We start from the raw sequence: 107,099 nt of genomic DNA, 5'->3' as shown, positions 1-107,099 counted from the left end.
CGTGAAGCCGAGCGCCGCACCGTTGCCGTAGACCGCGGCAAATCTGACTTTTCCGTTTGGGAGACTGTCAAGTTGCTCTCCGTCTGATTTGCCGCCGTTTGCTCCCCCACCGGCTCCTCTGGCACGCCTTGAATCCCCGCCTGCAGAATGATGGTCGCGAAGACGATATTCTCGGCAGGAGGGCGCTTTTCGATGTAGGTTCGCACAAGCTTCGTGGCGTCGGTCGGCTCCAATCCTCCGCCAATCAGCCCCTGCCGGATAACGTGGGCTATATCGCCAACCCGGCACTGTTTGGTGAAGAGTCGCTCCAAAATGATCCAAGGACCAGCGTCGCAAGCTTCCTGCAACGCTTCCAATTCGCCCCAACCAAGGCGGAAGGTATAAGTACCATCCGCCCAGTCGAGTTCAACTTTCGCGTCTCTACTCATTATGGAGCCGTCGGAGTCGAAGTGCGGACCATCTCGCCGTCGGATTGCATAGAAACGTTGTTTGTCGCGCGCTCGCCGTTGTTGCCGCCAATTTCGAGACTTTCGACGTGCATTCTGCCCGTGTAAGTGTACGTCTTGGCGGGAAACTCGAGATCAAGCTGGACAGGGACGCTATCAATCGATTCCGCGGCATCAAGCCAATCTTCGACTGACTCCGCGGCCAATACACCTTCGCCGTTCACCCCCATAGAAAGCGACACCGCGTCGCGACCAACCCAGTCGACCTTATCGGGGTCTTCACAATCTGGGATCGGAACTTCATTGAGGTTTTTGTTCAGGCTGATAGAACGCTGCGTGAAACCGCAAGGTGCAGCGTAGGTGATTTCACCGCCAACACCCACTGTACCGATCTTGACGCGGACTTTGCCGCCTTTGATCGTAGTTGCTTGAGCCATTGCGGCCTCCATACGAAAAAGGCCACCCAATGGCGGCCATGAATAGTTTTTTTGGGTGATCGGCGTGGAGGCCCTAGGGCTGCTCGATGATCGCCGTGTAGCGGATCGACGCGTGGTTGATTGCGCCGTCCTGGATGTAGTCAGTTCGCCAATATTCGAATGTCACGAGGGCATTAGCTGTCAAAACAGGCTCCCACCCTCGTGTTGCGAGACGCACTGCGTTTGCGACGTCGCGCATCTGCTTTTTGGCTGGCTCAATCGACCAGACATCCAGCTGGAAAATGATATCGTCAGCGAAAATACAGTCGGCATCTATCTGCTGCGCGCTCGACGCACCGATGCTGACGTAAGGAAAGATAGAGGGCGAAACCTGCCCCTGATCATTTGTCGGCGGGTTATCGTAGCTACGCTGACCAATCAGCGAGACAAGCGCGGGAAAGCTTCGCAAGCGTTGAATAATTGCGCCCTGAAGTTCTAAAACCGGGTCCATTAGCGATCCGCCGCAATCTGTTTGGCTGCCTTGGTGATAGCGCGAGACACTCGGGCCCTAGCGCTACGTCGCTTGGCTCGCCAAGAAACGTAGAAAAACGGCTGCGCCTTGGCGCCGGGATTAAAAGTGCCGGGATACATGCCGCCATTCACGTGCGGAGCGCTGCCGAACTCGACCAGATGCGCGTAACGAACTTTGGAATTGCCGGCGTAAATCGTGATTGTCAACTTCCCGTCATTCGACTTTACACTGCCAATGCGCTGGCTGTATTTTGGAGCCTTACCCCACGTCCAGCCGATGCTTTCCATTAGCTCGCCATCATCGACGGGAACCAAGTTTTGCATCATGTTGACGATTTCCTGCGCGCCTTGCTCCATAGCGGCTTTGACAAGTGTTTCAGCAACTTCCGGGAATTTCTTGAGCTTTATCTGCAGGCGATCCAGACCTTTGATCTTTACCGCCATCACGTTTCCTCGCCTTCAATCACCAGCATCTCAATGTACTGCCCACGTTCGTCGGGATTGACGGCGGTTTTGATGCCAAACACGCGGTTCGGCTTGTCCCCAGTCTTCCCCGCTCGCACATCGTATACTCGCCAAGACGCCGTAATCTGCCTTGCCTCGGTGCTACTGCGAATGGTCAGATTGTACGGCTGCATGGACTGCATTCGCGCCGCCATAACGCTCTCGGCATTGCTGCCGTAACGTGGTTCCAGCCTTCCCTGCACGGTGAATTGGTCAACCCATTCGCCGCGCGTACCGCCGAAACCATCATCCACGTCCTGCCGAACCTGAAACGTCAAACGACAGTTCAGGCTGCCGGCACCTGCGCGCTTCGCCATGCTTCGGCCTCGTCTTTCGTGGGAGTTGGAAGGCGCTCGGCCTTGCCAGCGGCAATGGCGCGATTAGCGCAAGGCGTAGTCACTAGCCCGACGTAGCCTGCCGGATAGCGGATCGTCACCGCAGGCTTGGGGATGAAGTCGTAAGTGGCTGTGAAGTGGAGCCAGGGCATTGAACACCTCGCCAAAAACGCAATGAACATTTCTCGCCCTGCGAAGTTAGGAGGCTGATACTGCAAACCTAACGGAGGAACTCTGATGGATTGGAACCGCGTCGAAGGTAACTGGAAACAGTTCAAGGGAAGCGTGAAAGAACAGTGGGGCAAGCTGACTGACGATGATCTCGATCAGATCAACGGTCGCCGTGAGCAATTGGAAGGTAAAATCCAGGAACGCTACGGATTGGAAAAAGACCGCGTAAGATCTGACGTCGATGATTGGTACACCCGTCAGGAATGGCCGCCAGAATAGCGGCCACAGGAGAAGTGCAGCCGTTCTCGCTACACTTCTCTTATTCTTCCACCGGAAGAGTGCGCCACACCCGATAAGGAGCGAGTAGCGCACGAACATGACGCGGCAGAACGGCATTACCTTCGGCTTTCATGTCAGGTTCGCGGTTCTCGTACAGATCAGCCGCGACCAGCAAGATCGCTGCCGTGATGGGCGGGGTTAACTCAATGCCATCCGGCAAGGTAGGCGTCGCGCCGGTAGCCACGATCTCACGGTCGACATATTCGATGACGATTGCCTCTGCCGCAGCCAGATAGACTTCAAGCTCAGCATCTTCGTCATCATGAAACACACGAAGGTGTTTCTTCAGCAGTTCGAGGTCAACCAGTGCCATCGCCACCACCCTCCGGCGGCGTTTCAGGCTCGGGTTCTGGCTCGGGAGCCGGATTTGGATCGACGATTCCCGCCCCGATGTAGCTCGCCACCCGGCGTTTGCGTGTCTTCGTGTCGGCCATCGCCAACCTCCATAAACTTCTCGACGTAACCAAGCGCCAGAAGCTGACCGGCTTGCCAGTTTGGCAGATCGGCGACCATGCCTTCATCCAATCGGCCGTAATTGCCGACCAAGGTTTTCAGCGCTTTGATTTTCATGATTTCCTCGTGAAAAGGGGCGCCGAGGCGCCCCGTCAACGATTAAGGAGTTACCGGCGGATTGACGTCGCCGGTCACGAATGCCTCTGGGCGGTAAACCGCCAGCGCGAGGCGTTCTTCGATACGGATCGTGAACATGTTGTTCTCGAAGTCCTTGTCGTTCTCGCTGGACAGAAGCACTTCGACGCCCATTCGGTCGAAGATCTGCGCGCCGAGATTGAACGCACCGGTCAGGAACTTGCCAGCAGAAATTGCCTGCGTCTGGACGACCGGCAGATTCCACAGCGACGGACCGATCGGCGACTGCGCGTTGCCGACAATGTAGTTGCCGCCAAGGTCCTTGGTCAACTCGATCGTGGTCCAATCGGTTGGATGCAGAACGAAACCGCTCGCCGGATATTCGGCCAGAATGACCTGCAGGATTGCCAGTCGGAGGCGGTCAATCGCCGTCTCGTTTTCTGGCTCAAAAGCCGGGGTGAAGGCCGATGCTTGCGGGAGAATGCCGTGCAGGTTCTGACCGGTGCCGTCACCGTTCAGAAGCTGGCCTTCTTCAACGAACTTGAGCCCGTACGTGCCGCGAGCATTGATATAGCTCGCAAGGCCCGGAGCGTCGTCGAGGATCTGACGGCTTGCCTTGAAGATATGGGCCAGCGTGCGAACAGGCGTGGTTTCCATATCAAAGGTCAGGTCAGACTTCGGCTTCTGCGTGCCTTCTGCGACTGGAGCCGCGCTGTTCGTAAAGCCGGTTTCCTTGACGAATTCGACACTTGCGGCCGAGGTCTGGCCCGGTGCAATAAGATCGCGGATCGTCAGCTGGCGATTAGGCGGGGCAATGATGCCTGGCACGCGCTGCCCTGGGACAAGAGAGGTACCCGCCGAACGGCCGGCGCCAACCGTGGTATTGCCGGACGTAATGTCAGCGCGCTCCATGCCAACTCGGATCGAACCGCGCCATGCGCCGGATACGTCGGTCGACTGGAATTTCTCAGATGCCACGACGATATCGCCGACATCCTGTGGACCATGGGCGACATCATCGCGCTCCCGAGCGGCGCGCTTTTCCAGTTCGCTAATGCGGGTCGTGGTGTCGCCAAGCTCGGACAATGCTTTATCGACTTTGCTGGTCAGCTCGGTGGAAACAGTTCCGTGCTGCTGGAGCTGCGTGGTGAAATCGGTCGCGAGATTGCCGACCTGCTCTTTAATGGAGGCGAGCGAAGCTCCCAGCTCGCCAATGCGTTCTGCTAGTTCAGCCATGAGTGGCTCCTATTTCTTCAAGAGTGGTGTGTTTGCTTCGGCCAAAAGCCGGTTTAAGGCTGCCAAAGCAGCAGCATCCGTCTCGTCATCAGGAGCCCCCTGATCAGACTTGAGGTAGAGCCGAGCGGCCCGCTCTGCCTCCGAATTCGAAAGACCAAGAAGACCCTTCATGCCGTTCTCGAATTCGCGTTTTGTGATTTCTTCGCCGGAGGCAATCTTGTTGGCCAGTGCCTGCGCTGCTTCTGCCTTTGCGGCGTTCGAAGCCTTTACGCGGCGGACATATTCCGGCTCGGTGTTCGCGCCCAGTCGGGCCAAGGTCTCGTCAAGTGTGGCAATACGGTCTGCCATTCCTCTGTCCATGAGCGCTTCTGCATAGAACACCCTCCCCTGACCAAATCCGTCTTCGACTTTAGATTTCGTAATGCCCCGCCCATCGGCAACGCTCTGCAAAAACCGGCCATAGGAGCGATTTACGCTGTCCTGAATGTAGGCCAGTGTGTCCTTTCCGAGCGGTTCGGTTTCGTTGCCTTCCACCTTGTGCTTGCCTGCCGAAATGTAGGTGCGCTTGACGCCAGCCTTTTCCAACGCGGCAGAGATATCGTCGTGCGCCGTATAAACACCGATCGACCCTGCACGCCCGGACGGCGTGACAACGATTTCGTCGGCAGATGACGCAATCCAGTAGGCGGCGCTCGCAGCCAGCGAGTTGACCTGCGCTATGATCGGTTTTTCACCGCCTCGCAATTTGCGAATTTCCGTTGCGAGTTCGTCCGTGCCCGGTACCGAGCCGCCAGGACTATCAATATCAAGAACAACGGCCTTCACATCCTCGTTGGACAGTGCCTTATGCAGCTGGCGCTTGATGCCGGCATAAGATGTGCCGCCGCTCATCGCGGAAAACAGGTCCATTCGGTCGGCCAATACGCCGTAAACCGGGATCACGGCGACCTTGCCGTCAACTTCAGCGATTTCCTTTGCGCGAGCATCAGAAACAGCCGCTGCAAATTCAGGCGTGACGAGCTTGTCGCCCGCCACACGTGCCGCAAGAACATCAGCCAAAACGGCTAGTTTTTCGCGCTGAATCGCCCACGGTTCGGCCTCGAAGGCCGTCAAAATGTGTTCGAATTTCATGAATTTCCCTTATCCAGCGCTTGGCTGTGTATCGTCCAGCGGAGGCCCGCCGTTATGTCCGACCATGGACAGAGGCTGCATGGTGCCATTGACGATCAATTCGTCGCCGCCATCCATCTTTGGCTTGTTCTCGTAAGCTCTGGCCTCGTTCGGCGTGTAGATGCCGTTCTGGACCATCTTCTGCAGGAACTCCGCCCTCGCCTGGCTATCGCCGCGCAGCAGGCCTTCCATATTGAACTTCACGACGGACGTTTTGCGGGTCTTTGCATCAAGCAAGTCGCGGTAGATTGCCGATTCAATGCTTCTGAGCATGGGCGTGAGGCATGTCTTGGTGAACTGCAGGATCAATTGCTCGATCCCGCTCCCCCATGTCGTCGTGCCGTTTGCAGCATGGCCAATCATGACCGGCGGAACGCCAAAAATGCGGCAGATCTGCTCGACGCTGTACTGCCGCGTCTCAAGCATCTGCGCATCTTTCGGGTTGATGGTGATTTGCGACGGGGTTAAACCCGCCTCAAGTACCGCGATCCCTCCAGCCTTGTCGGCACCGGCAAATGCCTGTAACGATTCCGCGATCTGCTTGCGCTGATCGGCTTTCAGAACCTGATCCGACGACAAGACGACCGAAGCCATCATGCCGTTCTTGAACATACGGCCCGACGTCTTCTCGCCGGCCATGGCGTTACCTATCACATTGCGCTGTGCGGCAATTGGCGAAAGCCCACGATCACAACCAGGCATGACCAACCCGCGGACGTGAAGCATATCTTCTTCGCGGATTTTGCGAACGCCGCCCTTCTTGCCGTTTTTGTACTGCTCGGTGACTTCGTAGTAGCGGTTGTTCCGATCATCGCGCTTTACGTCGACGCAAAGCGGATTGAACGGGTTCAACGCTACCAGCCGACCGCCGTTTTTCTTCTTTTCTGCGAAGAAATTGCCATCAAGGCAGAGGCAGAGAGCTGCCATTCCCCAGAAATCAGATGCACTGTCGTCCAGGTTCGGCAGGTCGTGCAGGAGTTCGTACAGCGGATTCTCGCGGTCGACGTCAACGCCATCGCCCTTGTAGACATTACAGGGCAGCGTCTTCACGGCATTTGAAATCAGGTTCACACACGCCCAGACAGCATCAAGCTGCATCGCGTGTTCATAGGTGACCGTCTCGCCGCTTGTGGTCGACATTCCAAAGAATGCGCGCCATGGGCCGGAAAGAAGCCCGAAAGGCTTCCCCACCCAAGTCAAAAGGCCCATGGGCACTCCTACCAGGTTATAGTGATCATGTTGTTGACGAAGTCGTCGATGTCGGCTGTGGCCAAGCCTTCATAGGTACCAGCCATTGCTGTCGCCATCGCGAGCGCCACAGCACCATCAATGCGCCCGCGTGCCTTGCTTTTATCCAGCTTCTTATTGCCCGACGGGTCCATCTTGACGGCCGTGTTTAACATGCAGGACGTCAGCAGCGGATGATCGCCATGTGCAATGCGCTTATTCAGAATGTGGCCAACCAAATCATGCAACGCGGGCGTCATAGACGCATATCCCTGCCCAAACGGCTCAAATACCGCTGCATCGCCCTCTAACTGGTCATCTTCAAACCCGACCTTGGAAAGCCAAGGTTTTAAATGCCGCCAGCGCCATCTATCAAAGGCGATTTTCTTGATGTTGTATTCGTCGAAAAAGCCTTTCAGCTTTACGGCGACATACTCATAATCAATCGTCGGTCCCGGCGTCGTTTCCAGAAAGCCCTGTTTGTGCCAAACGTCATACGGTACTCTATCGGCCTTCGCCCTATCAAAAAGGCCATCACCAGGCAGCCAGAACGTTGGCTTCACATGCCAAACCGTTTCACCGTCCGCGAATTTTGGCGCCATCAGCACCAGGGAAGTCAAATCGGATACTTCCGACAGATCGAGACCGCCAAAAACCGGCGCATCACCAAAATCGTCCACTGGCGCATTACATGCGCGCCATATCGCCGGCGAAACCAGAGGCGCCGAAGCATCGATGCGCTGATTCAGGTGCAGCCACCGAAAGCTGTTTTCAACGTCAGGAGCGCGCGACGCTCTGGCCGCAAAGTCTCTGACGTCACTGACAGCTTTAAATATTCCGAGTGCGGGGTTGGCTGCGGCCCATTCCTTCTCATCGAGAAGGTTGCAGTCCTTCGACGCCGTATAGACATGGCTGACAATGCGCGGGTCTCTTGACTTCTCCGCATCGTCAATCCATCGGCTAAATAGATCGTTATCTGTGGCAGCCTGCGTGGAAATGGCGATTAATAACGCCTTTCCTTCATATGCCCCCTGCGAAGTTTCTATGGCCTCGACAAAGCTATCTGTCGGACCCTTAACCTGCCCGACCTCATCGAGGATAGCCAGAATTGGCGACCCGCCGTGAGCCGTGGCGGCTTCGGCAGAAATAGCCTGATATTCGACATTCTTGGCATATCCAAGAATGGTTTTACTCGACGGAACGCATTTGGCTAGCTTACTGAGGACTGGCGACATCCAGACCATTTTGGATGCATAATTAAAAACCTCAGCGGCCTGCTTTCTGGATCTGGCGCCAGAAATAATGCGGCTATTCTTATAAGCTTCTGGGCCCACGATGTGAGCCAGAAGCAAACAAGCAATAATTGCCGTCTTGCCGTTCTTTCTGGCAATCGACAGGTAAGCGCGCGAGGTTCCTTGAGAGTTGTCGTAAACGTCAAGAATAAAACGCTTCTGAAATTGAAGGAGTTTAACCGGCTTTCCCAGCAGTGTCCCTTCGGGGACAATGCAATATCGCTCGATAAAAGATATTACACTTTCACCGCGCGTCAGCTTCTTTTTTGCCATTCACTTCAATCCGGCGTAGCTAACAAGCCATCACCAAGTGGGTTGTCACTCTCGATCTCTTTTGCCGCGCCTCTACGTTTGGCAACGTCTCTTGCCTCTCCCGCTTGCGCACGCGCGTGAAGAGACAGCGATCGCCTAAATGAGAGGATCGAAGATGCATGCATCTGAACGATACTCTTTCGCGGATTGGCCACCGGAGTTCCCTTTTCCGAGTAGGCTATTCCGCCCTCGTTTCGCAGTAATGCTTGCTCCCGAACCAGATCGGCCATTGTGCGCGCGAGCATTGCTGCGATCTCGAGCTGATGTGATGTCCACTCAGACCGGGCGTATTCGGCAATAACGTTGTTGAAAAAAGGCAGATCAGCCTTGTCTAGCGGCACGTTTTCTGGCGCCTGAATTTCAGCCATTGCCTTCGACATCACGCGCACGGCCTCAGTGGCGCTATCAATACGCGCCTTACGCTTGGCCATAGAATGTCCTCATAGAAAAAACTGTATTAGCGCTATAAGTCGATTCCCCCGACGGTCCGGGAGGAGGGAAGCCCAGACTTCGAAGGCCCCCATGGCCTATCCGAACAATCTCATCTGCCCTGCAATTTTTGCGCCTTTAGCCCCATTGCATTGCCTGCATGCACATTGAGTGTTCGCGCGTGTATGGCTTCCGCCCATCGCCAGCGGAATAATGTGGTCCAACTCCGGAGCCCGGGGATCTGTCGATCCGCGCAGACGTCGCGGCGTCTTCGTTCCGCAAAGCTGGCAGCGCCAACGATCGCGCTTTAATATTTCGATTGGATCGAAGTTGTCGTTGGTCGCACCTCTTGTTCTGGCTCTACGGCGTGCCTTGCTCCGTCGCTTGTTGTTTTTCCATGAGCACTTGTCCGAACAATATTTGGCGTGCGCTCTACCGTATTCAGGGATGAACCTCTTACCGCACTCCGGGCACTCTCGCTCGCTTCGGTCTATGTCAACTCGCACCGATCGTGCTTGAATAGCGCGGCTTCTTGCCCAATTGCCCCGGCACTCTTGGGAACAGAATGATACTGAAATGTTCTGCGTATCGAAACGCTTGCCGCACTCACTGCATATGCTACGCTTTACAGTGAATGATACTTGCAGCGATGATATGGCTTCGGCGTATCGCTGCCTTACAGACAGGTTGGAACCTGCTGCAAACCCGCATTCTCGTGAACAGAAGCGCGCCGCGTTATTCTTATCTTTCCTTCGTCTGAATGAATCGCCGCAATGCTCGCAAACATGCTCTGGTGCGCCGTCATTGGGATGCTTGCCGTTCTCTTTATCGCGAAGCCGATAGGCCTTCGACGAACATGCTTTCCCACAATACCGTTTTGATGATGGCCCATCCAACAGGGCATCGCACTGTTCACAGCGACGCTCGTTATCATTCGCTGGCACTTGCCAATCTAATAAATTCATGATGTCCAAGGTCTCGACTCCTTGCCGACCTCATATGAAAGAGGCGGGGAGCCGAAGCTCACCCGCCTGAACCATGCAAGAGGTCGAGAATTGCATGGTTATTCTATTGGGTATCCGTCAACTCCGAACGTCACCACCGTCTGACCGAGCTCTTCGCGGCTTTTCACGCGGTCATGGCATGGCGCGCAGAGGCTTTGGAGGTTGTCTGGATCGAAGAACAGATATTCGCTTCCCTTGTGGGGTCGGATGTGGTCAACCACCTTTGCCTCCTCTACCTCGTCGCACCGCAAGCAGTAGACGCACAATGGCGACGCATCCAAGTGACGTTGCCGTAGCTTCGTCCATCTCGAAGTCTTGTACATCTTTCTGTACGCAGCAGCTTCGGCGCTACGCTGGTCACGTCTGGCCATGTGGTCCTGTTTGAATTGGTTGCGGCAGGTCGGATTCGAACCGACGATCTTCTGGTTATGAGCCAGACGAGATGACCACTTCTCCACTCCGCATGAATTCAGATGGCGGGGAGCCTACCGCAATAGGCTCAACCCGCCGAACCAGCAGCCGGAGGAGAAACGGCGCTGGATTGAGAAGGCCCAGACATAATACCGGACAAGCCGACAGCAGAGGTTTGGGCGCTGTTTTGGAAAGTTACGCCCGGTTCAGCGGTTGCACCCAACTGCAACATGACCGAGCGTCCGTCGCCTCGCGCACGGAACAGTGCGGGGCAACCGCATAGCGGTTGAACCCCTTCACTATACTCCGCACGAGATCGCGGAATACCTACCTACGCAGCATATTTTTTTATTGCAGCCGCTAGATTGTCGTTGGCAGCAAGCAGTGCTTTACGCCCACCGCTGCGCTTGTCGGCATAATGGCGAGACTGCCCTGCTGCTATACCGACATCCGTGTAATTCGCCGCCTCAAGTGCAGTATCCAGAACGTCGCGGTCCCTATCCTTCAACTCTTGAAGCGCTTCAAACCAAAAGTCGCGATCGATCATTGCAGACAGTGTATCTTCCCACGATTCATCTCCTCCTCCGGCACACGTTGTCTTGCGCATACCGAGGAAACTGTCCGCCGCCTTTGGCGACCCACACGGAAGCCCCTTTGGATATCGAGTATAGGTAACCTTCTCCATGTCGGTATTTGCGTAAGCCTCAGCGAGAATACGGGCGGATTCTTCAGCGCTGTAATCCGTACCATTTCGGCGCTTGCCGGATGGAATATATCGATGCGGCAGTGTTCCAAGCATATCTTCGAAATAGTGATTGCTGGCCTTGGTATCCTTCGGATCAGCTCCGCCACCCGACGCACGATCTGGTTTATCTTTCATGCCGAGCATGGCACCCGCTGGCATGCGTATGTCGGCCTGAATAACTTCACCGTCGATGCCGAGGACATATCCAACTTCAGTCTGGTTACCGTCACTGAACCGCAGCTTACCTATGCGGATGATCTGTCCACGCTCGTTCTTCTCGATATCATCAGTAGCTACACTCTGCATGATGGCTTGCACTGACGGTGTTTGTCGCCAGTCCCGCTCATAACGCATGTCGGCAACTTCCTCCGGGTCATTGTCATTCGCACCAGGCGCAACAGACCAATTCGTCTGCAACGGTTCTCGCTGACCTTCTGGGCGGTTGCGATACGTCATAAGCGCCTTTAACTGCTCTGCGAGCGATCCGTGTCTCATGTTCTTCATGCTGCTTTCCCCTTCTCTTGTGTAAGCCACTCCAGAACCGCCATAACGGCCTTGTCAGCGGCTTCTGTCGTCGTCGTGGCCCGAATGACTAGAACCGTGTAGCCAAGCCTCTCCAGCGCTGCGTGGCGGTCTTTCTGGGCTGGTGACAGTCTTCCCTGCCCGACCTTGTTCTCAATCAGCAGCAGGCGACCGTATTCTCCGTAGATCCGAAGGTCGGGTTCACCGCTGGTCATTCCCGTCGCAATTGCCTGAGCCTGAGCTCTTGGCCCTCGCTTGCTGGCGTTCATGTCACCGGCCAGCAAGAACTGGCGCTGGTACTGTGGTAGGCGGCGCAATGTGGAAACCTGTGCCGCCTGTAATTCCCATTCGAGCGGTAAGGCGGGCTTGGTCGTCACCGTCCCATCCTTGGTGGTAATCTTGACGCGGGCGCCGTTGATGCGTGTGATCTGTGTGGTAGTAGACGGTGCGGTAGACGAAGGCGCGCGTGTGCGGCTGCGTGCCATGTGAGCTCCTCGTGTTGATTGCGGTATGCCGTTGGTAGCGGCAAGAGGAGTGTGGAACGTCTCAATAAATGTCGTGTTAATGGACAGGCAGAAAATGAATTACCGAAAAACCGCGGTCGCATTAATTGTCCATTCTGCAACCCCTTTATATACAGACCCCATGAATCTATCTAAAAAGGTACTTATTATATAATACGTTGATGAATGGATTTTAATATATATAGAGAGTTCAAACCATTGATTTCATTGATCTTTTTGACCTGATTTTTATCCATCCAGAACCGATTAAAATCCGGGACAGAATTCGGCGGTCGAATTTAATCCATGGACAGAATTGCCGCGGTGGATGGTTTTTAATCGTCCTATTAAAAACAAAAAAACGGGGCCGAAGCCCCGTCATGTCAGTCCATCCAGACAAGCCGATTTGCAGGTCGCCCTCGCTTGGATTTTGCCTCCTGTTTTATCACCTTCCCAGTGTGAAAGAGCTCCTTCAATATCTCTTCCCGGCGACGTCCCTCGATTGCTTTGCAACGATCGAACAGGCGGCTTTCCGTGATGCCTTTGGTGCCTGCCTTGCGGATTAGCCCCACGATGCGCTTATAGTTCGCCTCACGGTCATTGTCGGCCAATCGCTCTGTCACCTCAGCGATCATTGTTGCTGCGCACGTCCAAGCTACACATGAAGCCCATTCAAAATCGGTTTCGGTTATAACCGGTTCCGTTGGGTCTTTCCCAACCGCAACGATCAGCGCAAGTTTGATCGCGTTTTCAATGATGCGTCGTGCAAACGGTCGGGCTTCTGACGCCAGCAGCTTTTCTCGAGCGTCAATCGAATCCTTGACGGACCTGAAAAGAGCTGTCGCGTCTGGTGTCCATTGAACGATGTACGGTTTGTTTTCTCCATAAGCAGGCACCTGTATATTCATCCCAGACAGATTGCCCCGTTTGGCGGCCACATTAATGCCGGCAACCGATGACATGCGCTCCATCAGAAGATACGGCACCTCGCGAACATCACGGGACGGTTTTAAAGCGTCAGGCTTTTCGCCTGTAACATGGAATAGGATAAGGCGCGGCAGCAGTCCGTCCTCGGCACTTGCGCTACTGAGGGCTGACCAAAATTGTTCCGGTGTCGAAGTGCCGTGAATGCATAGCGTGGGGTTATAAATTCTCTTCGGAGGAACACCGCGATAGGCCGCGCCTTCGAAAAATGTTGACGACGCCGAGTAATAGTCTCGCAGGTCCGTCGAAATTGCCCGCTGATGACTGCCTGCCTTTCGGTCTGTGATATCGCGTATGAAGCCGCCAAATTCATCGATCTGGCAGTTAACCGATGGATGTTTTTCCAGCACCTCACGCAACGCCGACGCTGACATTATCCGCGCGGGGCCGCTATAAGCATCGAATATGCCTTGATCGGCCATGAGTATACGCTTGATCTGCGATCGGGCGTGCTCTTTACCGAAGCCCGATTCCGCCAGTGCAACGGTGTATAGGTTTGGACGTGTATCGCGAGAACCTGTCGAATATCGAGCACCAGCCAACGACGCCAGCAATGGCAACACAGCGGCCATGGCAAGCGTGCGTGATGGCTGTTCCGCGCTTGATACAATCCAGTCAATCATGTCTTCAACCAACCCGCCCGGATATGTCAGACTTTCCAGATCGGCGACAGCTTCCAGCTTGTAGTCAGGAACATCGTCGTCGTCGGCCTCTGGAACCGCCTCGTCTGCACCCGCTGGGTGGTCGCCATCAGTTACATCGTCGTCGTGACGATTGCGATATTTCTCAATAAGTCCGGTCACGCTAACCGGTGGAGTGCTGTCATCATCGTAGAATGACCGTTCAGGAATTTGTCGTGGTTGGCGCATACCAGCAGACAGGCCGTTTTCGATTGTCTTGCAGCACTTGACCCAGTCACGGCCCCACCCACGCGCAACATCCTGCAACAATTGACGCGCCTCATGTTCTGGCAAAGCGCCAGCGCCGACAAGAGTGCCCAGAGAAAACGCTGCCGCGTTCAAACGATTATTGCGCCCAGCACCCATCGGCACAGACGCAGTTTCTTCTAACTCCAGTTGAATTGCGCGATCGATATAAGCGTCGTTGCTCCCGCGGTCATAGGTGTAATCCGCACCGGTCGATGCGGGCGCCTTTGGCAAAACGAGGTCCAGCAGCCATTGCGGGGCATCTGCTAAAGGAGGCAGCCCAGGGCCGGAATAGTCCACCCATTTGTAGGTACGCCCATCTTCCATCATACTACCGGGAGCGACGACGTACCCACCCGATCCACGAACATCCAGCCCAGCGCCAAGTCTGCCACGGTTGCGAACGCCCGGCACATATTTGAAATAACGATGCTCTCCGCCGCCAGCAGTGCGAGCGGTTGCGGTTCTCGGGAGCGGGCCGAACTTATCTTCAAGGACGGCTAGCGTCTCGAACCCGTCGATAATCTCGCCGTTCTCATCCTTATGCACATCGACGTCGAGCACCCACGCGCCCAACTGTTCGCCGGTCGGGATGCCAACCATAGCGCCCGGATTGCGATCCCAAAGAATATTCGTCACGCGGAGGTTTTTCGTGGCGCCCTTAAACCCGTTACTTAAAAGCGGCGTTTTGGCTTTCAGAACAACAATTTCGCCCGTTTCTTCGTCAAATTCGTTGGTTTCCTCGTCTTTCGCCCGACATGGGAAAACCGGGATATCGGCAGCGATATAGGCAAGTGCGAGATCACGAGACAGATCAGATGCGATAGTCATGTTCATGCTGCCCTCTTCTGTTCGGATTTGCGACGCGCGCGATCAAGTGCGCGGATGACGACCTGCGATGTGGATACAGTCGGTTCGTCAACTGTCCATTGCGTGACGCTGCCGGCTTTGCGCCATGCGTCCGTTACGAAAGCTGTATCTACAACCGTGAGCGCGTCCTGCATGTCGTCAAACGAGTATTCTGCCCCGCGTGGTGGAACAGCGTGGATGCCGATTGGCAAAACTGCTCCCTGCATTTCCAAGGGCGCCATGCCGAGTAAAAGAACCTGGTGCTTGCGGGAATGAGACAGTGCTTTATCGTAGGAAGATAGCTGAGCGGCATCGTCAAGGCCTCTATTTACAGCGTCAATATAGGCCGTCAGGTCTACCGGCTTGACCTCGACCAGAACATTCGTCAGGGACGTTCTCAGCAAGAAATCCGGCACCCATCCTTCAAGGTCGAATGGTTCGTAATCCCATTTTAACCCGACGAGATCGAAAAATGCCGCCCAACGGGACTCGAGGCGCGAACGAAAGTTAACGCCAGCGTATTCTGTGGGGATGGCTTTGATGGTATATTCCATGAAATTCCTATTGATGGAGAAAGAGCCATGGCAGAAGCTCGGTACGATACATTTGAAATGTACGACGGGGTCTGGGCCGTGATTGATGTGCAAACTGGCGATGCCGCGGAGGTTAACGGCGTCAAACAGATCGGCCTTGAATGGGAGCAAGCCGACGATCTGGCCGACTTGCTGAATTATCTTCAAGCGCAGCGCGAAGCAGCTACGCTGCAGTGATTGTCGAGCATGGGGACGGTTGCGACGGCGGCAACTTGCGATGTGTTAACCATGTCTGTAATCATAGATTTCAATCGATTCGAACCTTGAAAGGACTGGGATGAGCAGATCAACATTGAAGGGTGGGCGGTACATCGGCGGACGATACAAAGCGTCAAACGGAATTAACGACACCTGGTCAGTGTTAGATCAGCAAGTTCAAAAGCCAGTCGAAATGGGCGTACGGCAAGCGGTAGGGATGAACTACCGCGATGCCAAGGAACTGAGCGATTTGCTTAACTCGCTAGAAGATCGACGTCAGGCCTGCTGAGATAGTTATCGTTGGCGGCCGTGACTGGCATCAGGCTTGCAATGCGCTTACCCAACCACTTGAATTTTGGGACGGCCCAACTATTGCCGAGCGACTTATAACGTGGCCCATCTGGACTATCTGGCCTCCCTCTCCATGGGATATTTGTATATCCGTCTGGGAAGCCTTGCAGGCGCTCGCATTCTGTCGGCGTTAGGCGACGAACGGCCCAACCATGTTGAAGATATGTCTGCTGCTTCATTCCAGCATCCGCCGCCAAAGCTCCAGCGATCTGGCCATCACCATTAATCATCCGCACTTCGTCGCGCGTATTTTGGGCGAAGGCGACGGGTGCCAACACGTGCGGCTTATCCGCGCCGCCTTGGCTTGCACGCAATGCGAACGACACATCATCGCCCATTTCAGCCGTTGACCCGTCTTCGCGACCACGCAACGCAACAGACACCGGAACAATCGGCGTCCCGCGCCCGGTTCCGTCCTCGCTGGCGTCGAAGCCTTCGCCGCGCAAGGAATGAGCCACATATGTTTCGAGCGTGTCGTCGTGGCTGCTGTTGCCCTTGGCCAGCAACGGGTGCGCAACCATCGTTTCGGTTTCGTAGTCCTGCCTGCCCATACCACCAGCATTCAGGCAGTGCGCAACGTCACCGGTCGATGAAATCAAGCCGCCGTCGAGATCGAAGTCGGTTCCAAGTCCGCCACCGCCTGTAGGGCGCGCGCTAATTGTTGGGGCAACGTTTTGCCCCGCTTCTCTGCTCGGCGGAGTATCCCGGCACATGCTTTCTGGCTCAAATAAAACCGCTGCGGGATCCGCCCCGTTTCCAAAATCTGCGACAACGATGACACGCTTGCGTCGTTGGGCCAGTCCGAAAAATTGGGCATCTTTGACAGCCCACGCGGCCCGTCCTTTCGGTCCAGAAACCATACCGTAACTCGTCCATCGCTTTGTCGGCACGATGGGATCATCTGCTCCCACAAGCCCGGCAAGGAAACATCCGAATGCGTTGTCTTTGGTTGAGAGGACGCCGGGGACATTCTCCCAGATGACGTTCCGAAGTCCATTTCCTGCTGCAAGCTCATGCGCAAGCTCCACGAATGATAGTGTTAGATTACCACGCTCATCTTCGAGCGAACGGCGTGCGCCAGCGATAGAGAAGGCCTGGCAAGGCGTCCCTCCGCAAAGAATGTCGACACGCCCAAGCGTTGTGGTGTCGATCTCGGTGAAATCTCCAAGGTTCGGCACGTCTGGATAATGGTGAGCCAGCACGGCAGACGGAAACTTCTCGATTTCGCTAAAAGCCACCGCCTGCCATCCGAGTGGCTTCCAAGCAACCGAAGCCGCTTCGATCCCGCTGCACACGGAGAGGAAGCGGAGAGCATTGTTGTCGTTGTCGTGTTTCATCAGAATGGAGCTTCGCTTAGGGCCGCACGCATCCCTCGCCCGCAGCCTTCCCACGCGGCCTTCACGAGCATGCGCGCTTCGAGTTCGTCCATTTCCTTAAGGTCGGTTTTGCCAATCTCCTGTAGGTACCCCCCAACCGCCTCCACGCCCGTATCAAGGGCGCGAAGCTCGTACGGGTCCAACCGCCTGCGGTGCCGAATATGCTCGGCAATGTCGGCGCATTCCTTGCACAGCCAGCGGATCGGCTCGCGGTCTGCCTGCACGCCGAGACCTACGGCGTGGCGGGCGCAGACGTGGCAGATGTCGGCGTCAGGCTGCATGTTGCTCTCCCGTATTTATTTTAACTTCATGTTGAGAAGACGTGTTATGGTGAGCGACTTCAAGCGAACCTCTCCAATACGGACGCTTGAAAGCCTCTCCCTCGAGAGGATATTGGGCCGGGGCGCTGCCGGGATGGCTGTGCCCCCGGTCTTTTTGACGAAAACGGTAGCGGATCGTCATGCGGCGTCTCCGAAAAGTCTGGCCTGTAAGGGAGGCTGGTTGTCATTCGCCGGTTGCACATTCGCGGCAACGGTGCCAGACAACGCCTTTCGCGCCAAGGCGATAGGCTCCCAAGCCGGCTTCAATGCTGTGCCCCATCCTAGCCATTCGCGAGCTTCGTCGGTAATGGGTTCACCCTTCTCAGTGCGCTCATACTCGGTGCCTTTAGCAACCTGACCCACAGTTTTATCCTTGATTGCACCGGCTTTCCCGCGCCAGAAGCCGGCACTTTTGTCAATTTGCTTTGCAACATCATGGCTTTTGGGAAAACCCGATCCATATAGCCAGCCGAGTTGGTCGCGGATTTCAAATCCAGCGTCCTCGATCGCCGCAGCCATGCGATGATACGTGCGCGTGCCGCTGAATGCGACGACGTGCCCACCGGGCTTCAAAACCCGCAGGCACTCTCGCCAAAACTCCTCGCTGAACGCGACTTCACCGGTATCCCACGTCTTGCCCATGAAGCCAGCAGATGCTCGCTGATAAGCCTCGTTACCCTTTGCGGGCGCTCTCCCGGGCTTGCCGAAGCGCTTCACAATGCTGACGAGTGCGTAAGGTGGGTCAGTGACGATGCTGTCGATAGAGTTGTCTGCGAGCGACCGCAGAACGTCTCTGCAATCGGCTTGATAAAGGCTCGCGTCGCCGACGATTGCGCACGGCGCAATAGCTGGCGCATCAGCAATATTGCTCATGTCATCTCCTCGTGTTTCGTGGTGGTAACCCGCCAGTTGGTGGCTGGCGGGGTGTAGCCTTAGAGGTTCAGTTCTCTCTTGATTACTTCAATCGCTTCCTGTGGCGCCCTAATATATGCTTCTTCCAAGGAATATAGGTTTGAGCCTTCTACATCTTTCCGGCCCTGACCCATTTTGTTAACCCAGTGGTATTCAACTTGATAAGTGCCATCGTCAGCGTGAACGAGATACCAGCGATCCACATACTGCCCTGAATTGCCACCGGATTTAGAATATATCTCTATCTTGCGCACGACTTATTCCTTCATTCAGCAACGCGCTTCAAAGGTACCGATAAGTTATTTCACCATCAAGCGGCTACGTTGACGCTCACCTCGCCACTCTCTCATCCCAGACCCTGAACCCCGGCACCTGACGCATCCCGGCGCGCACGGTTTCCTCGGCCATCGACTGCACCAGTTCCTTGAATCGCTCCGGCGCTCGGCCATATGCCCAATCCAGCGCCTTGCCTTCATCTTCCAGCGTGCAGCGCCAGATCGTGCGCAGACCCGTGCCCGTGGTTGCTGATCGATCTTCGCGCTTAGCCCAACGGTCGGCTTTCTTCGCCTCGGTAAGCAGTTCTTCGGCTTTCTCACGCTCTTCGAGATTGCCTGCGCTGGCTCGCATGGCTTCCTGTGCTTCCCGCGCAATGCGATCTGCCTCTTCACGAGCAGCACGTGCGGCAGCTTCTTTCTCAGCAACAAGCTTATTGCGCCACGGGGTCAGTAAGGTTTGCAGCGTCTCCTTGCCGAGAACGACCTTGCCTTTGACCGATTTCGTATTGCCGATCAGCTTGTTGTAACGGTCCTGTATCTCCGCCTTCGCATCGTCATGCGGCTTCGCTTCATCCTTGCGAGCATCGTCCGCACGCTTCCCGGCCTCATGAAGCTTGTCGTGCAGTTCGGTGATCGCATCGGCAATTGCCTGGTTGGCGATCGCTTCGCCGTCCGCGAAATTCTTTGCCTCATCGAACAGTTCTTCGATTTCCTGCTTGACGGTCTCGTACGCAGAAAGCGGAGGTCTATTGTGACCAATAGGCGCCGGGTTATACGGGTCGTAATTCTCCGTCATTGTTGCTCCTCGTGTTTTGGTGGTAGGTTGGTTAGTCCAGTATTCACTCTAACACGCCTCGCGGCGCATCCCGTTAATGGCTCTACGTTTTACTGCCAGAATAATTAGGGCCGACCTGCCCGTACAAAGTGATGCCCCAGTCTTCGTCATATTGTTTGGCAATACCCCGCACCAATTCATCTTCTTTGACAGGTTCGACGCCATAAAGCGTCAAATCTTCTAGAGGTAATTGTATTTCGCCAGTCCGATGGTTTCTGGCGACTACTACCAGATGTGAACTACTCATCTTCCCTCCCCTTAAAACGGAATATCGTCATCTAGAATTTCAGCCAGCCCGGCCGATATCCGCCCATAATTCTCCGCCGGCTCATTATCATTGCCAGCCTCGGGCACATTGTCATTCGCAGCGCCCGCAATAGCGTCGACCACTTCCCAGTATTTGCCGTTGGGCTTCACGACGATTTCACCCGTGGGCAGCAATTCGTTCTGGCGCTCCATGAATTCGAGCACAGTTTTCGGGAACGGCGCTTCTCCGCCATGCCTTCGCCACCACCTGTCAGACTTCGACTTAAAGAAGCCGGTATGGGCTGGGCCGAGCCATTCGTTGATTGGCGACATACCAACCCAGTAAGACACCTTCACGCTGTCCTGCTTCCCGCCCTTTCCTTCGTGGTATGCGAAGGTACGCCGTTCCACCTGGTGAGTGCTGGCGTTGTCTTTCGACAACATCGGCACGTCTTCGGCCTGCGCAGATATCTTCGGCGTTTCATCGACCGGGAATTCGTATCCGCAATCCGGGCATGTGTGCAGCGACGCATGGATTAGCGAGCCGCAGCCCACTAGACCACGATCGTCAGGATCTTGCGGACATTGCTTCACGGGCGCTTCCCCGTCACCTTTCCTCATCCCGGGCGGCGTGACAGCATCGATAGGACCGTGCTTACGAACAACGCCAGCAAAGTCCAGAAAGAGGCAGTTCTCCTTGCCCGGATAAAGCCGCAAGCCACGCCCCGCCATCTGGACATAAAGGCCCGCTGATAAGGTCGGGCGACAAAACGCGACCAGATCGATGATCGGCAGGTTTGTTCCCGTCGTCAGCACTGAATTGTTCGTCAGTGCGCGGATCTTGCCAGCCTTGAAGTCAGCAAGAATTCGGTCGCGCTCGCCGGTTGGAGTGTCGCCGGTCACGGTTTCGCAACTAAATCCCCGGCTGCGAATTTCGTCCCGCATATGCCGGGCATGTTCAACGCCGCTGCAAAAGCACAGCCAAGCCTTACGCTCAGCGCCCGATGCGGTGCCGTATGTGACGATCTCGTCGACCACGGAAGCGGTGATTTCGTCCTTGTCGATGGCCGCCTGTAGCGCGTTCTGCTTGTAGTCGCCGCCCTGTTTACCGACGCCCGACAGGTCGAAGGCGGTTGCCATGCCTTTTGAAATAGGACGGCAGAGATACCCCTCCTCGATCATCTCGCCAATCGGCTTTTCAAAGCAGATGGCGTCGAAAAGCGCGCCGTCACCTTCCGTCAAAAGCCCCTCGCCTAAGCGATAAGGCGTGGCTGTGAGGCCGACCAGCTTTAGGTCAGGGTTGATGGCGCGCAGGCCTTCAATCAGCTTGCCGTACTGCGTTTCCGAATTGCGTGGCATTAGGTGTGCCTCATCGACCAAGACAACGTCGATATGGCCGATCTGCTCCGCCTTGTTTGCTATCGTCTGTACACCTCCGAAAACGATCTGCGCCTTCGCATCCCGCCGTCCTACCCCTGCCGAAAATATTCCCGCCGGAGCGAAAGGCCAGATGTTCAAAAGCTCCTGGTAATTCGACAGGATCAGCTCGCGTACATGCGTCACGACAAGCACGCGCATGTCGGGCCAGCCTTCGATCAGCTCCTTGCAAATCGTACCCAGCACGAGGCTCTTGCCGCCGCCCGTCGGAAGCACGATAAGAGGCGAGCCGGGTTGTTCGCGCCAGTAGTCATACAGGCCGTCAACCGCGGCGCGTTGATAATCTCTGAGTTGAAGCACTGCTTCCGTCCTTACTATTTTCTTGGTGGTGGCGGCGTTGTGCAAAATTCTGGTTCCTCAGGTGGCAACACGCCAACATGGAAAACCCAGTAGTATTCGCCGTTGAAGTAAGTTGGCTGGCGTCGTCGCCATACATGCTCCAACCAAACCCACCTGCCGTCATCAGTCTGCGTGGGGAAAAGACAGAATTTGCGATGCCACTGCATCGTACGTTCGCGCCATTGCGCTTCGGTTTCACCTTGCCAGATCAAGCCACCTCTCCCCTCACCCCATCTACCCAAATCTCACCCGTCGCCAGTCTGTACGTAACCGTCTCCGCAACCTCGTCAGCATCGATCTGCTCGCCATTTATCAGCCCCGGAAGATAGAGGTGAGCCGGGCAACCGTCGCGCTGCTCGTCGATCGACAATGGCTTGTTCCAGCGTGCGCATGACATATGGCAATCACCGCCATGTTCAGGCTGGACGTGAAGGCAGGTGCGGCAGTTGACGCGCGGTTGCACACCTTCGTGGCAAACACCTCTGTGCTTGCAGAACATGCAGCCGAAGAACTCCGGATCTTCGCTAATCCGGCTGGGCGGCTCATCCGAAAACACGATGCGTTCGCAGCGTGCCAGCAGTCGAAGGCAGAATTCAACGTCGTATTCGATGCGCTCTGCATAAAGCGTGTCGGTGTTCTTGCACGAAGCCAGATACAGGCAGCGAGTCAGGCCGAAAGCCTGCATCCCGAGCTGGCACTGGGCGTAGTGCAATGGCTTTGCCTTCTGGCAGCCGTGCTTCTGTAGTTCCTTGATACCCTTCTCGTTGCTCGACTTAAATTCCAGCAGGTGTTCGGTTTTCGGGGCTTCTGGCACGCCCATGGCTTTGCCGTCGCACTTGCCGCGAACGAACCCCGATATCAGCCTGATTTTGTCCTGCTGCCCGTATACGTCGACGCCGATGCGTTCGAGGTCGGCGACCAAGCGATCTTCCTCGATATTGCCGGTGGCGAACAGCCGAAGCTGGCGACCCGAATGAACCTCGTGCGCTGATACCCAGCGGAAGCCGTACCACAAGGCTCTGTCACATTCGGTGCCCGCCTCGCCCACGCTGATGCCCCACGAGTCCCAGGACTTAGCCTGGGCCTCGTAAGCTTGATAAATGGCACGGACCGTGCTGGATTCGGCTTTTGGGAGGGGTGCCATTATGCACCCCCGAATAGTGGAGACGAGGCCAACGCCGAAGGATGGCCGCGTTGGTCTCCGTCACGAACGTAGGTGGTCCAAATTTCACGGCCGTCACGCGTAACCGGATGCATCTCAGAAACAGTGAAATCGACATCGTCAATTTCGTCGGCGTCGATTTCAAAATCGTCACGTTCGACTTCGGCCCACGTCAATTCTTCTGCTTCCTCTTTCGAGGAAGCTTCGATTGTTTTGCTACTGCGACCGTGGAAGGTGTAGTTGATAATGAAACGGGCCATTAGGAAATCACCTCCAACTCGCGCAACAGGCATCTGACGAATGGCATCAAGCTGGATGCCTCGTGGATTTCGACTTCGTATTCGCCATCTTCTGAAAACGCGATTTCGGTAACGCCTTCATGGCGCAGCGCATATTCAACGGCGTTGAAGATTGCGGGTTCATCGAGCCGTTTTTTGGTTGGCGCCATCCCCTACACCCTCATCGGCATAAGCACGCCCGTCCACTCGCCCTCGCCCTTGACGACGGCAGGCGAGCCTGCATCGCCGAGAGCAAAGCGCACGTTTGCTTCATCCAACGCGCCAAGCATGTCGTTGACGTACCGGGCGTTAAAGCCGATTTCCAAAGGCTCGCCTTCGAACTCAATCGAAACCTCATCGCTGGCCTTGTCAGCCAGCATCAGTCGGAGCACATCGCCGACTGCGAATTTTACGGCGCGAGATTTGTCGTCCGCAACCGCGGCGACACGCTCGACCGCCTTCATGAGCGCCTGCCGATCGACGGCAAGCACGTTGCTATTACCGGCTGGAATGACACGCACATAATCAGGAAACGTGCCGTCGATCAGCTTGGAAGTGATAACCGTCGAGCCAGACGTGACGCGCACCTTGTTTTGGGACAGTTCGACCGTAACAGCACCTTTCGGCAGTAAACCCACGAGCTTGCGCGGCAGTATAGCGCCGTAGTCCAAATCACCGGCAGGGCCGACATTTCGCATAAGCCGGTGCCCGTCTGTTGCTACAGCAACCAATCGGTCGTCGACGGCATGCAGATAGACGCCATTGAGGTAATAACGGGCTTCTTCCGTGGAGATTGCGTGCACACACGGCGCAACAAGCGCGGCCAGATCGAGCTCAAGCGTCGTGTCGAACTTCCCTGCACTGAAGGACGGAAAGTCTTGAGCGGGCAAAACGTCGAGCTTATACTGGCTGCGACCAGATGCGACCGTAAGGCGACCTCCATCTAAGGCAAGCGATATGTCGCCCGTCGCGCGCTTTGCGATGTCCGCAAGCATCTTGCCGGGAACGGTAACGCTGCCCGGCTGGCAGTCGAGCACCGGCAGACTGGTCGTAATCTCCACGTCCAGATCGGTGCCGGTGAGGCGCAACTGGCCGTCCTCAACAGCCAAGAGCACGTTGGCGAGAATAGGAATCGTGTTGCGGTTTTCGATGGCGCGCGTGACGGTCGCCAAGGCGTGCGCGAGCTGTGAGCGGTCAATGCTGACTCTCATCAAAGTCTCCTCGTGTGAAGGATGGTTGGTTTTCGCCCGCCGTTAAGCCCACATGCTGCAAAGCAGCCATTTAGGCTCCGCGCTCTCAATGCCGCGCGCCGCGCACCATTCCTTGAACGCCTCAATCTGTGTGGCTGAAACATCCAGAGTTTTAATTTCTTTTGGGTATCCGCGAGATGCGACAGTTTCAGTGCCCCGAACGGACAAAACGTACATGGTATAGTCGAGCGAACAGTGCATCGTCATATCCGCGGGGCAGGATTCGCGGGCGTCTTTTCGAACCTTATAATCGGCGCCTGAAAGGCCGTTCAGATTGTCAACGTACTCGTCAAAGTCGTCAAAATCGCCCAAAAATTCTGGTGTTTGGTCCTCTTCTTTCAGCTGAATGCCAAAAACAAGAATTGCGTCGGTTGACTGTCCCATTCTAAGTCTCCTCGTGTTTGGTGGTAGAAGGCGCGGTTGGTAGCCGCGCCTGTTGGGTTTAGGCGGCGCAGATAGACAGGAAGTCGTCCTTGGCAGCGGTGCGTAACTTCTCGGAAAGCCTCTTGTCGGCAAATTCATGTGTCCATACAGGACGGCCAGAACCTTCTCTGCATATCCATGAATGTCACTAAATGGACCTGCTGCGATTCCTGTATAGGCGCCGATGATGGCGGCTTGCTCTTTCGTCAGCTTGGGTATCGTCATGTTTTCCTCCTCAGGCGGCCAAAGGCCAGCCGTCCTCGTCGAGTTCAGGCAGGACGAATTCGACGCCGTTGAGGTTTGCGATATGCGCTAGCAACGCTTCTGCAGTGCCCGGCATATTGTCATTCGCAGGCTGCACCCATGGCTCGCTTTCGGCGTCGTCGACAGTAAGGGCATCAATCGCCGCCTCGATGGAGAACGGCTTGTCCTCGTTGCCGAGAACAACCTTGTCGCCGTAAGAGCCGCCAATCTGGTCTTTCAGATCGTCCCATGTGTCGATTTTCACGCCACGAACAGCCAGCGCGATCTTCATCATATCGCCTTTGCCGATCGTGTAACCGCGCTGCTGGTATTTCAGAACGCGTGTTGATGAAGCCAGCGGATATCGCGTTCCAGTGTTGAATTTCAGGAACCGCTGGCTGTTGTGTTTCAGAAAGTCTGGATGAAAAACAAAGCCGGAGTCGGGATGCTTTTCGCCGACGGTGACGAATTCTGCTCCCTTCCATTCGGATCGCTGGCCCGTGTCCAAGTCCACTGCGCCCATGCAGACGGTGAAATCGAATGCCTTGAAGATATCTTCGGCAGTCGGAAAGAAGTCGAAATACATCAACTGGGCGATATTGTTGCTTTGGTCGGCAAACGTCACGGCCCGCTTGCTAGCAGCGACGCACCATAGGCCTTCCTCATATGCGTCATAAACAGCGCGCTCAAACGCCCGGCGTGATTTGAAGTAAAGATCAACGTCATTGATCTTCGCCCCGGTGAAAACGCTCGTCACAGCGCCGCCAGCTACAAACGCGCCGTCAAAGCGTATTGGCAGCGCGGCATCGATCTGTCTGCGCTCCGCTTCATAAGCCATGCGTATCTCCTCGTGTTCGGATCGGTAAGGTGGTTGCTACCGGCGCTTTCGCGCCAGTAGCGGGTTGGTGTGGCTTAACCCCAGGGGCGCTTCTTGCCTGCCGCAGCAGCAGCCGGTGCAGGCTTGTTGCTGTTTGCCGCAGCCGGTCGGTTGTCATTGGCCGGACGGGCCTGCGCTACCGGCTGGTTGGCGTCGATTGAAGGCTGGGGAACGTTGCCTTCGTCGGGGAAGTAGTACTTTTTGATTTCCGCTCTAGCCGGGTACTGGCCGTCTTTTGAGGGCTTTCCCAGGCCAATCTTTGCCGTGAACGCTTTGAAGTGCAGTTCTTCGGAATCCTCGACTTCCGAAACACCAATCGCCCGGCAAAGGCTAGCGAACTGGCGCTGGCCGATCTCTTGCGCCTGAGTGCTTTTGTTTTCGAGGTTGTAATTGTTGAAGAGCTTGCGCTTCGCGTACTCTTCCGGGCGAATAACGACCATCGTGGTCTTCAGAATGGTGCCCGTACCGTCCTTCGTGGCCGCTACTTCGCTGGCCTCGATTTCCAGCTCATAGTCGCCGTTCGGCAGTTCCGAGTAATCTGACTGCGTAGTGTCGTGTTTGGTTGCGTCAAATGTTGAGCCAAGTCTGGCCATCTATAAAATCCTCGTGTTGTTGGTGTGGTTCAGTGAGCCGACTGTGGCGGCTCATGTTCGACGATCCAGTCAAGGTCGGCTGGATATCGCCAGTCCTGCATATTGTCGGCGTCGGACAGCCATAGTGATGGCATACCGTCGATTATCTCGACGCGACAGACCATATAGGCCGCATCCCATGACTTGAGCCTTACATGGCTGAAGCGCTTCGGAATGTTCGCAGCGCGGTCCTTTGGCGATAGCCAGGTCATGCCTTCGCCCGATGAATAGCCGGGCGGAAGAACCCGCCGATGAAACCAAGCGAAGCGCCGATCTGCCACATCGCAAGGCCTGCCGCGTTGATGCCAACGGCGGCAAGGAAGGCGTGGATCGTTTCTGCGAAGAACAGGCCCACAACCCAGCCGACGAACGCGCCACCGAGAACGCCGATGAGCGGTGCGAAGAAGAGGATGGCTGCGATTGCTACGAGGCCAGCTAGAGCTTTTTCCATTAGGTTTTTCCTATCATCATAGGATTGGTGTTGTCGTTGGCTGGTATCGCCAACGACGGCTGGAATGGCACATCAAGTTTTGCGCCCTTCCTGATATTGTCCGCTGCCCACAAGGGCCTCAAATTGGACAGAGCCCAGCATTTCTGGAAGTCGATGTCGTCAGGCGTTTGATAGTTAAAGACCGATCGCGGGATAATGTGGTCTATGTGCCAGCCATCGTTGCCATAGTTGCCCCAAGACATTCCTGGCAGAAAACACTTCTCAAGATGAGCTATAAGTTCATCGGCGGTATACCCAACTAGAGATTCCCATTTCCGACCGGCCTTCTGGTCTTTCAGGCTTTTGTATATTCCAACCTTGAGGGTATTCGCGACTTTCCACTCTGGCGAATTTTTCTTCTTGGCATACGCCCTTGCCCTTTTTGCGAGCACCTTATCTGGATTTCGTCTCTCCCATTCTTTGCCGTAACCTGGATTGTCTTCGTGGAATTTCTTATTTATTTCCCTACGCTTCTCTGGGTTTTCTTTTTGCCACTTGGACACTCTGGCCAGTGCATCTTCTCGGTTGGATGCGTACCATTCCGCCCAATAGTTTGGGTTTTCTGCGATCCGCTTTGCGTAGTCTTCTTTGTTCTTATTGGGATTCTTAGCTCTATACGCGGCGTCGGTTTTGCGCTTGCAAACCTTACAGATGCTGCTGCGCCCATCCTTGCGGCTTTTGTTGCGGTTGAATTCAATGATGGGCTTCACCTCTCGGCATGCTGTGCAGGTTTTCACCCGCACCTCGCGTTCGCCCATTTTTTACGCAGCCTCCTGCCGGCCATTGTCATTAGCTAGAGACCAGTACCGCGCCAAGTCATCGAAACCCTGTCCCTTTTTGTAGGAAACGGTATCAGGCATACTGAACCGGTTCTTTGCTACGAACCCAGCACCTTCGTTCAGGTGTATCTGACGCTCTTTCCCGCCTTCGGCATGAGCAACCTTCGTTTGACGGGCGACCTCTTTTTCCTTAATCGATACGCGGTAGTTCAAGAAAGCAACGATATCGACTTTCTCGCGAACCAGTGCGTTTGCCCTTTTGTGAAGTTTGACCGAATATCTCGAATATGGATCCGTGATAGGGCTGTCGAAGCGGACAATCTCAGGGTGCGCAAGCATCACCACATATATTCCGGCCCTCGCCAGCGCCGAGACTGCGCTCATCAGCTCATTCCATTCGGTGTCGGCCTCAACATACCCGCGGCCGAATCCAGGTTCTTCAATACTCGCCACGCCCAAGCGCGCGCATGTCGCACGCCAGACAAGCGGTTCCAGCCCATCGAGGCTGTCGATAATCACGGTGCGCCGGTCGTGCTCTTCGGTCAGCAGTTCGCCGATGACGTTCAGCATATCGTCGAAGGATTCAATCGTGCCGGGGGTTGCCATTTCGATGTCAGACGGCGGGCGCTCGCCTTCGGTTGCCAGATAGATCGGGTCTGGGAATTCAGCCGCGAGCGACGTCTTTCCGATGCCGTCGACGCCGTAGAGAAGGATCACAGGCGGATCGTTTCTCTTGGTCGACTTAAGGCTTGAAAGAGATAGTGCCATAGGTCTCTCGTGTTCAGTAGGTGTGGTGGGTAACTGCGATTGCGGCGATGACGGCCGCAAGTATGAGCCAGCCTACGAGCCATGCCGGTAGGCTTGTGAGCAGCCATGCGCGTGGGGCGGTCATGCCGCACCCCACAAATAAAGCAGCCCGTAAAACGGCAGCAGCAGGTTCCAGAACAGGAAGGCAGCAATTGTCGTGGCGATTGCCAGCGCGAACGCCGCAAGCGTCAAGGACTGCCCTACGCGTCCGACACCGGGCTTTCGCCCGGGATCGATGTGCGGCATGTCAGCCGTGGCTTTTGTGGTGAAGGAAATCATGCCAGCACCCATGCGTAAAAGCCGACGGGCAGAGCGAGCGCCGCTACAACTGCCAAGCCCCACACAAAGCGGTCACCAAGGCCGAGCGTGGTTTCCGGCTCGTAGAAGGTGTCACCGTCCGCATAGTCTTTAGGCGCATAGTTGCGGGTGTGGCTGTACGTGGTGGAGGTCATGCTGCCACCGTTACTGCGTCTGCACGCATTACGATTGGTGCTTTCTGCCCAATTTCGACCCAGACATAATCGCCGAACCGGGCGAGCTCGTAGCCGTAATATCCCTTGTTAAGGCGGACTAGCGGTCCTTTTGCCACGTGCAGTTGTGAAGGGCCGGCCTTGGACGCGTCGATAAAAACGGTTCCCGCCTGTTGCTCCGCGACCGGTTGGTTGTCATTGCTGGCTGGATCGTCGACCCATTCAGCGATGAGGTCGTTCGTGGACTCAAGATACAAGGCGCGACCGTCTTCGTCGTAATAACAATCATTACTTTCCCAAACCAACTCTTTGAAGCCCGTTCGTGTGATTGGCCCAACCTTACGCCCATCGCGGGTACGATAGAACTTGCCGGTTTCGATGGCGAGGGATGGCGCAAGCAGTTCAAAACATTTCGGGCTTGCACGAGTATACTGTGGCCTGACCGCAAGCGTTTCATAATCGACAGGTCCGTCGATATTCAGCAGATATTGGCCATTATCCACGACCTTCCCGCCAGACCACGCTTCGATCGTAGCCAGTTTTCCAACCGCGCCCGTCGTAGACAAGCCGTCCTTTATCAAGCGCACCCGGTCGCCGACCTTGAAGGCAGGCTTGCCGGTTGCTTCCGCAATGGGCGCGAATTCGTCTTCATCGCGCGATCTCTCGTCGCCATCGTTGTCGATGAATTCAACATACGCGCCATCGATCCCGGTTACTGTGAGGATATCACCGACGCGATATCCGCCAAGCGGGTCGTCCTGTAGGATCTTTACCCGATCACCCACTTTAAACTTAGCCATCACGCTACTCCCCTCGTCTTGGTGTTTTTCGTAAGCTTCACCTTCTTGGTGAAATCGACCGGGATGACGTTGTCATCTTCAGGCTTGTCAGCCTCGACACCGCCGCCGTCCTCTTCAAAAAAGGGGCTGACTTCGAAGCGCGAGACCTCAAGTTGCACAAGGCCCGTGCCTGGAATCATGAAACGCACAGTCAGCCAGCGGTAATTGTCCCGCTCCTCGACAATGATGCCCTTCCACTTCCAAAGCCGGTGGACGACGATTTCGCCGGGTAAGTCCCAGCATTCACCGCAATCGCAGGTCATGCGGCACCTCTTTTCGGTGCGCGGTGGTAAATGACTGGCGCGCTGGAAACGTAACGGCCGTCAATAAGACGTGCCGAAGCACGCGCCTCTGCTTTTTGCGCAGCCGTCCGGTAAGGCTTGCGGTTTGTCATGTCCCGCTCTCCAGTTCGTGTGTATTTCGTTTTCAAGTAATGGCCTCCTCGTAGGGAGGTTAGTCGTCGGCCCCGTCATCCTCGCGGTCGGCCTGCTCAAAAGGCTAGTGGACTGTGTCCGTATACGGCCCGTCCAGAATGGTTATGCGGGGAAGCGAGACATAAATGTCCATGCATCCTCCCGAATATCCGCCGTTGTAGGTTGTGCGCCGCACAACGGTGCTTGCGGTGGGCTCTGGCGCCGGTAACGTGGGCGTTCTTTCCGAAAGCAGCGACCATGCGCGGCCTCTGGTAATGCCCATCAGTTCAGCGATCTTTCCGAATGATGCGCCTTGTTTACGGTGCGCGGCGGCGGTTGCCTGCAGTTCGTGCCTTGATGAATGCTGCATGTCTCCTCGTGTGTGATTTGCGGTGGTTGACAAATGCCGCGTCTAACGGCATCTGTCTGGTCGGCCCGGGTGGTACTGGGCAAGGAAAGCTGGGCTTTGGAAGTGGCTTCGGCCCTCCTCGTGTGGTCCGGTAATTACGGGGCGGAGCGAGCAGCGGGTGGTGCCGGCTCTTAAACTCCGCCTTTTAGTTTTCGACGTGGCGCCGTTAAATTGGTTTTCGCGGTTATTCAGGCCACGCCGAAAGCACCGCCGACGTTTCAGTCGGCAGTGTCCCTTTTGAAATCTATGGCCCTTGTGGCGCGGAAGCGATGCGGCTTCTTTCGGCTGTGTTCATCATGGCGCTTCTCCTCAAAAAATGGTTTCTATCTATTAAGGGCGAAAATCCGTGGGAGGATGTTCATTCTGTTGCCTGCCATTTTGTGATCCCAACGTCTTCTGCGTCGGTTGATGACGTATAGATATGACAGATTCGCACCGATGTCAACACACGATGACAAATTCGCACGTTACATTTTCACATCAATATGCGAAAAGCACATCATGGACAACGATTTCGCCCAGCGCCTTCGTACGGCGCGTGAAGCAAAGAATATGAGTCAAGCCGATCTTGCCGCCCTCATCGGCCGTGACAAGTCGTCGATCAGTTTGCTTGAAGGCGGGAAGCGCGGGGCCAGCGTGGATTTTGTTGCCCGCCTAGCGCGTGCATTGGATCTTAGTGAAGACTGGCTGGCATTTGGCAAAGGGCAAATGTTCCAGACGCGGGAGCCGATAACAGGCGAGCGCCCTGCCGATGTATTCACTCCAAAAATCATTCCTGGCAACGAACTGGTTGGAGATCAACGCGACCTCCCCGTCTATGCAGCCGCCAAGGGCGGCGACGGTCACGTAATAATTACGTTCGATCCAATCAGCTACATGAAGATGCCAGCCGTCCTGCAAGGCGTTAAGGGCGGCTATGGCCTTCTATTGTCGGGAGATTCCATGGTCCCGGCCTATCGGCCCGGTGAAACCGCGCTCGTGAACCCCAATCTTCCGCCCATGCGCGACGAAGATGTGATCCTTTATCACACTAGCGAAATGGACGAGAACGAGGCCATCATCAAGCGGCTCGTTGGTTTCAATGACCGTGAATGGATGCTCGAGCAATACAATCCGCATAAGGAATTCAAAGAGTTCCGTGCCGACTGGCCCGTTTGTCATCGCGTTGTCGGAAAGTACAACACGCGCTGATTAGCCGTTTGCGGCCTCTAGGACGGCCTCTGGCACGCGTCCGAACATTGCAATTACTTCAGCCTGATTATTCCAACGATAGACCGCAATGACTGCGGGCTTTATTGGCGCGAGTCTCTCCGCCAACCTCACAGCCTGATCTTCGTTTTCAACTTCGATCGGATTGTCAGGAACGATTCCCCACCGGCACTCGGTGAAGGATTGAACGACAAATAACGCAGCCATCCGCCTCTCCTCAGTATGAGACTAAGGATTCCACTTGCGTCGGAACATTTCAAGAACAATTTATAGTTAATAAACCATATCATTTTCGAGTATGTGTTTTTGTCATCGTATGGCATTGACATTTGTTGACTATATCGCATATAACGATGACAGCACAGCACGAAGACAGCCTCACCAGCTTGATCTGCTGGCCCACCGACCAAAACACGAGGAGAAACTCACATGTCAGCAAAAGCACCGAGAAGAAGAAGCTCGAAGCCTCGCCCGAATGAAATCATCGGCGGCGGATTCTTTGTATTCCGCCGCGGCAAGAAGACTGGCCGCGTTGGCGTCTTCACCACCATGCCATACGAACACGGCTCGTTTGAGCAGGCCTTGGCCGAGGCGACGCGCCTCGCTGCCCTGTGCCCCGGCGAGACGTTCGAAGTTTTCCAGACGAGCGGCGCAGTGGCTTGCTGTGCTCCAGTTGAGCTGGCGGAGGCTGCTTAAAATGGAGCGCGATCCCTATGAGGAATTGGGCGCAGTCCATTTCCGACGCACCGAACTGGCAATCATAGAGGCCCTGTCCGACGTTTACCCTCGCCGCATGCACATGCGCGATCTCGTCGATAACGTTTATGCATTTGATCCAAATGGCGGCCCAGAAAACGCGGTCGGTGTAATCAGAACAACTATGGTTGGCCTGCGCAAGATGCTGCCATCCCACGGATGGACAATTCCAAAACAAGGCTGCGGACGCGGCAATCAGGGCTTTTACTACCTTGAGCCTGTCGCGAACGACAACGTACCGGCAAAAGACCGGAGGGCTGCAGCATGAACCGCGCCCTTTTGGAATTGCTCGCCGACTTGGAACCAGACGTGCAGACCGATGCCGGTCATAACGCTGCAGGCAATGTCGAGCCAATGCGCCGCCCTGATTACAAGGCGAGGAAGCATGGCCGCCCACAGCCGTGGCTGCGCTATGCGGCCCGTGAAGCGGTCGAAATGACGGTCGTTGTAGCCTTTTGCGTTGCTGTGTGCGGCGTTGGGATGGGTCTATCGGCATGAGGCACGAAAGATAGCGACGGGGCGCTTAAGCCCCCGATCCTCCAAGAATGACATCCCTTGCGCATCTGGCGCCACGGCTTTTTGCACCCACCAACACGAGGAGACACCTATGTCTGCAATCCACAGACCCACCCTGACTGCCGCCGAATTCCAGCAGCAAGGCACGACCGCCGCGCAGGTCCTGTCGATTTCAAAGGCAGTGCGCGCGCTTGGTTATCACACTGAGGCCGAAACGCTGCGAGACACCGCCTTCGAGCTGGCGCGCATTACCGGCGTTCGGTTCCGTTATGGCGCTCCGCGCCAGCGTCGTAATCCGGCCAACGACAATCGCCGTCGGCAGCGGAGGGCGGTGTGATGGAGGCGAGTGAAAAGGCAATAGGCGCTATGCAGGCGTATCTTCGCCTGAAGCGATACATATTGCCGAGCGGCATCGCACGGGAAGCTCTGCAAGCCGCCTTCATCGCACAGCCATCCGCCGCGCGTGAGTTGGGACTGGATGAAGCGGCGCGATACCACGACAAGGAAGCCGAGTATTATTCAACCCGTAACGGTGCACTCGATGGCGTCCCGTTCAAGTTGATTGCGCATTTCCACCGTCTACACGCCGCTGCCATCCGCGCCCTATCCTCCCCGGATCATGCCGACGCCGGTAAGGTTGAGGGGGATGGGTGGTTGCAGAAGGCCGGAGAGCTTTACGACAGGTGCAAACTTTTCCCTGAAACATCGGCAGAAGGCTTCACGGCGCTGCTGCAATTACGCAATCACGTCGCCGAAATCCTCCCCTCTGCACCAACTTCGGAGGGCGCGGAATGAGCAAGCTGACGCAAGCGCAAAGATCGAGAATACAGCAGGAGATTTACGACCTTACGAACGATGCCGAAGAATTGGCACGTAAAGCCCAACGGTTGCAGCGCATCCTTGATCGTGACGCATGGACTTCTGCCACCCACCCATCAGGAGGCGACCGTCATGGCGAGTGAACTGAAGCCGTGCCCGTTTTGCGTGGGTAGCAATCTCGAAACTTACTATGCCGACATAGAAGGCTGGATCGCACACATTAAATGTATTGATTGCGACGACATGATCGGCCCGATGAGCGAGTTCAAGTATGAGACCCAAGAGGAAGCATACGAGGACGCATCTAAGCGCTGGAACACCCGCCCCGCGCCTGCAGCTACAGATACGGGACTGGTGACGATTGGCTACGCACACAGAGGCACGATTGGGCTTCTGATGGAAGATGCTGTCAGCAAAGCTGTAATCATTCCTAAAGCTGGCGGTGACTTCAGAACCCCGGTCATGCTGGTCGAGCAGGCTGAGGAGCTATTGGCGGCGAAGGACGCTAGGATTAACGAGTTGGAGAACCGCCTTCAATATGCATACCAAGCAAAATACAGATGCAATGAAGATGCAAATAATGAGCGTGCGACACACAATCGCGCCGACGAACTGTTAATCAGCGCTGTCAATGAATGCCATACTAAAGACTGTCTGATCGCAGAACTCGAAGCCGACAACGCGGCGAAGGATGCAATGATCCTCAGCATCATCTCGCATCCGATTGAAAGCCCCGAACATTTCCGTGCTGTAGAAGATGCGCGACTTGTTCTCGGAAACCCGGAAGCCGAAAGTTCAAGGAACGAAAAACTTATCCAACAGGTAATAGCCATCGAAGCCAAGCTAACGGAGGCCCTTGAAGCTCTGCAAAACCTGATGGGTTGTTACGACACTCCGCTTTCGCGTCGTAGATTTCCTCTTGATGATTTTATGAAGGAGGCCGTTCACACAGCCCGCACGGTGCTGGATGGTGTTTTGGATGGGAAATTTGATACGAAGTCAGTTTTAAAGACTGATGTCGAAGTTGCATTTCGTAGTGGATGGGAAAAAGGAAAAAATGAAGCCGCGCTGAATTGCGAGCGTGAAGCCTGTGAAGTGTCAGGGCTTGTTGATGATGTTGCTTATCATTTAAAGAGCCGCGCCAAGTCCATTCGTGACGCTCTGTTCAAGACGGAGGGTCATAAATGAGTTTTTGGGAAACACTCGGCGCTTCTGATGAGTGGTACACGCCTAAGTACATTTTTGATGCGTTAGATTGCGTGTTCGATCTGGATGTAGCCTCGCCATTCCTGCGTAAAGACGTCCCCTGTAAGGTATGGTTGGATCAGGAGGATGACGGACTGAAACTTGCGCCGTTCTGGACTGGTTTTGTCTGGATGAACCCTCCATTCGGAGGGCGAAACGGACTTGAACCGTGGCTGGATGCGTTCTTCCGACACGGTAATGGCGTAGCGCTAACTCCAGATAGATCTAGTGCACCATGGTGGCAGAAGGCTGCAAGAAGCGCAGATGCCATTTTGTTCGTATCAGGAAAAATAAAATTCATTCGCCCAGACGGCAGTATCGGTGGTTCTCCATCCACCGGAACAACCCTTTTTGCGTCCGGCGATCAAGGCGTTCAGGCGCTCATTTCGGCAGCTAAGAACGGCCTTGGCCTATTAACCCTTCCTATATTGGGAGAAGCAGCATGACCGACCTCATTTTTCGTCTCTCCAAGCTAGACGCGCCTGACAGGGAAGACGCTCACAACGTGAATATTGCGGCAACCAAACAGAAAATCCGTGATGCATTCGCCGGTTTAAACCCGTGCATCGCCCTCTTGCGCGCAAAGGAGACCGTCACGCTATGAGCTACTTCGACAACAAAGCTGAGGAAGGCCGTAAAGCTTATCGACAAGGCACCGCGCGGGATCAGAACCCTTATCCGAAAGGCAGCGCCAAATATTGGCAATGGTCATCTGGATGGCGTGATGAAGAAGCTTTTAGGTCGCACTCAGACAAGGAGGCCAGCCATGCCGAGTAAGGAACGCGCCGAACTGATTGAGGAAGTGAAGGAACTTATCTTGGATGGCAATCTGTACGCCTGGACCCTTCAGGAAACGTCACAACGCATCCTCTCCACCATCCTCGCCGCTCTGCAGGAGCCGAGTGACCGAATGAAGATCGAGGGCGCGATGACACATATGGCTGGCACACAAGCTTGCGGCGTTATCTGGAAGGAAATGCTCGCTGCATCCGTACTTGGGGAGCAGGCAGAATGAAGCTGACAGAACAGCAAACCCACGCTTTGAAACAGATTGCTGATAGCTGTGGGAAATCCGGCAGGTTCTGGCGTGACCTTGGAATTAGACCGCAAACGATTGCCATCCTCGAAAGCAAGGGATTGGTCGGCGCTATTTGGCGTCAGTTTACCGGGGAAACAACAATCCTCAAGCGTTCATGGCGCATCACCGAAGCCGGTCGCCAAGCACTGAAAGGCGGTTCCGAATGAACGAATCAAAAAAAGAGGGAATCAACATGCACCACGAAAACGACAACGAAGCAGATCTGCTAATGGGCGTCGAGCCAATCGCCAAGTATCTGGGCGTCACCAGGCGCCAGGCTTATCGGCTCGTCTACGATAAAATTATGCCTAGCTTCAAACTTGGCGGTACAGTCGCTGCTCGCAGGTCCAGTCTAAAAAAATGGATGGAAGGCTTAGAGGCAGAGCACGCAGCGTAAATCGTGTGCCATGTGTCAAATCGTGTGCCGTCGATTCCCCGCGCAATCCTGAAAATGCCTGATTTTCTTGGAAATTCCTGAATATCTACGGCACACGGTCAATTAAGCCGCATCAGTCGTAAACATCTAATATTGTTGAACTTTTTTGGTGAGCGCGCAGGGATTCGAACCCTGGACCTACTGATTAAAAGTCAGTTGCTCTACCGGCTGAGCTACGCGCTCCCCGAGGAACAAATCGTCCCTGGAAGTGCGGCGGAACATAAGGGCGAGTTTTCGAATGGTCAACACCATAAAATCACGTTTCTCCAACATAAATTCAAAAAAACATGTCAACTGGAGCTAATACAGCGCCAGACCGAAATGAGACCGGCCTTAATCAGCGCAAGCTGATGGTTTTTAGCTCCTTTTTGCAAAAGAAAAGCCGCCCCGAAAGGCGGCTTTACGTTCTTTCAGGCCGAATCTATCAACGATACGGCGAATAGCACTGCTGGCGCGGACCGTTATAAGGCTGGAACGTATTGTCCGAGCTGCGATAGGACCGATAGCGGTCGTAGCACCACTGAATATGCGAGCCACTATTATAAACCGGTGCACGATAGACCGGCGGAGGCGGTGGTGGCGGAGCAGCGATAGCACCGCCGATGATCGCGCCTGCACCGAAGGCTGCCAGCGGATACCACCAGCCGTCGCTGTGGCGGCGATAGCCATGGCGATAACCGTGATAGCCGCGATGGCCGTTCCAATAGCCAGGACCCGGGCGGTAACCACCGCCGTGCCAGCCCGGACGTGGTCCGGGACGGTAACCGTTCCAATGTCCGCCGCGGCCTCTCCAGTGGTCGCGTACCTGCTGGATGTTCTCGTTGGCGGCAGCCGGTGCCGATGGCATGAGCGGTGCAGCCGATGCGGGTGCGATGGCGCCGATCAGAAATGTCGCGCCAATCGTTCCGGCCAGCAAAGCCTTGCCAGACCAAAAACTTGTGAAGTTGCTCTTCATTATGCTTCTCCTTTTCAGGTGCATGCATCATGAAGTCTCCCACATGAATGCACCCTGAATATGGTTCGCAACAGTGGTGAATTTCAAGCCTTGCCAGAATATAATAATATATTTCAGTAAGTTACGATGAAATGTGGAACCGGGAATCCAGCTAATTTTATGCGCAACACCAATGGAGCCGCGGCTTGACTGGCATTTCTGGGTCAGAATCACACCACCAGTTGCCGAAATAGCCACAGATTCCAAAATTCGCACAGCGACCACATAAAGCATTGAGTTCCGCTCGACACACCTTATAGAGCCAACGGAAAGCTGCTGAATCTTGCTCCCAATTTCTAACGGTTGCCGACTGGTCATCGATGGTTGCTGGCACAGGCAGCTTATTGCGGGATTTTGGATATGGGTGGTGCGGCCTTGTTGAATGATACAACGCGGTGGGGTTCTCAAACGGGCCTTGGTGCGACGGAAGAGGAATGGGTGGAGCTGGTTTCCAACCTTTCCGAGGACCAGTCCCGGCTTTTGTCGGCGTTGGTTGAACAGCACAAGCAGAGCTTCGTAGGAATTTTCTACGAGCGCCTGATGCAAAACCGTGAAGCCGCAGCCTTTCTGTCCCAGACCATCGTCCAAGACCGTCTGCAACATTCGCTCAGCGATTGGCTTGTGCATCTTTTGGTAAGCCGCCCGACCGACGTGGCTGCTTTCGTGCAGGAACAACGCAAGATCGGCGAAGTTCATGCCCGCATTCAGGTGCCGATTCACATCGTCATGCAAGGCGCACGGCTTCTGAAGAATGAAATCATTCGCCAGTTGAAAAACAGTGCTCTGGAGCGCGATGCGCTGGCGCTGCTGATCGTACATGTCAGCAATGCGGTCGATATCGCCATTGAGATCATGAGTCAGGCCTTCGTCAAGGATGCGCGCAAGAGCGCCCAGACAGACGAAGCTTATCGCGCCTTCACGCTGAGCCACGACATTCCGCTCGAGCGCGAATCGCAGCGCGCGGCCCTGATGGAGTGGAGCCAGTCCTTACTGTTCAACCTTTATGGCAACAGCGACAGCCCCCTGCTCTCGCTCGGCAGCTCGGATTTCGGCCTCTGGCTGCAGCACAAGGCTGACATGCTGTTTTCCGGCTCGACGACGCTTGAGCGCCTGCGTCAGACCGTCAATCTCATCGATTACGAATTGCTGCCTGCTCTCAGCTCAGCCCGTAAAAGCGACCCCGCCGGGCTTGCGGCTATCATGACCGATTTTCAGACCCGAATCGGCGAAGCAAAGTTCCTGCTGGCGGAACTGTTTCAGGCCGCCGCAACCATGGAAACTGGCCGTGATCCGCTGACGCGCGCCTTGAACCGTCGTTTCCTGCCGCCCATTCTGACACGCGAAATCCGCATGGCTTCGCAGAAGGGCCTCGATCTCAGCATTTTGATGGTCGATATCGACCATTTCAAACGCATCAACGACACGCATGGGCATGGCGGCGGCGACGCCATATTGCAGCAGGTCGCGGAAACTATACTGGCGCATTGCCGTCCGGGAGATTTTGTCTTCCGTTATGGTGGGGAAGAGTTTCTGGTCGCGCTTGTCGAAACCGATGAACACCGGGCCTACGGAATTGGTGAAGAGTTGCGCGAGCTGGTGCAGCAACAGAAATTCAACCTGACCAATGGTGCAGTGGATGCGGTTACGCTTTCCATTGGCATCGCCACCTTCAACGGTCATCCCGACTATACGCATCTGGTCGATGCCGCCGATCAGGCGCTTTATCGGGCCAAGCAGGCGGGCCGCAACCGGTGTGAGACTGAAGTGCCCCTCGCGGTACAGTGATGAACAGAGGCATTTTGACATCTGGAAACGGGCGCTGAAAACCGCCATATGCTGCCATCATGACCAACACTGCTCCACTCATGGATAGTTCCTCCAAGACGCAACGAGACGCGCTTAATGTGCAGTTTCTGCCTGTGGACGCTGCTGCGCCGCCGGTGGAATGGCTGGTGGCGGATGGGCTTACCGATTACGAAGAAGCCCTCGCCTTCATGGAAGCGCGGGTGCAGGCCATTCGTGAGGGCACGGCGAATGAACTCGTCTGGCTGGTGGAGCACCCTCCCCTTTATACGGCTGGCACGAGTGCGCGGACCGAAGATTTGCTGACGCCCGACAGCCTGCCAGTATTCAACACAGGGCGTGGCGGCGAGTACACCTATCACGGTCCCGGCCAGCGTGTGGCCTATGTGATGCTGGATCTGAAGCGCCGGCGCGAAGATGTGCGCGCTTTCGTGGCGGCATTGGAACAATGGATCATTGAAAGCCTCGCCGAATTCAACGTGAAAGGCGAGCGTCGCGAAGATCGCGTCGGCGTCTGGGTTATGCGCCCTGAAAAGCCACGCCTTGCCAATGGCGATATGTGCGAGGACAAGATTGCCGCTATCGGCATTCGCCTGCGTCGCTGGGTGAGCTTTCACGGCATCGCCATCAATGTGGAGCCTGATCTCGGTCATTACGGCGGCATTGTGCCTTGCGGTATTTCGGAGCACGGCGTCACCAGCCTTGTCGATCTCGGCTTGCCGGTCACATTGGGCGATATGGACGTGGCGCTTGGCAAGGCGTTCGAAAATGTATTCGGACGGCGCGCGGTAAAGTAAGCGTCAGGCTTCGACCTTCAGTTTTCGCTCGCGCATGAAGACATAGAAGCCTGAGCCGATGATGATCGCGATGCCGAACCATTTGGACGGCGTCGGAAAATCACCAAAGACGATCAACCCGACCAGAACCGCATTCACGATTTCAAGATATTGAAACGGAGCCAGCATCGAGGCTGGCGCCAGCTTGAAAGCGTGCACGACCATCAGATGGCTGACCGTGCCGATCGTGCCCAGAAGCAGCAACAGCAGCCACGGCTGGATGCCATGCGGCAAACCGAAGCTCAGATCTGCGAACCCCATCGATGGGCCAACGAGCATCGCAAAGCCTGCAAACATCCATCCGCCGATACCAGCATATAACTGCATGACGAGCGGGCTTTCCTTCGCGCCAAGTTTACGGTTCAGGATCAGATAGATCGCGAATGTCACTGCCGTCGCCAGCGGCAGTAGCGAGACTGCACCGAAAATCTCGAAGCTCGGCTGAATGACGATCATCGTTCCAATGAGGCCGATGCCAACCGCGCTGAAGCGCCGCCAGCCGACTTTCTCCTTGAGGAAAATCGCCGAAAGCAGCGTAAGAATAAGCGGCTCGGCGAAGAATACAGCCATGGCGTCGGCCAGCGGCATATATTTGACTGCTGTGAAGAAGCACAGGCCACCGAAGCCCATGAGGAATCCGCGGATGAGGTTACCCGCGAGGTGCTGCGTGCGAAGTGCTGCGACCCCTCCACCCGCTGCAAGCAGAATGAGCAACATCAGCAGGCTTTGTACGAAAAAGCGCATGAAGGTGACAGTTGCCGGAGGCATGTTGTCCATCATAGCAAGCCATTTGCCGATGGCGTCCATCAGCGGCAGCATCAGGACCGAGACGACCATAATGGCCATGCCTTTTACATGCGCTTCTACGCCGCCTGCCGCGCTGCCCTGCATTTCCCCACTCGCTCGTTTGTTATGGAAGCTTGTTCATCCGCTCTATGCGAATGACCACTGCGTTACCACCTTGTTTGTCGAATGAACGGTCGCTTGTTTGACTTTCGCCTTGTTTCTGGTGCAAACCGACCAGAGATCACACGAAAACCTTTGATAAAGCCGTGCGAAAGTGGAACGTAAGGCGAACTTCATTCGCCTTTCATGGCTGCGCATGGCATCATTCAGATGATTCGCAGACAGTGTATTTTCGGTCCATGTCGAGCCGCCAAGCCGCATGGTCCTTCCTGAAATTCTGACAGAGAGCTATCGGGTAAAGATGGACGACAGCAACGATCTCTTTTCGAGAGTGGTGAACAATGCCCGGGAGCGGCAGGTGGAACGGCGTCCTGAAAAGAGCGCCGCGCCTCAACCCGTTGCACCGCCTGTGGCGACGCCGTTGCCTTCCGCACCTGCCCCACAGGCCGCGAAGCCGGTCGCGACCAAGGCACCACCCGTTTCTTCCGGCGGTGATGATTACAACGCCTCGTCCATCCGCGTTCTCGAAGGGCTGGAGCCGGTACGTCTGCGCCCCGGCATGTATATTGGCGGCACCGATGAAAAGGCGCTGCATCACCTGTTCGCGGAAGTCATCGATAACTCGATGGACGAAGCCGTTGCAGGACACGCAAATTTCATCGAAGTCAGCCTTGATGCCGAAGGTTTCATCACCGTTTCGGATAACGGGCGCGGTATTCCGGTTGACGAGCACCCGCAGGTGCCGGGCAAGTCCACGCTCGAAGTCATCATGACCAAGCTACATGCGGGCGGCAAGTTTGACGGCAAGGCCTATGAAACATCGGGCGGTCTACACGGCGTCGGCGTTTCGGTGGTCAACGCGCTGTCGGACGTGCTGGAAGTGGAAGTGGCGCGCAACCGTCGCCTCTATCGCCAGCGCTTTTCGCGCGGCATTCCGCAGGGCGGGCTGGAAGACGCGGGCGAAGTGCACAATCGCCGTGGCACGCGCGTTCGCTTTCATCCGGATCCAGATATTTTCGGCAAGGCCGCTCATTTCGATCCGCACCGGCTTTACCGTATGGCGCGGTCGAAGGCCTATCTGTTCGGCGGGGTTGAAATCCGCTGGAGCTGCGATCCATCGCTGCTCGACCCGAAAAAGGAAACGCCTGAAAAGGCCGTTTTCCACTTCCCTGGTGGTCTGAAGGATTATCTTCAGGCATCGCTTGGCAAGGAACATCAGGTCACCCGCGAGCTCTTTGCCGGCAAGACCGAGAAGCAAGGCGGACATGGCGCTGTCGAATGGGCGGTCACGTGGTTCGGCGGCGACGGCTTTGTTCATTCCTATTGTAATACGATTCCGACCGCCGACGGCGGCACGCATGAGGCTGGTCTACGCATTGCGCTGACACGCGGTCTCAAGGCCTATGCAGAACTGACCAATAACAAGCGCGCTTCGATCATCACGACGGATGATGTCATGGTGTCGGCGGCGGGCATGTTGTCGGTGTTCATCCGCGAACCGGAATTTGTGGGTCAGACCAAGGACAAGCTGGCGACAGTGGAAGCACAGCGCATCGTGGAAAATGCAATCCGCGATCCGTTTGACCACTGGCTTGCCGCCTCGCCGCAGGAAGCGTCGCGTCTGCTCGACTGGGTTGTGGATCGGGCCGAAGAACGCCTGCGCCGTCGCCAAGAAAAGGAAACCGTCCGCAAGAGCGCCACGCGCAAGCTGCGCTTGCCTGGCAAGCTGGCCGATTGCACGCAGAACGCGGCAGCGGGCGCGGAACTATTCATCGTCGAAGGTGACTCGGCAGGCGGTTCTGCAAAGCAGGCGCGTAACCGCGCCACGCAGGCAATCCTGCCGCTGCGAGGCAAGATTCTCAATGTCGCCAGTGCGGGCCGTGAAAAGCTGACCGCCAACCAGCAGATTACGGATCTCATTCAGGCGCTGGGTAGCGGCACGCGGAAGAATTATCGCGAAGACGATCTGCGCTATGACCGTGTGATCATCATGACCGATGCTGACGTTGACGGGGCGCATATCGCATCGCTGCTGATCACCTTCTTCTATCAGGAAATGCCGGAACTGATCCGCAACGGCCATCTATATCTGGCCGTACCGCCGCTTTACCGCCTGAGCCAAGGCGGAAAGACCGCATACGCGCGTGACGAAGCTCATAAAGACGAGCTAATGCGCACGATGTTTACGGGGCGCGGCAAGGTTGAAATCGGTCGCTTCAAAGGCCTCGGTGAAATGCGCGCCGAGCAGTTGAAGGAAACCACGATGGACCCGAAGAAGCGTACGCTGCTGCGGGTACAGGTGGATGAAGACTATGTCGATGAAACCCGCAATACGGTCGATGAGCTGATGGGCACCAAGCCGGAAGCCCGCTTCCGATTCATCACGGATCGCGCCGCATTCGTGGAAGAACTCGACATCTAGACGACGCTCAACATGGATAGAGCGGCGCTGGTTTCGGCCAACCGCCGCTCTTTTCATATCTGAGCCTGATATTCCAATGATTTGAAAAGACTGATGTTTATGCTTTCGCGTCGATACCCAGTCGCGACTCAATATCTTCCAGTGATTCCTTGACGAAGAACGTTTGGTCAGCGCTCATGGTTAGAATGCGCGTGCCGGTGCCATAGGCATTGTAAGACAGAACGTGGTTGAAATTGATTGCGAGTTTTTCGCCACTCACATCCGTCAGCATGATCCACATAATGGCCCTCCTCCTCTGAAAATCTGGTTGTTTCTAGAAGGATAGGCGCGCCGGACTGTTCGGCAACCGAGGGCGCGTTAAAGCGTGGCGCGCATTCGCACTTTTTCGACGGCGCGACCCATGCTGACAGAAGATTCTTCGCCCCGCCACTCGATGCGAAAGCCCATTTTCTCATAGAGACCAATTGCTGGAAGATTATCGGCATGCGTGCCGATCGTTGCGGCATCGAAACCGTCGAGCAGAATTTGCGCCATCAGCGCATCAATAATGCGCCCACCGATGCCCTGCCCATGAAAAGGCGGATCGATCCAGAGATCAGCAATATAGTTGCTGCCGGGAACTCGTGCGCCCCAGCCGAGGATTTTCCCGTTTGCTTCCGCTACAAGAACGCCATCGGCATTTTCATGCAGATAACCAAGGAAGTTAGCTTCCAGTTCTGCACGATTCTGATCGCTTAACGGACCTATCTTGGCCGGAATTTCCCATGCCCTGACCGCAAGAGCGGCCATGGAAACAAATTCGCCGGGGAAGCCCCGGCGAGTTGAAGTATCTACTCTTACCACCATTTGGCCGGGGTAAAGCGTCCGGCAGCCTGCTCAATGGCATGGGCTGCCTGAAACAGCGTTTCTTCCTCGAACGGGCGACCGATCAACTGAAGGCCGAGCGGCAGACCGTGCTCGTTAATACCGGCAGGCACTGCAATGCCCGGAAGACCGGCCATGTTTACCGTCACGGTGAAGATGTCATTGAGGTACATCTTGACAGGATCGTTGGCGAGATCTTCGTCAGCAAGGCCGAAAGCTGCCGACGGTGTCGCAGGCGTCAGGATTGCGTGCACGCCCTTGGCGAAAACGTCCTCAAAATCCTTCTTGATCAGCGTGCGGACTTTCTGGGCGCGCAGATAATAGGCGTCGTAATAGCCAGCCGACAGCACATAAGTGCCAATGACGATACGGCGCTTCACTTCCTTGCCGAAGCCGGCGGCGCGGGTCTGTTCATACATGTCGGCAATGTCCTTGCCGGGTACGCGCAGGCCATAGCGCACGCCATCATAACGCGCGAGATTGGACGAAGCTTCCGCCGGCGCGACAATGTAATAGGCAGGCAGCGCGTATTTCGTGTGCGGCAGCGAAATATCGACGATTTCAGCGCCGGCATCCTTCAGATACTGAATGCCCTTCTGCCACAATTCTTCGATTTCGCCCGGCATGCCATCGACGCGATATTCCCGCGGAATACCGATCTTGATGCCTTTCAGTGACTTGCCGATGGCTGCTTCGTAATCCGGCACCGGCAGATCAACCGACGTGGTGTCCTTTAGATCAAGCGAGGCCATGGACTTCAGCAGGATAGCGGCGTCACGCACGTCGCGCGCAATCGGACCAGCCTGATCGAGCGAAGAGGCGAAGGCAACCGTGCCCCAACGCGAGACGCGGCCATAGGTCGGCTTGATACCGACCGTACCGGTGAACGCAGCAGGCTGGCGGATCGAGCCGCCCGTATCGGTTGCAGTTGCGCCAGCGCAAAGCTGCGCGGCGACGGCCGCAGCCGAACCACCGGACGAACCGCCCGGCACGAGATCGGCATTCGAGCCCTTGGCGCGCCATGGGTTCTTCACGGGGCCGTAATAGGAGCTTTCATTGGACGAGCCCATGGCAAATTCGTCCATATTGAGCTTGCCCAGCATGACCGCGCCGTCTGCCCACAGATTGGCGGTAACGGTCGATTCATATTCCGGCTTGAAGCCATCGAGAATATGCGAGCACGCCTGCGTATGCACGCCTTTGGTCGCAAACAGATCCTTCACGCCAAGCGGAATGCCTTCCAGCGTGCCTGCTTCGCCCTTGGCAATGCGCTCATCCGAGGCCTTGGCCATGGAACGCGCCTGATCGTGCGTAACCGTCACATAGGCATTGATGGCTTCATTGGCGGTGTCGATAGCGGCAAGATAGGCATCGGTCAGCTCGGTCGCGGTGATGGCCTTGGCCTTCAGCTTGTCGCGCGCTTCGGCAATGGTCAGTGCGGTCAGTTCGCTCATCGTCAAATCCTGTCAGTGCGCCTCAACGAGACGCTTTTCAAAAAAGGCGCTGTATTCGGAGTCCGGATAGTCCAGAACCACACCGCAGCGCGTAAAACCCGAATTCTCATAAAGCCGCCAGGCACCGGCAAAACCGGGGCCAGTTCCGGTTTCAAGCACAAGGCGCGAAACATTCTTCGCATTGGCCAGCCCGACAATCGCATCAACGAGAGCGGAACCCACGCGTTTGCCGCGCACTTCCGGACGGGTGAACATGCGCTTCAGTTCGCCAGTGCCGTCTTCATGCATCTTCAAGGCGCCGCAACCGACGGCCTTGCCGTCTTCATCGCGCGCCACGAAAACCGTCGTGTCCGGCTCTGCCATCTGCTCGACCGTCATCTTGAACTGGAATTCCAGCGGTGACAGCGGCAACATATGCGCGTTGAGGTGTTCCACCAGATCGCGCACATCGTCTTGCAACGGGGTCTCGATCGAAACCCGAATGGCCATGATTTACTCCACGACCTTGGGAACGACGAAGAAATTGTCTTCGGTGACCGGCGCATTGGCGACAACAGCGTCGGCGATGCCGCCATCGGTCACCTTGTCGTCACGCAGACGCATATTCATCGGCGTCACCGAGGTCATCGGCTCGACGCCATCGACATTGACTTCGTTCAATTGCTCAACAAAGCCCAGAATTGCATTGAGTTCACCGGTCATGCGCTCGGCATCGTCTTCACTGACGGCGATACGCGCGAGATGCGCGACGCGTTTGACGGTGGAAATATCGACGGACATTCTGTTCTCCGCAAATGCTAGATCAGGGCGGCGAACCGCCAGCCTGAAGGTTCTTTGCTACGGCTATAACGGCGCGATTGTTGAAGCGCAACATTTCTTGCACTTCAACGGGGTTTAGAAGCTGTGAACGGTGCCCGCAGGATGTGCCAGAACCTTCGTGCCCGGATGGTCGGCCATGCCAGCAATGAACTTGTCTGCCGTCTGGTCGATCATTGGGAACGAGCCGTAATGGCATGGCAGTACAGTCTTGAAATTGAAGTATCGCTGGCAGGCCAGCGCCGCCACTGCACCGCCCATGGTGAATCGGTCGCCAACCGGCACGATGCCGATTTCAGGCTGATGCAACTCGTTAATGAGCGCCATGTCGGAGAAAATATCTGTATCGCCCATGTGATAAAGCGTTGGGTCGTTCTCGAAATGGAACACCAGACCATTCGGGTTGCCGAGCGCCTGCGAGACGCCGTTTTCTGTCAGAAATGCCGAGGAATGCAACGCGTTGACAAAAGTGACCGAGAAACTGTCATGCGACTGCGTACCGCCCGTATTGCCCATCTCTAGTTTCTCGACGCCCTGCGTGCTGAGCCAGCTTGCCAGATCGGCATTGGCGATGACAGTTGCGCCATGTTCCTTCGCGATGGCAACAGTGTCGCCGATATGGTCGCCATGACCATGGGTCAATGCGATATGGGTGACGCCCTTGGTCGCTTCCTTGAAGTCGATGCCCTTTGCACCGGGATTTCCGTTCAGGAACGGATCGATGAGGATGACCGCTTGTGCTGTTTCAATGCGAAAGGCGGCGTGGCCGAGCCAGGTCAGTTTCATGTAGATTCTCCTTCGATCTCGATTTCCGGGTTGAGAACAGATATGACGCCCATAACGTTGAAAGCAATATGACGAGACTTCAAATTCCGATGAGGACTTATGGCTATCGTTGAAATCGAAGAAATCCCGGCACTGCTTAAGCCCGGACAGACGATTGCCGGATTGGATCTTGGGACCAAGACCATCGGGCTTGCTGTTTCGGACCTCGGCTTTTCCTTTGCGAATCCACGTCCCGTCATAAAACGGGTGAAATTCACGCTGGATGCGCAGGCGCTGTTGAAGGCGCTGGCGGTGGATAAAGTGGGCGTGATCGTGATCGGCTTGCCGATGAATATGGACGGCACCTCCGGTCCGCGCGTTCAGGCGACCCGGGCTTTCGTGCGCACCATGCAACCGCTTACCGACCTGCCTTTCGTGTTCTGGGACGAAAGACTGTCCACCGTTGCCGCCGAGCGCGCCCTGATTGGCATGGACGTCTCGCGTGGCAAGCGGGCCGAACGCATCGATTCGGCAGCCGCCGCGTTTATCCTGCAAGGCGCGCTTGACCGCCTGCATCTGATCAGGCGGTCGGAAGCCGACGATGATTACGACGCTGGATAAAGCTGGTCGAGAATGCGCAGCGCGTCATGACGTGCATCCAGCATGCCATAGGTGCTGCGCCACTGACCGCCAAGGCGCGTTTCGATGAAAGCGTCGGCGATGTCGTCCGCGCCCAGCTGACGCAATTCCGCAGCAGCGGCTGCATAGCCAAGCTGCTCCGTCAGAAGACGCGCAACGCCCTGATCCGTTTCCGTGAGCTGTAGAGCGGCGCGTAGCACGTCGATGGTGCCCTGCCCGCGTGGGCCAAGCTGGCCACCGATCCATTCCAGCACTTCATCAAACAGGCCGGGCGCACGCGACAACACACGCGCCACATCCAGCGCCATGACATTGCCGGAGCCTTCCCAGATCGCATTGACCGGTGCTTCGCGATAGGCGCGCGCCAGATTGCCCTCTTCGATATAGCCATTGCCACCAAGGCACTCCATGGCTTCGTAAAGCAGCGCAGGCGCAATCTTGCATACCCAATATTTGACCACCGGCGTCATGCAGCGGGCGAAAGCTGCCTCGGCGCGGTCGCTGGCGGCCATATCGAAGGCACGGGCAAGGCGCATGGAAAGTGCGGTCGCTCCCGCAACATCCAGCGCCATGTCTGCCAGAACACGGCTCATCAAAGGCTGTTCGATCAGCGGCTTGCCGAAGACCTCGCGATGACGGCAATGGTGCACGGCTTCGGCCAGACCGGAGCGCATCAGTCCTGCCGACGCAACCGCGCAATCGAGCCGCGTCAGCGTCACCATGTCCATGATGGTTTTCACGCCCTCGCCCGGACTGCCGATCAGGTGGCCGATAGCGCCATCGAATTCGACTTCCGAAGAGGCGTTGGACTTGTTGCCGAGCTTGTCCTTGAGACGCTGGAAGGCAAAGCCATTGCCTTTACCTTCCGCTGTGAGGCGCGGAACCAGAAAACAGGAAAGCTGCTCATCAACTTGCGCCAGAACCAGAAATGCATCCGACATTGGCGCAGACATGAACCATTTATGCCCGGTGATCGTATAGGTGCCATCCTCATTGACTGTCGCGCGGGTGGTGTTGGTACGCACATCCGTGCCACCCTGCTTTTCCGTCATGCCCATGCCCAGCGTAACACCGTTTTTACTCAGCGCAGGCTTTTGCGAGAAGTCGTATTTGCGCGACATAACCGCAGGCGACCATTCCTTGTAGATATCCGGCGCGCCCATCACTGCCGCAAGAGATGCACTTGTCATTGTGAGCGGGCAAAGGTGCCCTGCCTCAAGCTGCGCCGTCAGATAGAAACGCGCTGCACGCGCCTGATGGCGACGGCCGGTTTCCGCCGGATTATCCTCCCAAATCGAGCAATGCAGGCCATGCGCGATCGACCGGCGCATGAGCGCGTGATAGGCGGGGTGGTATTCGACGATATCGATCCGGTTGCCCTGCCGGTCATGCGTGCGCAGCTTTGGCAGTTCGGTATTGGCCAGCCGCGCCAGATCCTGCGCTTCTGCCGACAGCACAAAACGCCCCGTCTGTTCCAGCTCATTATGAAGCTCTTTTGGAAAACGAGCCGCAATCTGCATCAGAAGCGGATCGGCCAGATATGCATTGGTGCCTGCCATGGATGGCGTCTGGTTCGTGACTTCGTGCGTTTTCAAAAGCTCATTCCGTGCTGTTCGTTTGGGGGTAACTTAGTCCTCTTGCATCCAATTTGCTAAGAATTTGCCTCCCTTTCCCGAATTTGTTGCCGGGACGGCACAGGTTTTTCTTGGGGAATCGGCATATGCCGTTATAAGGACGGTTGCGGGACCTCCCTCATGGTCCTATACGGGTGACTTGCCATGATAAAAGAACCGGTCTCTCCGCTTTTCCCTCACCGCCACCTGCTTGGCATCAAGGGGCTATCGCCCCTGGACATTCTCTGCCTTCTTGATCTTGCAGATCAGGAAATCGCCGTATCCCGGCAGCCAGAGAAGAAAAAGTCCGTGCTGCGCGGTCGCACGCAAATCAATCTTTTCTTCGAAGCATCGACGCGAACGCAATCGTCGTTCGAACTGGCCGGCAAACGGCTCGGTGCCGACGTGATGAACATGTCGGTCGGCAATTCGTCGGTCAAGAAGGGCGAAACGCTCATCGATACGGCGATGACGCTGAACGCGATGCAACCGGATATTCTGGTCATCCGTCACGCCTCTGCCGGTGCTGCCGCCCTGCTCGCGCAGAAAGTCGGCTGCTCGGTCGTCAATGCGGGCGATGGCGCGCATGAACACCCCACGCAGGCCCTGCTCGATGCGCTGACAATCCGTCGCGCCAAAGGCCAGATCGAAAACCTGATTGTCGCCATTTGCGGCGATGTACTCCACTCCCGCGTGGCACGCTCCAACATTCTGCTTCTTAATGCACTCGGCGCACGCGTTCGCGTCGTCGCTCCATCCACGCTTCTGCCTTCCGGCATGGCGGATATGAGCGTTGAAGTCTTCAACTCGATGGAAGAAGGCCTGAAAGGTGCCGACGTGGTCATGATGCTGCGCTTGCAGCGTGAGCGCATGGCCGGATCCTTCGTGCCTTCCGTGCGCGAATATTTCCGTTTCTACGGCCTTGATAAGGAGAAACTGAAACATGCCAAGCCTGATGCACTCGTGATGCATCCCGGCCCGATGAACCGTGGCGTTGAAATCGCCTCCGATGTCGCCGATGGCCCGCAGAGTGTGATCCAGCAGCAGGTGGAAATGGGCGTCGCCGTGCGCATGGCGGTGATGGAAGCACTGCTCGATCCGCGCCGTAATCCAAGCAATGGAGAAGCAGCATGAGCGCGGTTCTGTTTGAAAATGCGCGCATCGTCGATCCGTCGCGTGGTCTCGATGAGGTCGGCAGTGTGCTGATCCGCGACGGCAAGATCATTGCCGCCGGAGCGGATGCCCGCAATCAGGGCGCACCGGAAGGTGCTGAAATCATCGATCTGGACGGCAAGGCTGTTCTCCCCGGTCTGGTCGACTCGCGGGTGTTTATAGGTGAGCCGGGCGCAGAGCATCGTGAAACCATTGCATCGGCCAGCCGCGCTGCCGCAGCTGGTGGTGTCACCTCGATCATCATGATGCCGGATACCGATCCGGTTATCGACGATGTGGCATTGGTGGAGTTCGTCAAGCGGACTGCGCGCGATACAGCCGTCGTCAATGTGCACCCGGCTGCTGCCATCACTAAGGGGCTGCACGGCGAAGAAATGACCGAAATCGGTCTGCTCCGCGATGCAGGCGCTGTCGCCTTCACCGAAGGTCGCCAGACGATTGCGAATACGCAGCTGATGCGCCGCGCGCTGACCTATTCCCGCGACTTCAATGCGGTCATCGCCTGCGAAACCCGCGATCCTTATCTCGGCGCAACCGGCGTGATGAATGAGGGTCTGTTCGCGAGCTGGCTCGGCCTGTCTGGAAGCCCGCGTGAAGCCGAAGTCATCCCGCTGGAGCGCGATTTGCGCCTCGCTGCGCTGACCAACAGCAATTATCACGCAGCGCAGCTTTCTTGCGCCATGTCGGCAGATGCCATGCGCCGCGCCAAGGACCTTGGCGCAAAGGTAACGGCTGGCGTATCGATCAATCACCTGTCGCTCAATGAAAACGACATTGGTGAGTTCCGCACCTTCTTCCGCCTGTCGCCGCCGCTGCGCAGCGAACAGGACCGGCTTGCCATGGTCGAGGCGGTCAAGAACGGCACAATCGATATTGTCGTCTCCGCCCATGACCCGCAGGACGTGGACACCAAGCGCCTGCCTTTCGCGGATGCAGAAGCCGGAGCCATTGGTCTGGAAACGCTTCTGGGCGCGGCCCTTCGCCTTTATCACAACGACAGCATTCCGCTGCTGCGTCTGGTTGAGGTGCTCTCTACCGCTCCGGCAAAGATTTTTGGTCTGGATGCAGGCACGCTCAAGCCGGGTGCTTCGGCTGATCTTACAATCGTCGATCTCGATGAACCGTGGATTGTGCGTGAGGAAGACCTGCACTCGCTTTCAAAGAACAGCTGTTTTGAAAGCGCCCGCTTCCAGGGCCGCGTGGTCCGCACTATAGTCGCCGGCAAGACCGTGTATTCGGCATAAGAATCCATGGTCCCGAAAGGGGGAAATCTTTTCGGGACCAGGGATAAAAATAAAAGCCAGAGGGAATCTATATGGCCGAAACCGGTTTCTTTAATCTCGTGCACGTCGCGACACTTATTTTCGGCTATCTCCTCGGTTCCATTCCTTTCGGGCTTATCCTGACCCGTCTGGCGGGCTTGGGTGATGTGCGCTCCATCGGCTCGGGCAATATCGGCGCAACCAATGTGCTGCGCACTGGTAACAAGAAGCTCGCCGCAGCGACGCTCATCCTTGATGCGCTGAAAGGGACCTTTGCGGTGCTGATCGCGTGGCGTTATGGTGAGGCAGCCGCCATTGCCGCCGGTTTTGGCGCGTTTATCGGCCATCTCTTTCCGGTGTGGATCGGCTTCAAGGGTGGCAAAGGCGTTGCAACCTATCTCGGCATTCTGATCGGCTTAGCATGGCCTGGCGCATTGATCTTTGCTGCGGTCTGGATTGTGACCGCAATCGTCACGCGCTACTCGTCACTCTCCGCCCTTCTCGCCAGTGTTATCGTGCCGATCAGCCTTTATTTCAAAGGTGACCACGCGATTGCAGGTCTGTTCGCGGTGCTAACAGTGATCATCTTCTTCAAGCATCACGCCAATATAAAGCGGCTTCTGAACGGCACTGAAAGCCGTATCGGAGCCAAGGGGTGATGGAGGGCGCGAATTCGAAAACCGGAATTCGCCTTTCAGATCGCCAGAGATTGAACTGGCTGCGCCTTATTCGCACTGACAATATCGGAGCGGTTACCTTTCGCGACCTTATCCTGTTTTGCGGCTCTGCCGCCAATGCGCTGGAGCGACTGCCCGATCTCAACATCCGGGGCGGCAGCACCAGACCGCTGCGCATTTTGCCGATGGAAGATGCCGAGCGTGAGCTGGAGGCAATTGAGCGCCATGGTGCGCGCCTCGTCGGCATGGGCGAACCGGATTATCCGCAGCAGCTGAAGAACTGCGAAGCGCCGCCGCCTTTGGTGATCATCAATGGCAGCGAAAAAGTGTTTCGCAAGCCGCCCGTTGCCATCGTCGGTTCACGCAATGCGTCTGTTGCTGGTGCGCGCTTTACGGAAAAGCTGGCTCGCGATCTCGGGGATGCAGGCTTTGCCGTGATTTCCGGCTTGGCGCGAGGCATTGACGCCGCCGCGCACAAAGCCAGCATGACAAGCGGCACGGTCGCCGTGCTGGCCGGAGGGCTGGACCGCCCCTACCCGCCCGAAAACCTGCCGCTCTATCGCGCAATCCCGGAACATGACGGCGCTCTGATCACGGAAATGCCGATGGGCGCAGAACCGCGCTCCCGCGATTTTCCGCGCCGCAATCGCATCATTGCCGGGCTTTCGCTCGGCCTGATCGTCGTTGAGGCAGCGGAACGCTCCGGTTCCCTTATCAGCGCGCGCATGGCGGGCGAACTGGGCCGCACGGTCTTTGCCGTGCCCGGCTCACCGCTCGACCCACGCGCCCGCGGCACCAATGCGCTTCTTAAACAGGGCGCAACACTGGTCACAGGCGTCGAAGATGTGATCGAGGCGCTCAATCCGATCTTGCGACCGCAAGACCTTTTTGCCGCCGATCTTCCACTAGCTGACGGTAACCATCAACTGGAAGAGCCTCTGGACGAGATGCCAGCGCTTATGACGGATGAGGAGCGATACCGTATTGTAGACGTTCTCGGTCCAAGTCCTGTCGATATCGATAGTCTTGTCCGCCACACCGGCATCGGCGCCAGTCAGGTCCAGCTTATTTTGCTGGAGCTTGATCTGGCCGGGCGCCTTGTGCGCTACCCCGGCAACCAGATCGCCCTCCTCCCCGAAGGGTGATCTGTGACCCGTCTATGCCTTTAATGATTTCGCTTCCCCTCGATCAGATCCTTCGCCTCTTCCGAAGCCATTTGAATCATGTAAGTCAATAAAGGGTTGTCTGTCTTTTTCGCCAGTTTCCCCAGTTCTCCGAGCATCTGTTCTATATATATGAGAGTTTCAGGATTATCTTCACGACGTTGCTTCATGCTGCCCCCAACAAATAAGCAAGTTGCTTTATTAGAAAATCACTATGCAAATTATGAACGTTCCGACCATATTTGACTGCGAATCTATCAAAAGTTACATATCTGGCAATCACTATTTATAGTTGTATTTAGCGATTTTTTGTCTCGTCCTCTTGACCAAACGCCGCCCTCTGTTCATGTGGAAGGCAACTATTGTGACGCGGTTGGGAGGCAAAATGCCTCTGCGGGGCGCGAATCTGGGCTGTTTTAAATGAACGTCGTCGTTGTCGAATCGCCTGCGAAGGCGAAAACTATCAATAAATATCTGGGCTCGAACTATAAGGTTCTGGCTTCGTTTGGTCACGTGCGAGACTTGCCAGCCAAGGACGGCTCGGTGCGTCCGGACGAAGATTTCGCCATGTCGTGGGAAGTGGATGGCAATTCCTCCAAGCGACTATCAGATATCGTCAAAGCGCTGAAAGACAGCGACGGCCTCATTCTCGCAACCGATCCGGATCGCGAAGGTGAAGCCATCTCCTGGCACGTGCTGGAAGTGCTCAATCAGAAAAAGGCGCTGAAGGGCAAGACGGTCAAGCGCGTGGCGTTCAACGCCATCACCAAGAAGGCCGTGCTCGACGCCATCGCCAATCCGCGCGATATCGATGAGCCGCTGGTGGATGCCTATCTTGCGCGTCGTGCACTCGACTATCTTTTCGGTTTCACGCTGTCGCCGGTTCTGTGGCGCAAGCTGCCCGGCGCACGTTCGGCTGGTCGCGTGCAGTCGGTCGCGCTGCGCCTCGTCGCCGATCGTGAGTCGGAGATCGAGCGCTTCATTCGCGAAGAATACTGGAACATAGCTGCCCTTTTGAAGACGCCGCGCAATGACGGCTTCACGGCGCGCCTGACCGCCGTGGACGGCAAGAAGCTCGGCAAGCTCGACATCAAGAATGGCGAACAGGCAACCGGCATCCGCACCATGCTGGAAGGCGCAAGCTTCAAGGCCATTTCGGTCGAGGCCAAGCCGACCAAGCGCAATCCCGGCCCGCCTTTCACCACCTCGACCCTGCAGCAGGCCGCTTCCGGCCAGCTCGGTTTCTCGGCATCGCGCACCATGCAGGTGGCGCAGCGCCTTTATGAAGGCGTGGACATCGGCGGCGAAACTGCCGGTCTGATCACCTATATGCGTACCGATGGCGTGCAGATGGCCCCGGAGGCCATTACCGCAGCGCGTCAGGCTATTGGCGAAACATTCGGCGCGAAATATGTGCCGGAAAAGCCGCGCTATTATTCCAGCAAGGCCAAGAACGCCCAGGAAGCGCACGAAGCCATTCGTCCGACCGAGTTTTCGCGTCATCCGAAGGAAGTGCGCCGCTATCTCGATGAAGATCAGGCACGGCTTTATGAGCTGATCTGGAAGCGCGCAATCGCCAGCCAGATGCAGGCTGCAGATATCGAACGCACCACGGCGGATATCGAAGCTGTCAACGGCTCACGCTCGGCAATGCTGCGCGCCAACGGCTCGGTGACGAAGTTCGACGGCTTCCTTGCAGCCTATATGGATCATCGCGAGGAAGAGGAAGACGACGAGGATAGCGCCAAGCTGCCGGAGATTCGCAGCGGCGAAACACTGGCACGCGAAAAGATCGATGCGACCCAGCACTCGACCGAACCGCCGCCGCGTTATTCGGAAGCCTCGCTGATCAAGAAGATGGAAGAGCTGGGCATCGGTCGTCCTTCGACCTATGCCGCCACGCTCGCCACGCTGCGCGATCGCGAATATATCAGCATGGACAAGCGCAAGCTGATCCCTGAGCCAAAAGGCCGTCTGGTCACGGCTTTCCTTGAAAGCTTCTTCGACCGTTATGTCGAGTATGATTTCACGGCGAGCCTTGAAGAAAAGCTCGATCTTATTTCCGACGGCAAGCTGTCGTGGAAAGATGTGCTGCGTGATTTCTGGCGCGATTTCTCCGGCTCGGTCGATGACATCAAGGAACTGCGCGTTACCAATGTTCTCGATGCGCTGAACGAAGAACTGGCTCCGCTGGCTTTCCCGGCCCGCGAGGACGGAAGCGATCCGCGTTCGTGCCCAACCTGCGGCACCGGCATCCTGTCGCTGAAACTCGGCAAGTACGGCGCATTTGTTGGTTGCTCCAACTATCCGGAGTGCAAATTTACGCGTCAGCTGGGCGGCGAAGCCAATGGCGAGGCCGCGGCAGCCGACGAACCGAAGTCGCTCGGCAAAGATCCCTTCACGGGTGAGGAAATCACTGCGCGGACGGGCCGTTTCGGTCCCTATATCCAGCGCGGTGACGGCAAGGAAGCCAAGCGCGCCAGCCTGCCAAAGGGCTGGACGCTGGATACGGTCGACCATGAAAAGGCTGTCGCCTTGCTGTCGCTACCGCGTGATGTCGGCCAGCATCCGGAAACCGGAAAGATGATTTCGGCGGGCATCGGTCGTTATGGACCTTATGTCAGCCATGACGGCACATTCGCCAATCTGGAAAATGCCGAGGAAGTCTTCTCGGTCGGGCTCAATCGCGCCGTTTCGGTGCTTGCGGACAAGCAGTCCAAGGGCGGTCGCGGGCGTTCGACGCCGGCAGCGCTGGCAACGCTTGGCGACCATCCGGACGGCGGTTCGATCACCGTGCGTGACGGACGCTATGGTCCTTATGTGAACTGGGGCAAGGTCAATGCGACTTTGCCGAAGGGCAAGGACCCGGCAAGTGTTACGCTGGAAGAAGCGCTGGCGCTGATCACTGAAAAGGCTGGCTCATTCAAGGGCAAGAAGGCTCCTGCCCGCAAATCCGCAGCCAGCACTGAAAAGAAAGCCGCTGCCAAGAAACCGGCAGCAAAGAAAGCTCCCGCAAAGGCAAAAGCCCCATCGAAGGCTAAGAAGGCCGCAGCGGCAGAGGAGTAACAATTGGCACGTCGTTTTCCTAAACCCGATTCCGGTCGATCCGCGCGGACCGAACGGCGTGCAGCACAGGCGAAATCGGAGGCGCATGCGGGCGATCCGCATGCTTTTCTGCCGACGCGTGAGGAAGTCCTCAAATATATCGAGGAGAATCCTGACCGCGCCGGAAAGCGCGAACTCGCCAAGGCTTTCAACATCAAGGGCGATGCACGGGTCTATCTGAAAGACCTGTTGCGCGAACTGGCCGATGACGGTCTGGTCGAAAAACGCGCACGCAAGCTGTCACGTCCGGGCTCGCTGCCAAGCGTCACCGTACTGGACGTCACGGGACGCGATGATGATGGCGGGCTGCTGGCCCGTCCCGCCGAATGGGACGAAGCCGCCTATGGCAAGCCGCCCGTGGTGTTGGTGCGCCGCACGCGGCTCAACAAGGAGTCCGACGGTGGTCCGGCAGTCGGGGTCGGCGACCGCGTTCTGGCAAAGATTTTCCGCAACGAAGACCGCGACGGCCCGGATTATACTGCCCGCGTGATGAAGCGGCTGGAACACCGCGCCAATGCGGTGCTGGGCGTCGTGCGCAAGCTTGGCAATGACGAATGGCGGCTGGAGCCTGTGGACCGCAAACAGGCCGAGGTGCAGCTTGATCCCGCTCAACTGGAAAATGCCGAGAGCGGTGATCTGGTGGAAGTCGAGCTGACCTCGTCGCGCCGTCAGGGATTGCCGCGCGGCAAGGTCCGGCAGGTGGTCGGTTCCATCGATAGCGAAAAGGCGCTGTCGATGATTGCCATTCATGAGCACGAAATCCCGCATGTTTTCCCGGATGAAGTGATCCGCGAATCTGAAGACGCCAAACCGGCGACGCTGGATGGCCGCGAAGACTGGCGCGCTGTGCCCCTTCTGACCATCGATCCGGCGGACGCCAAGGATCACGACGACGCGGTCTATGCGGAGCCGGATACCGATCCGGAAAACCCCGGTGGCCAGATTGTCATCGTGGCGATTGCCGACGTGGCGGCCTATATTCGGCCCGGTTCGGCACTCGACCGCGAAGCCTTGAAGCGCGGCAATTCGGTTTATTTCCCGGATCGCGTTGTACCGATGCTGCCGGAGCGTATATCGAACAATCTCTGTTCGTTGCGAGAACTGGAAGACCGCCCAGCGCTGGCTGTGCGTATGATCTTTGCAGCTGACGGTCGCAAGAAATCGCACAAATTCCATCGCATCATGATGCGCTCTGCCGCCAAGCTTGCCTATGGTCAGGCCCAAGCGGCAATCGACGGCGCCACGGATGATAAGACGGCACCAATCCTCGATAGCGTGCTGAAGCCGCTGTGGGCCGCCTATGCTGTCTTGAAACGCGGTCGCGACGCGCGCGAACCGCTGGAACTCGATCTGCCTGAAAAGAAAATCCTGCTGACGCCGGATGGCAAGGTGGACAAGGTGATCGTGCCTGAGCGTCTCGATGCGCATAAGCTCATCGAAGAATTCATGATTCAGGCGAATGTCGCGGCAGCTGAAACGCTGGAAGATCATCGCCAGCCATTGATCTTCCGTATTCACGATGAGCCTGCGCTGGCCAAGCAGGAAAGTCTGCGCGAGTTTCTGCGTACGCTTGACCTCAACCTCGCCAAGGGCGGGCCGCTGCAGCCATCGCAGTTCAACCGTATTCTGATGGCTGTTGATGACACGGATCATCAGGATCTGGTCAATCAGATCGTGCTGCGCACGCAGAGCCAGGCCATTTACAGCCCCGAAAATATCGGACATTTCGGGTTGCATCTGCGCCGCTACGCGCATTTCACCTCGCCGATCCGCCGTTATGCCGACCTTATCGTGCATCGTGCTCTTATCAAGGCGCTGCGGCTTGGCAAGGATGGCATCACCACCGACGAGGAAGCGCGTCTTGAAGAGATCTCTGCGCTGATCTCCTCCACTGAGCGCCGCGCCATGCTGGCCGAGCGCGAAACCGTTGATCGGTTGATCGCCCATTTCCTCGCTTCGCATCTCGGTGACGAGTATGAAGGCCGCGTAACGGGCGTTACCCGAGCCGGTCTTTTCGTGAACCTTGCGACATATGGCGCGGATGGGCTGGTGCCCATTTCAACTTTGGGTCATGAATACTATTTATATGACGAAGCCAACCATGCGATTGCCGGAGAACGAAGCGGAAAAGGCTTCCGCCTCGGTGATACGGTCACGGTCAGGCTGGTCGAGGCGCTCCCTGTTGCGGGCGCGCTTCGTTTTGAGATGGTATCGGAACCGCATCCCCTGCCGATGTCGACGCGCTCGCATCACAAGGCAAGCAGGACGGTGCGTGGACGAAAGGGTAAGCCTTCGGGCATCCCACGTCACAAGAAGAGAGGTCGGTAATGAGCACGCTTGAGGCCAATTCCGCGCAGAACGTTCAGGTTTTCGGTGGCGAAGCCAGCAGTAAAGCCCATCCCAAGCGTCCGCTTGGTGAAGCCATGTGGCGCGGTTTCCGCTGCCGCTGCCCGCATTGCGGCGAAGGCAAGCTTTTCCGCGCCTTCGTGAAGCCGGTCGCCAAGTGCTCCGTATGCGACGAAGATTTTACTGAACAGCGCGCCGACGATCTTCCGGCCTATCTGACGATCCTGATTGTCGGCCACATCGTTGTCGGCGCTTTCATGGGTGTGGAAGCCACGACCAATCTGCCGCTCTGGGCGCATATGGCAATCTGGGCGCCGCTGACGATTATCTTGTCGCTCATCCTGCTCCAGCCGCTCAAAGGGGCAACCATCGGCCTGCAATGGGCGCTATATATGCATGGTTTCGGGGGTAAGGGCGAAGGCGAATACGGTGACGTGACCTGATCCGGCTATCATGACCGTGACAGTTTCTGCTCCCCCGTTCGAACAGAAGAAAAAGGTACTGCGCCCGCGCGACGCAGCCTCGCTGCTTTTGATTGACCGCTCAACAGACACGCCGCGCGTGTTGATGGGCAAGCGCCATCATAGTCTCGCTTTCATGCCGGGAAAATTCGTATTCCCGGGCGGTCGCGCCGATTCGATTGATGGCGCGATTACAGCTGCAAACGAACTCAGCCACGACGACACACTGAAACTTCTGGACGGCATGGGCTCTCGCCCATCCATGCGCCGCGCCCGCGCGCTTGGGCTTTGCGCCATTCGCGAGACATTCGAGGAAACCGGATTGCGCGTGGCCTATCCGGTCGTTGATGATTCTTCCGCTGAACCACCGCACGGCCTTCCGGCCAATCATCAGGACTGGCGGGCTTTTCTTGGTCAAGGTGCGCTGCCTGCGCTGTCGAGCCTGCGCTATTTCGCGCGTGCCGTAACGCCGCCTGAACATGTCCGCCGATTCGATACCCGCTTCTTCATTGCGTTTTGCGACAGCCTGCCGGAATTCGGCAAACAACAGCTTGCACCAAGTGGTGAACTGGAGAATCTCGACTGGGTATCGATTGATGACGTGACCAAACTCGACGTCGCTCTCATCACCCAGATCATTCTGAAAGAAGCAAAAAGCCTTCTGGCTGAAACACGCCTTGATTTGCCTGCTGCCCTCCCGGTGGTGCAATACCGTATGCGGCACGGCCGCTTTGTCCGTGAAGTGATCTGAACTGATGAATAAAGAAATTCCAGCAACCGACCGTGCTTCTGCGAAAACAAGTGCGGCAGGTGGGAAAGACGCTCTTCCGCAGGAAGGCCAGATGCACTGGCGCTCGCTAGCCGCCGCCATCGGGACCATCAGTGCGGTGGGCGCAGCTATCGGGCTGGGCATTCCGCTTCTAAGCGTGCTGCTGGAAGCTCGTGGTCATTCGGCAAGCCTTATCGGCGCCAATACGGCTGTTGCAGGCCTTGCCTCCATCGCCGCCGCTCCCCTCGCTGCGCCCATTGCCGCAAGGCTTGGTGTGGTCAGGGCCATCTTCCTGATGCTCATCATCGGTGGCGTTGCATTTCTCGGCTTTCATTTTCTCAAGCCGCTCTGGGCGTGGTTTGCACTGCGCATTGTGCTGCATTTTGCGTTGACGGTGCTATTCGTCCTGTCTGAATATTGGATCAATGCCTCGGCACCTCCGGAAAAACGGGGGCTGGTGCTCGGAATCTATTCCACATCTCTGTCGCTCGGTTTTGCGCTGGGGCCGTGGCTTTTCTCGAAAATCGGCAGTGCCGGCGGCCTGCCGTTCTTCGTCGGATTCGCGATCATCATGGTGGCGCTCATCCCCGTGACGATTGCCTGGCGCGACAGCCCCGATTTTGAGGAAGGCGAGCATGTTCCCTTCCTGCCGTTCATTTTTGCCGTACCGACCGCGACGATGGCAGTCTTCGTCTTTGGCGCAGTGGAAACGGGCGGCTTTGCGCTGTTCCCTGTCTTCGGCGCACGGATCGGCTATCCGGAAGCAGACGCTGCGCTTCTGCTGACAATGATCGGCCTCGGCAATGTGCTGCTGCAAATTCCGCTCGGGATTATCAGCGACAAGATTCCGGACCGGCGTAAACTTCTGCTGTTTTGCGCGGTCACGGGCCTGATCGGCATGATCGCTCTGCCCTATCTGATGAACCAGTGGTATCTGATGGCAGGCGTCTTGTTCTTATGGGGTGGCGTCGTGGCTGGCCTTTATACGGTAGGCCTTGCCCATCTCGGCTCGGAACTGACTGGCCGCGAACTGGCATCGGCCAATGCCGCCTTCGTGTTTTGCTATGCAATTGGCATGCTGGCGGGCCCGCAGGCCGTGGGTGTCGGCATGGATGCATTCGGCCCGGCAGGTTTTTCGTGGACGCTTGGCATATTTTTTGCCGCATATGCGATCTTTGCAGCAGGAAGACTGCTTTTCAGAAAGAAGCGGTCTTGACTTTTCGGCCCCAATCCGTAGTTATGCGGCGAATTTCCGCTGCCGGGTGAATTGCCGGAATCGCTGGCGGTTACCATCCATAGAGTATGACCCCGGAGAATGGGAACCCGATAAGCGGGTCCGGTTTCCGAAAAGGTGATGCTCCGGCAAAGTTAAAGAGCAGGTATTTCGATATGGCCAAGGCTACGACGATCAAGATCAAGCTTTTGTCGACCGCTGACACCGGCTTCTTCTACGTTACGAAGAAGAACAGCCGCACGATGACGGAAAAGATGACAAAGACCAAGTACGACCCGATTGCGCGCAAGCACGTCGACTTCAAGGAAACGAAGATCAAGTAATTCGTTTCCCGTGTTGCCCTTGTGGTGACCGGAATCAAAAAAGCCGTCTCTTACGAGACGGCTTTTTGTTTTTGATCCGTCGTTTATCAAAACACTCAGGCAGCAGAAGCGACGACGCGATTCCGCCCATTCTTCTTGGCAAGATAAAGCGCGGCATCGGTTCTGTCGAAAAGCGCTTCGACGCTGTCGCCGATCAGGCGCAAGCCTGCCAGACCAACGCTGATCGTCATATTGACCTTGTGACGCCCGCTGGCGACAGAGAACGGCATTGCCTCCACAGAGGTGCGGATTCGCTCAGCAACGGCTGCTCCGGCCTGCAAATCGGTATCTGGCAGGACGACGATGAACTCTTCACCGCCATAGCGGCACATCAGGTCCATGCCTCGGATATTCTTGCGAAGGCGCGAGGCGAATTCGCGCAGAACGTCGTCACCTGCATCGTGCCCATACTGATCGTTGACACGCTTGAAATAATCGAAGTCGATCATGATGACCGTCAGCGGACGTTCCCGGCCTGTCGCGCGGCTATAAAGCACCGGCATATGCGTATCGAGATAACGGCGATTGTGCAGGCCCGTGAGGTCGTCGGTAACGGCCATGGTAATGGAGCGGTTCAGGCTTTGCCGCAACAGATCGTTGTAGCACTTGCGCTTGATCTGCGTGCGCAGCCGGGCAAAAAGCTCCAGCTTCTCCAGCGGGCGCATCAGATAGTCGTTGACGCCAAGTTCCAGCGCACGAACGACGAGCGCGCCCTCATCTTCCCGCACGATCAGGATGATCGGCACCAGTCGGGTGCGCTCGATGGTGCGCAGTTGCGAACACAAACGCAGCGGATCGTAATAGGTGAAAGCCGCTGACACGACGATACTGTCATAATCCGCCTCGATCGCCTTGATCAGAGCACTATTGGCGTCATTGGCAATATCAACGCGGTAGGTCTCGCTCAAAATCAGACGCAAGCGCGCTGCTGCCGTTTCATCTTCATCCACGATGAGAATACGCGCAGCGTCCTGCAGGTTTGGACCTGAGCCGGAAACCTTGGCAGACAGCAGCGCCTCAACCTCCGCATCGGCTATGCTGTTGCTGCGCTGAAACAGTTCGTCCGACACCAGCTTCAGGCGGGCGAGGCTTTTCACGCGCGACATCAAGTGAAGATCGTTGACCGGCTTGGACAGAAAATCATCCGCACCAGCCTCCAGCCCGCGAATCTTGTCTTCCGGGCGGTCAAGCGACGTCACCATCACGACAGGAATATTGGAGGTGCGCGGGTCGTCCTTCAGCTTGCGGCAAACTTCGAAGCCATCCATGCCCGGCATGAGAACATCGAGCAAGACCACATCAATCTGCCCACCCAGACAGATTTCGAACGCATCCGAGCCGTTATAAGCACTGACGACTTCATAATATTCGGCGAGAAGCCGCGCTTCCAGAAGCTTCACATTGGAAGCCACATCATCGACGACGAGAATTCTGGCAGTCATGATCCCCCTCGCCTGGTCGAGCCTAAGCGTCGCCCAGATAAGACTTTATCGTTTCTATAAATCTTGGAACAGAAATAGGTTTCGAGATATAGGCCTCGCATCCGCCCTGCCGAATGCGTTCCTCATCGCCTTTCATGGCAAAAGCTGTGACCGCGATCACCGGAATATGGCGCAACTCTTCATCGTCTTTCAGCCACTTCGTTACTTCCAGACCTGAGACTTCCGGAAGCTGGATATCCATGAGAATGAGGTCTGGCCGGTGTTCGCGTGCGAGATCAAGCGCCTCGAGACCGCTTCGTGTCCGGATCGTTTCGTATCCGCTGGCTTCGATAAGATCGCGAAACAACTTCATATTCAATTCGTTGTCTTCGACGATCATTACGCTTTTCGTCATCGAAACTTCCCTGGGGCAACTCCCCGGCCCGATTATTCATTCATCTACTGGCATTGGCTTACACCAAACAGAGTGCACCGACATTCCCCTCGGGGCACTCTATGATTTAACCTCATTTCATTGACGAAAGGCAAATAATTCCGTTGTCGCTACAAGGGCCTGCATCTTATATGGAAACAATAGCAGGCCTTAGCAGCGGCTGTTTGGATTGCTTGAAATGGAGAGTGACGGTGAAAACGCTTATGAACGAAACAGAAGCGCAAGGTCTCGCCATTGAAGCTCTGGCGTGGCTTGCACAGGATAAAGATCTGCTTCCACGCTTTCTGGCGCTGACCGGTATCGAGGCTTCGTCCATCCGTCAGGCGGCGCGTGAGCCGGGCTTTCTGGCCGGTGTGCTCCAGTTTTTCCTGAGCCATGAACCGACACTGATGCGCTTCTGCGAGGAAACCGAGCGTGACCCCGCAGTCATCCAGAAAGCGGCTTCGTTTTTGCCCGGTGGCGCAGGTCAGCATTTGCAGAGCGGCGCCGACTGATTCGAGGACGCCGTTCTGTTTCAGACCTGATTTCAGGCCGCAGTTGGTCCGGTGACCACCTCTTCCGCCACTGAAACATTGATCACATTCAATTCGTGTGCCCGCCCATCACGCGCGGTCCACGAAATTGACTGGCCGGGCGCAAGTCCGATCAGTGCCGTGCCGATCGGGGTCAGAATCGAAACCTTGCCCTGAGCGATGTCCGCCTCGCCGGGATAAACAAGCGTCACGCGGCGCTCTTGCCCGTCGTTGGAACGGAATTCAACCACCGAGCCCATATGCACGACGTTTTGCGGCAGACGCTTGGCAGGCACAACCTTTGCGCGGTCAAGTTCGGCCATCAGTTCGTCGGCGATTTCCTCATGCTGCTCGGCGACGCTGTTGGCCAGCCCCATCAGGCGCTCGTAATCGACGTCGCTGACGACAATATTGGGCTTCTTGCGATTCTTGACGCTCATGGCGATAGCTCACTGTTATAAAGATAAATATCTCCGAGCATCTTGGCTCGAAGCGGATGATTGGGATGTTTTTGTGAAAGCGCTTATCGAGTTCGCTTGAGGCAAGCGACGAACCATCCCCCGGAGCCCATCTGCGCTAGGCAGGGCTCGAGGGCCTTTATCCCGCGATCGGTTGAACCCGATGGAGTATGGCGGCGAAATGGTTGTTCATGACACTAAACTTGGTGATATCGTTGCCAATGTCAAGAGCATGACGGTTGGGCGTGGCTCTGCCAGTGGCGCTGCACGGGATTGGTGATATAGAAGGTATGTTCCTTTTATGTTCGTCAGGCCGGTTTCATTCCGATGATATCTGGTCAGACGACAATGCTGCGCATGTTCACGATGATTGAGAATTTCGCCGGAAACAGTTCTGAGCAGGGCTTATGCCGCGACTGCCTGTCGTTGCAGAAGAGCGCTTCCGTGCGCCGCTGTTATTCCTGCGGCAGTCCGCGCCTGATAAGACACCCGGAACTATACAGGCTGACGCTTGCGCATATCGACTGCGATGCTTTTTACGCGTCGGTAGAAAAGCGCGACAATCCCGAACTGCGCGACAAGCCGGTCATTATCGGCGGCGGCAAGCGCGGCGTTGTTTCCACCGCCTGCTATATTGCCCGTATTCACGGTGTGCGCTCGGCCATGCCGATGTACAAGGCGCTGGATGCGTGCCCGGAAGCTGTCGTCGTCAAGCCGGATATGGAGAAATACGCTCGCGTCGGACGCGAGGTGCGGCAGCTGATGCGTGATCTCACCCCATTGGTCGAGCCGCTCTCCATCGATGAGGCATTTCTCGATCTCAGCGGCACGGAACGACTGCACAAAGCGCCGCCTGCCGTTGTTCTGGCGCGCTTCTCCAAACGCGTTGAAAGCGAGATCGGAATCAGTGCGTCCATCGGCCTGTCCTATTGCAAATATCTCGCCAAGGTTGCTTCGGATCTGGAAAAGCCGCGTGGCTTTTCCGTTATCGGAGAAGCCGAAGCGCTCGATTTTCTGCGCGACAAGCCGGTGAGCATGATCTGGGGCGTCGGCAAGGCGTTTGCGGCCAAGCTGGAAAGCGATGGCATCCGCAGCATAGGTCAGCTTCAGACGATGGAAGAAGGCGCGCTGATGAAGGCCTATGGCACTATGGGCCAGCGTCTCTATCGCCTGTCGCGGGGGCAAGATAGCCGGCGGGTCGAGCCTGATCACGATATGAAAAGCGTTTCGGCGGAAACGACCTTCAACACCGATCTTTCAACGGCTGCCGATCTGGTTCCTGTTTTGCGCGCGCTTGCCGAAAAAGTCTCGCGCCGCCTGAAGGCTGGCGAAATCGCCGGACGAACTATTGTGCTCAAGCTCAAGACGCAAGACTTCAAGCTGCGTACCCGCAATCGCCAGCTTTCTGACCCGACCCAACTGGCCGACCGCATTTTCCGCCATGGATTGCAGCTTCTGGAAAAGGAGCTGGATGGCACCAAATTCCGACTGCTCGGCATTGGCGTTAGCGAGCTGTCATCGAGCGAGCGAGCCGATCCGCCCGATCTGGTCGACACACAGGCCACCAAACGGGCTGTCGCTGAAACTGCGATTGATCGCCTGCGTAACAAGTTCGGGCTGAATGCCGTTGAAACGGGCTACACCTTCTCGAAAGGCAACCTCGCACGCACTCAGACACCGCCGGACCGCGACGACGAGGATTGAGCGGATTGCTGCCTGAACAGCATCCGGACCGGTATGCTTGGTGACTAAACGCACTTGTCTCGGCGCGAGACTTACGGTTCAATTCCCGCGAATTTGCTAACGGAGGGTAGAATGCTCACAGGATCACTATGTCGAGCGGGCCGCGCACTCGTCGAGATTTCACGCGATAATCTGGCGAAGCTGTCCAAGGTAGACGCATCGGTCATCGAGGATTTCGAACGCAAGATCGACAAACCGTCTGCAGAGGTCATCAACAGGCTGCAAGCTGCGTTGGAAGACCTGGGCGCAGTCTTTATCCCGGAAGACAAACGTGGGGTTGGCGTCCGCTTGAAATTCACGGCGTCCGAAGCCAAGCGAATTGCCATCCTTGAAGGCGAAGGCGGTATCATAGCCCAGGATGATGTGACCTGACACATCGCCCGCATGGCCGTTCAAAGAACCGTTTGCGCGGCAAATGCCAAATGCATTCACAATTCAAAACAGATAAGCACAAATGAGCATCTGCCCCGCGTAAACGGGGCAAATCGCTCAACCGCCAAAAATGGTCCTTCCACCGGCGAGACCTGATCCCAAACCTGTCGGGAATCCCGCCCGGTTCTTGCCAGCCGCAACGATGGTCGCGGTAGATTTTTCGGATTTTACTGTCTGGCTGTCTACGTTTCCGTTCGCTGGCACGGCTGCAAATGCAGTCCCCGTCACCATGAATGTACCAACGGCCAACAAAGCTATGGTCTTCATCATTTCCTCCTCTGCTGGTCTCGCCAGCATGACGCCGAAATACAATGAGATCATGCCGGCGTTGTTACACAATCCGGATTCACGAAACGCTAGAATTGGCTTCTGCGCTATACGGCACTTGTCGTATTTCCGCTCGAAAATGCCATTCTAATGCTTTCACCAATATTGAATCTTTACATGGGCATAGCATAAGATCGATAATATAGGTGCGGGCGGGGCATAAACCATATTGGCAGGAGAGCCACCTTATGTCACCGAAGCTCAAAGCCGCGCTCGTCGGCGCTATCGTTGCCGTTGTTGTAGGCTTCGCCGCGTCGCAGGGACTGATCAGCCAACAGACGGCAGAAGAAATCAAAGCCAAGACAAACGAAGTTCTTGCAGAAGAGCCTGCTCCCGCTCCCACAGAAACGCCTCAACCGCAAACGAACGCCCCGCAGGCGCAACAACAATAGCTTGTACGCGCTTTCCGAGTGTCGTCCTGACCGCCCTGCTTCGCAGTATGGCGGTTTGGACAGAAGCCATCGACTGCCCGAGCAGATGAAAACAAACAGATTGCCACACCCAGGAAATAAAACCTTGAGTGTCAAATACTTACTGTGATTTTGGAGAAGAGATGGAGGCCTCGCCCGGAATCGAACCGGGGTGCAAGGATTTGCAGTCCTCTGCGTAACCACTCCGCCACGAGGCCTTCCTGAGAGCGTTTCCAAATCAATTGGTTGTGCTCTGCGCAGTTCCAATATTGATCCCCGCCCGCTTCGTCAAGCGATTCGAGACCTTTGTGTAAAAAATCCTTGGTGTTTTCCCGCGCCATACCAAAGACCACCCGGATACGGCCCATCTACCGCAAATCAGCACGCAGCAATTGTGATCGCGAGAATATTAGAACCTTACGATCTGTTAACTCGTTGGAAAGGTCCGGCTGTGCAACAATAAGAATATGAGACAAGCCTCACCATGGAGACGCGTGAAACACACAGTTTGCGTCATGTTGAGAGTGGCACTTCTTGCCGCGCCCATTCTGCTTGCGTTGGCGGTCTTGACCATGGTGACCAATCCCGATGGCAACAGAACGCCGGTTCCCGATAAGGGCGTGTCCGGCGGAACCGCACCGACCGGCAATTGATCCCATCAGATTGTGTCGTAAAGCAAGCAGGTGGCGCCGCGCTCCAACGAGCAAACAGTCGTTACAAATTGCAACACCCGGAAAACTCGCTGCCCGAACGGCGATTTAAATAGCTTTTAGTCTGCCGCAATTGTTCAATAGCGGAGATGGTTTATGGCCAAGCTACAGCTCTTTTTCTCAAAAGCCATACCCTATATGGGAACGGGCTTCATGCTCGTTAATTTTGTGGCTTTGCTCTATGCCGTCGTCATCCACTGACGATCTTTATGAGGGGGCTTCCCCCTTAAAAGGGCGCCATAGCGCCCTCTTTTATTTGACGACGTGCCAGACGCCGCCCTTACCGTCGCCTTTGGCGTCGCCCTTCTTCATATCTTCATGGTAACGATAAAGCGGCATGCCCTTATAGGCCCACATATCCTTACCGTCGGTAGCTTTGACGACCGAGAAATCTGCGCCCGCTTTCGAGGCTTTTTCGGCATGGAATGCGGGCCACATCTTCAGGCATTTGGCATCGCACGACGATTTGCCGCCCTCATCCTTGTCGAAAGTATAGAGCGTCATACCCTTTGGCGTGACCAGCATTTTGCCGGACGGACTGTCCATCATTTTGGCAGGTTCGGCAGCAAATGCGCCGGCAGTCGACAATGCGACCAATCCGAGTGCTAGAAACATCGTTTTCACGGCATATCCTCCTTGGATTTGGAAGACAGGCTTATATTCGTTATAGCTTTGCCCGTTTCTTCCGACGAGGATTGTGCGCTTCGTTGCAGCCCGAAATATGGCGCAGCATCAATTTGCAGCGGGAACAGGGCAGCTGGTGTCCCCCTCTTCGCAGCTGAGATATTTCTGGAACTGTTCATTGCGCTGCTTGGTCAAATCCGTTTTGCAGGAGGCAACGAGCATCGGGTAGATACTGCCTCCCGATGCATCTGCGGTCGTGAAAGCACACTCGGCGTCACGGAATGCGATCCAGGCGCGCTGCGCTTTGACAAAAAGCTTTTTGCCGTCTGCATCATCGGCAAGACGCTTCTGGATTTCCTTGAAGCTGGCATTCAGCTTCTTATCCGCAGCAGAAAAATCCTCGCCCGCACACTGGGTCATCGTGGCTTGGTCTTGCGCATTGGCGCATTTATTGGAAGCCGCCGTCGCAGGCAGTGAAAGAAAAAGCAAAGAAACACTCAGAGCAGTAATCCGCAGCATTCAAACTCTCCCAAGCGAAAAAGACCATTTCAGAAAACTATAGTCTTTCTCATTTCGAATGCATCTTAAACAGCTAATATAGGTTAACAGACCAGAAGCAGAGCAAGTCGTTCCTGATACTGCTTATTTCTTATCGTGGCTTGTGGCTCTTTCTTCGATCCAGTCGCGCGCGGCCTGCCAGCTGGCAAAAGCCTTGCGCTGGTCATGGATAGCATAGGCGACCCAACGTTCCTCGGGGTTGTCGGCATCTTCAGGCATGATCGTGCCGATACGATTGCCATAGCTGTCCTGCACCGGATAAATCATCAAACTCCCTCCCCGGAGATTTGTTTGTAATGATCGTTTGCGACGACCTTTCTGTTCATTGTTTTTACACTCGATTGCCAGCGCCAAACCAGCAGTTATTATTGTTCCCACTATTCTGGGGTATGGCGGAGGAATAAACAATGCTCACTACACTTATAGAACTTCCCACCTACGCTATATTTTTATTTTTCATCGCGTTTGCGATTATACTGTATAGCGCCGGTTATGGGGCGTTGCGATATCTCAGCAGGCACGCAAAGCACGATATCTTTTCCATACCTGCCCCGGCTTTTCTCGGCACGATTGCAACAGCTTGGGCTCTTTCTATGGGCTTTGTCGCTGCTGACGCTTGGTCGCTCAATTCCCGCGCTGATTTTTCCGTCAGCAAGGAGCGTTCCGCCATCCATCGTTTGCTGGACACAGCAAGCCCGATTGTCCTCGACAATAAGGAACTGAAGACCGCCGTGTTGACCTACCGGACTAACGTCATTGACGACGAATGGGGACAGCAGAACAACACGGTTTCCACTTTAGACGTCGATCAAGCGATTCTTGGAATCCGCGCAATCGTCCAAAAGATTGCGCTCTCAGGACTGCCCGGCCCCATTGTCTCGCAGCTCGTCAATGATTTTGATGAGCTTCAGGATGCCCGTAACGAGCGGCTGGCGGTCGCCAGTTCGTCGATTGACGAATCCAAGTGGTATCTCGTCCTGTTTCTGACCTTGCTGACGGCGATCACAATTGCCGCTGTCCATGCCGACCGTCCGCTCGCCGGAAAACGCGCGCTCTTTCTTTACGTGCTGACCGGCACGATCAGTCTTTGGATTTTGGCCAACCACGCCAATCCCTATGTCGGTATGGGCGATCTTAGGCCTGACCTGCTCTTCTCCGCACAAAGGCACTCTCCAGCTCCAGCAGAGCCCGCTGGATCGTGAATGATCACTTCCGGACGAATGGCAGGGAATTGGACAAACACGCGCCTGTGCTCGCCCTGAGCCGTTGACTTCAAAAATAATAGGAAAGGCTGTTTCGCGCTCCGATGCGTCACCGCGTTGCGCTGATTCGCGCCCTGGATGTGACATTTTGAAGACGGATGAGTTTTGGCAGACCTGAGCTGATAAAGCGCGATTGGGTCTAGCTCTGCCGCTAAAGCAAAACTTGATCCGTGGAATGTAAGTGATTGAGAAATTAGCTACTTCAGAAATTGAAGTGGCTCCCCGGGCCGGATTCGAACCAGCGACCAACCGGTTAACAGCCGGTTGCTCTACCACTGAGCTACCGGGGAACAGGTGCTCGTTGTGTCAGCGAGGTGGCGTATAGCAAAAGGATTTCGGGTTTGCAAAGGGCAAAATTGAATTTTTTCGAACTTTTTGCATCTGCCTCATGAAACCCTATATTCTCTGGGACATTCAGACGTAAAAAATATGCAGAAGTAGTGGAGAGACTTGGTCCAGTGCACGAAGAAGCGAACCAAAAAGCACCTCGCAAGGTCATTTTGATTCTTGGTCGGCGAATCCCGATTCCTCAATCGGTGATGATGCGGCGCGTTTTGGGCGGCTCTCTGGTGGCGGGGGGCGCGCTTGGCTTCTTGCCTGTGCTGGGTTTCTGGATGCTACCGCTTGGGCTGATCGTGCTCTCCCACGATTCTCACCGTGTTCGCCGCATTCGCCGGCGCAGCGAGATCTACATCTGGCGGAAATGGGTCCGGCGCAATGCTTCGTCAAATGCGAATGGCGGCGCGGGGAGTTAAAGCCCCTCTCCTGCGTTAACCACGCCCGACAATAAGGAGAATCGTCCCTGTAGAAGCGGGTATAGCCCGGCATGAAGCCGGGCCAATCCGAGTCCGTCCATCAGTTGATGTTTCAGGACAGATTTTTCCTCCGCTGCGCATAGCTTCGCCGCCGGACTTCTCCCGGTGTCAGATGGCGATATTTACGCAGCGCGGTCGTCATATGGCTCTGGCTGGAAAAGCCCAGCGCGGCAGCAAGCTCGCTCAAAGAAATATCGGTCTCACGCAGGCAGCGCTCGGCTTCGTCCAGCCGCAGCCGCATCAGATATTGATGCGGCGTGAGACCGAAGCTTGCACGGAAGCATGTTGCAAAATGGCCCGCCGAAATCCCGATCAATGATGCCATGTCAGGCACAGACACCTGCTGACGGTAATTTTCCTTGAGATAGTTCTCAATCTGGCGGCAAGCATAGTTGCTGAGCCCGAACTGCTGCTTGTTGCTGCCTCGTGCAATCGACGCATTGCGTACCAGCACACCTGTCAGCACCGTGCGGAACGCATCCATATAGGCACCACTCACGTGTGGCGAAACTTGCAGCTCGCCCCACAGGATTTGCGCCAGTTGCAGGCACTGCCGATTGGAAAAATGCAGCGGCGTCCAATTGTGAGAAGCATCGTCGCCTTCTTCTGCGGAGAAGAAAGAAACATCGAGCGTCACAATCAGATGAGCTGTGTTTTTGGGCCAAACGATTGCGCAGCTCATATGAGCCGGCATGATAAAGGTCATACCGGCCGGACAGTTGATCGTCTCTTCCGCCCCTTCGAAGGGTTTCCATTTCAGCCCGCGCACCATTTCAAGAACGATGATGGCTATGGTTTCGAGCGACTGATACGTCTTCTCGCCAATGTCTGAAAAGCCGTAATCTATATTCTGCCTGTCACCGCCACCCAGCGATGCCAGCTGCATTGAATTGATCACAGGCGATGGATCATAAGTCGATAAATTCATTGAATTATTCTTCATGACTATGCTCATATTATCCTCAATCATCAAACCGGAAAAAAGAATAAATATTGGGAGCGCCACGGGTTTAACTGAACGGACTCGAAACCTGTCTTCCCCCTGCATTTCAGAAAATCAAAACGGCCTTCCCTCAAAAACCGCGTGAATGCCGCAAAGCAATCATTAGTTGTAGTTGAAAGTTTATGCAACCGAATTATTGAAGCCTGATAATTCTTGCTGCGGCAGGTGATTTGGTTCTTGTGCTCGTGCTTCGCTGGCCAGCATTTTGAAGCCCATTGAACAAATCACTGGGGATGCGGCGTCGTTGCACGCCATTGCATTTTGCTGGCTCAGCAATACCCTGTGGCAGCCAATCTTCATATCTTAGAGCGGCTATCCATCGATTTTGAAACGATGACTTTGTAGGCCACCGGCAGGATACAATGCCATCCATAATGACGGACATACGTCACACCGCTGTAATAAATCCCGATTAAACAACGAACCACGGTGTTGAGGCAGCGCATCGTGCTTGTTTATCAATCCGAACCAATTTTGCCGCTTGTCGAGGTCTCACAAAGATGTTTCAATCTGAATTGCACGGCTGTGCAGAAAAAACAAAAACAGCCGGCGATCCTGGGGAGGAGATGCCTATGCCAGCTTTTCTGGAGGTGGCGAGCGCGCGCGTTCGTTACGGCAATAATGAGGTTCTCAAAGGGGTTGATCTATCAGTCCGCAAGGGCGAGTTTGTTGCTCTACTCGGATCATCCGGTTGTGGAAAGACAACTTTGCTGCGCGCAATCGCAGGTTTCAATACACCCAGCAGTGGTGCAATCAAGGTCAATGGCGCGGATGTAACCCGTTTGCCGCCAGACAAGCGCGGTATGGCGCTCGTTTTCCAGTCCTATGCACTCTGGCCTCACATGACGGTTGCACAGAATATTGGTTACGGCCTGCGTATTCGTGGCGTTGCAAAAGATGCGATCAAGCAGAAGGTGCAGGAAGTTGCCCGTCTGCTCGGCCTTGATGCGCTGTTGGAAAGAAAGCCCACTGCTCTATCGGGCGGTCAGCGCCAGCGCGTTGCGCTCGGCCGCGCTCTGGCCATTCAGCCGGATATCCTGCTTCTTGACGAACCTCTCTCCAATCTCGACGCACGTATTCGCCTGTCGGTGCGCCATGAAATCAGCGCGTTGCAACGCCGTTTGGGCATTACCGCGGTTCACGTCACCCATGACCGCGAAGAAGCGATGGTGATGGCGGACAGGATCGTCATCCTTAACAATGGCGAGATTGCCCAGGCTGGTGCACCTGAGGAGGTCTATAATCACCCGGCATCCGATTTTGTCGCCGCCTTCATGGGTGCAGAAAACCTGATCGAACTGCCGGTCTCGGTCAAAGCGGATAAGATTGAAATCGCGGCGGGCGCACATAACAAAGCGAGCACAATTCCAGCCGGAAGAAGAAACCTTTCCGATGGCATTGCCTCCGCGCGTTTCCGCAGTGAAGCCGCGCAGCTCGCAAGTCCGGGTGCCGCCCCTAGCCGCAATGGACCCGCACTCGTTCTCGCAGGCACGGTAGAGCAGACCAGCTATCCCGGCGGCATTTGGCGACACATGGTCCGTATTGGCGACCGCCACATCATGGTCGATGCGCAGGAAAGCCATCAGCCCGGATCAGACGTCGAAATCCATATACCTGAACAGGCGCTTTTCCTTTTCGACAAGTAGTCCCGTAACAGCTTTGCCGGGTGGCATAGCGGCTCGGCCATTGTCAGTACTGCGGGCTTTAATCGGCCCGCAGCAGCCTAAAATTCCCGATGAAGCAACAGGATGTTCAACATCCCAATCGAAATCCACAAAACCGGTCCATCCGGATTTAACAGGAGTTTTTCATGAGAACGGCCCTGAAAGCAGCAGTTGTACTCGGTCTTACCGTTGTCCCTGCATCTGCCGACGAACTGAAGGTGCTTACCGCTGGTGACCAGAACATGGTTGATTACATCAACCAGTATCTCGGACCATTGTTCGAGAAGGAAAATCCGGGCAACACCGTGCGCGTTGTCGGCACTGGCCCGGGCGATGCCGGTTCGCAGAAGATTCTCGAGCGTTTCGAAGCCCAGTCGAAGGCTGGCGTCGAAAAGTGGGATACGGACGTTGCCGTCGTCCATGAAAAATTCGCCGGACCGATGGTCACCGGCAAGTTCCTCGAAAATTATCGCGGCAAGATCGAAAGCGGCAAGCTGGTAACCCGCGACAATGCAAAGATGGCGCTCGGCACCAATGTTGACGGCTATGTTATGCCGATGTTCAACAGCCAGACCGCGCTTGCCTACAATCCGGCGCTCGTCGCCACGCCGCCGAAGAGCTATGATGAACTCGTCGCCTGGGCCAAGGAAAATCCGAAGCAGTTCGGCTATAACGGCATCAAGGGCGGCGCTTCGGGTGTAAGCTTCGTGATGGGCTGGATCTATGCCTATGGCGGTGATGCGAACAAGCTTCAGCAGGGACCGTTCGAAGAAGGCGAAGCCAAAAATTGGGACAAGGCTTTCGCGTCTCTGAAAGAATTCACCAAGAACGCAACCCTGACGCCGGGCAATGCCGGAACACTCGACATGCTAAGCCGTGGTGAAATCGCCATGGGTCCGGTCTGGGTCGACATGTTCTATTCGTGGAAGGCCAATGGCCAGCTGCCTCCGGAAATGAAGCTGGTTTTGCCCGAACCTGGCATGCCGGGCCAGCCGATGCACTACGTAATTCCGGAAAAGAGTGCACATAAGGAACTGGCCGAAAAGTTCGTGGCGCTGGCAACCAGCCCCAAGGTTCAGGCTGAGGGCATCGTGAAGCGCTTCAACTGGTATCCGGGCATCGACGCCGACAACGTCAAGTCGGAACTTGATGCCGACACCTGGAACAAGCTTTTCACCGATATCACGGCTGACGATCTGGCAAAGTTCGGCAAGTCCTTCCCGATTGCTCCGTACAACACCGCCATTCTGGAAGCCTACGAACGTCAGGTTGGCAACTGATAACCGCATTGCCGGATGCGCCATCCCAGGCGCATCCGGTATTCCATCATTTTCATGAGGTCTCGAATGTCGCCAAGACTGACAGGTTTGCTGCTGGTCGCCCCCGCAATGGCGATCGTTGTAGTATTGTTCATCGTGCCGCTTTTCGGCGCCCTCACCGGGGCATTCTATGTTTCCGGCGAGTGGGGTTTCGGCAATTTCACCAAGACATTCGAGCTTTATTCAAGCGACATTCTGTTCACATTGCTGATCGTCGTGCTGTCGTCAGTCCTGATCGCGCTGTTTTCCATCGCTATCGGCGGTTATCTGACGCTGGGTTCCAATCCGCGTGCGGTCGCCGTGCTGCGGTGGCTCTATCGCTGGCCTTTGTTCATTCCGTTTATCGTCGTCGGCCAGATATTGCGCACCTTTCTCGCCAAGAACGGTCTGATGAACAGCCTCCTGTTCGAAACCGGCATATTGACGCCATTGCAAGCGATGAGTTTTCTTGACTGGCGCGGCATTACCATTGCCTTCGTCTGGAAACAGACACCCTTCGTCACTCTGCTTCTGGCCGGCGCCATGGCGTCGCTCGACAGAAGCACCATCGAATCCGCCCGCAATCTGGGTGCAGGACGTTTGCGCATCCTGATCGAGATTGTTCTGCCCCAAGTGCGACAGACGCTGCTCGTGGGCCTTATCTTGAGCTTTGTGACCATGATGTCGGTGCTGTCCGTGCCGCTGATGATCAACGCGCAATCGCCTACCATGATCACCGCCAATATGGCCTTCCGCATCAACGCCTATGGCGATTACGGGGTAGCCAACGCACTCGGCACGATCTCGCTGCTGATGACCAGTCTGGTGGCGTGGATCTATCTGCGCCAGACCATGAAGGAGCACGGCAAATGAGTACCGTTTTCGATTGGCGCTGGATTCCGCGCGGTATCGTCCTTGGGCTTCTGGCCTTCGCAATCTTCGGCCCGCTGGCCAACCTTCTCCTTTGGGCCGTGGCGGAACGCTGGTATTTTCCGCACACATTCCCACTGCAATACGGTTTTTCCTTCTGGGCCAATGTGTTCTCGCCGCGCGGCAATGCACTGTCGTCGCTTGGAACCAGTGTGCTGATCGCGATCCTCACGGTGATCGTCTCACTTGGTCTGGCCATTCCCGCCGGCTATGCGCTGGCGAGGCTGAAACTGCCGTTTCGCGGATTGATCCTGCTGACGCTACTGATCCCGCAGGCCTTTCCGAACCTGCCGGTCTATGTGAACATCGCGCAGATGTTCTATTCGTTCGGCCTTAACGGCACGGTTTTCGGCGTGGTGCTGGTACATGTTACCCATGGTCTCGTCTATGCAGTCTGGATCGCAACCGCCGCCTTCTCGGCTATCGACAGCGAGCTTGAAGAAGCCGCACGTTCCATGGGCGCATCTGCGCTGAAAACCTTCTTCGACATCACATTGCCAATCGCGGCACCGGGATTGCTGGCAAGCGCGATCTTCGTCTTCCTGGAATCGCTGGACGAGTTTACCGGCACCTATTTCGTAGGCGCGCCAGACGTTTCCACTCTGCCGCTCTTGCTCTATACGGCAAGCTCCGGCGGCAATTATCAGATTGCATCGATCAGTGCGCTGATACTGCTTGTGCCGTCCATTGCATTCATGTTCGTTGTCGAGCGGTTCCTCCGCGCCGATGTTCTCTCCAAAGTGGGACGCTAGAAATGGCTCAGCAAGATAACGATGCCAGTACTGGCCCACGCTTCATCAGTGCCCATGAAGTGGCGCAGGAGGCAGGCGTTTCGCGTTCTGCCGTGTCGCGCACCTTCACGCCGGGTGCAAGCGTTTCGGCTGCAACCCGCGAAAAAGTGCTGAAGGCCGCGGAAAAGCTCGGCTATCAGGTGAACGATCTTGCTCGCGGGCTGCTCGCCCATCGCAGCCGCATTGTCGGCATGATCGCCGCAGATCCCGACAGTCCTTTTCGTGCCCGTCAGATCGCTACCCTTTCCAGACGCCTTGCGGCGCGCGGCAATGTGCCGGTGCTGATCCCGACCGGCCAGCACGGGGAAAACCTATCTGCCGCCCACGAGGCGCTGTTGCGTTATCGGGCGGAAGCAACGGTGGTTCTATCGGGCATGCCGTCCTCGTCTTTCGTGGAACTGGCGCAGCGAAATGGCCAGCCGCTCATTCTTGTCGGCAGAACAGAGGCTGGAGCAGACCACGTCCACGCCAATAACAAGCTCGCGGCGGAAACGGCTGTTGATGTTTTCGCGGCACGCGGCTTCAAAAGACTCGGCCTGATTACATCCAATGTCGGCAGTCACAGCCTTGTCGAACGCGAACAGGCATTTGTGACAAAGGCAAACAGCCTCGGCCTCCCCGTGGTCATCCAGCGTGGCGAATTGACCGATTATGACAGCGGGTTCGCCGCCGGTTCCTTGCTGCTCGGTGACAAGGACCGTGTCGAGGCTGTGCTTTGTGTCAATGATCTGATGGCGTTCGGCCTGATGGACTGCGCGCGCGATGTGTATAATCTCAGCATTCCCGACGATCTTTCGATCATCGGCTTCGACAATGTGGCCGAGGCGCGCTGGGGCGCGTACCGCCTGACGACATTCGACCAGAATGCCGAGCGCCTGTCGGCGGAAATCGTTCGTTTGCTCGATGAACGTGAGAATGCACCCAATGAGCCGCCGCAAAGAGTTGTACTTGATATGCCGCTCATTTTGCGCGGCAGCGTGCGACCACTGAAAACGGACTATGCCAAGGGCGCAAAGGGTGCCTGACCACATGACATTTCATTCCGTCTGGCTGCGCCCGGCGCGTGGCGACCTTCAGTTTCTCGAAACGATCGTGCGCGATCTGGCGCTGCGTTTCGACACCCCGGTCTTCGAACCGCATGCGACATTGATCCCGGATATGGAGCGTTCGGCTGAAGAATTGCAGCCCTTGATCCTCAGCCTTGCGATGGGGCGCAAGCCGCTGGATATCAGGATCGAAGGCATAACGTCGACGGAGGCCTATTTCCGTTCATTCTATGCCGCGCTGGAGAAAACGCCGCCGTTGATGGATTTGAAGCGGGATACAATCGGCATTTCGGGCATGGACGATCTGGCGAGTTTCGTCCCGCACGTGTCTCTTGCCTATGGTGTGCCGGATACGCCGGAAAAACACGACGAAATGAAACGGCTTTCAGTCGCACTGTCTGGTCGGATGCTGCGTTTTGACCGCATGGTTATCGTCAGCTCTTCCAATATGACCCCGATCGACCAGTGGATCGTCAAAAACGAGATTTATCTGGCGGGATAAATCCATGAAAAAACCCGCCATTCAATGGCGGGCCTTTCAAGTTCAGCAGCACTGAATGAGATCAGAGCGGGCGCGGATTGTTGCGATAAACATCCGCAATATCAGCCAGTACCTCGTCCGACAGTTTCAGCTCATGGGCGGCAATATCTGTCTTCAGCTGTTCGACAGTCGTGGCTCCGATAATCACCGAGGTCATGAACGGACGGGTCAGCGAGAAGGCAATACCCATCTGCGCAATATCGAGGCCGTGCTTGTTGGCGACATCGATATAGGCGCGAACGACCGGTTCCGAATGGGAATTGTCGCGCCACAGGCCGCCATCGGTCACTGCTGCACGCGAACCGGCGGGCACATTGCCACCGAGATATTTACCCGTCAGCACGCCTGCGGCCAGTGTCGAATAGGCCAGCAGGCCGACATCTTCCGCCAGCGACACTTCAGCCATATCGAAATCGAACTGGCGTTGCAGAAGTCCATACTCGTTCTGGATCGACGCCATGCGTGGCAGGCCTTCTTCTTCAGCCATTCGCAGCCAGCGCATTGTTCCCCAAGCGGTTTCGTTGGAAAGGCCAACATGCCGGATCTTGCCTTCGCGAACCATATCGTCGAGGCCGAGCAAAGTGTCGTGCATGTGCTGCAATTCCGACTTCGCATCATTTTTGCTGAAATCGAAATTCCAGCCCTGTCCAAAATGGTAATGCGAACGCATTGGCCAGTGAATCTGGTAGAGATCGATGTGATCGGTCTGGAGGCGCTTCAGGCTGTTCTCAACCGCTTCGCGCACGCTGGCGCGGCTCGGGCGCGCACCACCGCGAATCCACTCCTGACGACCGCCGCCCGCAATCTTGCTGGCGAGGATGACTTTGTCGCGCTTGCCCGAAGCCTTGAACCAGTTGCCGATATAGGTCTCGGTCTTGCCGTAGCTTTCGGCGCTCATCGGTATGGCATAGCCTTCCGCCGTATCGATGAAGTTGATGCCGGCATCGACAGCAATATCCAGCTGCTCATAAGCATCGGCTTCGGTGTTCTGCACACCCCAGGTCATGGTTCCGAGGCAAATTTCGGTGACAGAGAGGCCTGTACGGCCCAAGGACTTCTTTTTCACGAGGATTTTCCGGATCAATTGGCCCGCAGAAATGCGGAGTGATGTGAGGGGTGAAGTGATAGCCCCGCTTCACCGCCTCTGACAACCCTGTCACAAAATATTCAACGATTACAGGAACCGCTCTACCGAATATGGTGTCGGATCGATATAGGTTTTCTCGCCTGTCATCATTTCCGCAATAAGCCGTCCGCTTGCAGGCCCCAGCGTCAAACCGTGATGGGCGTGACCGAAATCAAACCACAATCCCTTGTGTCGCGGTGCCCGGCCGATCACAGGGCGCATGTCTGGCAGGCATGGACGCAGACCGAGCCACGGCGTGCTATCCACCGGCTCGCCGAGCTGCGGCACCAGACGGCGCGCAATCTTCTCCGTCTTTCCGAGCTGGATGCGATTGGCCGCAGCCAAAGGCGATGCGAATTCGATCCCGGTGGTCAGCCGCACGCCCTGCACCATCGGCGCCAAAACATAACCGGCTTCCTCATCCACCACTGTATGGCCCAGCCGCGTGTTGTTGCGCATCGCGAAATGCAGGTGATGGCCGCGTTTAATGCCGAGGGGTATCGGATAGCCGAAGCGCCGGAAAATGAGCGCAGACTGAGGCCCAAGCGCCACGACAACGTCGCGTGCCTTGACCGGCCCCTCCTGCGTCGCGACCTGCCAGCTGTCGCCGTTCTGCGTCAGCGTTGCAGCGTCGCCATGCACAAATCTGCCGCCGCGCGCGATGAACAAATCAGCATAGGCCTGCACAAGTCCAGCGGGATTAACGACGGTTTTCGGGTCGAGCCAGTGGATGCCACCTGCAACTTCGCCCAATGCGGTTTCACGCGCGCGCAAAGCTCCGGCATCCAGAATGTCATAGGCAAGATTGAAGCGCTGCAAATTGGGGAGACGACGCACTGCGGCATCGAAAGCGGACTGGTTGCGGTAAACCTGCATCCAGCCTTGTTTGCGAATGAGTTTTTCGCATCCCGCTTCGGCAATCAGAGTATCATGCTCATGCACGCTTGCTTCGATCAGCGGCAGCATGGCCTGTGCGGCAATCTCCAGACGTTCTGGCGACGATTCCCGCCAGTAGCGGAAAAGCCAGCGCGCTATGCGAGGAACATAAAACGGAGAATAGCGAACATCGGTGCGCAGGTTCGTGGCGTAGCGCAGCAGTTTGCCGAAACCTTGCGGAAAGGAATAGGGAATGACACTGGAGCGTTCGATCAGCCCCGCATTGCCGAAACTCGTTCCCTGCCCCGGCTCCCCCTTGTCGATCAGACAGACGGAGCGTCCGCGCGCCTGCAAATGAAGCGCAGCCGAAACGCCGACAATGCCAGCGCCTAGAACGATAATATCCTGATTTTGCATCGGTATTTCCGGCATTCTCATTACAATACGCGCCAGCGGTCAGCTGGCGCGTTTCTGCTTGCAGCAAAGTCTACTGCTCGTAGGGATCAATAAATGTCGAAGTCGAAATACTTCTTCACGATGGTGGCATAGGTGCCGTCGTCGCGGATTTTCTTGATCGCAGCATTGAGCTGTTCGCGCAGATCGTTGTCTTCCTGACGGACGGCAATGCCTGCTGCGGTTTCCGTTCCCGGAATATCGCCGAGCAGTTTGCAGCAATCAGCGCCGTCAGCCTTAAGCCAATCGACGAGTGGGAATTTGTCCGACACGACAGCATCCAGACGACCGCTCTTGAGGTCGGCATTGGCTTCATCGGCCGTCGGGTAAAGCTTGGCTTCGGCACCGCCCTTGGCATAGACGTCTTCGGCATAGGTCGCCTGCGTCGTGGAGCCCTGCGCGCCGAGTGTCTTGCCCTTCATCGCGTCGACGTCGACCGACTTGATCGGGCTATCCTTCGGAACAGCGACAGCAAGCGGCGTCGAATAATACTTGTCCGTAAACGCAACCTGCTTCTTGCGCTCTTCGGTGATGCTCATGGAAGCGAGAACCGCATCGAACTTATTCGCCTTCAGGCCGGGGATCATGCCGTCCCAATCATTGGCGACGATTGTGCACTTGGCCTGCATGGCAGCGCAGAGCGCATTTCCAATCTCGACATCCAGCCCTTGAAGAGAGCCGTCAGCAGCGACGAAATTGAAGGGCGGATATGCACCTTCGGTCGCGATGCGGATTTCCTTCCATTCCTTCGCCTGCGCTGGCAGAACTGCGACGACAGTGGAAAGACCGGCAAAAAGGCCAGCGGCAAGGATCGATTTCAGCATGATGGTTTCCCCTTAAATGCTTATTTTTGTTGACTGCTTTAGTTAGCCCCGGCGGAGATCCGCTGTTTAGTGCAGCGCGCGAACCCCATCCGCTTCAGTGTGACTGAAGCACCGGACGCCGCCAACATCAAGTGGCGTTTTGACGGCGTCCGATGATATTTTGCGATCAATAGATGTCGAAATCGAAGTACTTCTGACGGATCGTATCGTAGGTGCCGTTTTCGCGAATTTTCTTGATCGCGGCATTGAACTGTTCGCGCAGATCGTCATCGCCCTTGCGCAGCGCCACGGCGATTTTCGTTTCCGAACCCGGAATGTCGCCCAGGAACTTGCAGCAATCAGCGCCCTGCTTCTTCAGCCAGTCGGCGGCGAGGAATTTGTCGGCTGCTATCGCATCAACGCGACCGCTTTCCAGATCGGCATTGGCTTCGTCGGCGGTCGGATAGAGCTTCACGTCAGCGCCAGCCTTGCCATAAACGTCATCGGCATAATTGCCCTGCGTGGTGCCTGCCTGCGCACCGACGGTCTTGCCGCTGAATGCAGATGGCTCAAGCGAGGTAAGGTCCGAATCCTTCGGCACAACAACCGCAAGCGGGGTCGTGTAATAGCGCTCGGTGAAGGCAACCTGCTGCTCGCGCTCCGGCGTGATAGCCATCGACGCGATCACCGCATCAAACTTGTTGGCCTGCAGGCCGGGGATCATGCCATCCCAATCATTGGCGACGACCGTGCACTTGGCTTCCATGGCTTCGCACAGCGCATTGGCGATATCGAGATCGAAGCCAACGAGCTTGCCTTCAGGCGACATGTAATTGAACGGAGGATATGCGCCTTCACTGGCGATACGGATTTCCTTCCATTCCTTGGCCTGAACCGGCAAGGCGATAACGACAGTGGCCAGACCGGCCAGCAAAACTGATTTCAACATGATTTCCCTGTTTCATAGTCCTGCGCAATTCCGGCTATTGACCGGAGCGCCGTTGCATGAGGCGAGTATTCGCCCGTTTCTCTAAGCCCTGGAGGCAGCCCCCATGGCCAGAAGCACGAAAGGGCCCGCCGCGCCAAAGCGCGACAGGCCCCAATTTGTCAGCCCATAAAATCAGGCAACCAGACGCGTGGAATGGTCGTCCTGTGCGTAGGCCTTACCGAAGCGGTTCGCTAGGAATGCTTCCAGCGTGATGTCTTCCTGACGAATGAAGCCTTTCTGCGGCAGATCGCCCTTGGCCAGCATGTCGAGCACCGCGCAAATGGCCGAAGCCGTGGTGATCTGGATGCCGGAACGGACGATTTTGCCAACCTGAGCAGCATACACCTTGTTTGCGTAGGTTTCTTGAACCAGACGGCCATTCTTCGTGCCGGAAACGGTCACAAAGATCACGACAACGTCCTGAAGCGTGGTCGGCAGCGCGTTTTCGAAGATGTCCTTGAGGACTTCGCGGCGATGACGCAGGCCGAGATCGTTCAGAAGCGCCTTCATGAGCGCAACGTGGCCCGGATAGCGGATCGTGCGGTAGTTAAGCGTCCGCACCTTGCCTTCAAGCGTTTCGCACAGAGTGCCGAGACCGCCTGAGGTATTGAACGCTTCATAGGTCACGCCGTCGAGCGAGAACTCTTCGCGCTCTTCCAGAGCCGGAACTTCCGACAGCTCGCCATTCACGATGGCTTCGCAAGGCTCGATATATTCATTGATGACGCCGTCGGTGCTCCAGGTCAGGTTATAGTTGAGAGCATTGGACGGATACTGCGGCAGAGCGCCGACGCGCATGCGAACGCTGTCGAGCTTGTCGAAACGCTTGGCCAGATCATAGGCAACGATGGAGATGAAGCCCGGGGCCAGGCCGCACTGCGGGATGAAGGCCGTCTTGGCTTCCTGGGCCAGTTCCTTCACGCGGCGCGTGCTGGCAACGTCTTCGGTCAGGTCGAGATAGTGAACGCCTGCCTTGGCAGCAGCTTCAGCAATACGGGTGGTCAGATGGAACGGAGCAGCACTGAGCACGGCAAACTTGCCGGTAAGGGCAGCTTCAAGCGCCTTGGCGTCTTCGATGTCGAGCGCCTGCGTCTTGACTGCAGCGCCGGCTTCCAGCGCATCGAGCTGTGCCTGCGAACGATCGACGACGGTGACGTCATATTCGCCCGTGGAAGCCAGAAGATCGGCAATGGTTGCACCGATTTTACCTGCGCCGACGACAACGATCTGTTTCATATGTTTTCCCCTTGGCCTTTCTGGTTCCACTGGAATGCAATTCGATGAACAAGAATCGCACAGTCTCGCGCAAAAAGAAGCGTATGAACCGACGATATGACGTTGTTTATTTACGCATTATGCCGTAATAATTATGCACTATGCCGACAAATGCAGACCTGAATCTCATCGCTCTCCTCCGTGAAAACGCCCGAGCCTCCACAGCCGAGCTTGCCAGACGTCTTGGCGTCTCGCGAACGACCGTGCAAAGCCGCATCGAAAAGCTGGAAAAGCAGGGCGTCATCGAGGGCTATACCGTTCGAATCGCACCGGAATTCGAGCGCGATCTCGTGCGCGCCCATGTGCTGGTAACGGCGCTGCCCAAACTTGCTCCAAAGGTCGAGACCGCGCTACGCGGCATGATGACCGTACGGACACTGCATTCCGTCAGCGGCCATTTCGACATGATTGTCGTGGTGGAAGCACCGTCCATTCAGGAACTGGATGCAGTTCTCGACAGGATCGGCGCGCTGGAAGGCGTGGAACGCACCATGTCGTCCATTGTGCTTTCCACGCGCATTGACCGATAATCGAACAGCTTTGGCGTCGGTCAGTCCTTCGAACTGCCTTCCCAGCCCGCATAGAAAACGCCGTTCTGCTTTTCCATCAAGGCAGTCACCGCCTCGATTTCATGCGGATCGATGGAAGTGCTGACCAATGTCGCCAGTATCTCAACCGTTTTTGCGTTGCGATCAGTTATCTCCACGTCGCTGACGGGATATTTTGCATCTTCCAGCCTTTCGACCAGTAGTTCGCGTATTTCTTCCATCCCCTCGTGCGAAGCGATGACACGCACCTCATAAGTCTGCTCCGAAGCGCGCTCATTGATCGGTATACGGTTGATGAGATTGACGAGGTGACGCAGAAGCGTGTTGCCGAACAGGACGAAAGCCGTCAGCAACGCTGCCTCGGCAACCATATCGGTTCCCGCGCAAGCACCGACAGCCGCCGAGCACCAGAGTGTCGCGGCTGTATTCAAGCCGCGCACATTCATGCCCTCTTTCATGATGACGCCCGCACCCAGAAAGCCGACGCCCGAAACAACGTAAGAGATTACACGGGTGGCCTCGGGCGCACCGGCAATGCGCATTGCGAGATCGACAAAGGCAGCAGCACCAAGCGCCACGAGAGCGTTGGTGCGCAGACCAGCCGTGCGCTGGCGATATTGACGTTCAGCACCGATCAGCGTGCCGAAAATAAATGCCGCCGTCAGGCTGATAACCGTGTCGAGAAAAGGGAAAAGCTCAAATGTCTTCAAGAACTGCATGCCGAAAAATCCTTATTTGTCGGGCATATATAACAGTTTCTTGAAACGAATATGACGGCGCACCGGGGTACGCCGTCATAGAATTAAAACAGCTGTTTTGGCTGTTAGTACAGCAGGCGTGCGCGGATCGTGCCGGGGATTTCGCGCATGGCATTCAAGATGTCATCGCTGGCTTCGCCCACACCGTCAGCTTCCATAACGAGGTAACCGACTTCGCCGTCCGTCTGAAGAAACTGGCTGGCGATGTTGATGCCGTGCGTGGAGAAAATGTTCATCAGGCTATTGAGGATACCCGGACGATTTTCATGCACATGCATGAAGCGCGTGCCAGTCGGACGTGGCGGCAGCTGAACCTGCGGGAAGTTTACAGCGCCGAGCGTCGAGCCGACATCGGAATATTCGATCAGCTTGCGGGTGACTTCGATACCGATGCGCTCTTGCGCTTCTTCCGTCGAACCGCCGATATGTGGCGTCAGAATGACATTTTCGATACCCTGAATTGGCGAAACGAACTTGTCGTTGTTGGAAGCAGGCTCGACCGGGAACACGTCGATAGCTGCACCGGCAAGGTGACCTTCCTGCAGAACCTTGGCCAGCGCATCCAGATCGACGACCGTGCCGCGCGCATTGTTGATGAGGAAGGCGCCCTTCTTCATCTTGCGCAACTTGGCTTCGGTAATCAGCTTGGACGTGGACTTGTTCGACGGAACATGCAGGCTGACGACATCGGAAATCTTCAGCAGCTCATCAAGGCTCGCCGTTGGCTTCACATTGCCATATTGCAGCTTGTCTGACGTGTCGTAGTAACGAACGGTCATGCCGAGGCTTTCAGCCAGATTACCAACCTGCGAGCCGATATTGCCATAACCGATGATACCGAGCGTCTTGCCACGCACTTCGCGGCTGCCGGTCGCCGTCTTGTCCCAGCCACCGGCATGCGCCGATACCGAACGCGAGAAAATGCGACGCATCAGCATGATGATCTCGCCGATCACCAGTTCAGCGACGGAGCGCGTGTTGGAGAACGGCGCATTGAAAACCGGGATACCGCGCTTGCGGGCAGCTTTCAGATCGACCTGATTGGTGCCGACAGAAAAGCAGCCGACAGCCACCAGACGGTTCGCTGCAGCGAAAATCTCTTCGGTCAGCTGCGTGCGCGAGCGGATGCCGATAATATGCGCATGCGAAATCGCTTCGATCAGATCGGCTTTGTCCAGCGCTTTGGGCAGGTGCGTGACATTGGTGTAGCCGGATGATTTGAAGTATTCGACGGCAGTCGGGTTGATGCCTTCGAGAAGAAGAACATTGATGCGATCACGGGCGAAAGAAAGACGTTCGGTCATTGTCAGGGTTTCCAGGCTGGAACAGCAAACGGTCGGATTACGACATGAATGAAGCCAAATCTGTCGTCAATACGATATTTTCACGCACGTCAGCTGCTTGCGCGGTGGGAGGCCGCCAGTTCTTGTTGCGCGGGTGCTTTAACACCGGAGAACCGCCGGGTACAGATATTAACGCTCTAGCTCGCAAAAAAGTTAATGCTGATCAGCCTGCATCAGCCAGTCCTCATTCGGAGGGCTCGATTTTCCGGAATGTGCCGGGGCTGCGTCCCATCCATTTCTGAAAGGCGCGGTAGAATGCGCTGGGCTCGCTATAGCCGAGTTCGGCAGCCACTTCCGCCACTGTCAGCCTGTCCTCGGTCAAAAGCTGTTGGGCCGTTTTGAAGCGTAACTCGTCCTTGATTGTGCCAAAGCTCTGTCCTTCGGCTTTCAGCCTGCGCCGCAGCGTCGGCGCGGACATTTTCAACTGAATGGCTATATCCTCAAACGAGGGCCATTCCTGCGCGGGAGCGTGGCTCAGATGCGCCCGAACCCGCGAGGATATATCGTGGTCGTGACGATAACGGATCAGGATATTGGCCGGGGCCTCGCGCAGAAAACTTTCCAGCGCCACATCGCTGCGGATGATCGGCAGAGCAAGGTAGGATGAATCGAAAACCAGCCGAGTTACAGGTTGATCAAACAGCACCGGCGCACCGAAGAATTTTCGATAATCCTGCCGATCCTCTGGCGCGGGACAAGCAAAATCGAGCGTTCGCAACGGGATGCGTCGCCCCACCAGCCAGCAAGCCACACCCATCAGGATGAGCCAGTAAGCGCGATAAGCAAAGGCCGGGCGCGGCGGGCCCGCATCCGTCAGCACGACATGCGCCATGCCGTCGCGAATGCGCAATTCGCCACGCGGATCGTCCAGCACGACATTCAGGAACTGCAAGGCACGGCGCAAGGCGCGCTCCAGTGTGCCCGCATGCAGGACGGCATGACAGAGCAGATTGAAGCTGCCGGGCCGCATCGGGCGCGCTGCCAGACCGAAAAACTCATCATCGATGGTTTCGGCGATCAGCCACCACAGGCGGCCATATTGGATATTCGTGACCGGCTCGGTCAACCTGTCCGGCAAACCGACTGCGGCCATCAGTGGCGCGGTGTCGATGCCCCGATGGCGCACGCTTTCCAGAGCGTCCTCAACGAAGCCGGGCGTGATATTATGGCGTTCCATGGACTAAGCTATATTGCAAAAACGATCATCAATTAAGACCTCTAATGTCATTGTTTGCAATGATTGAGCGATTAACCTCACTATCGCAGCGTTCCAAGAGGAGTTGGAGTTGCGGTGAGAAGTCTGGGAGGAATACCGGAATGACTGAAGCGTCTGCTTTCACGCAGCATGTGCGTTATGATGACGCCGTGGCAAAGTTTGAACTCGATCAAGCCATCACACAGCTCGTGGGCAATCCCGACACCGGCCTCAATGGCTGCGTTGAATGCTGCGACCGTTATGTCGGTGAGAACCGGGTGGCGCTGCGCGCGATTTCCGCCGATGGCCAGCTGACCGAACTCTCCTTTGAAGAACTGCGCGATCTCTCCGCAAAGGTCGGTAATGTGCTGAAGGATGCAGGTATCGGCGCTGGTGATGTCGTTGCCGGGCTGCTGCATCGTACACCGGAGCTGGTTGCAACAATTCTCGGTGCATGGCGCATCGGCGCAGTTTATCAGCCGCTCTTCACCGCTTTCGGCCCCAAGGCGATCGACCATCGTCTCAAGACAAGCGACGCGAAACTGGTCGTCACCAATCTTGCCAATCGCAGCAAGCTGGATGAAGTCGAAAACTGCCCGCAGGTCGCAACGATACTCGCCCCCGGCGAGACGGCACCCGCCGGTGATATCGATTTCCGCGCAGCCCTTGCTGCAGCCTCCACCGATTGCCCGCCCGTCATGCGCAAGGGCGACGATCTGTTCATGATGATGTCGACCTCCGGGACGGCGGGCTTGCCAAAGGGCGTGCCGGTTCCGCTCTTCGCGCTGCTCGCTTTCGGCGCCTATATGCGCGAAGCCGTGGGCCTGCGTTCCGACGACATCTTCTGGAATATTGCCGATCCGGGCTGGGCTTACGGGCTTTACTATGCCGTGACCGGCCCGCTGCAACTTGGCATTGCCACCACGCTTTACGAAGGCGGCTTCAACGCCGAAAGCACCTACGACATCATCGAACGTCTGGGCGTGACCAGTCTGGCCGGTTCGCCAACCGCTTTCCGCCTGCTGATGGCGGCAGGCCCGGAAGCAGCGGCACGCCTCAAGGGGCGCCTGCGTGTTGTTTCCAGCGCGGGCGAGCCGCTCAATCCGGAAGTGATCCGCTGGTTTGATGCCAATCTTGGCGCGCCGATCCATGACCATTACGGCCAGACCGAACTCGGTATGGTAGTCAACAACCATCACGGCCTTGAACATTCGGTGCGTCAGGGTTCGGCGGGCTATGCCATGCCGGGTTATCGCGTCGCTGTTCTGGATGAAGCCGGAAATGAACTCGGCCCCAACAAGCCGGGTATCCTCTCTATCGATATCGCAAAATCACCGCTGCTCTGGTTCTCCGGTTATTACAAACAGGAAACACCAGCCATTGCGGGCGGCTATTATCGCACCGGCGATACGGTGGAATTCGAAGACGACGGGTCCGTCAGCTTCATCGGCCGCGCTGACGATGTCATCACCTCATCCGGTTATCGCATCGGACCGTTCGATGTCGAAAGCGCCCTGCTCGAACATCCGGCGGTCAATGAGGCGGCAGTCGTCGGCGTTCCCGATCCACAGCGTACGGAAATCGTCAAGGCATTCGTCATTCTCGCACCCGGTCATGAAGGCACGCCCGCGCTTGCCGAAGAGCTGGCGCAACATGTGAAGAAGCGGCTTTCCGCCCATGCCTATCCGCGGGAGATCGATTTCGTCAGTGAACTCCCGAAAACGCCAAGCGGAAAAATCCAGCGCTTTCTGCTGCGCAAGGCGGAAATCGACAAACAGCAACAGACAAAAGCCTGAGGTAACATTATGCAGATTCAAGATCGGGTATTTCTGATCACCGGCGCAGGTTCCGGCCTCGGCGCGGCTGTGGCCAGGATGGTTGTCGAAGCTGGCGGCAAGGTCGCACTTCTCGATGTCAATGCTGCGGCGGGTGAAGCGGCAGCGAAAGCGCTTGGCGCATCCGCTATTTTCCAGCGCACCGACGTTACGAGCGAAGCGGATGGACAGGCAGCCATCACGGCCGCGCTCAAAGCCTTTGGCCGCATCGATGCGCTCGTCAATTGTGCAGGCGTTGCACCAGGCGAAAAGGTGCTGGGTCGCGAAGGTCCACACAAGTTCGACAGCTTTGCGCGCACCATTTCGATCAATCTGATCGGCACGTTCAACATGCTGCGACTGGCAGCCGAAGCCATGGCGAAGAATGAGCCGGGTGACGGCGGCGAACGCGGGTTGATTATCAACACCGCCTCGGTTGCCGCCTTTGACGGCCAGATCGGTCAAGCGGCCTATTCCGCCTCGAAAGGCGGCGTTGCAGCCATGACCTTGCCCGTCGCGCGTGAACTGGCGCGCCATGGCATCCGCGTCATGACGATTGCGCCCGGCATCTTCGAGACGCCGATGATGGCAGGCATGCCGCAGGAAGTGCAGGACGCGCTCGGCGCATCGGTGCCGTTCCCGTCGCGTCTTGGACGCCCGGCTGAATATGCAGCGCTCGTGCGCCACATTGCGGAAAACCAGATGCTCAACGGCGAAGTCATCCGTCTCGACGGTGCGCTGCGCATGGCTGCGAAGTAAACCAATCATCAGGAAGCGAGGAACGATCATGTCCAACAGCGATCCTATTGTCATTGTCGGTGCAACCCGCACGCCCATGGGCGGCTTTCAGGGCGACTTTTCCGGCGCACTGGCGACCGATCTCGGCGCAGCTGCAATCAGCGGCGCGCTGGCCGGTGCCGGTCTTGCACCGGAGGCCGTCGAAGAAGTTTTCATGGGCTGTGTCCTGCCAGCAGGTCAGGGACAAGCCCCGGCGCGTCAGGCTTCGATCAAGGCCGGACTGCCTCTTTCGACCGGCGCCACGACCGTCAACAAAATGTGCGGTTCGGGCATGAAGGCCACCATGCTGGCGCATGATCTTCTGCTGGCCGGTTCAGTAGATGTGATCGTTTCGGGCGGCATGGAAAGCATGACCAATGCGCCATACCTGCTGCCCAAGGCTCGTGGCGGCTATCGCATGGGCCACGGCCAGATACTCGATCATATGTTCCTCGACGGGCTTGAGGACGCCTATGACAAGGGTCGCCTGATGGGTACTTTTGCGGAAGATTGCGCAGAAGCCTATCAGTTCACTCGTGAAGCGCAGGACGAATTCGCCATCGCTTCGCTGACTCGCGCCCAGAAGGCCATTAAAGACGGTCTGTTTGCGGCAGAGATCACCCCCGTCACCGTGAAATCAGGCCGCGCCGACCTTCAGGTTTCAATTGACGAACAGCCCGGCAAGGCGAAGCTCGACAAGATCCCCTCACTGCGCCCCGCGTTCCGCGATGGCGGCACGGTAACGGCGGCCAATTCATCATCGATTTCCGATGGCGCTGCCGCTCTCGTACTGATGCGCGCATCGGAAGCGGAGAAGCGCGGCCTGACCCCGCGCGCTGTGCTTGTCGGCCATGCCACCTATGCCGACAAGCCAAACCTTTTCGCCACTGCGCCTATTGGTGCAATCAACAAGCTTTCGGAAAAAATCGGCTGGAACCTCAAGGATGTCGATCTGTTCGAGATCAACGAGGCTTTCGCGGTTGTTGCCATGGCGGCCATGCGCGATCTCGACCTGCCGCATGACAAGGTCAATATCCATGGCGGCGCTTGCGCGCTCGGCCACCCCATCGGCGCTTCCGGCGCGCGCATTCTGGTGACGCTGCTTGCCGCACTGGAAACGCATGGTCTGAAGCGCGGCGTTGCTGGCATCTGCCTTGGCGGCGGGGAAGCCACCTCCATCGGCATTGAAAGGATCGTGTGATGCTTCTGACCGATACGCAGGAGCAGATCCGCGACGCAGTCCGCGATTTTGCACAGGAGCGTCTTGCGCCGGGTGCAGCAAAGCGTGACCGGGAACATGCCTTCCCGCGTGCCGAACTGACCGAAATGGGCGAGCTTGGCTTTCTCGGCATGCTGGTGCCGGAAGAATGGGGCGGTTCGGACCTCGGCATGGTCGCCTATGCCCTGGCTCTGGAAGAAATCGCAGCTGGCGATGGCGCCTGTTCGACCATTGTTTCCGTGCATTCCTCCGTTGGCTGCGTGCCAATCCTGCGTTTCGGCACAGAAGATCAAAAGCGTCGCTTTCTGCCCAAGATGGCATCGGGTGAATGGATTGGCGGCTTTGCGTTGACGGAGCCGCAGGCCGGGTCCGATGCGTCGGCCCTGAAAACCCGCGCGCGGCTCGATGGCGATCATTATGTGATCGACGGCTCCAAACAGTTCATCACCTCCGGCAAGAACGGCAGTGTGGTGATTGTTTTTGCGGTTACCGACCCGGCGGCAGGCAAAAAGGGCATTTCAGCCTTTATCGTGCCAACCGACACGCCAGGCTATGAGGTCATGACGGTCGAACACAAGCTCGGCCAGCATTCGTCCGACACCTGCGCACTGGCTTTCACCAATATGCGCGTGCCGGTCGAAAACAGGCTGGGTGCGGAAGGCGAAGGCTATAAAATTGCGCTTGCCAATCTTGAAGGTGGGCGCATCGGCATCGCCGCACAGGCCGTCGGCATGGCGCGTGCCGCTTTCGAAGCAGCCCGCGACTATGCCAAAGAGCGCATCACGTTCGGCAAGCCGATTGCCGAGCATCAGGCCGTTGCGTTCCGCCTTGCCGATATGGCGACGAAGATCGAAACAGCGCGCCAGATGGTTCTGCACGCCGCAGCCTTGCGTGAGGCAGGCAAGCCTTGCCTGACAGAAGCGTCTATGGCCAAGCTTGTGGCGTCTGAAATGGCGGAGGAAGTCTGTTCCGCCGCAATCCAGATTCACGGCGGCTATGGCTACCTTGCCGACTATCCCGTTGAGCGCATCTATCGCGATGTGCGCGTTTGCCAGATTTATGAAGGCACGAGCGAAGTTCAGCGGCTGGTAATCGCGCGTGGGCTTTAGCTCTTCAATACCTTGTCGTGAATGATCATGCCTGCCGCCATGGCAGCCACAAATAACCAGACCTGCGGCAAGCCGATAGACAAGGCCGAGACCGCAGGTCCGGGGCAGAACCCCGCCAGTCCCCAGCCGAGCCCGAATAGCGCCGAGCCAAGCAGCAGAGGCCGGTCGATCTGCGTTTTTTCAGACAGCTGAAAACTGTCGTCCAGCACCGGCTTTGTCAGCCTGCGTTGCAACATCACGCCCGGAACTGCCACCAGAAGCGCACCGCCGAGCACAAATGCAAGGCTGGGGTCCCAGTGACCGCTCGCTATGTTCAGAAAGCCCTGCACGCGTGACGGTTCGATCATGCCTGAAAGCGACAATCCGAACCCGAATAGCGTGCCTGCGAAAAGCGCTGCCGCGAGCCGGTAATAAGAAAACCTGTTCATAGAAGAACTCCCGCGAGGGTCGCCGCCGCAACACCTGTAATCAGAAAGGTGATCGTCGCGGCGATAGAGCGTTTGGAAAAGCGCGCCATGCCGAGGATACCGTGGCCAGATGTACAGCCGGAACCCATGCGCGTTCCGATGCCAACCAGAAGCCCCGCCACGATGATGACCGGCCAGGAAGCCACGATGGTTGTGGCAGGAAAGCTTCCGAAAAGGGCGGCATAGGCCACAGGTCCAAGAATGAGGCCAAGAACGAAAGCTGCATTGAGCGCGATTTGGCTTCCATTCAGCAACCGGCCGACAATCCCGCTGATACCGGCGATGCGACCGTTGAAGATCAAAAGAAAAATCGCGGCTGCACCGAGAAGCATGCCGCCCACCAGTGACTGAAGATAGCTCATCATGACAAAGCTCCGTTCGGAGCGTTATGGCAGAAGATGCCATACAGCGCCTCGATGAGCTGCGCCGCCTTGGTTTCCGTCAGTCGATAGAAAATCTGCTTGGCTTCGCGCCGGGTCTCGACGATGCCGGATTCGCGCAGCACACTGAGTTGCTGCGACAAGGTTGGCTGACGAATGCCCAACCCCTGTTCCAGTTCCCCGACCGAATATTCTTTTTCCGCCAGCGCGCAGGCCAACATCAGACGGGCCGGATGCGACAGGGTGCGCAGCAATTCCGCGACTTCGCCTGCGCGATTTTCCATCTGCTGGCGCGACATGCCGGGGCTGGTGTCCGGGGCACTGTTCATAGGGCAACTCCAAATTCAATATACACTTACATATAATGTATATTGTTAAAATCAAGTGCGGCATCTGGAGTTGCCTGAATGCAGAAATCACCGCCATCCTGACGAATGGCGGTGATCGACATATCAGCCGAGGAATTCCTGAACAGCGGTCAGTTCCGTCTGGCGCAATTCATGTCCGCCCGGATGCCAGACGAGATTGACGTCGGCTTTCTGGCTTTCAAAGTAGCGCGCCAGCGCTTCCGTGAAATCCGGCGGGCAGATAGGGTCCATACGGCCAGCCGTGATCAGGATTTGCGTGCCTTCCAAGCCCAGATTATCCGCCGGTTTGAACGGGATCAGCGGATGCAGAAGCACCGCCTTGTCGAATATCCTGCCCTTCTCGATCAGGAGATTGGCCATGATGTTGGCCCCGTTGGAATAGCCAAGCGCAATCACTTCTGACGGTTTATAGTCTTCGACCAGAGCGGCAATATACCTGGTCATCTTGTCTGTGGCGCGGGCAAGATCCTGCATATCGTAGACGCCCTCGCCCGTCCGACGGAAGAATCGAGCCGCACCAAATTCCGACACGTCACCGCGCGGAGAAATGATCGTCGCTTCCGGTAAAAGCTGTTCAGCCAAGCCAAAAAACTGGTTTTCATCGCCGCCCGTGCCGTGAAAGACAATGAACAGCGGCGCCCCAACCGCACCGGCCTTCAGCCGGTGCACGTAAGTCTGATCGGTCATGATTGGTCTCCTCAAGCGTGCTTAAATCTTGTCGAGATGCTCTTCGAGATAAGCACGAAGATGCTGGTGTTGTGACGGCAGCTTCAGAGCTTCGCCCAGATGCGCGGTATCCTCGTCGCGATCAAAGCCGGGTTCGTTGGTTGCCACTTCGAACAAAACACCGCCCGGCGTGCGGAAATAGATCGCCCAGAAATAGTCGCGGTCGATCACAGGCGTTACATTATAGCCGGTATCCATCAGCGCCTTGCGGACTTCGAGCTGCTTTTCGCGATTTTCGACCGCAAAGGCGACGTGGTGAACTGAACCAGCACCCTGCTGGTTGCGTCCGACAGAAGGCAAGGTCTGAAGATCGATCACGCCAGCCCCGTTGCCTTCTGGCATGATGAGGCGGGTGGTACCATCTTTCGTATCCAGCTTTTGATAGCCCATATAGTTGAGCAATTCGGATGTCGCACCCTCGTCACGCAAACGCATTGAGACCGAATGAAAGCCACGAATGGCATGGTCGGCATCGATGCCTTCATGCGCCCAGGGCTCGCGCGGATCGTCCTTCACCTCAACCAGAGCGAAACTGTCGCCTTCCGGACCGCGGAAGAAGACGCGCTTTTCGCCGAAAGCTTCATCTTCCGATTCCACTTTGACGGCAGACTGCGCGAAACGATCCTTCCAGAAATCAAGCGAACCTTGCGGTACTGCGAACACAGTGGTTCCCACCTCACCCGTACCATCGCGACCGCGCTGGATACCGGGGAACGGGAAATAGGTCATGACCGTACCCGGCGTACCGACTTCATCGCCGTAATAAAGGTGATAAACACTCGGATCATCGAAGTTCACGGTCTTCTTGACGCGGCGCAATCCAAGCACATCCGTAAAGAACTTGTTGTTCGAACGGGCGTCTGCTGCCAGCGATGTGACGTGATGGAGGCCTTTGATCTGATTAAGCATGGCGATCTCTCCTGTTGTGTTGCAGCAAGATATAATGATCGGAATGCATCTGGATATATTGACAACCATACACAGATTGTTTCCAGATGGAATACAATAAACGACCCCGACTATTAGGGTATGGACGCCGGGCCCTTAGAAAGTTTAGCTAGAGCATTTCCAGCAAAAGTGCGTAGCGGTTTTGCGTAGGACAATGCGTAAAAACAAATAGATGGAGCGGTTTCACGATTCCGTTTTGACCGGAACCACTCCAGTCCCTATCGCAATGGCAAAGAAAGGCCTCCCATGGCGTCCGGCTTGTTCGCACTTCTCGATGACGTGGCAGCAATCGCAAAAATGGCCGCGGCCTCTTTGGATGATGTGGCAGGACAAACCGCAAAGGCCAGCGCCAAGGCGGCGGGCATTGTGATCGACGATACGGCGGTGACGCCGAAATATGTCGTCGGCCTGAAGCCGGAACGGGAATTGCCGGTGATCTGGAAAATCACCAAAGGATCGCTGCGCAACAAGCTGATTTTTCTGCTGCCACTGGCGCTGATCCTCAGCTATTTCGCACCCGGCCTCATCATGCCGCTCCTGATGATCGGCGGCGCCTATCTTGCCTTCGAAGGTACTGAAAAGCTGGTCGAGTTCTTCATTCCCCATAAGGATGAGGAAAACACCGAGACCATGGCCTCCACTCCGAAGGAAATTGAAGCAACAACTGTGAGCGGCGCTATCAGGACTGATTTCATCCTGTCGGCGGAAATCATGGCCCTCACGCTCGCAGGTCTGCCCCCTTCGAATATCTACACACAGGCGGCAATCCTTGCCTGTGTCGCAGTGCTGATCACCTTCGCCGTCTATGGCGTTGTCGGCTTTATCGTCAAGATTGATGACATGGGTGTCGCGCTTGCCCGCAATGCCCATACCGAGTTCGGCAAGCGGCTCGGCAAAGGCCTTGTTGCGGGCATGCCAGTCGTGCTGAAAGTGCTCAGCACTGTGGGCACTGTCGCCATGCTCTGGGTTGGCGGCAGCATTATCGTGCACGGACTGGTATCAATCGGCATTCACAGTGTCGAGGAATTCATCCACAACATCGTCGCCCATCTGCCGACCGAAGGCAGCAGCTTTGCCGGTGCGCTCGAATGGATCGCAACCTCTTTCCTGCAGGCCGTGCTCGCCATTCTGATCGGGATCGTCATTGTCGGCATCGTCCATGCCGTCAAGGCAATCAGATCCAAATCCTGATCACGCCAGATAGCGCTTGAACCAGGCGATTGTTCTGTCCCAGGCGAGCTTCGCCGCAGCCTCGTCATAACGCGGCGTTGAATCATTGTGGAAGCCGTGATTGACGCCCGGATAAATATAGGCCTCGTAGGTCTTGCCGTTCTGTTTCAGGGCTTCTTCATAAGCGGGCCAGCCTTCATTGATCCCCTTATCCAGCTCTGCATAATGAAGCAGAAGCGGCGCCTTGATGCGCGGCACCTCGCTAACCGGCGGCTGGCGGCCATAGAACGGCACGGCCGCGGCCAGTTCGGGAAAGGCGACCGCTGCTGCATTTGCTACGCCACCACCATAGCAAAAGCCGGTAATCCCGACCTTGCCGGTAGTCAAATCGCTTTTCATCATGAAATCGACGGCAGCGAAGAAGTCATTCATCAGCTTGGTCGGGTCAACTTGCTGCTGTAACTCGCGGCCCTTTTCGTCATTACCGGGATATCCGCCGACCGAAGTGAGACCATCCGGTGCGAGTGCAATGAAGCCCGCCTTGGCAACGCGACGCGCCACATCCTCGATATAGGGGTTGAGACCACGGTTCTCATGCACCACCACGACAGCGGGAACCTTGCCCTGAGCCTTGGCCGGGCGCACGAGATAGGCGCGCACCTCACCGTTCCCTTCCGGAGAAGGATAGGTGATATATTCGGGCAGAATATCAGGATCGGTAAACTCAACCTGCTGCGCCATGGCGTAATTGGGGCTGAGCGACGCCAATATGGCGGTTGCCGTCATCGTACCGATGGCGAACTTTGCGGCCCGATCAAGAAACTCGCGTTTGCTGATCTTGCCATGCGCATAGTAATCATAAAGTTCGAGAAGTTCCTGCGGGAAGTCTTTTGCCGTCAGACGTGTCATGGTCAGCCCTTTCCTTTGAGGAAGATCAGTCTAACACAGGCCGTATTCTGGTAAATGACAGATACCCCGCGCAAACAAGCGCGGGATATCCTCGGTCGTTATGATCAACGATAGACAATACCGCCGTCCGTCAAGATGGCCTGACCCGTGATGTAATCGGAATCCGCGCTCGCCAGGAAGGAAACGAGGGATGCCACATCGTCCGGTGTCTGGGCGCGACCGAGCGCAATGCCGTCGACATATTTCTTGTAGGTCTCACCTTTCGGCGCGCCGGTAATCTCGGAGAAGCGCTCGTCGATTTCCACCCACATATCGGTGCCCACAATGCCCGGACAGTAGGCGTTCACGGTAATGCCTGCGCTTGCATATTCCTTGGCCGCAGCCTGCGTCAGCGCACGCACGGCGAACTTCGTCGCGGAATAAACGCCAAGCATGGCAAAACCGTCATGACCGGCAATGGACGAGGCGTTGATGATCTTGCCCTTCTGCTTGCGCGCCTTGAACTTGGCGGCAGCAGCCTGAATGCCCCAGAGCACACCGTCGACGTTGATGCGGAAAATGCGCTCAACTTCTTCCGGCTTCACATCGGCAATCGGCTGAACCTGCGCGATACCGGCATTGTTGACGATCACGTCGAAGCCGCCCAGTTCCTTTTCCGCATGGTCGATAGCGGCATAGACATCGTCGCGCTTGCTGACATCGGCTGAGAACGTGGACGCCTTGCGACCCAAAGCTTCGACCTCTTTTTTGACAGCTTCGAGCTTGTCCGCCTTGAGGTCTACCAGAGCGATATCGAAACCATCCTTGGCCAGCCGAAGGGCAATACCCCGACCGATGCCCTGTGCCGCACCGGTAACGAGCGCAACCTTGGTGTTAGCCGACATGATTCATCCTTTCCTGAGTGATTGATGAATGACAATGCAACGCATTCCCATGGCGATATGGAACACGTCCCGGCGCTATCAACCCATGCCAGCAGATTGATTTCATTGATTGGGATCAAATTGCCTTTATTAGAGAAAAGAAAAATAGAAAGCCCGGCAATGCCGGGCTTCTTCAGTTCGTTGATTGCTGCAAAGGCTGCTCAGATATTGGGCTCAATCTTTCCTTTGGCATCGCCCTTGTTCTTGTCCTTGACGGTGATCTTGTCGATATAGGCGAGAAACAACGCCGACACGACGAAGGCCAGATGGATGATCGTGAACCACATCAGCTGGTTCGACGTATAGGTCGTGGCATTCAGGAATATCTGCAACAGATGGATCGACGAGATGGCTACAATCGTCGATGCGACCTTGATCTTCAGCGAACCAGCATCGATTGTGCCCAGCCAGTGCACTTCGTCGCCTGCCTGATCAAAGCGGCTGACAAAATTCTCATAGCCGGAGATGACGACCATCACCAGAAGACTGGCTATCAGCGCAGCGTCGATCAGCCCCAGTATTTTCAGGATCGTATCGGTGTCGTTCAGCGATGTGACTTTCGTGGCAAAGTCGAACAGCTTACCCGCGAAGGATACGGCATAAATCGCCAGCGCAATGGCAAGGCCCAGATAGAAAACCACCAGCAGCCAGCGCGAGGCCAGAATGATGTTCTCAATGATCAATTCAATGCGTTTCATGGATCCGTTTCCAGGTCTTCATACCAGACACCTCATTAAAATTTGCTCCCCAGGGGATTGGGCCACGCTTGACGTCGAATAATGCGCAAAAACCAGAATGGTGACGGCGATCGCCAATTTCAATACGCGCAAATGCACAAACAGCAGTCTTTTAGCGCGCGTTTCGATCGGATCGGATCGGATCGGCGCTCTGTCCCGGGGAAAGACAGCCAAAGACAAAACCGCCTGCATTCACAAAGGAACGACTTTTTCTTATTTGATGTCATAAATATTGCTTCGCTGTGTCTTCAAAGCCGCTGGTCTAGACAACTCTTTCATAATATAAGGCGCCCCTGATATTTTATTGCCGCCTCACTCAAAAGCGTGGCGTTAAAAGCGGGAACCTAATGAATATCGAGACCGCCGTGAACGACAAAGCCAGCATCTTTGATCTGGCTCCTATTTCCCTTTGGCTTGAAGACTATAGCGGTCTTCGCAAGCAGTTCGATGCATGGCGGTCAGAAGGCATTACTGACCTCAAGGCTTTTCTGACCGAAGACACCGGCCGTCTTCGCATCTGCACGAGCCATATCCGGGTTCTGGCGGTCAATCGCAAAACCCTCTCGCTCTTTGAAGCGAACGACATCGACCATCTGGTCGGCAATCTGGGACGCGTGTTCCGTGAAGATATGCTGGAGCCGCATATCGATGAGATGGTGCAGCTTTGGAACGGTTCCGATACGTTCTACAGCAACACGATCAACTATTCGCTGGCTGGACGCCGCATCGATATCCAGCTCAAGGGCCGCATTCTGCCGGGGCATGAGCACAGTTGGGACCGCGTCCTGCTGTCGATTGAAGATGTGACGACCCGCGAGAATGCAATGCGCGAGCAGGATCGTCACAAGCGCCACGCGCAAGGCCTGTTCGAACATTCGCCTGTTTCGCTGTGGGTCGAAGATTTCAGCCGCATCAAGGAACTGATGGACGATGTGCGCCAGCGCGGCATTGTTGATTTCCGCGTTTTCACCGATGTGCACCCAGAATTCGTACGTCAGTGCATGAGCGAAATTCGCGTGCTGGAAATCAACAATGAAACGCTTGAGCTTTTCCTCGCGCCCGACAAGCCGACGCTGCTGCAATCCCTGCCGCAGATTCTGCGCGGTGAGATGGAAGCGCATTTCCGCGAGCAGCTGATCGACCTGTGGAACGGCATCCTGTTCCAGCGTCGTGAAGTGATCAACTACGCGCTGGATGGCACCGAACGCCATGTTCTGTTGCAATTCTCGGTCCTGCCCGGTCACGAAAACGACTGGTCAGTGGTACAGGTCGCGCTGACAGACATCACCGCGCGCAAGAAAGCGGAAGCCTATCTGGAATATCTCGGCAAGCACGACGTCCTGACCAAGCTCCACAACCGCGCCTTCTACGTGGATGAACTCAACCGGCTGGAGCGCAAGGGCCACCTGCCCGTCTCCATCATCATCATTGATCTGAACGGCCTCAAGTCTGCCAACGACCTGTGGGGGCATGCGTCGGGCGACGGATTGCTGCGCCGTATCGGCGAAGTGCTGAACGAAGCCGTCAAGCTGCCCGGCCACGCCGCGCGTATCGGCGGCGACGAGTTCGCAATCGTGTTGCCTTATGTGGATGAGCGCGGCGCGGAAGCCATGGTGGAAGACATCAAGCGACTGATTGAGATCAACAACCAGTATTATTCGCAATTGCAGCTCAACCTGTCCATCGGCACGGCAACCACGACGCCGGGCGAAACGCTCGAAGCCGTTGCCAAGCGCGCCGATCTTCTGATGTACGAAAACAAGCGCCAGCAATATTCGTCCAAGGGCGGATTGCTTTAGCAACGACAAAATGGCCGATCCTGTGATCGGCCATTTTGCTTTTTAATCGTCAAATTTGATCACGGATTTGCCGCGCGTCAGATCCGTCACAAGCCGCGAAAGATCATCCTGTGCGGCAATGGGCATTGCGCCCGTTATTTCCACGCCGTTGCCCGTGAAATTCTCCTGCGCTATCGCAACATGATCCACCGCAGTCAGCCGCGCTTTCAAAAGCGCATGGTCCGAAAAATCACAGGCGAAGGCAAAGCCGATCATCGGGATCACTTCGGTCTTCTCCGCCAGTCGCAGACAGGTCGCGGCAGTGCCGCCATAGGCGCGCATCAAGCCACCGCTGCCAAGCAGAATACCGCCGAACCAACGCGTCACCACCACCGCAATATTGTCGAGCTGCTGACCGTCAATCGCTTGCAGGATCGGCTTGCCCGCCGTGCCGCTCGGCTCACCATCATCGCTGAAACGATAGTTCTGCCCCATGCGCCATGCCCAGCAATGGTGGTTGGCTGCAAGGTCCGAATGCTCGCTCAGAAAATCCTTCGCCGCCTGCTCGCTTGCAACAGGCGCAGCAATGGCCAGAAACCGACTTTTCTTGATTTCCTGGCTATAGGTTTCGACGCGACTGATCGTGAACATGGCAATCCTGCAACTATGATTTTGCGGCCTATCATGTTCCTGTGTAGATGACGACCCCTTACGCATTGCTCACCATTGCGCCCACAGCGCGGAGGGTATAAGGCATTTCAGAAATGTGCTGTTTTTTTAACAGCCTTGATCTTCCCGCAATGACTTAAGAGGCCTGCCGATGTTCGATTTGATTGTGAGAAACGCTAATCTCCCTGATGGTCGCGAGAAGCAGGACATTCTAGTCAAGGACGGCAAGATTGCCGATATCGTACCTTCAAAGGGCGAGCATCAGGCTGCCAAGGAAATCGACGCTTCCGATCGCCTCGTAACGCCACCTTTCGTCGATCCGCATTTCCATATGGATGCAACCCTGTCGCTCGGTCTGCCGCGCCTCAACCGTTCCGGCACACTTCTGGAAGGTATTGCGCTCTGGGGCGAGCTGAAGCCCATGCTGACGGTAGAAGCCATGGTGGAGCGCGCCTTGCGCTATTGCGACCTGGCCGTCAGCCAGGGCCTGCTGGCCATTCGCAGCCATGTCGATGTCAGCGATCCGCGTCTTCTCACTGCCGAGGCAATGATCGAGGTACGCGAGAAGGTAAAGCCTTATATCGATTTGCAACTCGTCGCCTTCCCGCAGGACGGTTATTATCGCTCTCCGGGCGCGGTCGATCTCGTCAACCGCTCGCTCGATATGGGCCTCGATATCGTTGGCGGCATTCCGCATTTCGAGCGCACCATGGCTGACGGCGCTGCATCACTGGAAGAGCTTTGCCGCATTGCCGCCGAGCGTGGCCTGCCGGTCGATATTCACTGCGATGAAACCGACGATCCAATGTCGCGCCATGTGGAAACACTGGCCGCGCAAACTGTACGTTTCGGTCTTCAGGGCCGTGTATCGGGCTCGCACCTGACCTCCATGCATTCCATGGATAATTACTACGTTTCCAAGCTCATTCCGCTGATCGCGGAAGCGCAGATGAACGCCATACCGAACCCGCTCATCAACATCACGCTACAAGGTCGCGCCGATAGCTATCCGAAGCGTCGCGGCATGACCCGTGTGCCGGAGCTGATGGCTGCTGGCGTCAACGTCGCCTTCGGTCATGATTGCGTTATGGACCCCTGGTACTCAATGGGTTCCGGCGACATGCTGGAAGTGGGGCATATGGCGGTCCATGTTGCGCAAATGACGTCCATTGAAGGCAAGAAGCAGGTCTTCAATTCCCTCACCGTCAATTCAGCCAAGGCGCTCGGTCTGGAAGGCTACGGCCTTGCAAAGGGCTGCAATGCAGACTTCGTTGTCCTGCAGGCGCGCGACCCGCTTGAAGCACTGCGCCTCAAGGCAAACCGCCTGACGGTTGTGAAACGCGGCAAGATCATTGCGGAAACGCCGCAGCGTGTCAGCGCGCTCAATCTCGAAGGCCGCCCGTCTTCGGTCGATGGCGCCGATTACGCACCGCTCGGCTGATTAAATACGAAGTAGCGAAAAACTGGTGCCTGTTTTTCAAGCGACCGATAAAAGCGCTTGAATTAAAGGCAGATTAGTCGGAAATACGAGACATTGCTCATGCTCCTCCTGATCAGGGCGCAGGGCAATCCGTCGCGCATGGAAAGCACGCACAAACACCACCTTAATGAGGGGTCCAAATGGCCAAACTATCGAACTTTACCCGCCGCGACATTCTTGCAATGTCTGCGGCTCTCGGCGCAACTGCGATTTCCACCCGTGTTTTCGCAGCCGACGAAAAGCTGAAGGTTGCAGGCATTCACGCCTCGCCGGTTGAAAATGCCTGGAACTCGCGCCTGCACGAAGCGCTGAAGCAGGCTAATGACGAAGGCGTCATCGAATATGTCTTCTCCGAAGGCGTTTCGGCGAGCGACTATCCCCGCGCCATGCGTGAATATGCCGAACAAGGCATCAAGCTCATTGTCGGTGAATCCTATGCCGTCGAACGCGAAGCGCGTCAGGTTGCTGGCGATTATCCACAGACGACCTTCATCATGGGGTCCTCCGGCAAGCCGCAGGGTGACAATTTCGGCGTGTTCGGCACCTGGAATTTCGAAGCCGCCTATCTCGCAGGCATGCTGGCTGGCTCGATGAGCAAGTCCGGCACCTTCGGTTCAGTCGGCGCTGTGCCGATCCCGGAAGTCAACATGCTGATCAACGCCTTCCAGGACGGTGTAAAGGAAACCCGCCCGGATGCGAAATTCATCGCGTCCTTCATCGGCACCTTCTTCGATCCGCCAAAGGCCCGTGAAGCAGGTCTTGCAGCAATCGATTCCGGCGCGGACATTCTGTTCGGCGAACGCATCGGCACCGCCGACGCCGCCAAGGAACGTGGCATCAAGGCAATCGGCTCGCTGATCGACTATACGCCACGCTACCCGGATACGGTTTTTGCCAATGCAATGTGGTACTTCCGCCCGATCCTTAATGCTGCGATTGCAGACGTGAAGGCTGCGCAGCCGACCGGCAAGGACTACACGCCGTTCAGCCTGATGAAGGAAGGCGGCAACGACATCGTTTACGTCAAGGGCGTCGCACCGGCAGAAGCCGAAGCCAAGATGGAAGCGCGTCGCGCCGAGATCAAAGCTGGCACCTTCAAGGTCGAGCCGAACCCGGCTGAACCGAAGTAAGACAGCAGCATAACAGGGCGGCATAAAGTGGCATTCGATAGCAAGCAACAAGACGCAACAGCACTCGCGCAAGCGATTGCCGGAGGCGTTTTAAGCGCACGAGAGGCCATGGATGCCGCCCTTGAAGCCGCAGATAAATGGCGCCCTCTGGGCGCCATCGCATATCTCGATCCTGAACTGGGCCGCACCAATGCGGAAGCCTTTGACGCTAATGCGGACAAGGCGCCGTTTGCAGGTGTTCCGTCGCTGTTCAAGGATCTGGGCGGACCGTGCGCCGGTCTGCCAATCCGGCTTGGCTCGCGTGCCTTTGAAAACGCATCGCCGCAAATGGATTCCGAGTTAGGCAGCCGCCTGCGCAAAGCGGGCCTCAACTTTTTCGGCACTACTACTGTGCCGGAATTTGGCCTCGCGCTCGCCAGCGAGCCGGCAAGCGGCCCACGGACCCGTCATCCTTTCGATGAAGCGCTTTCGCCTGCTGGCTCATCCGGTGGTGCGGCCGCAGCCGTCGCAGCGGGTATTGTTTCCATTGCCCATGCTACCGATGCAGGCGGCTCAATCCGTGTGCCTGCCGCTGCCTGCGGTCTTGTCGGCCTGAAGCCGAGCCGTGGAGCCATTCCCGCAGGTCCACATTTCGGCAATTATCTCGCTGGTATCGCCAGCGAATTCGCACTTTGCCGCTCGATCCGTGATGCGAAGACGCTGCTTCCGCTCGTTGAAGGCAAAACCGAGGGCTTCCTGCCTGATCCGGCAATGAGCGTAGGCGAGCTGCCCGCGCGTCTGCGTATCGGCTTTGTCACTGAAGACCTTGCCGCCTATCCCGTTACCGCGGAGCGTATGCATGCTGTAACCGATGCCGCCCGTTTTCTGGAGGCGCAAGGCCATGCAATCTGCGAAATCCCGGCGCAAGATTTAAGCCCGCTTGTCGCTTCGAGCGCGCGGGCGTTTGACCGTATCATTTCCGTCAATCTTGCTGCTGCAATCGACTTTCTGGCAATCGATCAGGAGAAGCTGGAACCTTTGACCCGCGCCGTTGCAGAGCGAGGACGCGGGCTAGACGCGACCGCACTCTATCGTGCGATGAACGGCGCTGTCAGCGCTTCGCATATGCTCTGGCAAGTTTTCCGCGATATTGATGTGCTGATAACCCCTATGCTGTCCAGAGCGCCCTTGCCATTGGGCTCGTTTCCGATGAACCATGGCGATGTGGACCTACAGTGGCGGAAGATGAACGAATTTGCGCCCTACGCGGCGCTTGCCAATATTTCCGGCTTCCCGGCGCTTTCTCTGCCATTCGGAGAAGATGCCGACGGGATGCCGGTCGCCGTGCAGCTGATCGCCCCGATGGGCGCTGACAGGCTTCTTCTGAACGTCGGTCAGCGGCTGGAGGAAGATGGCCGCTGGCAGCATAAATTTCCCGTTGCGGGGTTGAACCAATGACGACGACAACAGTTCTTGAACTGCAAAACATCACCAAGCGCTTCGGTGCACTGACCGCCAATGATGATATTTCGCTG

The 107,099-nt window shown here is 56.3% G+C and carries 134 protein-coding genes and 4 tRNA genes (2 of these 138 running past the window's edge); 55 read left to right on the top strand and 83 right to left on the bottom strand.

The window, feature by feature from the left end; genetic code table 11:
* The 6 genes from FHW03_RS07225 to FHW03_RS07200 form a co-directional block, all read right to left on the bottom strand.
* Nucleotides 1–428 carry the 5' portion of a gene transfer agent family protein gene (locus tag FHW03_RS07225; RefSeq protein WP_182519992.1) on the bottom strand. 13 nt of this gene lie to the left of the window's left edge, so the window shows 428 of its 441 coding nt (coding positions 1–428); it begins with the start codon at nucleotides 426–428; the stop codon falls past the left edge of the window.
* On the bottom strand, nucleotides 428–883 hold the full coding sequence (locus FHW03_RS07220; protein WP_182519991.1) for a phage tail tube protein: 456 nt from the start codon (nucleotides 881–883) through the stop codon (nucleotides 428–430). Before FHW03_RS07220 ends, FHW03_RS07225 begins: the two co-directional genes overlap by 1 nt.
* A 73-nt stretch (nucleotides 884–956) precedes the next feature.
* Nucleotides 957–1,373, bottom strand: a complete 417-nt coding sequence (locus FHW03_RS07215) for a DUF3168 domain-containing protein (RefSeq protein ID WP_182519990.1) — start codon at nucleotides 1,371–1,373, stop codon at nucleotides 957–959.
* Complete coding sequence (locus tag FHW03_RS07210) at nucleotides 1,373–1,837, bottom strand: HK97-gp10 family putative phage morphogenesis protein (protein WP_182519989.1); 465 nt, start codon at nucleotides 1,835–1,837, stop codon at nucleotides 1,373–1,375. Before FHW03_RS07210 ends, FHW03_RS07215 begins: the two co-directional genes overlap by 1 nt.
* Nucleotides 1,837–2,214, bottom strand: coding sequence for a phage head closure protein (locus FHW03_RS07205; RefSeq protein ID WP_182519988.1), 378 nt, complete (start codon nucleotides 2,212–2,214; stop codon nucleotides 1,837–1,839). Before FHW03_RS07205 ends, FHW03_RS07210 begins: the two co-directional genes overlap by 1 nt.
* On the bottom strand, nucleotides 2,184–2,384 hold the full coding sequence (locus FHW03_RS07200) for a hypothetical protein (RefSeq protein WP_078339739.1): 201 nt from the start codon (nucleotides 2,382–2,384) through the stop codon (nucleotides 2,184–2,186). Before FHW03_RS07200 ends, FHW03_RS07205 begins: the two co-directional genes overlap by 31 nt.
* Before the next feature lie 85 nt (nucleotides 2,385–2,469).
* On the opposite strand from FHW03_RS07200, the gene FHW03_RS07195 reads away from it, so the two are divergent.
* Nucleotides 2,470–2,682, top strand: coding sequence for a CsbD family protein (locus FHW03_RS07195; protein ID WP_105529255.1), 213 nt, complete (start codon nucleotides 2,470–2,472; stop codon nucleotides 2,680–2,682).
* A gap of 40 nt (nucleotides 2,683–2,722) precedes the next feature.
* On the opposite strand, the gene FHW03_RS07190 is transcribed toward FHW03_RS07195, so the two are convergent.
* The 14 genes from FHW03_RS07190 to FHW03_RS07125 form a co-directional block, all read right to left on the bottom strand.
* Nucleotides 2,723–3,055 (bottom strand): head-tail connector protein, encoded by a 333-nt coding sequence (locus FHW03_RS07190; protein ID WP_182519987.1) that lies wholly within the window; start codon nucleotides 3,053–3,055, stop codon nucleotides 2,723–2,725.
* 23 nt (nucleotides 3,056–3,078) lie between these two features.
* A complete protein-coding gene (locus FHW03_RS07185; RefSeq protein WP_182519986.1) occupies nucleotides 3,079–3,312 on the bottom strand; it encodes a hypothetical protein in 234 nt (77 codons plus the stop codon).
* 42 nt (nucleotides 3,313–3,354) lie between these two features.
* The gene (locus tag FHW03_RS07180) at nucleotides 3,355–4,566 is read right to left on the bottom strand and encodes a phage major capsid protein (protein ID WP_182519985.1); all 1,212 of its coding nucleotides are present in this window, start codon (nucleotides 4,564–4,566) and stop codon (nucleotides 3,355–3,357) included.
* Nucleotides 4,567–4,575: 9 nt separating this feature from the next.
* On the bottom strand, nucleotides 4,576–5,697 hold the full coding sequence (locus FHW03_RS07175) for a S49 family peptidase (RefSeq protein ID WP_182519984.1): 1,122 nt from the start codon (nucleotides 5,695–5,697) through the stop codon (nucleotides 4,576–4,578).
* A gap of 9 nt (nucleotides 5,698–5,706) precedes the next feature.
* Nucleotides 5,707–6,945, bottom strand: a complete 1,239-nt coding sequence (locus FHW03_RS07170) for a phage portal protein (RefSeq protein ID WP_182519983.1) — start codon at nucleotides 6,943–6,945, stop codon at nucleotides 5,707–5,709.
* An 8-nt stretch (nucleotides 6,946–6,953) separates the two neighbouring features.
* Nucleotides 6,954–8,528 (bottom strand): terminase TerL endonuclease subunit, encoded by a 1,575-nt coding sequence (locus FHW03_RS07165; protein ID WP_182519982.1) that lies wholly within the window; start codon nucleotides 8,526–8,528, stop codon nucleotides 6,954–6,956.
* Between the two features lie 5 nt (nucleotides 8,529–8,533).
* Nucleotides 8,534–8,998: a terminase small subunit gene (locus FHW03_RS07160; RefSeq protein ID WP_182519981.1), complete on the bottom strand. Its 465-nt coding sequence runs from the start codon at nucleotides 8,996–8,998 to the stop codon at nucleotides 8,534–8,536.
* A 96-nt stretch (nucleotides 8,999–9,094) separates the two neighbouring features.
* Nucleotides 9,095–9,961, bottom strand: coding sequence for an HNH endonuclease (locus FHW03_RS07155; protein WP_182520076.1), 867 nt, complete (start codon nucleotides 9,959–9,961; stop codon nucleotides 9,095–9,097).
* Between the two features lie 98 nt (nucleotides 9,962–10,059).
* Nucleotides 10,060–10,323: an HNH endonuclease gene (locus FHW03_RS07150; RefSeq protein ID WP_377514374.1), complete on the bottom strand. Its 264-nt coding sequence runs from the start codon at nucleotides 10,321–10,323 to the stop codon at nucleotides 10,060–10,062.
* A 64-nt stretch (nucleotides 10,324–10,387) separates the two neighbouring features.
* Nucleotides 10,388–10,464: transfer RNA gene (locus FHW03_RS07145), tRNA-Met, on the bottom strand.
* A gap of 278 nt (nucleotides 10,465–10,742) precedes the next feature.
* Entirely contained in the window at nucleotides 10,743–11,660 is a 918-nt protein-coding gene (locus FHW03_RS07140) for a hypothetical protein (protein WP_377514313.1), read from the bottom strand.
* On the bottom strand, nucleotides 11,657–12,163 hold the full coding sequence (locus tag FHW03_RS07135) for a VRR-NUC domain-containing protein (RefSeq protein ID WP_182519979.1): 507 nt from the start codon (nucleotides 12,161–12,163) through the stop codon (nucleotides 11,657–11,659). Before FHW03_RS07135 ends, FHW03_RS07140 begins: the two co-directional genes overlap by 4 nt.
* Before the next feature lie 401 nt (nucleotides 12,164–12,564).
* Nucleotides 12,565–14,922 (bottom strand): bifunctional DNA primase/polymerase, encoded by a 2,358-nt coding sequence (locus tag FHW03_RS07130; protein ID WP_377514372.1) that lies wholly within the window; start codon nucleotides 14,920–14,922, stop codon nucleotides 12,565–12,567.
* Nucleotides 14,923–14,924: 2 nt separating this feature from the next.
* On the bottom strand, nucleotides 14,925–15,494 hold the full coding sequence (locus FHW03_RS07125) for a hypothetical protein (RefSeq protein WP_182519977.1): 570 nt from the start codon (nucleotides 15,492–15,494) through the stop codon (nucleotides 14,925–14,927).
* Nucleotides 15,495–15,521: 27 nt separating this feature from the next.
* On the opposite strand from FHW03_RS07125, the gene FHW03_RS07120 reads away from it, so the two are divergent.
* Nucleotides 15,522–15,710, top strand: a complete 189-nt coding sequence (locus FHW03_RS07120) for a hypothetical protein (RefSeq protein WP_182519976.1) — start codon at nucleotides 15,522–15,524, stop codon at nucleotides 15,708–15,710.
* 275 nt (nucleotides 15,711–15,985) lie between these two features.
* On the opposite strand, the gene FHW03_RS07115 is transcribed toward FHW03_RS07120, so the two are convergent.
* From FHW03_RS07115 to FHW03_RS26025, 23 genes are all read right to left on the bottom strand, one after another.
* Nucleotides 15,986–17,419 carry a DNA cytosine methyltransferase gene (locus FHW03_RS07115; protein WP_182519975.1) on the bottom strand — a complete coding sequence of 478 codons (1,434 nt, stop codon included), beginning with the start codon at nucleotides 17,417–17,419 and terminating at the stop codon, nucleotides 15,986–15,988.
* A complete protein-coding gene (locus FHW03_RS07110) occupies nucleotides 17,419–17,739 on the bottom strand; it encodes a DUF6511 domain-containing protein (RefSeq protein ID WP_182519974.1) in 321 nt (106 codons plus the stop codon). The genes FHW03_RS07115 and FHW03_RS07110 overlap by 1 nt, the downstream gene beginning before the upstream one ends.
* A 177-nt stretch (nucleotides 17,740–17,916) precedes the next feature.
* Nucleotides 17,917–18,651 (bottom strand): DNA methyltransferase, encoded by a 735-nt coding sequence (locus tag FHW03_RS26030; RefSeq protein WP_377514310.1) that lies wholly within the window; start codon nucleotides 18,649–18,651, stop codon nucleotides 17,917–17,919.
* Between the two features lie 59 nt (nucleotides 18,652–18,710).
* Entirely contained in the window at nucleotides 18,711–18,944 is a 234-nt protein-coding gene (locus FHW03_RS07100; protein ID WP_182519973.1) for a hypothetical protein, read from the bottom strand.
* 76 nt (nucleotides 18,945–19,020) lie between these two features.
* On the bottom strand, nucleotides 19,021–19,761 hold the full coding sequence (locus FHW03_RS07095) for a hypothetical protein (RefSeq protein WP_182519972.1): 741 nt from the start codon (nucleotides 19,759–19,761) through the stop codon (nucleotides 19,021–19,023).
* 82 nt (nucleotides 19,762–19,843) lie between these two features.
* Entirely contained in the window at nucleotides 19,844–20,047 is a 204-nt protein-coding gene (locus FHW03_RS07090; RefSeq protein ID WP_182519971.1) for a hypothetical protein, read from the bottom strand.
* 11 nt (nucleotides 20,048–20,058) lie between these two features.
* Entirely contained in the window at nucleotides 20,059–21,783 is a 1,725-nt protein-coding gene (locus FHW03_RS07085; protein ID WP_182519970.1) for a DEAD/DEAH box helicase, read from the bottom strand.
* Between the two features lie 247 nt (nucleotides 21,784–22,030).
* A complete protein-coding gene (locus FHW03_RS07080) occupies nucleotides 22,031–22,966 on the bottom strand; it encodes an oxidoreductase (RefSeq protein WP_182519969.1) in 936 nt (311 codons plus the stop codon).
* Nucleotides 22,966–23,244, bottom strand: a complete 279-nt coding sequence (locus tag FHW03_RS07075; protein WP_182519968.1) for a hypothetical protein — start codon at nucleotides 23,242–23,244, stop codon at nucleotides 22,966–22,968. The genes FHW03_RS07080 and FHW03_RS07075 overlap by 1 nt, the downstream gene beginning before the upstream one ends.
* Nucleotides 23,244–23,432 (bottom strand): hypothetical protein, encoded by a 189-nt coding sequence (locus FHW03_RS07070; protein WP_182519967.1) that lies wholly within the window; start codon nucleotides 23,430–23,432, stop codon nucleotides 23,244–23,246. The genes FHW03_RS07075 and FHW03_RS07070 overlap by 1 nt, the downstream gene beginning before the upstream one ends.
* 3 nt (nucleotides 23,433–23,435) lie before the next feature.
* Nucleotides 23,436–24,473 carry a DNA polymerase III subunit beta gene (gene dnaN / locus FHW03_RS07065; protein WP_182519966.1) on the bottom strand — a complete coding sequence of 346 codons (1,038 nt, stop codon included), beginning with the start codon at nucleotides 24,471–24,473 and terminating at the stop codon, nucleotides 23,436–23,438.
* A gap of 42 nt (nucleotides 24,474–24,515) precedes the next feature.
* A complete protein-coding gene (locus FHW03_RS07060; RefSeq protein ID WP_182519965.1) occupies nucleotides 24,516–25,160 on the bottom strand; it encodes a hypothetical protein in 645 nt (214 codons plus the stop codon).
* 10 nt (nucleotides 25,161–25,170) lie between these two features.
* Entirely contained in the window at nucleotides 25,171–26,016 is an 846-nt protein-coding gene (locus tag FHW03_RS07055; RefSeq protein WP_182519964.1) for a hypothetical protein, read from the bottom strand.
* A gap of 74 nt (nucleotides 26,017–26,090) precedes the next feature.
* On the bottom strand, nucleotides 26,091–26,648 hold the full coding sequence (locus FHW03_RS07050; RefSeq protein ID WP_113464625.1) for a DUF669 domain-containing protein: 558 nt from the start codon (nucleotides 26,646–26,648) through the stop codon (nucleotides 26,091–26,093).
* Nucleotides 26,649–26,677: 29 nt separating this feature from the next.
* Nucleotides 26,678–26,899, bottom strand: coding sequence for a hypothetical protein (locus FHW03_RS07045; protein WP_182519963.1), 222 nt, complete (start codon nucleotides 26,897–26,899; stop codon nucleotides 26,678–26,680).
* On the bottom strand, nucleotides 26,896–27,138 hold the full coding sequence (locus FHW03_RS07040) for a hypothetical protein (RefSeq protein WP_021587370.1): 243 nt from the start codon (nucleotides 27,136–27,138) through the stop codon (nucleotides 26,896–26,898). Before FHW03_RS07040 ends, FHW03_RS07045 begins: the two co-directional genes overlap by 4 nt.
* On the bottom strand, nucleotides 27,138–27,935 hold the full coding sequence (locus FHW03_RS07035; RefSeq protein ID WP_182519962.1) for an HNH endonuclease: 798 nt from the start codon (nucleotides 27,933–27,935) through the stop codon (nucleotides 27,138–27,140). The genes FHW03_RS07040 and FHW03_RS07035 overlap by 1 nt, the downstream gene beginning before the upstream one ends.
* 3 nt (nucleotides 27,936–27,938) lie before the next feature.
* Nucleotides 27,939–28,724: an ATP-binding protein gene (locus FHW03_RS07030; protein ID WP_182519961.1), complete on the bottom strand. Its 786-nt coding sequence runs from the start codon at nucleotides 28,722–28,724 to the stop codon at nucleotides 27,939–27,941.
* A gap of 120 nt (nucleotides 28,725–28,844) precedes the next feature.
* Nucleotides 28,845–29,054, bottom strand: coding sequence for a hypothetical protein (locus FHW03_RS07025; protein ID WP_182519960.1), 210 nt, complete (start codon nucleotides 29,052–29,054; stop codon nucleotides 28,845–28,847).
* Nucleotides 29,039–29,215, bottom strand: a complete 177-nt coding sequence (locus FHW03_RS07020) for a hypothetical protein (RefSeq protein ID WP_182519959.1) — start codon at nucleotides 29,213–29,215, stop codon at nucleotides 29,039–29,041. The genes FHW03_RS07025 and FHW03_RS07020 overlap by 16 nt, the downstream gene beginning before the upstream one ends.
* On the bottom strand, nucleotides 29,212–30,033 hold the full coding sequence (locus FHW03_RS07015; protein ID WP_182519958.1) for a hypothetical protein: 822 nt from the start codon (nucleotides 30,031–30,033) through the stop codon (nucleotides 29,212–29,214). The genes FHW03_RS07020 and FHW03_RS07015 overlap by 4 nt, the downstream gene beginning before the upstream one ends.
* On the bottom strand, nucleotides 30,033–30,335 hold the full coding sequence (locus FHW03_RS07010; RefSeq protein WP_182519957.1) for a hypothetical protein: 303 nt from the start codon (nucleotides 30,333–30,335) through the stop codon (nucleotides 30,033–30,035). The genes FHW03_RS07015 and FHW03_RS07010 overlap by 1 nt, the downstream gene beginning before the upstream one ends.
* Nucleotides 30,332–30,466 carry a hypothetical protein gene (locus FHW03_RS26025; RefSeq protein WP_377514303.1) on the bottom strand — a complete coding sequence of 45 codons (135 nt, stop codon included), beginning with the start codon at nucleotides 30,464–30,466 and terminating at the stop codon, nucleotides 30,332–30,334. Before FHW03_RS26025 ends, FHW03_RS07010 begins: the two co-directional genes overlap by 4 nt.
* Nucleotides 30,467–30,888: 422 nt before the next feature.
* On the opposite strand from FHW03_RS26025, the gene FHW03_RS07005 reads away from it, so the two are divergent.
* Nucleotides 30,889–31,029 (top strand): hypothetical protein, encoded by a 141-nt coding sequence (locus tag FHW03_RS07005; RefSeq protein WP_182519956.1) that lies wholly within the window; start codon nucleotides 30,889–30,891, stop codon nucleotides 31,027–31,029.
* Nucleotides 31,030–31,395: 366 nt separating this feature from the next.
* On the top strand, nucleotides 31,396–32,085 hold the full coding sequence (locus tag FHW03_RS07000) for a helix-turn-helix domain-containing protein (protein ID WP_182519955.1): 690 nt from the start codon (nucleotides 31,396–31,398) through the stop codon (nucleotides 32,083–32,085).
* On the opposite strand, the gene FHW03_RS06995 is transcribed toward FHW03_RS07000, so the two are convergent.
* Nucleotides 32,086–32,310 carry a hypothetical protein gene (locus tag FHW03_RS06995; RefSeq protein ID WP_182519954.1) on the bottom strand — a complete coding sequence of 75 codons (225 nt, stop codon included), beginning with the start codon at nucleotides 32,308–32,310 and terminating at the stop codon, nucleotides 32,086–32,088.
* A gap of 222 nt (nucleotides 32,311–32,532) precedes the next feature.
* Between FHW03_RS06995 and FHW03_RS06990 the strand changes: the two genes are divergently transcribed.
* The 13 genes from FHW03_RS06990 (at nucleotide 32,533) to FHW03_RS06930 (ending at nucleotide 36,914) form a co-directional block, all read left to right on the top strand.
* On the top strand, nucleotides 32,533–32,799 hold the full coding sequence (locus FHW03_RS06990) for a hypothetical protein (protein WP_182519953.1): 267 nt from the start codon (nucleotides 32,533–32,535) through the stop codon (nucleotides 32,797–32,799).
* 1 nt (nucleotide 32,800) lies between these two features.
* Complete coding sequence (locus FHW03_RS06985) at nucleotides 32,801–33,127, top strand: hypothetical protein (RefSeq protein WP_182519952.1); 327 nt, start codon at nucleotides 32,801–32,803, stop codon at nucleotides 33,125–33,127.
* The gene (locus FHW03_RS06980) at nucleotides 33,124–33,357 is read left to right on the top strand and encodes a hypothetical protein (RefSeq protein WP_182519951.1); all 234 of its coding nucleotides are present in this window, start codon (nucleotides 33,124–33,126) and stop codon (nucleotides 33,355–33,357) included. The genes FHW03_RS06985 and FHW03_RS06980 overlap by 4 nt, the downstream gene beginning before the upstream one ends.
* A 109-nt stretch (nucleotides 33,358–33,466) precedes the next feature.
* Entirely contained in the window at nucleotides 33,467–33,712 is a 246-nt protein-coding gene (locus FHW03_RS06975) for a hypothetical protein (RefSeq protein WP_182520080.1), read from the top strand.
* Entirely contained in the window at nucleotides 33,712–34,170 is a 459-nt protein-coding gene (locus tag FHW03_RS06970; protein WP_182520079.1) for a hypothetical protein, read from the top strand. Before FHW03_RS06975 ends, FHW03_RS06970 begins: the two co-directional genes overlap by 1 nt.
* Nucleotides 34,167–34,337 carry a hypothetical protein gene (locus tag FHW03_RS06965; protein ID WP_182519950.1) on the top strand — a complete coding sequence of 57 codons (171 nt, stop codon included), beginning with the start codon at nucleotides 34,167–34,169 and terminating at the stop codon, nucleotides 34,335–34,337. The genes FHW03_RS06970 and FHW03_RS06965 overlap by 4 nt, the downstream gene beginning before the upstream one ends.
* Nucleotides 34,327–35,382, top strand: a complete 1,056-nt coding sequence (locus tag FHW03_RS06960) for a Lar family restriction alleviation protein (protein ID WP_182519949.1) — start codon at nucleotides 34,327–34,329, stop codon at nucleotides 35,380–35,382. Before FHW03_RS06965 ends, FHW03_RS06960 begins: the two co-directional genes overlap by 11 nt.
* A complete protein-coding gene (locus FHW03_RS06955) occupies nucleotides 35,379–35,885 on the top strand; it encodes a DNA N-6-adenine-methyltransferase (RefSeq protein ID WP_182519948.1) in 507 nt (168 codons plus the stop codon). Before FHW03_RS06960 ends, FHW03_RS06955 begins: the two co-directional genes overlap by 4 nt.
* A complete protein-coding gene (locus FHW03_RS06950) occupies nucleotides 35,882–36,043 on the top strand; it encodes a hypothetical protein (RefSeq protein WP_182519947.1) in 162 nt (53 codons plus the stop codon). Before FHW03_RS06955 ends, FHW03_RS06950 begins: the two co-directional genes overlap by 4 nt.
* The gene (locus tag FHW03_RS06945; RefSeq protein WP_182519946.1) at nucleotides 36,040–36,216 is read left to right on the top strand and encodes a hypothetical protein; all 177 of its coding nucleotides are present in this window, start codon (nucleotides 36,040–36,042) and stop codon (nucleotides 36,214–36,216) included. Before FHW03_RS06950 ends, FHW03_RS06945 begins: the two co-directional genes overlap by 4 nt.
* Entirely contained in the window at nucleotides 36,206–36,454 is a 249-nt protein-coding gene (locus tag FHW03_RS06940) for a hypothetical protein (RefSeq protein ID WP_182519945.1), read from the top strand. The genes FHW03_RS06945 and FHW03_RS06940 overlap by 11 nt, the downstream gene beginning before the upstream one ends.
* Nucleotides 36,451–36,684: a hypothetical protein gene (locus FHW03_RS06935; RefSeq protein WP_182519944.1), complete on the top strand. Its 234-nt coding sequence runs from the start codon at nucleotides 36,451–36,453 to the stop codon at nucleotides 36,682–36,684. The genes FHW03_RS06940 and FHW03_RS06935 overlap by 4 nt, the downstream gene beginning before the upstream one ends.
* Nucleotides 36,681–36,914 (top strand): helix-turn-helix domain-containing protein, encoded by a 234-nt coding sequence (locus tag FHW03_RS06930; RefSeq protein WP_377514297.1) that lies wholly within the window; start codon nucleotides 36,681–36,683, stop codon nucleotides 36,912–36,914. The genes FHW03_RS06935 and FHW03_RS06930 overlap by 4 nt, the downstream gene beginning before the upstream one ends.
* Before the next feature lie 146 nt (nucleotides 36,915–37,060).
* Here the strand turns inward: FHW03_RS06930 and FHW03_RS06925 are convergent.
* The 3 genes from FHW03_RS06925 to FHW03_RS06915 all read right to left on the bottom strand — a co-directional run bounded on the left by FHW03_RS06925 (nucleotide 37,061) and on the right by FHW03_RS06915 (nucleotide 38,265).
* Nucleotides 37,061–37,136 (bottom strand) — tRNA-Lys (locus FHW03_RS06925).
* Between the two features lie 241 nt (nucleotides 37,137–37,377).
* Nucleotides 37,378–37,908 carry a BA14K family protein gene (locus tag FHW03_RS06920; RefSeq protein WP_182519943.1) on the bottom strand — a complete coding sequence of 177 codons (531 nt, stop codon included), beginning with the start codon at nucleotides 37,906–37,908 and terminating at the stop codon, nucleotides 37,378–37,380.
* Nucleotides 37,909–37,935: 27 nt separating this feature from the next.
* A complete protein-coding gene (locus tag FHW03_RS06915) occupies nucleotides 37,936–38,265 on the bottom strand; it encodes a hypothetical protein (protein WP_182519942.1) in 330 nt (109 codons plus the stop codon).
* Nucleotides 38,266–38,307: 42 nt separating this feature from the next.
* Between FHW03_RS06915 and FHW03_RS06910 the strand changes: the two genes are divergently transcribed.
* On the top strand, nucleotides 38,308–39,732 hold the full coding sequence (locus tag FHW03_RS06910; RefSeq protein WP_182519941.1) for a GGDEF domain-containing protein: 1,425 nt from the start codon (nucleotides 38,308–38,310) through the stop codon (nucleotides 39,730–39,732).
* A gap of 80 nt (nucleotides 39,733–39,812) precedes the next feature.
* Nucleotides 39,813–40,547, top strand: coding sequence for a lipoyl(octanoyl) transferase LipB (gene lipB / locus FHW03_RS06905; protein ID WP_377514370.1), 735 nt, complete (start codon nucleotides 39,813–39,815; stop codon nucleotides 40,545–40,547).
* A gap of 3 nt (nucleotides 40,548–40,550) precedes the next feature.
* Here the strand turns inward: lipB and FHW03_RS06900 are convergent, their stop codons facing one another.
* Nucleotides 40,551–41,477 carry an EamA family transporter gene (locus FHW03_RS06900; RefSeq protein WP_182519939.1) on the bottom strand — a complete coding sequence of 309 codons (927 nt, stop codon included), beginning with the start codon at nucleotides 41,475–41,477 and terminating at the stop codon, nucleotides 40,551–40,553.
* A gap of 316 nt (nucleotides 41,478–41,793) precedes the next feature.
* Between FHW03_RS06900 and parE the strand changes: the two genes are divergently transcribed.
* Nucleotides 41,794–43,914: a DNA topoisomerase IV subunit B gene (parE, locus tag FHW03_RS06895; protein WP_182520074.1), complete on the top strand. Its 2,121-nt coding sequence runs from the start codon at nucleotides 41,794–41,796 to the stop codon at nucleotides 43,912–43,914.
* Between the two features lie 97 nt (nucleotides 43,915–44,011).
* Here parE and FHW03_RS06890 read toward each other — a convergent pair whose 3' ends face one another.
* The 6 genes from FHW03_RS06890 to FHW03_RS06865 form a co-directional block, all read right to left on the bottom strand.
* Nucleotides 44,012–44,194, bottom strand: a complete 183-nt coding sequence (locus FHW03_RS06890; protein WP_078336968.1) for a hypothetical protein — start codon at nucleotides 44,192–44,194, stop codon at nucleotides 44,012–44,014.
* A gap of 77 nt (nucleotides 44,195–44,271) precedes the next feature.
* The gene (locus tag FHW03_RS06885) at nucleotides 44,272–44,703 is read right to left on the bottom strand and encodes a GNAT family N-acetyltransferase (RefSeq protein ID WP_377514294.1); all 432 of its coding nucleotides are present in this window, start codon (nucleotides 44,701–44,703) and stop codon (nucleotides 44,272–44,274) included.
* Between the two features lie 47 nt (nucleotides 44,704–44,750).
* Nucleotides 44,751–46,232 (bottom strand): Asp-tRNA(Asn)/Glu-tRNA(Gln) amidotransferase subunit GatA, encoded by a 1,482-nt coding sequence (gatA, locus tag FHW03_RS06880; protein ID WP_182519937.1) that lies wholly within the window; start codon nucleotides 46,230–46,232, stop codon nucleotides 44,751–44,753.
* Nucleotides 46,233–46,244: 12 nt separating this feature from the next.
* Nucleotides 46,245–46,721, bottom strand: a complete 477-nt coding sequence (locus tag FHW03_RS06875) for a GNAT family N-acetyltransferase (RefSeq protein ID WP_182519936.1) — start codon at nucleotides 46,719–46,721, stop codon at nucleotides 46,245–46,247.
* Nucleotides 46,722–46,724: 3 nt separating this feature from the next.
* Nucleotides 46,725–47,012 carry an Asp-tRNA(Asn)/Glu-tRNA(Gln) amidotransferase subunit GatC gene (gene gatC / locus FHW03_RS06870; protein WP_078336964.1) on the bottom strand — a complete coding sequence of 96 codons (288 nt, stop codon included), beginning with the start codon at nucleotides 47,010–47,012 and terminating at the stop codon, nucleotides 46,725–46,727.
* A gap of 114 nt (nucleotides 47,013–47,126) precedes the next feature.
* Nucleotides 47,127–47,834, bottom strand: a complete 708-nt coding sequence (locus tag FHW03_RS06865) for a metal-dependent hydrolase (protein WP_182519935.1) — start codon at nucleotides 47,832–47,834, stop codon at nucleotides 47,127–47,129.
* A 99-nt stretch (nucleotides 47,835–47,933) separates the two neighbouring features.
* Here FHW03_RS06865 and ruvX point away from each other — a divergent pair, with 99 nt between their 5' ends.
* Complete coding sequence (ruvX, locus tag FHW03_RS06860; protein WP_182519934.1) at nucleotides 47,934–48,434, top strand: Holliday junction resolvase RuvX; 501 nt, start codon at nucleotides 47,934–47,936, stop codon at nucleotides 48,432–48,434.
* Here the strand turns inward: ruvX and FHW03_RS06855 are convergent.
* Nucleotides 48,419–50,047 (bottom strand): acyl-CoA dehydrogenase family protein, encoded by a 1,629-nt coding sequence (locus tag FHW03_RS06855; RefSeq protein ID WP_182519933.1) that lies wholly within the window; start codon nucleotides 50,045–50,047, stop codon nucleotides 48,419–48,421. The genes ruvX and FHW03_RS06855 overlap by 16 nt on opposite strands.
* Nucleotides 50,048–50,230: 183 nt before the next feature.
* Between FHW03_RS06855 and FHW03_RS06850 the strand changes: the two genes are divergently transcribed.
* The 4 genes from FHW03_RS06850 to dprA all read left to right on the top strand — a co-directional run bounded on the left by FHW03_RS06850 (nucleotide 50,231) and on the right by dprA (nucleotide 54,322).
* On the top strand, nucleotides 50,231–51,199 hold the full coding sequence (locus FHW03_RS06850) for an aspartate carbamoyltransferase catalytic subunit (RefSeq protein WP_182519932.1): 969 nt from the start codon (nucleotides 50,231–50,233) through the stop codon (nucleotides 51,197–51,199).
* Nucleotides 51,196–52,482, top strand: coding sequence for a dihydroorotase (locus FHW03_RS06845; protein ID WP_182519931.1), 1,287 nt, complete (start codon nucleotides 51,196–51,198; stop codon nucleotides 52,480–52,482). Before FHW03_RS06850 ends, FHW03_RS06845 begins: the two co-directional genes overlap by 4 nt.
* Before the next feature lie 71 nt (nucleotides 52,483–52,553).
* Entirely contained in the window at nucleotides 52,554–53,159 is a 606-nt protein-coding gene (gene plsY, locus FHW03_RS06840; protein WP_182519930.1) for a glycerol-3-phosphate 1-O-acyltransferase PlsY, read from the top strand.
* Entirely contained in the window at nucleotides 53,156–54,322 is a 1,167-nt protein-coding gene (gene dprA / locus FHW03_RS06835) for a DNA-processing protein DprA (RefSeq protein WP_182519929.1), read from the top strand. The genes plsY and dprA overlap by 4 nt, the downstream gene beginning before the upstream one ends.
* Before the next feature lie 20 nt (nucleotides 54,323–54,342).
* Here the strand turns inward: dprA and FHW03_RS06830 are convergent, their stop codons facing one another.
* Complete coding sequence (locus tag FHW03_RS06830; RefSeq protein ID WP_182519928.1) at nucleotides 54,343–54,510, bottom strand: hypothetical protein; 168 nt, start codon at nucleotides 54,508–54,510, stop codon at nucleotides 54,343–54,345.
* A 250-nt stretch (nucleotides 54,511–54,760) separates the two neighbouring features.
* On the opposite strand from FHW03_RS06830, the gene topA reads away from it, so the two are divergent.
* The 6 genes from topA (at nucleotide 54,761) to rpmG (ending at nucleotide 62,578) form a co-directional block, all read left to right on the top strand.
* The gene (gene topA / locus FHW03_RS06825; protein ID WP_182519927.1) at nucleotides 54,761–57,406 is read left to right on the top strand and encodes a type I DNA topoisomerase; all 2,646 of its coding nucleotides are present in this window, start codon (nucleotides 54,761–54,763) and stop codon (nucleotides 57,404–57,406) included.
* Between the two features lie 3 nt (nucleotides 57,407–57,409).
* Nucleotides 57,410–59,773: a ribonuclease R gene (gene rnr / locus FHW03_RS06820; RefSeq protein WP_182519926.1), complete on the top strand. Its 2,364-nt coding sequence runs from the start codon at nucleotides 57,410–57,412 to the stop codon at nucleotides 59,771–59,773.
* Nucleotides 59,773–60,234 (top strand): DUF983 domain-containing protein, encoded by a 462-nt coding sequence (locus FHW03_RS06815; protein ID WP_182519925.1) that lies wholly within the window; start codon nucleotides 59,773–59,775, stop codon nucleotides 60,232–60,234. Before rnr ends, FHW03_RS06815 begins: the two co-directional genes overlap by 1 nt.
* A 10-nt stretch (nucleotides 60,235–60,244) precedes the next feature.
* On the top strand, nucleotides 60,245–61,003 hold the full coding sequence (locus FHW03_RS06810; protein WP_182519924.1) for an NUDIX hydrolase: 759 nt from the start codon (nucleotides 60,245–60,247) through the stop codon (nucleotides 61,001–61,003).
* 91 nt (nucleotides 61,004–61,094) lie between these two features.
* On the top strand, nucleotides 61,095–62,237 hold the full coding sequence (locus FHW03_RS06805; RefSeq protein ID WP_182520073.1) for an MFS transporter: 1,143 nt from the start codon (nucleotides 61,095–61,097) through the stop codon (nucleotides 62,235–62,237).
* A 173-nt stretch (nucleotides 62,238–62,410) separates the two neighbouring features.
* The gene (gene rpmG / locus FHW03_RS06800; RefSeq protein WP_007878621.1) at nucleotides 62,411–62,578 is read left to right on the top strand and encodes a 50S ribosomal protein L33; all 168 of its coding nucleotides are present in this window, start codon (nucleotides 62,411–62,413) and stop codon (nucleotides 62,576–62,578) included.
* 95 nt (nucleotides 62,579–62,673) lie between these two features.
* Here the strand turns inward: rpmG and FHW03_RS06795 are convergent, their stop codons facing one another.
* Together FHW03_RS06795 and FHW03_RS06790 are read right to left on the bottom strand one after the other, a co-directional pair.
* Nucleotides 62,674–64,059: a PleD family two-component system response regulator gene (locus FHW03_RS06795; protein WP_182519923.1), complete on the bottom strand. Its 1,386-nt coding sequence runs from the start codon at nucleotides 64,057–64,059 to the stop codon at nucleotides 62,674–62,676.
* Between the two features lie 22 nt (nucleotides 64,060–64,081).
* Nucleotides 64,082–64,453: a response regulator gene (locus tag FHW03_RS06790; RefSeq protein ID WP_024900225.1), complete on the bottom strand. Its 372-nt coding sequence runs from the start codon at nucleotides 64,451–64,453 to the stop codon at nucleotides 64,082–64,084.
* A gap of 230 nt (nucleotides 64,454–64,683) precedes the next feature.
* Between FHW03_RS06790 and FHW03_RS06785 the strand changes: the two genes are divergently transcribed.
* Complete coding sequence (locus FHW03_RS06785) at nucleotides 64,684–64,986, top strand: DUF3572 domain-containing protein (protein ID WP_182519922.1); 303 nt, start codon at nucleotides 64,684–64,686, stop codon at nucleotides 64,984–64,986.
* Nucleotides 64,987–65,018: 32 nt separating this feature from the next.
* Here FHW03_RS06785 and rnk read toward each other — a convergent pair whose 3' ends face one another.
* Nucleotides 65,019–65,444, bottom strand: a complete 426-nt coding sequence (gene rnk, locus FHW03_RS06780) for a nucleoside diphosphate kinase regulator (RefSeq protein WP_182519921.1) — start codon at nucleotides 65,442–65,444, stop codon at nucleotides 65,019–65,021.
* 384 nt (nucleotides 65,445–65,828) lie between these two features.
* Between rnk and FHW03_RS06775 the strand changes: the two genes are divergently transcribed.
* On the top strand, nucleotides 65,829–67,166 hold the full coding sequence (locus FHW03_RS06775; protein ID WP_182520072.1) for a DNA polymerase IV: 1,338 nt from the start codon (nucleotides 65,829–65,831) through the stop codon (nucleotides 67,164–67,166).
* Nucleotides 67,167–67,277: 111 nt separating this feature from the next.
* A complete protein-coding gene (locus FHW03_RS06770; protein ID WP_182519920.1) occupies nucleotides 67,278–67,577 on the top strand; it encodes an XRE family transcriptional regulator in 300 nt (99 codons plus the stop codon).
* A gap of 117 nt (nucleotides 67,578–67,694) precedes the next feature.
* Here the strand turns inward: FHW03_RS06770 and FHW03_RS06765 are convergent, their stop codons facing one another.
* Nucleotides 67,695–67,907 carry a hypothetical protein gene (locus FHW03_RS06765; RefSeq protein ID WP_182519919.1) on the bottom strand — a complete coding sequence of 71 codons (213 nt, stop codon included), beginning with the start codon at nucleotides 67,905–67,907 and terminating at the stop codon, nucleotides 67,695–67,697.
* Between the two features lie 245 nt (nucleotides 67,908–68,152).
* On the opposite strand from FHW03_RS06765, the gene FHW03_RS06760 reads away from it, so the two are divergent.
* Nucleotides 68,153–68,356 carry a hypothetical protein gene (locus FHW03_RS06760; RefSeq protein ID WP_182519918.1) on the top strand — a complete coding sequence of 68 codons (204 nt, stop codon included), beginning with the start codon at nucleotides 68,153–68,155 and terminating at the stop codon, nucleotides 68,354–68,356.
* Nucleotides 68,357–68,518: 162 nt separating this feature from the next.
* Here FHW03_RS06760 and FHW03_RS06755 read toward each other — a convergent pair.
* A tRNA-Cys gene (locus tag FHW03_RS06755) sits at nucleotides 68,519–68,592 on the bottom strand.
* 276 nt (nucleotides 68,593–68,868) lie between these two features.
* On the opposite strand from FHW03_RS06755, the gene FHW03_RS06750 reads away from it, so the two are divergent.
* The gene (locus FHW03_RS06750) at nucleotides 68,869–69,027 is read left to right on the top strand and encodes a hypothetical protein (RefSeq protein WP_182519917.1); all 159 of its coding nucleotides are present in this window, start codon (nucleotides 68,869–68,871) and stop codon (nucleotides 69,025–69,027) included.
* A gap of 309 nt (nucleotides 69,028–69,336) precedes the next feature.
* Here the strand turns inward: FHW03_RS06750 and FHW03_RS06745 are convergent, their stop codons facing one another.
* The 3 genes from FHW03_RS06745 to FHW03_RS06735 all read right to left on the bottom strand — a co-directional run bounded on the left by FHW03_RS06745 (nucleotide 69,337) and on the right by FHW03_RS06735 (nucleotide 70,533).
* The gene (locus tag FHW03_RS06745) at nucleotides 69,337–69,708 is read right to left on the bottom strand and encodes a hypothetical protein (RefSeq protein WP_182519916.1); all 372 of its coding nucleotides are present in this window, start codon (nucleotides 69,706–69,708) and stop codon (nucleotides 69,337–69,339) included.
* A 108-nt stretch (nucleotides 69,709–69,816) separates the two neighbouring features.
* On the bottom strand, nucleotides 69,817–70,227 hold the full coding sequence (locus tag FHW03_RS06740) for a lysozyme inhibitor LprI family protein (protein WP_182519915.1): 411 nt from the start codon (nucleotides 70,225–70,227) through the stop codon (nucleotides 69,817–69,819).
* 123 nt (nucleotides 70,228–70,350) lie between these two features.
* The gene (locus FHW03_RS06735) at nucleotides 70,351–70,533 is read right to left on the bottom strand and encodes a hypothetical protein (protein ID WP_182519914.1); all 183 of its coding nucleotides are present in this window, start codon (nucleotides 70,531–70,533) and stop codon (nucleotides 70,351–70,353) included.
* Between the two features lie 326 nt (nucleotides 70,534–70,859).
* On the opposite strand from FHW03_RS06735, the gene FHW03_RS06730 reads away from it, so the two are divergent.
* A complete protein-coding gene (locus FHW03_RS06730) occupies nucleotides 70,860–71,468 on the top strand; it encodes a hypothetical protein (RefSeq protein ID WP_377514285.1) in 609 nt (202 codons plus the stop codon).
* A 275-nt stretch (nucleotides 71,469–71,743) separates the two neighbouring features.
* Here the strand turns inward: FHW03_RS06730 and FHW03_RS06725 are convergent.
* Nucleotides 71,744–71,818 (bottom strand) — tRNA-Asn (locus tag FHW03_RS06725).
* Nucleotides 71,819–72,067: 249 nt separating this feature from the next.
* On the opposite strand from FHW03_RS06725, the gene FHW03_RS06720 reads away from it, so the two are divergent.
* The gene (locus FHW03_RS06720) at nucleotides 72,068–72,283 is read left to right on the top strand and encodes a hypothetical protein (RefSeq protein ID WP_280993289.1); all 216 of its coding nucleotides are present in this window, start codon (nucleotides 72,068–72,070) and stop codon (nucleotides 72,281–72,283) included.
* A gap of 112 nt (nucleotides 72,284–72,395) precedes the next feature.
* Here the strand turns inward: FHW03_RS06720 and FHW03_RS26020 are convergent, their stop codons facing one another.
* Complete coding sequence (locus FHW03_RS26020; protein WP_377514283.1) at nucleotides 72,396–73,391, bottom strand: helix-turn-helix domain-containing protein; 996 nt, start codon at nucleotides 73,389–73,391, stop codon at nucleotides 72,396–72,398.
* Between the two features lie 527 nt (nucleotides 73,392–73,918).
* Here FHW03_RS26020 and FHW03_RS06710 point away from each other — a divergent pair.
* The 6 genes from FHW03_RS06710 to FHW03_RS06685 all read left to right on the top strand — a co-directional run bounded on the left by FHW03_RS06710 (nucleotide 73,919) and on the right by FHW03_RS06685 (nucleotide 79,577).
* Nucleotides 73,919–74,992: an ABC transporter ATP-binding protein gene (locus tag FHW03_RS06710; protein WP_182519912.1), complete on the top strand. Its 1,074-nt coding sequence runs from the start codon at nucleotides 73,919–73,921 to the stop codon at nucleotides 74,990–74,992.
* A gap of 164 nt (nucleotides 74,993–75,156) precedes the next feature.
* Nucleotides 75,157–76,290 (top strand): extracellular solute-binding protein, encoded by a 1,134-nt coding sequence (locus tag FHW03_RS06705; protein WP_182519911.1) that lies wholly within the window; start codon nucleotides 75,157–75,159, stop codon nucleotides 76,288–76,290.
* Nucleotides 76,291–76,356: 66 nt separating this feature from the next.
* Nucleotides 76,357–77,181 (top strand): ABC transporter permease subunit, encoded by an 825-nt coding sequence (locus tag FHW03_RS06700; protein ID WP_182519910.1) that lies wholly within the window; start codon nucleotides 76,357–76,359, stop codon nucleotides 77,179–77,181.
* On the top strand, nucleotides 77,178–77,990 hold the full coding sequence (locus FHW03_RS06695; protein ID WP_182519909.1) for an ABC transporter permease subunit: 813 nt from the start codon (nucleotides 77,178–77,180) through the stop codon (nucleotides 77,988–77,990). The genes FHW03_RS06700 and FHW03_RS06695 overlap by 4 nt, the downstream gene beginning before the upstream one ends.
* Nucleotides 77,991–77,992: 2 nt before the next feature.
* On the top strand, nucleotides 77,993–79,054 hold the full coding sequence (locus tag FHW03_RS06690) for a LacI family DNA-binding transcriptional regulator (protein WP_182519908.1): 1,062 nt from the start codon (nucleotides 77,993–77,995) through the stop codon (nucleotides 79,052–79,054).
* Nucleotides 79,055–79,058: 4 nt separating this feature from the next.
* Complete coding sequence (locus FHW03_RS06685) at nucleotides 79,059–79,577, top strand: 2'-5' RNA ligase family protein (protein ID WP_182519907.1); 519 nt, start codon at nucleotides 79,059–79,061, stop codon at nucleotides 79,575–79,577.
* Nucleotides 79,578–79,638: 61 nt separating this feature from the next.
* Here the strand turns inward: FHW03_RS06685 and FHW03_RS06680 are convergent, their stop codons facing one another.
* The 5 genes from FHW03_RS06680 to FHW03_RS06660 all read right to left on the bottom strand — a co-directional run bounded on the left by FHW03_RS06680 (nucleotide 79,639) and on the right by FHW03_RS06660 (nucleotide 85,098).
* A complete protein-coding gene (locus FHW03_RS06680; RefSeq protein ID WP_182519906.1) occupies nucleotides 79,639–80,682 on the bottom strand; it encodes an aldo/keto reductase in 1,044 nt (347 codons plus the stop codon).
* Between the two features lie 108 nt (nucleotides 80,683–80,790).
* Nucleotides 80,791–82,041: an FAD-dependent oxidoreductase gene (locus FHW03_RS06675; protein WP_182520069.1), complete on the bottom strand. Its 1,251-nt coding sequence runs from the start codon at nucleotides 82,039–82,041 to the stop codon at nucleotides 80,791–80,793.
* An 80-nt stretch (nucleotides 82,042–82,121) separates the two neighbouring features.
* Nucleotides 82,122–82,883, bottom strand: coding sequence for an ABC transporter substrate-binding protein (locus FHW03_RS06670; RefSeq protein ID WP_377514367.1), 762 nt, complete (start codon nucleotides 82,881–82,883; stop codon nucleotides 82,122–82,124).
* Nucleotides 82,884–83,061: 178 nt separating this feature from the next.
* Entirely contained in the window at nucleotides 83,062–83,823 is a 762-nt protein-coding gene (locus tag FHW03_RS06665; RefSeq protein ID WP_182519904.1) for an ABC transporter substrate-binding protein, read from the bottom strand.
* A gap of 171 nt (nucleotides 83,824–83,994) precedes the next feature.
* Nucleotides 83,995–85,098: a saccharopine dehydrogenase family protein gene (locus FHW03_RS06660; RefSeq protein ID WP_182519903.1), complete on the bottom strand. Its 1,104-nt coding sequence runs from the start codon at nucleotides 85,096–85,098 to the stop codon at nucleotides 83,995–83,997.
* 140 nt (nucleotides 85,099–85,238) lie between these two features.
* On the opposite strand from FHW03_RS06660, the gene FHW03_RS06655 reads away from it, so the two are divergent.
* Nucleotides 85,239–85,667 carry an Lrp/AsnC family transcriptional regulator gene (locus tag FHW03_RS06655; RefSeq protein WP_078336932.1) on the top strand — a complete coding sequence of 143 codons (429 nt, stop codon included), beginning with the start codon at nucleotides 85,239–85,241 and terminating at the stop codon, nucleotides 85,665–85,667.
* A gap of 20 nt (nucleotides 85,668–85,687) precedes the next feature.
* On the opposite strand, the gene FHW03_RS06650 is transcribed toward FHW03_RS06655, so the two are convergent.
* The 3 genes from FHW03_RS06650 to FHW03_RS06640 form a co-directional block, all read right to left on the bottom strand.
* Complete coding sequence (locus FHW03_RS06650; protein ID WP_182519902.1) at nucleotides 85,688–86,404, bottom strand: MgtC/SapB family protein; 717 nt, start codon at nucleotides 86,402–86,404, stop codon at nucleotides 85,688–85,690.
* Nucleotides 86,405–86,508: 104 nt separating this feature from the next.
* On the bottom strand, nucleotides 86,509–87,747 hold the full coding sequence (gene serA, locus FHW03_RS06645) for a phosphoglycerate dehydrogenase (RefSeq protein WP_182519901.1): 1,239 nt from the start codon (nucleotides 87,745–87,747) through the stop codon (nucleotides 86,509–86,511).
* 223 nt (nucleotides 87,748–87,970) lie between these two features.
* The gene (locus FHW03_RS06640; RefSeq protein WP_182519900.1) at nucleotides 87,971–88,963 is read right to left on the bottom strand and encodes an AraC family transcriptional regulator; all 993 of its coding nucleotides are present in this window, start codon (nucleotides 88,961–88,963) and stop codon (nucleotides 87,971–87,973) included.
* 140 nt (nucleotides 88,964–89,103) lie between these two features.
* Here FHW03_RS06640 and FHW03_RS06635 point away from each other — a divergent pair, with 140 nt between their 5' ends.
* The 4 genes from FHW03_RS06635 to FHW03_RS06620 are packed head-to-tail and all read left to right on the top strand — an operon-like array spanning nucleotide 89,104 to nucleotide 93,900.
* On the top strand, nucleotides 89,104–90,777 hold the full coding sequence (locus FHW03_RS06635) for an acyl-CoA synthetase (RefSeq protein ID WP_182519899.1): 1,674 nt from the start codon (nucleotides 89,104–89,106) through the stop codon (nucleotides 90,775–90,777).
* A gap of 9 nt (nucleotides 90,778–90,786) precedes the next feature.
* Nucleotides 90,787–91,554, top strand: a complete 768-nt coding sequence (locus FHW03_RS06630; RefSeq protein WP_182519898.1) for a 3-hydroxyacyl-CoA dehydrogenase — start codon at nucleotides 90,787–90,789, stop codon at nucleotides 91,552–91,554.
* 28 nt (nucleotides 91,555–91,582) lie between these two features.
* A complete protein-coding gene (locus tag FHW03_RS06625) occupies nucleotides 91,583–92,773 on the top strand; it encodes an acetyl-CoA C-acyltransferase (protein WP_182519897.1) in 1,191 nt (396 codons plus the stop codon).
* Entirely contained in the window at nucleotides 92,773–93,900 is a 1,128-nt protein-coding gene (locus FHW03_RS06620) for an acyl-CoA dehydrogenase family protein (RefSeq protein WP_182519896.1), read from the top strand. The genes FHW03_RS06625 and FHW03_RS06620 overlap by 1 nt, the downstream gene beginning before the upstream one ends.
* Here FHW03_RS06620 and FHW03_RS06615 read toward each other — a convergent pair.
* The 5 genes from FHW03_RS06615 to FHW03_RS06595 form a co-directional block, all read right to left on the bottom strand.
* Nucleotides 93,897–94,328, bottom strand: a complete 432-nt coding sequence (locus tag FHW03_RS06615) for a YeeE/YedE family protein (RefSeq protein WP_182519895.1) — start codon at nucleotides 94,326–94,328, stop codon at nucleotides 93,897–93,899. The genes FHW03_RS06620 and FHW03_RS06615 overlap by 4 nt on opposite strands.
* Complete coding sequence (locus FHW03_RS06610; protein WP_182519894.1) at nucleotides 94,325–94,732, bottom strand: YeeE/YedE family protein; 408 nt, start codon at nucleotides 94,730–94,732, stop codon at nucleotides 94,325–94,327. Before FHW03_RS06610 ends, FHW03_RS06615 begins: the two co-directional genes overlap by 4 nt.
* Nucleotides 94,729–95,076 (bottom strand): sulfite-sensing transcriptional repressor BigR, encoded by a 348-nt coding sequence (gene bigR, locus FHW03_RS06605; RefSeq protein WP_182519893.1) that lies wholly within the window; start codon nucleotides 95,074–95,076, stop codon nucleotides 94,729–94,731. Before bigR ends, FHW03_RS06610 begins: the two co-directional genes overlap by 4 nt.
* A 123-nt stretch (nucleotides 95,077–95,199) precedes the next feature.
* Complete coding sequence (locus FHW03_RS06600) at nucleotides 95,200–95,802, bottom strand: alpha/beta hydrolase (RefSeq protein WP_182519892.1); 603 nt, start codon at nucleotides 95,800–95,802, stop codon at nucleotides 95,200–95,202.
* A gap of 21 nt (nucleotides 95,803–95,823) precedes the next feature.
* Entirely contained in the window at nucleotides 95,824–96,750 is a 927-nt protein-coding gene (locus tag FHW03_RS06595) for a VOC family protein (protein ID WP_182519891.1), read from the bottom strand.
* 285 nt (nucleotides 96,751–97,035) lie between these two features.
* Between FHW03_RS06595 and FHW03_RS06590 the strand changes: the two genes are divergently transcribed.
* Nucleotides 97,036–97,980 (top strand): DUF808 domain-containing protein, encoded by a 945-nt coding sequence (locus FHW03_RS06590; RefSeq protein WP_182519890.1) that lies wholly within the window; start codon nucleotides 97,036–97,038, stop codon nucleotides 97,978–97,980.
* On the opposite strand, the gene yghX is transcribed toward FHW03_RS06590, so the two are convergent.
* The 3 genes from yghX to FHW03_RS06575 form a co-directional block, all read right to left on the bottom strand.
* Nucleotides 97,981–98,868 carry a YghX family hydrolase gene (yghX, locus tag FHW03_RS06585; protein WP_182519889.1) on the bottom strand — a complete coding sequence of 296 codons (888 nt, stop codon included), beginning with the start codon at nucleotides 98,866–98,868 and terminating at the stop codon, nucleotides 97,981–97,983. It abuts the gene before it with no gap.
* 104 nt (nucleotides 98,869–98,972) lie between these two features.
* Nucleotides 98,973–99,752: an acetoin reductase gene (locus tag FHW03_RS06580; RefSeq protein WP_182519888.1), complete on the bottom strand. Its 780-nt coding sequence runs from the start codon at nucleotides 99,750–99,752 to the stop codon at nucleotides 98,973–98,975.
* A gap of 200 nt (nucleotides 99,753–99,952) precedes the next feature.
* Nucleotides 99,953–100,489: a TIGR00645 family protein gene (locus tag FHW03_RS06575; protein WP_182519887.1), complete on the bottom strand. Its 537-nt coding sequence runs from the start codon at nucleotides 100,487–100,489 to the stop codon at nucleotides 99,953–99,955.
* A gap of 386 nt (nucleotides 100,490–100,875) precedes the next feature.
* Here FHW03_RS06575 and FHW03_RS06570 point away from each other — a divergent pair, with 386 nt between their 5' ends.
* Nucleotides 100,876–102,327 (top strand): GGDEF domain-containing protein, encoded by a 1,452-nt coding sequence (locus FHW03_RS06570; RefSeq protein ID WP_182519886.1) that lies wholly within the window; start codon nucleotides 100,876–100,878, stop codon nucleotides 102,325–102,327.
* Nucleotides 102,328–102,369: 42 nt separating this feature from the next.
* Here the strand turns inward: FHW03_RS06570 and FHW03_RS06565 are convergent, their stop codons facing one another.
* A complete protein-coding gene (locus FHW03_RS06565; protein WP_182519885.1) occupies nucleotides 102,370–102,957 on the bottom strand; it encodes a YigZ family protein in 588 nt (195 codons plus the stop codon).
* 169 nt (nucleotides 102,958–103,126) lie between these two features.
* Between FHW03_RS06565 and FHW03_RS06560 the strand changes: the two genes are divergently transcribed.
* The 4 genes from FHW03_RS06560 to FHW03_RS06545 all read left to right on the top strand — a co-directional run.
* Entirely contained in the window at nucleotides 103,127–104,416 is a 1,290-nt protein-coding gene (locus FHW03_RS06560) for an amidohydrolase family protein (RefSeq protein ID WP_182519884.1), read from the top strand.
* A 179-nt stretch (nucleotides 104,417–104,595) separates the two neighbouring features.
* On the top strand, nucleotides 104,596–105,585 hold the full coding sequence (locus tag FHW03_RS06555) for a BMP family protein (RefSeq protein ID WP_182519883.1): 990 nt from the start codon (nucleotides 104,596–104,598) through the stop codon (nucleotides 105,583–105,585).
* 27 nt (nucleotides 105,586–105,612) lie between these two features.
* Nucleotides 105,613–107,022: an amidase gene (locus FHW03_RS06550; RefSeq protein ID WP_182519882.1), complete on the top strand. Its 1,410-nt coding sequence runs from the start codon at nucleotides 105,613–105,615 to the stop codon at nucleotides 107,020–107,022.
* A protein-coding gene (locus tag FHW03_RS06545; RefSeq protein WP_182519881.1) for an ABC transporter ATP-binding protein crosses the window boundary here: on the top strand, nucleotides 107,019–107,099 show its start. Its footprint extends 1,452 nt past the window's final position; 81 of the gene's 1,533 nt are visible here — the first part of the coding sequence; it begins with the start codon at nucleotides 107,019–107,021; its stop codon lies beyond the right edge, outside the window. The genes FHW03_RS06550 and FHW03_RS06545 overlap by 4 nt, the downstream gene beginning before the upstream one ends.

The sequence above is a fragment of the Ochrobactrum sp. RH2CCR150 genome, from assembly GCA_014138095.1.
GTDB lineage: Bacteria > Pseudomonadota > Alphaproteobacteria > Rhizobiales > Rhizobiaceae > Brucella > Brucella gambitense.
This window is presented reverse-complemented; position numbering and strand designations above follow the sequence as displayed.

Coding starts and splice junctions, on each gene's coding strand:
- FHW03_RS07055 (WP_182519964.1), bottom strand. CDS start 26,016: ATGGCTTATGAAGCGGAGCGCAGACAGATCGATGCCGCGCTGCCAATA.
- serA (WP_182519901.1), bottom strand. CDS start 87,747: ATGACCGAACGTCTTTCTTTCGCCCGTGATCGCATCAATGTTCTTCTT.
- FHW03_RS06885 (WP_377514294.1), bottom strand. CDS start 44,703: ATGGCCGCTCTTGCGGTCAGGGCATGGGAAATTCCGGCCAAGATAGGT.
- FHW03_RS06625 (WP_182519897.1), top strand. CDS start 91,583: ATGTCCAACAGCGATCCTATTGTCATTGTCGGTGCAACCCGCACGCCC.
- FHW03_RS06570 (WP_182519886.1), top strand. CDS start 100,876: ATGAATATCGAGACCGCCGTGAACGACAAAGCCAGCATCTTTGATCTG.
- FHW03_RS06565 (WP_182519885.1), bottom strand. CDS start 102,957: ATGTTCACGATCAGTCGCGTCGAAACCTATAGCCAGGAAATCAAGAAA.
- FHW03_RS07045 (WP_182519963.1), bottom strand. CDS start 26,899: ATGACCTGGCTATCGCCAAAGGACCGCGCTGCGAACATTCCGAAGCGC.
- FHW03_RS07075 (WP_182519968.1), bottom strand. CDS start 23,244: ATGGCCCGTTTCATTATCAACTACACCTTCCACGGTCGCAGTAGCAAA.
- FHW03_RS07070 (WP_182519967.1), bottom strand. CDS start 23,432: ATGGCGCCAACCAAAAAACGGCTCGATGAACCCGCAATCTTCAACGCC.
- FHW03_RS26020 (WP_377514283.1), bottom strand. CDS start 73,391: ATGCAGGGGGAAGACAGGTTTCGAGTCCGTTCAGTTAAACCCGTGGCG.
- FHW03_RS06720 (WP_280993289.1), top strand. CDS start 72,068: ATGATGCGGCGCGTTTTGGGCGGCTCTCTGGTGGCGGGGGGCGCGCTT.
- FHW03_RS06915 (WP_182519942.1), bottom strand. CDS start 38,265: ATGACCAGTCGGCAACCGTTAGAAATTGGGAGCAAGATTCAGCAGCTT.
- FHW03_RS07180 (WP_182519985.1), bottom strand. CDS start 4,566: ATGGCTGAACTAGCAGAACGCATTGGCGAGCTGGGAGCTTCGCTCGCC.
- FHW03_RS06635 (WP_182519899.1), top strand. CDS start 89,104: ATGACTGAAGCGTCTGCTTTCACGCAGCATGTGCGTTATGATGACGCC.
- FHW03_RS07185 (WP_182519986.1), bottom strand. CDS start 3,312: ATGAAAATCAAAGCGCTGAAAACCTTGGTCGGCAATTACGGCCGATTG.
- FHW03_RS06865 (WP_182519935.1), bottom strand. CDS start 47,834: ATGAAACTGACCTGGCTCGGCCACGCCGCCTTTCGCATTGAAACAGCA.
- FHW03_RS06815 (WP_182519925.1), top strand. CDS start 59,773: ATGAGCACGCTTGAGGCCAATTCCGCGCAGAACGTTCAGGTTTTCGGT.
- FHW03_RS06970 (WP_182520079.1), top strand. CDS start 33,712: ATGGAGGCGAGTGAAAAGGCAATAGGCGCTATGCAGGCGTATCTTCGC.
- FHW03_RS06620 (WP_182519896.1), top strand. CDS start 92,773: ATGCTTCTGACCGATACGCAGGAGCAGATCCGCGACGCAGTCCGCGAT.
- FHW03_RS06695 (WP_182519909.1), top strand. CDS start 77,178: ATGAGTACCGTTTTCGATTGGCGCTGGATTCCGCGCGGTATCGTCCTT.
- dnaN (WP_182519966.1), bottom strand. CDS start 24,473: ATGAGAGTCAGCATTGACCGCTCACAGCTCGCGCACGCCTTGGCGACC.
- yghX (WP_182519889.1), bottom strand. CDS start 98,868: ATGACACGTCTGACGGCAAAAGACTTCCCGCAGGAACTTCTCGAACTT.
- parE (WP_182520074.1), top strand. CDS start 41,794: ATGGACGACAGCAACGATCTCTTTTCGAGAGTGGTGAACAATGCCCGG.
- FHW03_RS06610 (WP_182519894.1), bottom strand. CDS start 94,732: ATGATGAGCTATCTTCAGTCACTGGTGGGCGGCATGCTTCTCGGTGCA.
- FHW03_RS06640 (WP_182519900.1), bottom strand. CDS start 88,963: ATGGAACGCCATAATATCACGCCCGGCTTCGTTGAGGACGCTCTGGAA.
- rpmG (WP_007878621.1), top strand. CDS start 62,411: ATGGCCAAGGCTACGACGATCAAGATCAAGCTTTTGTCGACCGCTGAC.
- FHW03_RS06615 (WP_182519895.1), bottom strand. CDS start 94,328: ATGAACAGGTTTTCTTATTACCGGCTCGCGGCAGCGCTTTTCGCAGGC.
- FHW03_RS06665 (WP_182519904.1), bottom strand. CDS start 83,823: ATGTTGAAATCAGTTTTGCTGGCCGGTCTGGCCACTGTCGTTATCGCC.
- FHW03_RS07040 (WP_021587370.1), bottom strand. CDS start 27,138: ATGGAAAAAGCTCTAGCTGGCCTCGTAGCAATCGCAGCCATCCTCTTC.
- FHW03_RS07205 (WP_182519988.1), bottom strand. CDS start 2,214: ATGGCGAAGCGCGCAGGTGCCGGCAGCCTGAACTGTCGTTTGACGTTT.
- FHW03_RS06600 (WP_182519892.1), bottom strand. CDS start 95,802: ATGACCGATCAGACTTACGTGCACCGGCTGAAGGCCGGTGCGGTTGGG.
- FHW03_RS06580 (WP_182519888.1), bottom strand. CDS start 99,752: ATGTCGGCTAACACCAAGGTTGCGCTCGTTACCGGTGCGGCACAGGGC.
- FHW03_RS06975 (WP_182520080.1), top strand. CDS start 33,467: ATGTCTGCAATCCACAGACCCACCCTGACTGCCGCCGAATTCCAGCAG.
- FHW03_RS07060 (WP_182519965.1), bottom strand. CDS start 25,160: ATGACGATACCCAAGCTGACGAAAGAGCAAGCCGCCATCATCGGCGCC.
- FHW03_RS06910 (WP_182519941.1), top strand. CDS start 38,308: ATGGGTGGTGCGGCCTTGTTGAATGATACAACGCGGTGGGGTTCTCAA.
- FHW03_RS07120 (WP_182519976.1), top strand. CDS start 15,522: ATGGCAGAAGCTCGGTACGATACATTTGAAATGTACGACGGGGTCTGG.
- FHW03_RS06555 (WP_182519883.1), top strand. CDS start 104,596: ATGGCCAAACTATCGAACTTTACCCGCCGCGACATTCTTGCAATGTCT.
- FHW03_RS06990 (WP_182519953.1), top strand. CDS start 32,533: ATGTCAGCAAAAGCACCGAGAAGAAGAAGCTCGAAGCCTCGCCCGAAT.
- FHW03_RS06955 (WP_182519948.1), top strand. CDS start 35,379: ATGAGTTTTTGGGAAACACTCGGCGCTTCTGATGAGTGGTACACGCCT.
- FHW03_RS06700 (WP_182519910.1), top strand. CDS start 76,357: ATGTCGCCAAGACTGACAGGTTTGCTGCTGGTCGCCCCCGCAATGGCG.
- FHW03_RS06650 (WP_182519902.1), bottom strand. CDS start 86,404: ATGCAGTTCTTGAAGACATTTGAGCTTTTCCCTTTTCTCGACACGGTT.
- FHW03_RS06740 (WP_182519915.1), bottom strand. CDS start 70,227: ATGCTGCGGATTACTGCTCTGAGTGTTTCTTTGCTTTTTCTTTCACTG.
- FHW03_RS07030 (WP_182519961.1), bottom strand. CDS start 28,724: ATGGCACTATCTCTTTCAAGCCTTAAGTCGACCAAGAGAAACGATCCG.
- FHW03_RS07125 (WP_182519977.1), bottom strand. CDS start 15,494: ATGGAATATACCATCAAAGCCATCCCCACAGAATACGCTGGCGTTAAC.
- FHW03_RS06980 (WP_182519951.1), top strand. CDS start 33,124: ATGAACCGCGCCCTTTTGGAATTGCTCGCCGACTTGGAACCAGACGTG.
- ruvX (WP_182519934.1), top strand. CDS start 47,934: ATGGCTATCGTTGAAATCGAAGAAATCCCGGCACTGCTTAAGCCCGGA.
- FHW03_RS07170 (WP_182519983.1), bottom strand. CDS start 6,945: ATGGGCCTTTTGACTTGGGTGGGGAAGCCTTTCGGGCTTCTTTCCGGC.
- FHW03_RS06685 (WP_182519907.1), top strand. CDS start 79,059: ATGACATTTCATTCCGTCTGGCTGCGCCCGGCGCGTGGCGACCTTCAG.
- FHW03_RS07190 (WP_182519987.1), bottom strand. CDS start 3,055: ATGGCACTGGTTGACCTCGAACTGCTGAAGAAACACCTTCGTGTGTTT.
- rnk (WP_182519921.1), bottom strand. CDS start 65,444: ATGAGCGTCAAGAATCGCAAGAAGCCCAATATTGTCGTCAGCGACGTC.
- FHW03_RS06890 (WP_078336968.1), bottom strand. CDS start 44,194: ATGTGGATCATGCTGACGGATGTGAGTGGCGAAAAACTCGCAATCAAT.
- gatA (WP_182519937.1), bottom strand. CDS start 46,232: ATGAGCGAACTGACCGCACTGACCATTGCCGAAGCGCGCGACAAGCTG.
- FHW03_RS07010 (WP_182519957.1), bottom strand. CDS start 30,335: ATGACCTGCGATTGCGGTGAATGCTGGGACTTACCCGGCGAAATCGTC.
- FHW03_RS06960 (WP_182519949.1), top strand. CDS start 34,327: ATGGCGAGTGAACTGAAGCCGTGCCCGTTTTGCGTGGGTAGCAATCTC.
- FHW03_RS06805 (WP_182520073.1), top strand. CDS start 61,095: ATGCACTGGCGCTCGCTAGCCGCCGCCATCGGGACCATCAGTGCGGTG.
- FHW03_RS07200 (WP_078339739.1), bottom strand. CDS start 2,384: ATGCCCTGGCTCCACTTCACAGCCACTTACGACTTCATCCCCAAGCCT.
- FHW03_RS06810 (WP_182519924.1), top strand. CDS start 60,245: ATGACCGTGACAGTTTCTGCTCCCCCGTTCGAACAGAAGAAAAAGGTA.
- FHW03_RS26025 (WP_377514303.1), bottom strand. CDS start 30,466: ATGACAAACCGCAAGCCTTACCGGACGGCTGCGCAAAAAGCAGAGGCG.
- gatC (WP_078336964.1), bottom strand. CDS start 47,012: ATGTCCGTCGATATTTCCACCGTCAAACGCGTCGCGCATCTCGCGCGT.
- FHW03_RS07175 (WP_182519984.1), bottom strand. CDS start 5,697: ATGAAATTCGAACACATTTTGACGGCCTTCGAGGCCGAACCGTGGGCG.
- FHW03_RS06940 (WP_182519945.1), top strand. CDS start 36,206: ATGCCGAGTAAGGAACGCGCCGAACTGATTGAGGAAGTGAAGGAACTT.
- FHW03_RS07130 (WP_377514372.1), bottom strand. CDS start 14,922: ATGACTATCGCATCTGATCTGTCTCGTGATCTCGCACTTGCCTATATC.
- FHW03_RS06760 (WP_182519918.1), top strand. CDS start 68,153: ATGTCACCGAAGCTCAAAGCCGCGCTCGTCGGCGCTATCGTTGCCGTT.
- FHW03_RS06660 (WP_182519903.1), bottom strand. CDS start 85,098: ATGAAACAGATCGTTGTCGTCGGCGCAGGTAAAATCGGTGCAACCATT.
- FHW03_RS06790 (WP_024900225.1), bottom strand. CDS start 64,453: ATGACGAAAAGCGTAATGATCGTCGAAGACAACGAATTGAATATGAAG.
- FHW03_RS07080 (WP_182519969.1), bottom strand. CDS start 22,966: ATGGCACCCCTCCCAAAAGCCGAATCCAGCACGGTCCGTGCCATTTAT.
- FHW03_RS06690 (WP_182519908.1), top strand. CDS start 77,993: ATGGCTCAGCAAGATAACGATGCCAGTACTGGCCCACGCTTCATCAGT.
- FHW03_RS06595 (WP_182519891.1), bottom strand. CDS start 96,750: ATGCTTAATCAGATCAAAGGCCTCCATCACGTCACATCGCTGGCAGCA.
- FHW03_RS07035 (WP_182519962.1), bottom strand. CDS start 27,935: ATGGGCGAACGCGAGGTGCGGGTGAAAACCTGCACAGCATGCCGAGAG.
- FHW03_RS06775 (WP_182520072.1), top strand. CDS start 65,829: ATGATTGAGAATTTCGCCGGAAACAGTTCTGAGCAGGGCTTATGCCGC.
- FHW03_RS06730 (WP_377514285.1), top strand. CDS start 70,860: ATGGGCTTTGTCGCTGCTGACGCTTGGTCGCTCAATTCCCGCGCTGAT.
- FHW03_RS07195 (WP_105529255.1), top strand. CDS start 2,470: ATGGATTGGAACCGCGTCGAAGGTAACTGGAAACAGTTCAAGGGAAGC.
- bigR (WP_182519893.1), bottom strand. CDS start 95,076: ATGAACAGTGCCCCGGACACCAGCCCCGGCATGTCGCGCCAGCAGATG.
- FHW03_RS07020 (WP_182519959.1), bottom strand. CDS start 29,215: ATGACCTCCACCACGTACAGCCACACCCGCAACTATGCGCCTAAAGAC.
- FHW03_RS07090 (WP_182519971.1), bottom strand. CDS start 20,047: ATGAGTAGTTCACATCTGGTAGTAGTCGCCAGAAACCATCGGACTGGC.
- FHW03_RS06965 (WP_182519950.1), top strand. CDS start 34,167: ATGAGCAAGCTGACGCAAGCGCAAAGATCGAGAATACAGCAGGAGATT.
- FHW03_RS07050 (WP_113464625.1), bottom strand. CDS start 26,648: ATGGCCAGACTTGGCTCAACATTTGACGCAACCAAACACGACACTACG.
- FHW03_RS06950 (WP_182519947.1), top strand. CDS start 35,882: ATGACCGACCTCATTTTTCGTCTCTCCAAGCTAGACGCGCCTGACAGG.
- FHW03_RS06770 (WP_182519920.1), top strand. CDS start 67,278: ATGCTCACAGGATCACTATGTCGAGCGGGCCGCGCACTCGTCGAGATT.
- FHW03_RS07215 (WP_182519990.1), bottom strand. CDS start 1,373: ATGGACCCGGTTTTAGAACTTCAGGGCGCAATTATTCAACGCTTGCGA.
- FHW03_RS07095 (WP_182519972.1), bottom strand. CDS start 19,761: ATGACGGAGAATTACGACCCGTATAACCCGGCGCCTATTGGTCACAAT.
- FHW03_RS06795 (WP_182519923.1), bottom strand. CDS start 64,059: ATGACTGCCAGAATTCTCGTCGTCGATGATGTGGCTTCCAATGTGAAG.
- FHW03_RS06575 (WP_182519887.1), bottom strand. CDS start 100,489: ATGAAACGCATTGAATTGATCATTGAGAACATCATTCTGGCCTCGCGC.
- FHW03_RS06935 (WP_182519944.1), top strand. CDS start 36,451: ATGAAGCTGACAGAACAGCAAACCCACGCTTTGAAACAGATTGCTGAT.
- FHW03_RS07110 (WP_182519974.1), bottom strand. CDS start 17,739: ATGCAGCCTGACGCCGACATCTGCCACGTCTGCGCCCGCCACGCCGTA.
- FHW03_RS06995 (WP_182519954.1), bottom strand. CDS start 32,310: ATGGCTGCGTTATTTGTCGTTCAATCCTTCACCGAGTGCCGGTGGGGA.
- FHW03_RS06765 (WP_182519919.1), bottom strand. CDS start 67,907: ATGATGAAGACCATAGCTTTGTTGGCCGTTGGTACATTCATGGTGACG.
- FHW03_RS07140 (WP_377514313.1), bottom strand. CDS start 11,660: ATGAAGAACATGAGACACGGATCGCTCGCAGAGCAGTTAAAGGCGCTT.
- FHW03_RS06735 (WP_182519914.1), bottom strand. CDS start 70,533: ATGATTTATCCGGTGCAGGACAGCTATGGCAATCGTATCGGCACGATC.
- FHW03_RS06850 (WP_182519932.1), top strand. CDS start 50,231: ATGATAAAAGAACCGGTCTCTCCGCTTTTCCCTCACCGCCACCTGCTT.
- FHW03_RS07165 (WP_182519982.1), bottom strand. CDS start 8,528: ATGGCAAAAAAGAAGCTGACGCGCGGTGAAAGTGTAATATCTTTTATC.
- lipB (WP_377514370.1), top strand. CDS start 39,813: ATGGATAGTTCCTCCAAGACGCAACGAGACGCGCTTAATGTGCAGTTT.
- FHW03_RS07220 (WP_182519991.1), bottom strand. CDS start 883: ATGGCTCAAGCAACTACGATCAAAGGCGGCAAAGTCCGCGTCAAGATC.
- FHW03_RS07210 (WP_182519989.1), bottom strand. CDS start 1,837: ATGGCGGTAAAGATCAAAGGTCTGGATCGCCTGCAGATAAAGCTCAAG.
- FHW03_RS06845 (WP_182519931.1), top strand. CDS start 51,196: ATGAGCGCGGTTCTGTTTGAAAATGCGCGCATCGTCGATCCGTCGCGT.
- FHW03_RS26030 (WP_377514310.1), bottom strand. CDS start 18,651: ATGAGCAATATTGCTGATGCGCCAGCTATTGCGCCGTGCGCAATCGTC.
- FHW03_RS06900 (WP_182519939.1), bottom strand. CDS start 41,477: ATGCAGGGCAGCGCGGCAGGCGGCGTAGAAGCGCATGTAAAAGGCATG.
- FHW03_RS07005 (WP_182519956.1), top strand. CDS start 30,889: ATGCCGCGTCTAACGGCATCTGTCTGGTCGGCCCGGGTGGTACTGGGC.
- FHW03_RS06920 (WP_182519943.1), bottom strand. CDS start 37,908: ATGAAGAGCAACTTCACAAGTTTTTGGTCTGGCAAGGCTTTGCTGGCC.
- topA (WP_182519927.1), top strand. CDS start 54,761: ATGAACGTCGTCGTTGTCGAATCGCCTGCGAAGGCGAAAACTATCAAT.
- FHW03_RS06830 (WP_182519928.1), bottom strand. CDS start 54,510: ATGAAGCAACGTCGTGAAGATAATCCTGAAACTCTCATATATATAGAA.
- FHW03_RS07015 (WP_182519958.1), bottom strand. CDS start 30,033: ATGGCTAAGTTTAAAGTGGGTGATCGGGTAAAGATCCTACAGGACGAC.
- FHW03_RS06590 (WP_182519890.1), top strand. CDS start 97,036: ATGGCGTCCGGCTTGTTCGCACTTCTCGATGACGTGGCAGCAATCGCA.
- FHW03_RS07155 (WP_182520076.1), bottom strand. CDS start 9,961: ATGAATTTATTAGATTGGCAAGTGCCAGCGAATGATAACGAGCGTCGC.
- FHW03_RS06985 (WP_182519952.1), top strand. CDS start 32,801: ATGGAGCGCGATCCCTATGAGGAATTGGGCGCAGTCCATTTCCGACGC.
- FHW03_RS07115 (WP_182519975.1), bottom strand. CDS start 17,419: ATGAAACACGACAACGACAACAATGCTCTCCGCTTCCTCTCCGTGTGC.
- FHW03_RS06655 (WP_078336932.1), top strand. CDS start 85,239: ATGCCGACAAATGCAGACCTGAATCTCATCGCTCTCCTCCGTGAAAAC.
- FHW03_RS06930 (WP_377514297.1), top strand. CDS start 36,681: ATGAACGAATCAAAAAAAGAGGGAATCAACATGCACCACGAAAACGAC.
- FHW03_RS07025 (WP_182519960.1), bottom strand. CDS start 29,054: ATGGGTGCTGGCATGATTTCCTTCACCACAAAAGCCACGGCTGACATG.
- FHW03_RS06560 (WP_182519884.1), top strand. CDS start 103,127: ATGTTCGATTTGATTGTGAGAAACGCTAATCTCCCTGATGGTCGCGAG.
- FHW03_RS07135 (WP_182519979.1), bottom strand. CDS start 12,163: ATGGCACGCAGCCGCACACGCGCGCCTTCGTCTACCGCACCGTCTACT.
- plsY (WP_182519930.1), top strand. CDS start 52,554: ATGGCCGAAACCGGTTTCTTTAATCTCGTGCACGTCGCGACACTTATT.
- FHW03_RS06710 (WP_182519912.1), top strand. CDS start 73,919: ATGCCAGCTTTTCTGGAGGTGGCGAGCGCGCGCGTTCGTTACGGCAAT.
- FHW03_RS06875 (WP_182519936.1), bottom strand. CDS start 46,721: ATGGCCATTCGGGTTTCGATCGAGACCCCGTTGCAAGACGATGTGCGC.
- FHW03_RS07160 (WP_182519981.1), bottom strand. CDS start 8,998: ATGGCCAAGCGTAAGGCGCGTATTGATAGCGCCACTGAGGCCGTGCGC.
- FHW03_RS07150 (WP_377514374.1), bottom strand. CDS start 10,323: ATGTACAAGACTTCGAGATGGACGAAGCTACGGCAACGTCACTTGGAT.
- FHW03_RS06945 (WP_182519946.1), top strand. CDS start 36,040: ATGAGCTACTTCGACAACAAAGCTGAGGAAGGCCGTAAAGCTTATCGA.
- FHW03_RS06705 (WP_182519911.1), top strand. CDS start 75,157: ATGAGAACGGCCCTGAAAGCAGCAGTTGTACTCGGTCTTACCGTTGTC.
- FHW03_RS06630 (WP_182519898.1), top strand. CDS start 90,787: ATGCAGATTCAAGATCGGGTATTTCTGATCACCGGCGCAGGTTCCGGC.
- FHW03_RS07000 (WP_182519955.1), top strand. CDS start 31,396: ATGGACAACGATTTCGCCCAGCGCCTTCGTACGGCGCGTGAAGCAAAG.